At 68.0% G+C, this 115,343-nt stretch carries 106 protein-coding genes and 2 pseudogenes (1 of these 108 running past the window's edge); 50 read left to right on the top strand and 58 right to left on the bottom strand.

The features are described from left to right. On the top strand, positions 1–215 hold the final stretch of the coding sequence (locus AC5Y4F_RS07785) for an ABC transporter ATP-binding protein/permease (RefSeq protein WP_499996385.1). Its footprint begins 1,489 nt before the window's first position; the window shows 215 of its 1,704 coding nt (coding positions 1,490–1,704); its start codon lies off the left edge, out of view; it ends in the stop codon at positions 213–215. Positions 216–274: 59 nt separating this feature from the next. On the opposite strand, the gene AC5Y4F_RS07780 is transcribed toward AC5Y4F_RS07785, so the two are convergent. From AC5Y4F_RS07780 to AC5Y4F_RS07710, 15 genes are all read right to left on the bottom strand, one after another. Beyond that, positions 275–1,072, bottom strand: coding sequence for an adenylate/guanylate cyclase domain-containing protein (locus tag AC5Y4F_RS07780; RefSeq protein WP_499995891.1), 798 nt, complete (start codon positions 1,070–1,072; stop codon positions 275–277). Between the two features lie 63 nt (positions 1,073–1,135). Continuing rightward, on the bottom strand, positions 1,136–2,686 hold the full coding sequence (locus tag AC5Y4F_RS07775) for an HD domain-containing phosphohydrolase (RefSeq protein ID WP_499995890.1): 1,551 nt from the start codon (positions 2,684–2,686) through the stop codon (positions 1,136–1,138). Between the two features lie 194 nt (positions 2,687–2,880). Continuing rightward, positions 2,881–5,718: a preprotein translocase subunit SecA gene (gene secA / locus AC5Y4F_RS07770; RefSeq protein WP_499995889.1), complete on the bottom strand. Its 2,838-nt coding sequence runs from the start codon at positions 5,716–5,718 to the stop codon at positions 2,881–2,883. Between the two features lie 150 nt (positions 5,719–5,868). After that, positions 5,869–6,537, bottom strand: coding sequence for a ribosome hibernation-promoting factor, HPF/YfiA family (hpf, locus tag AC5Y4F_RS07765; protein ID WP_067940514.1), 669 nt, complete (start codon positions 6,535–6,537; stop codon positions 5,869–5,871). A gap of 333 nt (positions 6,538–6,870) precedes the next feature. After that, positions 6,871–7,503, bottom strand: a complete 633-nt coding sequence (locus AC5Y4F_RS07760) for a ComF family protein (protein WP_499995888.1) — start codon at positions 7,501–7,503, stop codon at positions 6,871–6,873. 156 nt (positions 7,504–7,659) lie between these two features. Continuing rightward, entirely contained in the window at positions 7,660–9,414 is a 1,755-nt protein-coding gene (gene lpqB / locus AC5Y4F_RS07755; protein ID WP_156750167.1) for an MtrAB system accessory lipoprotein LpqB, read from the bottom strand. Beyond that, positions 9,414–11,096, bottom strand: a complete 1,683-nt coding sequence (gene mtrB / locus AC5Y4F_RS07750) for an MtrAB system histidine kinase MtrB (protein ID WP_082947733.1) — start codon at positions 11,094–11,096, stop codon at positions 9,414–9,416. Before mtrB ends, lpqB begins: the two co-directional genes overlap by 1 nt. Before the next feature lie 97 nt (positions 11,097–11,193). After that, positions 11,194–11,880, bottom strand: a complete 687-nt coding sequence (gene mtrA / locus AC5Y4F_RS07745) for a two-component system response regulator MtrA (protein ID WP_007168097.1) — start codon at positions 11,878–11,880, stop codon at positions 11,194–11,196. A gap of 80 nt (positions 11,881–11,960) precedes the next feature. Further along, the gene (locus AC5Y4F_RS07740; protein WP_067938278.1) at positions 11,961–12,593 is read right to left on the bottom strand and encodes a dTMP kinase; all 633 of its coding nucleotides are present in this window, start codon (positions 12,591–12,593) and stop codon (positions 11,961–11,963) included. Positions 12,594–12,705: 112 nt separating this feature from the next. Continuing rightward, entirely contained in the window at positions 12,706–14,178 is a 1,473-nt protein-coding gene (ahcY, locus tag AC5Y4F_RS07735; protein WP_067938280.1) for an adenosylhomocysteinase, read from the bottom strand. A 109-nt stretch (positions 14,179–14,287) separates the two neighbouring features. Then, positions 14,288–14,938 carry a TetR family transcriptional regulator AlkX gene (gene alkX, locus AC5Y4F_RS07730; protein ID WP_067938282.1) on the bottom strand — a complete coding sequence of 217 codons (651 nt, stop codon included), beginning with the start codon at positions 14,936–14,938 and terminating at the stop codon, positions 14,288–14,290. Positions 14,939–15,035: 97 nt separating this feature from the next. Beyond that, on the bottom strand, positions 15,036–15,221 hold the full coding sequence (locus tag AC5Y4F_RS07725) for a rubredoxin (RefSeq protein WP_067938284.1): 186 nt from the start codon (positions 15,219–15,221) through the stop codon (positions 15,036–15,038). Further along, a complete protein-coding gene (locus tag AC5Y4F_RS07720) occupies positions 15,218–15,442 on the bottom strand; it encodes a rubredoxin (protein ID WP_067938286.1) in 225 nt (74 codons plus the stop codon). Before AC5Y4F_RS07720 ends, AC5Y4F_RS07725 begins: the two co-directional genes overlap by 4 nt. Then, entirely contained in the window at positions 15,439–16,677 is a 1,239-nt protein-coding gene (locus AC5Y4F_RS07715) for an alkane 1-monooxygenase (protein ID WP_067938288.1), read from the bottom strand. Before AC5Y4F_RS07715 ends, AC5Y4F_RS07720 begins: the two co-directional genes overlap by 4 nt. Before the next feature lie 103 nt (positions 16,678–16,780). Continuing rightward, positions 16,781–18,298: an amino acid permease gene (locus tag AC5Y4F_RS07710; protein ID WP_067938290.1), complete on the bottom strand. Its 1,518-nt coding sequence runs from the start codon at positions 18,296–18,298 to the stop codon at positions 16,781–16,783. A 99-nt stretch (positions 18,299–18,397) separates the two neighbouring features. Between AC5Y4F_RS07710 and AC5Y4F_RS07705 the strand changes: the two genes are divergently transcribed. Then, positions 18,398–19,813, top strand: coding sequence for an FAD-dependent oxidoreductase (locus tag AC5Y4F_RS07705; RefSeq protein ID WP_499996382.1), 1,416 nt, complete (start codon positions 18,398–18,400; stop codon positions 19,811–19,813). 114 nt (positions 19,814–19,927) lie between these two features. On the opposite strand, the gene manA is transcribed toward AC5Y4F_RS07705, so the two are convergent. The 4 genes from manA to AC5Y4F_RS07685 form a co-directional block, all read right to left on the bottom strand. Further along, positions 19,928–21,154, bottom strand: coding sequence for a mannose-6-phosphate isomerase, class I (gene manA, locus AC5Y4F_RS07700; RefSeq protein WP_499995886.1), 1,227 nt, complete (start codon positions 21,152–21,154; stop codon positions 19,928–19,930). 8 nt (positions 21,155–21,162) lie between these two features. Beyond that, positions 21,163–22,263 (bottom strand): TobH protein, encoded by a 1,101-nt coding sequence (locus tag AC5Y4F_RS07695; protein ID WP_499995885.1) that lies wholly within the window; start codon positions 22,261–22,263, stop codon positions 21,163–21,165. Further along, complete coding sequence (locus tag AC5Y4F_RS07690) at positions 22,260–23,657, bottom strand: phosphomannomutase/phosphoglucomutase (RefSeq protein ID WP_067938299.1); 1,398 nt, start codon at positions 23,655–23,657, stop codon at positions 22,260–22,262. Before AC5Y4F_RS07690 ends, AC5Y4F_RS07695 begins: the two co-directional genes overlap by 4 nt. Positions 23,658–23,889: 232 nt before the next feature. Further along, positions 23,890–24,330, bottom strand: a complete 441-nt coding sequence (locus AC5Y4F_RS07685) for a DUF3499 domain-containing protein (protein ID WP_499995883.1) — start codon at positions 24,328–24,330, stop codon at positions 23,890–23,892. A gap of 188 nt (positions 24,331–24,518) precedes the next feature. On the opposite strand from AC5Y4F_RS07685, the gene AC5Y4F_RS07680 reads away from it, so the two are divergent. Next, the gene (locus AC5Y4F_RS07680; protein ID WP_067938304.1) at positions 24,519–24,941 is read left to right on the top strand and encodes a metallopeptidase family protein; all 423 of its coding nucleotides are present in this window, start codon (positions 24,519–24,521) and stop codon (positions 24,939–24,941) included. 55 nt (positions 24,942–24,996) lie between these two features. Here the strand turns inward: AC5Y4F_RS07680 and AC5Y4F_RS07675 are convergent, their stop codons facing one another. Continuing rightward, positions 24,997–25,335 carry a WhiB family transcriptional regulator gene (locus AC5Y4F_RS07675; RefSeq protein WP_067938306.1) on the bottom strand — a complete coding sequence of 113 codons (339 nt, stop codon included), beginning with the start codon at positions 25,333–25,335 and terminating at the stop codon, positions 24,997–24,999. Between the two features lie 391 nt (positions 25,336–25,726). Here AC5Y4F_RS07675 and cofD point away from each other — a divergent pair, with 391 nt between their 5' ends. The 4 genes from cofD to AC5Y4F_RS07655 are packed head-to-tail and all read left to right on the top strand — an operon-like array spanning position 25,727 to position 30,225. After that, positions 25,727–26,734 carry a 2-phospho-L-lactate transferase gene (gene cofD / locus AC5Y4F_RS07670; protein ID WP_067938416.1) on the top strand — a complete coding sequence of 336 codons (1,008 nt, stop codon included), beginning with the start codon at positions 25,727–25,729 and terminating at the stop codon, positions 26,732–26,734. Then, positions 26,731–28,083 (top strand): coenzyme F420-0:L-glutamate ligase, encoded by a 1,353-nt coding sequence (locus tag AC5Y4F_RS07665; protein WP_067938308.1) that lies wholly within the window; start codon positions 26,731–26,733, stop codon positions 28,081–28,083. Before cofD ends, AC5Y4F_RS07665 begins: the two co-directional genes overlap by 4 nt. A 10-nt stretch (positions 28,084–28,093) precedes the next feature. Next, on the top strand, positions 28,094–29,689 hold the full coding sequence (locus AC5Y4F_RS07660; RefSeq protein ID WP_499995882.1) for an Eco57I restriction-modification methylase domain-containing protein: 1,596 nt from the start codon (positions 28,094–28,096) through the stop codon (positions 29,687–29,689). Then, entirely contained in the window at positions 29,686–30,225 is a 540-nt protein-coding gene (locus AC5Y4F_RS07655; RefSeq protein WP_067938312.1) for an NUDIX hydrolase, read from the top strand. The genes AC5Y4F_RS07660 and AC5Y4F_RS07655 overlap by 4 nt, the downstream gene beginning before the upstream one ends. Positions 30,226–30,305: 80 nt before the next feature. On the opposite strand, the gene manB is transcribed toward AC5Y4F_RS07655, so the two are convergent. From manB to rfbD, 3 genes are read right to left on the bottom strand one after another with little or no spacing between them, the layout of a single operon-like run. Beyond that, the gene (gene manB, locus AC5Y4F_RS07650) at positions 30,306–31,382 is read right to left on the bottom strand and encodes a mannose-1-phosphate guanylyltransferase (protein WP_499995881.1); all 1,077 of its coding nucleotides are present in this window, start codon (positions 31,380–31,382) and stop codon (positions 30,306–30,308) included. Position 31,383: 1 nt separating this feature from the next. After that, positions 31,384–32,274 (bottom strand): glycosyltransferase family 2 protein, encoded by an 891-nt coding sequence (locus AC5Y4F_RS07645; RefSeq protein WP_499995879.1) that lies wholly within the window; start codon positions 32,272–32,274, stop codon positions 31,384–31,386. After that, entirely contained in the window at positions 32,267–33,181 is a 915-nt protein-coding gene (gene rfbD / locus AC5Y4F_RS07640; RefSeq protein WP_499995878.1) for a dTDP-4-dehydrorhamnose reductase, read from the bottom strand. The genes AC5Y4F_RS07645 and rfbD overlap by 8 nt, the downstream gene beginning before the upstream one ends. A 98-nt stretch (positions 33,182–33,279) precedes the next feature. Between rfbD and AC5Y4F_RS07635 the strand changes: the two genes are divergently transcribed. The 4 genes from AC5Y4F_RS07635 to ctpC all read left to right on the top strand — a co-directional run bounded on the left by AC5Y4F_RS07635 (position 33,280) and on the right by ctpC (position 38,148). After that, complete coding sequence (locus tag AC5Y4F_RS07635; protein WP_067938321.1) at positions 33,280–34,752, top strand: LCP family protein; 1,473 nt, start codon at positions 33,280–33,282, stop codon at positions 34,750–34,752. Between the two features lie 6 nt (positions 34,753–34,758). Then, positions 34,759–35,517 carry a TIGR03089 family protein gene (locus AC5Y4F_RS07630; RefSeq protein ID WP_197520662.1) on the top strand — a complete coding sequence of 253 codons (759 nt, stop codon included), beginning with the start codon at positions 34,759–34,761 and terminating at the stop codon, positions 35,515–35,517. 120 nt (positions 35,518–35,637) lie between these two features. Next, complete coding sequence (locus tag AC5Y4F_RS07625) at positions 35,638–35,919, top strand: DUF1490 family protein (RefSeq protein WP_067938420.1); 282 nt, start codon at positions 35,638–35,640, stop codon at positions 35,917–35,919. Between the two features lie 9 nt (positions 35,920–35,928). Continuing rightward, on the top strand, positions 35,929–38,148 hold the full coding sequence (ctpC, locus tag AC5Y4F_RS07620) for a manganese-exporting P-type ATPase CtpC (RefSeq protein ID WP_067938322.1): 2,220 nt from the start codon (positions 35,929–35,931) through the stop codon (positions 38,146–38,148). 4 nt (positions 38,149–38,152) lie between these two features. Here the strand turns inward: ctpC and AC5Y4F_RS07615 are convergent, their stop codons facing one another. After that, entirely contained in the window at positions 38,153–38,803 is a 651-nt protein-coding gene (locus AC5Y4F_RS07615; RefSeq protein WP_067938324.1) for a cation efflux transmembrane domain-containing protein, read from the bottom strand. Positions 38,804–38,940: 137 nt separating this feature from the next. Here AC5Y4F_RS07615 and AC5Y4F_RS07610 point away from each other — a divergent pair, with 137 nt between their 5' ends. Together AC5Y4F_RS07610 and AC5Y4F_RS07605 are read left to right on the top strand one after the other, a co-directional pair. Beyond that, positions 38,941–39,855 carry a class I SAM-dependent methyltransferase gene (locus AC5Y4F_RS07610; protein WP_067938326.1) on the top strand — a complete coding sequence of 305 codons (915 nt, stop codon included), beginning with the start codon at positions 38,941–38,943 and terminating at the stop codon, positions 39,853–39,855. A gap of 16 nt (positions 39,856–39,871) precedes the next feature. Continuing rightward, entirely contained in the window at positions 39,872–41,065 is a 1,194-nt protein-coding gene (locus AC5Y4F_RS07605) for a CoA transferase (RefSeq protein ID WP_067938327.1), read from the top strand. 2 nt (positions 41,066–41,067) lie between these two features. Here AC5Y4F_RS07605 and AC5Y4F_RS07600 read toward each other — a convergent pair whose 3' ends face one another. Then, positions 41,068–43,053, bottom strand: a complete 1,986-nt coding sequence (locus AC5Y4F_RS07600) for a serine/threonine-protein kinase PknD (protein ID WP_499995876.1) — start codon at positions 43,051–43,053, stop codon at positions 41,068–41,070. Positions 43,054–43,074: 21 nt separating this feature from the next. After that, a complete protein-coding gene (gene pstS / locus AC5Y4F_RS07595) occupies positions 43,075–44,184 on the bottom strand; it encodes a phosphate ABC transporter substrate-binding protein PstS (protein WP_499995874.1) in 1,110 nt (369 codons plus the stop codon). Between the two features lie 187 nt (positions 44,185–44,371). Here pstS (AC5Y4F_RS07595) and AC5Y4F_RS07590 point away from each other — a divergent pair, with 187 nt between their 5' ends. The 5 genes from AC5Y4F_RS07590 to pstA are packed head-to-tail and all read left to right on the top strand — an operon-like array spanning position 44,372 to position 49,410. Beyond that, positions 44,372–45,154: an ATP-binding cassette domain-containing protein gene (locus tag AC5Y4F_RS07590; RefSeq protein ID WP_067938422.1), complete on the top strand. Its 783-nt coding sequence runs from the start codon at positions 44,372–44,374 to the stop codon at positions 45,152–45,154. 53 nt (positions 45,155–45,207) lie between these two features. Continuing rightward, positions 45,208–46,332 carry a phosphate ABC transporter substrate-binding protein PstS gene (pstS, locus tag AC5Y4F_RS07585; protein ID WP_067938332.1) on the top strand — a complete coding sequence of 375 codons (1,125 nt, stop codon included), beginning with the start codon at positions 45,208–45,210 and terminating at the stop codon, positions 46,330–46,332. Between the two features lie 40 nt (positions 46,333–46,372). Continuing rightward, the gene (gene pstS / locus AC5Y4F_RS07580; RefSeq protein ID WP_499995872.1) at positions 46,373–47,509 is read left to right on the top strand and encodes a phosphate ABC transporter substrate-binding protein PstS; all 1,137 of its coding nucleotides are present in this window, start codon (positions 46,373–46,375) and stop codon (positions 47,507–47,509) included. Between the two features lie 22 nt (positions 47,510–47,531). Continuing rightward, the gene (pstC, locus tag AC5Y4F_RS07575) at positions 47,532–48,557 is read left to right on the top strand and encodes a phosphate ABC transporter permease subunit PstC (RefSeq protein WP_067938426.1); all 1,026 of its coding nucleotides are present in this window, start codon (positions 47,532–47,534) and stop codon (positions 48,555–48,557) included. A 1-nt stretch (position 48,558) separates the two neighbouring features. Further along, complete coding sequence (gene pstA, locus AC5Y4F_RS07570) at positions 48,559–49,410, top strand: phosphate ABC transporter permease PstA (protein WP_067938336.1); 852 nt, start codon at positions 48,559–48,561, stop codon at positions 49,408–49,410. A gap of 5 nt (positions 49,411–49,415) precedes the next feature. Here the strand turns inward: pstA and AC5Y4F_RS07565 are convergent, their stop codons facing one another. The 6 genes from AC5Y4F_RS07565 to AC5Y4F_RS07540 form a co-directional block, all read right to left on the bottom strand. Further along, positions 49,416–49,865, bottom strand: a complete 450-nt coding sequence (locus tag AC5Y4F_RS07565) for a response regulator (RefSeq protein ID WP_499995871.1) — start codon at positions 49,863–49,865, stop codon at positions 49,416–49,418. Then, positions 49,862–51,463, bottom strand: a complete 1,602-nt coding sequence (locus AC5Y4F_RS07560) for a sensor histidine kinase (protein WP_067938340.1) — start codon at positions 51,461–51,463, stop codon at positions 49,862–49,864. Before AC5Y4F_RS07560 ends, AC5Y4F_RS07565 begins: the two co-directional genes overlap by 4 nt. Continuing rightward, positions 51,460–52,605, bottom strand: a complete 1,146-nt coding sequence (locus AC5Y4F_RS07555) for a PP2C family protein-serine/threonine phosphatase (RefSeq protein WP_156750169.1) — start codon at positions 52,603–52,605, stop codon at positions 51,460–51,462. Before AC5Y4F_RS07555 ends, AC5Y4F_RS07560 begins: the two co-directional genes overlap by 4 nt. A gap of 248 nt (positions 52,606–52,853) precedes the next feature. Further along, positions 52,854–54,023, bottom strand: a complete 1,170-nt coding sequence (locus AC5Y4F_RS07550; protein ID WP_067938344.1) for an acyl-CoA dehydrogenase — start codon at positions 54,021–54,023, stop codon at positions 52,854–52,856. A 13-nt stretch (positions 54,024–54,036) separates the two neighbouring features. Beyond that, the gene (purE, locus tag AC5Y4F_RS07545; RefSeq protein ID WP_067938346.1) at positions 54,037–54,555 is read right to left on the bottom strand and encodes a 5-(carboxyamino)imidazole ribonucleotide mutase; all 519 of its coding nucleotides are present in this window, start codon (positions 54,553–54,555) and stop codon (positions 54,037–54,039) included. Then, entirely contained in the window at positions 54,552–55,778 is a 1,227-nt protein-coding gene (locus tag AC5Y4F_RS07540; protein WP_369829734.1) for a 5-(carboxyamino)imidazole ribonucleotide synthase, read from the bottom strand. Before AC5Y4F_RS07540 ends, purE begins: the two co-directional genes overlap by 4 nt. Before the next feature lie 187 nt (positions 55,779–55,965). On the opposite strand from AC5Y4F_RS07540, the gene AC5Y4F_RS07535 reads away from it, so the two are divergent. Further along, positions 55,966–56,625: a GtrA family protein gene (locus tag AC5Y4F_RS07535; RefSeq protein WP_067938350.1), complete on the top strand. Its 660-nt coding sequence runs from the start codon at positions 55,966–55,968 to the stop codon at positions 56,623–56,625. Here the strand turns inward: AC5Y4F_RS07535 and AC5Y4F_RS07530 are convergent. From AC5Y4F_RS07530 to AC5Y4F_RS07520, 3 genes are all read right to left on the bottom strand, one after another. Then, positions 56,580–57,098: a PH domain-containing protein gene (locus tag AC5Y4F_RS07530; RefSeq protein ID WP_067938428.1), complete on the bottom strand. Its 519-nt coding sequence runs from the start codon at positions 57,096–57,098 to the stop codon at positions 56,580–56,582. The two genes, AC5Y4F_RS07535 and AC5Y4F_RS07530, sit on opposite strands and share 46 nt — an antisense overlap. A 154-nt stretch (positions 57,099–57,252) precedes the next feature. Next, the gene (locus tag AC5Y4F_RS07525; protein WP_499995869.1) at positions 57,253–58,086 is read right to left on the bottom strand and encodes a biotin--[acetyl-CoA-carboxylase] ligase; all 834 of its coding nucleotides are present in this window, start codon (positions 58,084–58,086) and stop codon (positions 57,253–57,255) included. Positions 58,087–58,103: 17 nt separating this feature from the next. Beyond that, positions 58,104–59,684, bottom strand: coding sequence for an FAD-binding protein (locus tag AC5Y4F_RS07520; RefSeq protein ID WP_499995868.1), 1,581 nt, complete (start codon positions 59,682–59,684; stop codon positions 58,104–58,106). Between the two features lie 35 nt (positions 59,685–59,719). Here AC5Y4F_RS07520 and AC5Y4F_RS07515 point away from each other — a divergent pair, with 35 nt between their 5' ends. The 7 genes from AC5Y4F_RS07515 to AC5Y4F_RS07485 all read left to right on the top strand — a co-directional run bounded on the left by AC5Y4F_RS07515 (position 59,720) and on the right by AC5Y4F_RS07485 (position 66,139). Then, positions 59,720–61,360 (top strand): acyl-CoA carboxylase subunit beta, encoded by a 1,641-nt coding sequence (locus AC5Y4F_RS07515; protein WP_499995867.1) that lies wholly within the window; start codon positions 59,720–59,722, stop codon positions 61,358–61,360. After that, a complete protein-coding gene (locus AC5Y4F_RS07510) occupies positions 61,357–61,629 on the top strand; it encodes an acyl-CoA carboxylase subunit epsilon (RefSeq protein WP_067938358.1) in 273 nt (90 codons plus the stop codon). Before AC5Y4F_RS07515 ends, AC5Y4F_RS07510 begins: the two co-directional genes overlap by 4 nt. Beyond that, positions 61,626–62,258: a Maf family protein gene (locus tag AC5Y4F_RS07505; protein ID WP_499995866.1), complete on the top strand. Its 633-nt coding sequence runs from the start codon at positions 61,626–61,628 to the stop codon at positions 62,256–62,258. The genes AC5Y4F_RS07510 and AC5Y4F_RS07505 overlap by 4 nt, the downstream gene beginning before the upstream one ends. 21 nt (positions 62,259–62,279) lie before the next feature. After that, a complete protein-coding gene (locus AC5Y4F_RS07500) occupies positions 62,280–63,170 on the top strand; it encodes a sulfurtransferase (RefSeq protein ID WP_067938362.1) in 891 nt (296 codons plus the stop codon). A gap of 5 nt (positions 63,171–63,175) precedes the next feature. Then, entirely contained in the window at positions 63,176–63,595 is a 420-nt protein-coding gene (locus AC5Y4F_RS07495; protein ID WP_067938364.1) for a SufE family protein, read from the top strand. A gap of 134 nt (positions 63,596–63,729) precedes the next feature. After that, positions 63,730–65,526 carry an acetyl/propionyl/methylcrotonyl-CoA carboxylase subunit alpha gene (locus tag AC5Y4F_RS07490; protein WP_067938366.1) on the top strand — a complete coding sequence of 599 codons (1,797 nt, stop codon included), beginning with the start codon at positions 63,730–63,732 and terminating at the stop codon, positions 65,524–65,526. A gap of 184 nt (positions 65,527–65,710) precedes the next feature. Beyond that, positions 65,711–66,139 (top strand): STAS domain-containing protein, encoded by a 429-nt coding sequence (locus AC5Y4F_RS07485; RefSeq protein ID WP_067938430.1) that lies wholly within the window; start codon positions 65,711–65,713, stop codon positions 66,137–66,139. Here the strand turns inward: AC5Y4F_RS07485 and AC5Y4F_RS07480 are convergent. The 4 genes from AC5Y4F_RS07480 to AC5Y4F_RS07465 all read right to left on the bottom strand — a co-directional run bounded on the left by AC5Y4F_RS07480 (position 66,110) and on the right by AC5Y4F_RS07465 (position 68,499). Further along, entirely contained in the window at positions 66,110–66,898 is a 789-nt protein-coding gene (locus tag AC5Y4F_RS07480) for an RNA polymerase sigma factor SigF (RefSeq protein ID WP_067938368.1), read from the bottom strand. The two genes, AC5Y4F_RS07485 and AC5Y4F_RS07480, sit on opposite strands and share 30 nt — an antisense overlap. Further along, complete coding sequence (locus AC5Y4F_RS07475) at positions 66,895–67,332, bottom strand: ATP-binding protein (protein ID WP_067938370.1); 438 nt, start codon at positions 67,330–67,332, stop codon at positions 66,895–66,897. The genes AC5Y4F_RS07480 and AC5Y4F_RS07475 overlap by 4 nt, the downstream gene beginning before the upstream one ends. Positions 67,333–67,756: 424 nt before the next feature. Beyond that, the gene (gene usfY, locus AC5Y4F_RS07470; protein ID WP_067938372.1) at positions 67,757–68,068 is read right to left on the bottom strand and encodes a protein UsfY; all 312 of its coding nucleotides are present in this window, start codon (positions 68,066–68,068) and stop codon (positions 67,757–67,759) included. Positions 68,069–68,115: 47 nt separating this feature from the next. Beyond that, positions 68,116–68,499, bottom strand: a complete 384-nt coding sequence (locus AC5Y4F_RS07465; protein WP_499995864.1) for a hypothetical protein — start codon at positions 68,497–68,499, stop codon at positions 68,116–68,118. 422 nt (positions 68,500–68,921) lie between these two features. Between AC5Y4F_RS07465 and AC5Y4F_RS07460 the strand changes: the two genes are divergently transcribed. The 3 genes from AC5Y4F_RS07460 to nei2 are packed head-to-tail and all read left to right on the top strand — an operon-like array spanning position 68,922 to position 75,036. Further along, positions 68,922–69,584, top strand: coding sequence for a TetR/AcrR family transcriptional regulator (locus AC5Y4F_RS07460; RefSeq protein ID WP_067938374.1), 663 nt, complete (start codon positions 68,922–68,924; stop codon positions 69,582–69,584). 42 nt (positions 69,585–69,626) lie between these two features. Next, the gene (locus tag AC5Y4F_RS07455; protein WP_499995862.1) at positions 69,627–74,279 is read left to right on the top strand and encodes an ATP-dependent helicase; all 4,653 of its coding nucleotides are present in this window, start codon (positions 69,627–69,629) and stop codon (positions 74,277–74,279) included. 1 nt (position 74,280) lies between these two features. Continuing rightward, positions 74,281–75,036, top strand: coding sequence for an endonuclease VIII Nei2 (gene nei2 / locus AC5Y4F_RS07450; RefSeq protein WP_067938378.1), 756 nt, complete (start codon positions 74,281–74,283; stop codon positions 75,034–75,036). Between the two features lie 24 nt (positions 75,037–75,060). Here nei2 and AC5Y4F_RS07445 read toward each other — a convergent pair whose 3' ends face one another. Continuing rightward, positions 75,061–75,978: an extracellular catalytic domain type 1 short-chain-length polyhydroxyalkanoate depolymerase gene (locus AC5Y4F_RS07445; protein WP_499995861.1), complete on the bottom strand. Its 918-nt coding sequence runs from the start codon at positions 75,976–75,978 to the stop codon at positions 75,061–75,063. A gap of 190 nt (positions 75,979–76,168) precedes the next feature. Between AC5Y4F_RS07445 and AC5Y4F_RS07440 the strand changes: the two genes are divergently transcribed. From AC5Y4F_RS07440 to AC5Y4F_RS07430, 3 genes are all read left to right on the top strand, one after another. Continuing rightward, positions 76,169–76,525: a DUF732 domain-containing protein gene (locus AC5Y4F_RS07440; RefSeq protein WP_067938382.1), complete on the top strand. Its 357-nt coding sequence runs from the start codon at positions 76,169–76,171 to the stop codon at positions 76,523–76,525. 171 nt (positions 76,526–76,696) lie between these two features. After that, positions 76,697–76,870, top strand: a complete 174-nt coding sequence (locus tag AC5Y4F_RS07435; RefSeq protein WP_499995860.1) for a DUF5994 family protein — start codon at positions 76,697–76,699, stop codon at positions 76,868–76,870. Positions 76,871–76,876: 6 nt separating this feature from the next. After that, positions 76,877–77,305 (top strand): three-helix bundle dimerization domain-containing protein, encoded by a 429-nt coding sequence (locus tag AC5Y4F_RS07430; RefSeq protein ID WP_499995858.1) that lies wholly within the window; start codon positions 76,877–76,879, stop codon positions 77,303–77,305. Here AC5Y4F_RS07430 and AC5Y4F_RS07425 read toward each other — a convergent pair. The 7 genes from AC5Y4F_RS07425 to AC5Y4F_RS07395 form a co-directional block, all read right to left on the bottom strand. Continuing rightward, positions 77,236–78,426: a PPE family protein gene (locus tag AC5Y4F_RS07425; RefSeq protein WP_499995856.1), complete on the bottom strand. Its 1,191-nt coding sequence runs from the start codon at positions 78,424–78,426 to the stop codon at positions 77,236–77,238. The two genes, AC5Y4F_RS07430 and AC5Y4F_RS07425, sit on opposite strands and share 70 nt — an antisense overlap. A 166-nt stretch (positions 78,427–78,592) precedes the next feature. Next, positions 78,593–79,738 carry a PPE family protein gene (locus tag AC5Y4F_RS07420; protein ID WP_499995855.1) on the bottom strand — a complete coding sequence of 382 codons (1,146 nt, stop codon included), beginning with the start codon at positions 79,736–79,738 and terminating at the stop codon, positions 78,593–78,595. 209 nt (positions 79,739–79,947) lie between these two features. Beyond that, entirely contained in the window at positions 79,948–80,754 is an 807-nt protein-coding gene (locus AC5Y4F_RS07415) for an MBL fold metallo-hydrolase (protein WP_067938390.1), read from the bottom strand. Positions 80,755–80,790: 36 nt separating this feature from the next. Continuing rightward, a complete protein-coding gene (locus AC5Y4F_RS07410; protein ID WP_499995853.1) occupies positions 80,791–82,341 on the bottom strand; it encodes an HNH endonuclease signature motif containing protein in 1,551 nt (516 codons plus the stop codon). A 50-nt stretch (positions 82,342–82,391) separates the two neighbouring features. Beyond that, positions 82,392–83,258 (bottom strand): pseudouridine synthase, encoded by an 867-nt coding sequence (locus AC5Y4F_RS07405; RefSeq protein WP_499995852.1) that lies wholly within the window; start codon positions 83,256–83,258, stop codon positions 82,392–82,394. A gap of 13 nt (positions 83,259–83,271) precedes the next feature. Further along, positions 83,272–85,026 (bottom strand): glycerol-3-phosphate dehydrogenase/oxidase, encoded by a 1,755-nt coding sequence (locus tag AC5Y4F_RS07400; RefSeq protein WP_067938397.1) that lies wholly within the window; start codon positions 85,024–85,026, stop codon positions 83,272–83,274. Between the two features lie 127 nt (positions 85,027–85,153). Beyond that, entirely contained in the window at positions 85,154–86,584 is a 1,431-nt protein-coding gene (locus tag AC5Y4F_RS07395; protein WP_499995850.1) for an NAD(P)H-quinone dehydrogenase, read from the bottom strand. A gap of 75 nt (positions 86,585–86,659) precedes the next feature. Between AC5Y4F_RS07395 and AC5Y4F_RS07390 the strand changes: the two genes are divergently transcribed. After that, on the top strand, positions 86,660–87,139 hold the full coding sequence (locus tag AC5Y4F_RS07390) for a gamma-glutamylcyclotransferase family protein (RefSeq protein ID WP_067938401.1): 480 nt from the start codon (positions 86,660–86,662) through the stop codon (positions 87,137–87,139). A 103-nt stretch (positions 87,140–87,242) separates the two neighbouring features. After that, positions 87,243–88,061 (top strand): alpha/beta hydrolase, encoded by an 819-nt coding sequence (locus AC5Y4F_RS07385; RefSeq protein ID WP_067938436.1) that lies wholly within the window; start codon positions 87,243–87,245, stop codon positions 88,059–88,061. Here the strand turns inward: AC5Y4F_RS07385 and AC5Y4F_RS07380 are convergent. Genes AC5Y4F_RS07380 through AC5Y4F_RS07370 form a run of 3 tightly spaced genes read right to left on the bottom strand, consistent with a single transcriptional unit; the run spans position 88,058 to position 91,085 of the window. Next, positions 88,058–89,236, bottom strand: coding sequence for a M20 family metallopeptidase (locus tag AC5Y4F_RS07380; protein WP_499995849.1), 1,179 nt, complete (start codon positions 89,234–89,236; stop codon positions 88,058–88,060). The genes AC5Y4F_RS07385 and AC5Y4F_RS07380 overlap by 4 nt on opposite strands. Then, on the bottom strand, positions 89,233–90,423 hold the full coding sequence (locus AC5Y4F_RS07375) for a M20 family metallopeptidase (RefSeq protein WP_499995847.1): 1,191 nt from the start codon (positions 90,421–90,423) through the stop codon (positions 89,233–89,235). The genes AC5Y4F_RS07380 and AC5Y4F_RS07375 overlap by 4 nt, the downstream gene beginning before the upstream one ends. A 47-nt stretch (positions 90,424–90,470) precedes the next feature. Next, entirely contained in the window at positions 90,471–91,085 is a 615-nt protein-coding gene (locus AC5Y4F_RS07370) for a cutinase family protein (RefSeq protein WP_499996374.1), read from the bottom strand. Between the two features lie 293 nt (positions 91,086–91,378). Here AC5Y4F_RS07370 and AC5Y4F_RS07365 point away from each other — a divergent pair, with 293 nt between their 5' ends. Next, positions 91,379–92,194 carry a purine-nucleoside phosphorylase gene (locus tag AC5Y4F_RS07365; protein WP_067938408.1) on the top strand — a complete coding sequence of 272 codons (816 nt, stop codon included), beginning with the start codon at positions 91,379–91,381 and terminating at the stop codon, positions 92,192–92,194. Between the two features lie 4 nt (positions 92,195–92,198). Next, on the top strand, positions 92,199–93,779 hold the full coding sequence (locus AC5Y4F_RS07360; RefSeq protein WP_499995845.1) for a phospho-sugar mutase: 1,581 nt from the start codon (positions 92,199–92,201) through the stop codon (positions 93,777–93,779). Positions 93,780–93,786: 7 nt separating this feature from the next. Here AC5Y4F_RS07360 and upp read toward each other — a convergent pair. Then, a pseudogene (upp, locus tag AC5Y4F_RS07355) lies at positions 93,787–94,404 on the bottom strand (uracil phosphoribosyltransferase); the annotation flags it as partial. Between the two features lie 91 nt (positions 94,405–94,495). Here upp and AC5Y4F_RS07350 point away from each other — a divergent pair. The 3 genes from AC5Y4F_RS07350 (at position 94,496) to AC5Y4F_RS07340 (ending at position 97,897) form a co-directional block, all read left to right on the top strand. Beyond that, positions 94,496–95,389, top strand: coding sequence for an alkaline phosphatase family protein (locus AC5Y4F_RS07350; protein ID WP_499995844.1), 894 nt, complete (start codon positions 94,496–94,498; stop codon positions 95,387–95,389). Between the two features lie 165 nt (positions 95,390–95,554). Beyond that, positions 95,555–96,868, top strand: coding sequence for a protein export chaperone SatS (satS, locus tag AC5Y4F_RS07345; RefSeq protein WP_499995842.1), 1,314 nt, complete (start codon positions 95,555–95,557; stop codon positions 96,866–96,868). 45 nt (positions 96,869–96,913) lie between these two features. Next, complete coding sequence (locus tag AC5Y4F_RS07340; RefSeq protein ID WP_499995840.1) at positions 96,914–97,897, top strand: VWA domain-containing protein; 984 nt, start codon at positions 96,914–96,916, stop codon at positions 97,895–97,897. A gap of 4 nt (positions 97,898–97,901) precedes the next feature. Here the strand turns inward: AC5Y4F_RS07340 and AC5Y4F_RS07335 are convergent, their stop codons facing one another. Both AC5Y4F_RS07335 and AC5Y4F_RS07330 read right to left on the bottom strand, forming a co-directional pair. Then, complete coding sequence (locus AC5Y4F_RS07335; protein ID WP_499995839.1) at positions 97,902–98,909, bottom strand: VWA domain-containing protein; 1,008 nt, start codon at positions 98,907–98,909, stop codon at positions 97,902–97,904. 53 nt (positions 98,910–98,962) lie between these two features. Beyond that, entirely contained in the window at positions 98,963–99,991 is a 1,029-nt protein-coding gene (locus AC5Y4F_RS07330; protein ID WP_499995838.1) for a cupin, read from the bottom strand. Positions 99,992–100,132: 141 nt separating this feature from the next. On the opposite strand from AC5Y4F_RS07330, the gene AC5Y4F_RS07325 reads away from it, so the two are divergent. Beyond that, positions 100,133–100,795 carry a GntR family transcriptional regulator gene (locus tag AC5Y4F_RS07325; protein WP_067929971.1) on the top strand — a complete coding sequence of 221 codons (663 nt, stop codon included), beginning with the start codon at positions 100,133–100,135 and terminating at the stop codon, positions 100,793–100,795. On the opposite strand, the gene AC5Y4F_RS07320 is transcribed toward AC5Y4F_RS07325, so the two are convergent. Next, entirely contained in the window at positions 100,792–101,505 is a 714-nt protein-coding gene (locus AC5Y4F_RS07320; protein ID WP_499995837.1) for a polysaccharide deacetylase family protein, read from the bottom strand. The genes AC5Y4F_RS07325 and AC5Y4F_RS07320 overlap by 4 nt on opposite strands. 66 nt (positions 101,506–101,571) lie before the next feature. Between AC5Y4F_RS07320 and AC5Y4F_RS07315 the strand changes: the two genes are divergently transcribed. Then, a complete protein-coding gene (locus tag AC5Y4F_RS07315; protein ID WP_067929969.1) occupies positions 101,572–102,216 on the top strand; it encodes a TetR/AcrR family transcriptional regulator in 645 nt (214 codons plus the stop codon). Beyond that, the gene (locus tag AC5Y4F_RS07310) at positions 102,213–104,036 is read left to right on the top strand and encodes an alpha/beta fold hydrolase (protein ID WP_499995835.1); all 1,824 of its coding nucleotides are present in this window, start codon (positions 102,213–102,215) and stop codon (positions 104,034–104,036) included. The genes AC5Y4F_RS07315 and AC5Y4F_RS07310 overlap by 4 nt, the downstream gene beginning before the upstream one ends. A 708-nt stretch (positions 104,037–104,744) precedes the next feature. Here the strand turns inward: AC5Y4F_RS07310 and AC5Y4F_RS07305 are convergent. From AC5Y4F_RS07305 to AC5Y4F_RS07295, 3 genes are read right to left on the bottom strand one after another with little or no spacing between them, the layout of a single operon-like run. Beyond that, the gene (locus tag AC5Y4F_RS07305) at positions 104,745–105,833 is read right to left on the bottom strand and encodes an adenosine deaminase (RefSeq protein ID WP_067929965.1); all 1,089 of its coding nucleotides are present in this window, start codon (positions 105,831–105,833) and stop codon (positions 104,745–104,747) included. Beyond that, positions 105,830–107,119 (bottom strand): thymidine phosphorylase, encoded by a 1,290-nt coding sequence (locus AC5Y4F_RS07300; protein WP_499995833.1) that lies wholly within the window; start codon positions 107,117–107,119, stop codon positions 105,830–105,832. Before AC5Y4F_RS07300 ends, AC5Y4F_RS07305 begins: the two co-directional genes overlap by 4 nt. Beyond that, positions 107,119–107,520 (bottom strand): cytidine deaminase, encoded by a 402-nt coding sequence (locus AC5Y4F_RS07295; RefSeq protein ID WP_067929960.1) that lies wholly within the window; start codon positions 107,518–107,520, stop codon positions 107,119–107,121. The genes AC5Y4F_RS07300 and AC5Y4F_RS07295 overlap by 1 nt, the downstream gene beginning before the upstream one ends. Before the next feature lie 258 nt (positions 107,521–107,778). Here AC5Y4F_RS07295 and sdhC point away from each other — a divergent pair, with 258 nt between their 5' ends. From sdhC to AC5Y4F_RS07255, 8 genes and pseudogenes are all read left to right on the top strand, one after another. Continuing rightward, positions 107,779–108,117 (top strand): succinate dehydrogenase, cytochrome b556 subunit, encoded by a 339-nt coding sequence (sdhC, locus tag AC5Y4F_RS07290; RefSeq protein ID WP_067929958.1) that lies wholly within the window; start codon positions 107,779–107,781, stop codon positions 108,115–108,117. Then, positions 108,114–108,596, top strand: a complete 483-nt coding sequence (locus AC5Y4F_RS07285; protein ID WP_499995831.1) for a succinate dehydrogenase hydrophobic membrane anchor subunit — start codon at positions 108,114–108,116, stop codon at positions 108,594–108,596. The genes sdhC and AC5Y4F_RS07285 overlap by 4 nt, the downstream gene beginning before the upstream one ends. Before the next feature lie 3 nt (positions 108,597–108,599). Further along, complete coding sequence (gene sdhA, locus AC5Y4F_RS07280) at positions 108,600–110,372, top strand: succinate dehydrogenase flavoprotein subunit (RefSeq protein ID WP_499995830.1); 1,773 nt, start codon at positions 108,600–108,602, stop codon at positions 110,370–110,372. Beyond that, on the top strand, positions 110,372–111,184 hold the full coding sequence (locus tag AC5Y4F_RS07275) for a succinate dehydrogenase iron-sulfur subunit (protein ID WP_067929952.1): 813 nt from the start codon (positions 110,372–110,374) through the stop codon (positions 111,182–111,184). Before sdhA ends, AC5Y4F_RS07275 begins: the two co-directional genes overlap by 1 nt. A 134-nt stretch (positions 111,185–111,318) precedes the next feature. Further along, positions 111,319–111,966 (top strand): annotated as a pseudogene (locus tag AC5Y4F_RS07270) (carboxymuconolactone decarboxylase family protein); the annotation flags it as partial. 8 nt (positions 111,967–111,974) lie between these two features. Then, positions 111,975–112,721 (top strand): helix-turn-helix transcriptional regulator, encoded by a 747-nt coding sequence (locus tag AC5Y4F_RS07265; RefSeq protein ID WP_067929948.1) that lies wholly within the window; start codon positions 111,975–111,977, stop codon positions 112,719–112,721. Positions 112,722–112,773: 52 nt separating this feature from the next. Further along, positions 112,774–113,361 carry a class I SAM-dependent methyltransferase gene (locus AC5Y4F_RS07260; RefSeq protein ID WP_067929946.1) on the top strand — a complete coding sequence of 196 codons (588 nt, stop codon included), beginning with the start codon at positions 112,774–112,776 and terminating at the stop codon, positions 113,359–113,361. An 11-nt stretch (positions 113,362–113,372) separates the two neighbouring features. Next, positions 113,373–114,473 (top strand): alpha/beta hydrolase, encoded by a 1,101-nt coding sequence (locus tag AC5Y4F_RS07255; protein WP_499995828.1) that lies wholly within the window; start codon positions 113,373–113,375, stop codon positions 114,471–114,473. Here AC5Y4F_RS07255 and AC5Y4F_RS07250 read toward each other — a convergent pair. Further along, the gene (locus tag AC5Y4F_RS07250) at positions 114,420–115,331 is read right to left on the bottom strand and encodes a sigma-70 family RNA polymerase sigma factor (RefSeq protein ID WP_499996372.1); all 912 of its coding nucleotides are present in this window, start codon (positions 115,329–115,331) and stop codon (positions 114,420–114,422) included. The genes AC5Y4F_RS07255 and AC5Y4F_RS07250 overlap by 54 nt on opposite strands. Between the last annotated feature and the right edge of the window lie 12 nt (positions 115,332–115,343).

Below are 115,343 nucleotides of genomic sequence, written 5' to 3'. Positions count from 1 at the left end.
TCCTGTCCAACCGCCACGCCTTCGATGCGCTGGGCCGCGAGCTGGGCCTCGACCGCTACGCCGCCACGCTGCCGGCGATGTCCGCCTACCGCAGCACCTTCCAGGGGGGTACCGTCGCCAGTCTGATCGCGCTGGCCTCGTTCGCCGTCGCGCTCACGCTGGCCACCGCCTGGGTACTGCACCGTCGCTCCCGGCCCGGCGCATCTTGGCGGTGACGGCCCCGTGTTCCGGGCCCGCGACGCTCAGCAGAGGTCGCGGGCCCCGGGCGTTCGGCTCAGGACTTGTGGACGAAGACGTTGATCGGCTCTTCTTGTCCCCGCAGACTGAGCGTGCGCCGTGCCATGCCGTCCGTCAGCTCGTCGGCGACCCCGCTGGCGATCAACAACTCACCGCCGGCCGCGAGTTGTTGCATCCGGGCCGCGGCGTTGACCGGGCGACCGAGGGCGGTGAAATCGACGACAGCCCCGCCCACGTTGCCCACGTACGCGACGCCCGCGTGTACCGCGACGCCGACGTCGAGCCAGGCCCCGCCTGGCGCGCCGTACCCAACCGCTTCGAGCAGATCGACTCCCGCCTCTACGGCCCGTTGGCGATACCGGGGACCGCTGATGCCCCGGACGAAAAACGCCATCACCTCGTCACCGATGAGTTTGTCGATCACCGCGTCATGACGCAGCAGGGTTTGCGTTGCGACACAGTAAAACCGGTTGAGCAGCGCGGCGAAGTCCGCGGCGGGTCGACAGTGACCCAACGCCGTGGAGCCGCGAACATCGGCGAACAACACCGCGATGTCCACCTCCGCTCCCCCTGGCGGCAGCGCATCACAGCATCGCATGCACAGGTTGGGGTTCTTACGCGAGCGGCGGAAGCCGGCCACCGCGAAGAGGCGACCGACTGGTCCGCCGAACGGGTTGTTGCACAGCTTGCATCGCGGCGCCGAGGGCAGGTAGCGAAACGCATGCCTCGCCCTGACCAGAGACGCGTGGCCGTCGGTGAGGACCCGGTCCCAAACCCCCGGTTGCCGTTCCGGCTGGGTGGCCGCGGCCGCCGGGCCGAAGGCATTGCTGGTCATGCCGAAATGTTCGCGTCGATTCCCCGCGGACACATGGGGCATTCACCCCATAGATCGGATTCCTCAGTCGGGGATGGCGCCGGCCAGGCCGTGCCGGGTGGCGTACAGGCTGGCACCGATCCGGTTCGAGACCCCGATCTTGGCATAGATGTGTTCGACGTGATTGCGTACCGTCTTCTCGGAAATCCAGAGCGCCGCAGCTATCTCCTTATTGGAGAGTCCCTGCGCGACATGGAGCAACACCTCGGCCTCGCGCCGAGTCAGCCCGGCCGGCCTGGCGGCTCTGCGCGACGGCCGGTGGCCGGCGGCCTGCAGGACGGCTTCGACGGCGTCACCGTCCAGGCGGCCGCGGACCGCTTCGTCCCGCAGTTTCTTGGCCGCGGCCTCCCCGTTCCTGGCGTCGCGATACGGTCGCGGTTCCGTTGCGGAGCAATAGCTTTCGGCGGCGGCGAGCACGCGGTCACGACCCGACAGGTCATCACCGCGCAGGCCGTTCGGGTATCCCGAGCCGTCCAGTCGCTCGTGATGGTTCACCGCGACCTCTCGGACGGCCTTCAGCCCACCGACCCGGGCCAAAATCCTGCCGGTCAGATAGGGATGCAAATGCACGCGCTCGCGTTCGACATCGGTTAGCGCGGCCGGCTTTTCCCACACTCGGTTCGACACACCGATGCGACCGAGATCGTGAACGTAGCCTGCGCGGCGCAGGATATCGATGTCGTCTTGCGGCAGGCCCGCGCATCGCCCGGCGTTCTCCGCCAGCTGAGCGACGGCACGTGAATGGCCAAGAGTGAAGGGGCATTTCAGATCCGCGAAGTCACCCATCGCACACAGGAGTCGGTCCAGCGCGGGTCCGCTCAGCGCTTCGCCCGGATCTGGAGCCAGACCCGCGGCGATCGACCACGCGTCTTCGTCCTCGCGCAGTAGGTCATCGGCCGCCGCGATGAACACCGCGACGATCTCCGGATCGAACTGTTTGCCGCTGCGACGGCGAATTTCGGCGATTGCGGCGCCTGCGCCGTAAGCGCGATGGTGCACATCGGCGATGTCGGAGATCTGCGCCACCCGCATCGCCACGGGGATCTGGTTTCCGGCGGCTCCGGCGGGAAGACCGCTGCCGTCCCATCGCTCGTACGCGTAGGGCAGCGCTTGACAAACATCGGCGCCCAGCCCGATCTCCTCGGCAAGCAGAGCGGCCGACAGGCAATGGGACTGCACCAATGCGCCCAGATTCCCGCGGGCGTCCCAGAAGACTTTGGCCGCCAACTGGGCTCGTTTGGGCAACGTCGTCCCACGCCCCAGATTGGTCATGAGAAATCGACGGTATGGCGCACCGGACCAGTCGATGTAGTGGCTGTCGTGTCGCACCGCGATGTCGTCGCCGAACCACTGCGCATACTCGTGCGAGTCCGCGTGACAGCCGATCCACATCACCAGGGCCGTATAGAAAACGGTTCCGCGCTCGCGCTCGTCGAGTCCCAGTTGCGTCGCCAATCGCGAGCCCATCGCCGCCGACCGCAGCATGTGATCCATCGGCTGCCCGAGCCCGAGGTCGATCGCCAGAGATAGCGCCGCCAGAACGTCAGTCCGCGACACGGCTCCGTCGAAGGGCATGGAACTCGTCCCTTTCTCCACCCCTCATCGGCGCGGCGTCACTATAGCCACACGAAAGCCGATGCCTGATAAGCCTAGGGCATAGGGGTTGCTGGCGCAGGCTGTCGCCGAGTGTGCGGCTAGCCGCACGTTCGGCCCCGAGTGTGCGGCTAGCCTCACACTCGGCGCAGGGCGCCTCCGGTCGGATCGCCCGGCTAGCGCCGCTTGACGGACTTGGGTGGCTTGCTACCGCGGCCCTGTTGTCGCGCCGCGGCGCGGCGCTCACGCCGGCTGGCACCCCCGGGCACGCCGGCCGGCGCCTTGCCGCCTTCGCCGCCGTTGCGCTGCACCGCCGCCGAGCCGTCCTCGGACGGACCGGAGTAGGTCATGGCCGGCGCCTCGTTGTCAATCCCCTTGGCGCGCAACCGGGTTGGCGATTCTTCGCGCACGGCCGTCGCGGTGCTGCCGCCTTCGGCGCCGACGGCCGCAGCGCTGGCGAATTCCTCCAGGCCCTCCGGCGCTTCGACCGGCGCGACCTGTGGACTGGGCACCGCTTCGACGGTGACATTGAACAGGAACCCGACCGACTCCTCCTTCAGGCCGTCGAGCATCGCCATGAACATGTCGTAACCCTCGCGCTGGTACTCCACGAGCGGGTCGCGCTGCGCCATCGCGCGCAGCCCGATGCCCTCCTTGAGGTAGTCCATCTCGTAGAGGTGCTCGCGCCACTTGCGGTCGATGACGTTGAGCAGCACGTTGCGTTCCAGCTGGCGCATCGCCCCCTCGCCGGCGATCTCCTCGAGTTCGGCTTCCCTTCTGGCGTAGGCGTTTTCGGCGTCTTTGAGCAGCGCCTCGAGCAACTCCTCGCGGGTGAGGTCATCCAGGTCGGCGTCGGCGTCGCGGCGGGTGAGCGTCGTGTGGTCGATGCCCACCGGGTACAGGGTCTTCAGCGCCGTCCACAGGGCCTCCAGGTCCCAATCCTCGGCGTAGCCCTCGGCGGTCGCTCCGTTGACGTAGGCGGTGACCACGTCGCGGACCATGTCCAGCGCCTGCTCCTTGAGGTTCTCGCCCTCCAGGATGCGTCGGCGCTCGGCGTAGATCACCTTGCGCTGCTGGTTCATCACCTCGTCGTACTTCAGGACGTTCTTGCGGACCTCGAAGTTCTGCTGCTCCACCTGGGTCTGGGCGCTCTTGATCGCGCGGGTGACCATCTTGGCCTCGATGGGCACATCGTCGGGCAGGTTCAGCCGGTTGAGCATCGCCTCGAGCGCCGCACCGTTGAACCGGCGCATGAGTTCGTCGCCCAGCGACAGGTAGAACCGCGACTCGCCCGGGTCGCCCTGCCGCCCGGAGCGGCCGCGCAGCTGGTTGTCGATGCGGCGCGACTCGTGGCGCTCGGTGCCCAGCACGTACAGGCCGCCGGCCTCGATCACCTCGGCGGCCTCCGCGCTGACCTCCTCCTTGACCTTGGGCAGTTCGTCGTGCCACGCCGCGTCGTACTCGTCGGGCGTCTCGACCGGGTCGAGGCCGCGCTCACGCAGCCGCTGGTCGGTGAGGAAGTCGGCGTTGCCGCCCAGCACGATGTCGGTACCGCGGCCGGCCATGTTGGTGGCCACCGTGATGCCGCCGCGACGGCCGGCGACGGCGACGATCGTCGCCTCCTGCTCGTGAAACTTCGCGTTGAGCACGTTGTGCGGCACGCGGCGCTTCTGGAACTGCCGCGACAAGTACTCCGAGCGCTCGACGCTGGTGGTACCGATCAGCACCGGCTGGCCCTTTTCGTAGCGCTCGACGACGTCGTCGACCACCGCGATGTACTTGGCTTCCTCGGTCTTGTAGATCAGGTCGGACTGGTCGGCGCGGATCATCGGCTTGTTGGTCGGGATGGGCACCACGCCGAGCTTGTAGATTTCGTGCAGTTCGGCCGCCTCGGTCTGGGCGGTACCGGTCATGCCGGCGAGCTTGTCGTAGAGCCGGAAGTAGTTCTGCAGCGTGATGGTGGCCAGCGTCTGGTTCTCGGCCTTGATCTCGACGTGCTCCTTGGCCTCGATGGCCTGGTGCATGCCCTCGTTGTAGCGGCGGCCGTAGAGCACGCGGCCGGTGAACTCGTCGACGATCAGGACCTCGCCGTCGCGCACGATGTAGTCCTTGTCGCGGTTGAACAGCTCCTTGGCCTTCAGCGCGTTGTTGAGGTAGCTGACCAGCGGCGAGTTGGCGGCCTCATAGAGGTTGTCGATGCCGAGCTGGTCCTCGACGAACTCCACACCCTTCTCGTGCACGCCGACGGTGCGCTTGCGCAGGTCGACCTCGTAGTGGGTGTCCTTCTCCATCAGCGGCGCCAGCCGGGCGAACTCGGCGTACCAGTTCGAGGCACCGTCGGCGGGGCCCGAGATGATCAACGGGGTGCGGGCCTCATCGATCAGGATGGAGTCGACCTCGTCGACGATGGCGTAGTTGTGCCCGCGCTGCACCAGGTCGTCGAGCGAGTGCGCCATGTTGTCGCGCAGGTAGTCGAACCCGAACTCGTTGTTGGTGCCGTAGGTGATGTCGGCGTTGTAGGCGACCCGGCGCTCATCGGGTGTCATCTGCGCGAGGATCACGCCAACGTCCAGGCCAAGGAAGCGGTGCACGCGGCCCATCCACTCGCTGTCACGTTTGGCCAGGTAGTCGTTGACCGTGACGACGTGCACGCCCTTGCCGCCGATGCCGTTGAGGTAGGCCGGCAGCACCGAGGTCAGCGTCTTGCCCTCACCGGTCTTCATCTCGGCGACATTGCCGAAGTGCAGCGCCGCCGCGCCCATCACCTGTACGTCGAAGGGCCGCTGGTCGAGCACCCGCCAGGCCGCCTCCCGGGCCACCGCGAAGGCCTCCGGGAGGAGGTCGTCGAGGCTTTCGCCGTCGGCGTGCCGTTTCTTGAACTCGTCGGTCTTGGCCCGCAACTCGGCGTCGGTGAGCTTCTCGATCTCGTCGGACAAGGTGTTGACGTAGTCAGACACCCGCTTGAGACGCTTGAGCATGCGACCTTCGCCAAGGCGCAGCAACTTCGACAGCACAGCTATGTCCCCTGTTGGTAGGAGTCTTGCATTGAGCGACTCCCATGGTAGGCGACGACCCGCTAACGGCCGCCGCACCGGCGATCGCTAGCGCGGCGTTGCCGGGCGCGGCGCGGTCGCCGCAGAGCGACCCTGCCCAGGCCAGTCGGATCAGGCCAGTCGGATCAAACCGTAGTCATACCCGTGCCGCCGGTAGACCACGCAGGGCCGTTCGGTCTGCTTGTCGTGGAACAGGAAGAAGTCGTGTCCGACGAGTTCCATCTCGTAGAGCGCGTCGTCGACCGTCATCGGCGTGGCCGGGTGCTCCTTGGTCCGCACGATCCGTCCGGGCTCATGGTCTTGCTCCGCGCCGTCGTGCTCGGTCGGCGGGGGTTGCGCCGCGCTGGGCGGCGGGGCGGGTGGCGGCACCGCGGTCGCGGCGGCCAGCGACACCGGGGTCTTGTCGCCGTAGTGCACCTTGCGGCGGTCCTTGACGCGGCGCAGCCGGTTCTCCAGCTTGTCGACCGCGGACTCGAACGCGGCGTAGAAGCTGTTGGCGCAGGCTTCCGCCCGCGTCACCGGGCCGCGGCCACGAGCGGTGATTTCCACGCGCTGACAGGATTTGCGCTGACGCCGGTTGGGCGCGTGCTTGAGCTCGACATCGAAAAGATAGATGGAGCGATCGAACCGCTCGAGGCGGGCGAGTTTTTGCGAGACGTACAGACGGTAATGATCGGGGATTTCTACGTTGCGGCCCTTGAACACAACGTCGGCGGTGGTTGTCGGTGGGGCTTGCCCATCGGTGACGGGCGGTTGGTCCAGAATCTGACCGGGATCCACGGATAGCCTTGACATACGTGACAACTCGTTTCTCTTTTTCACGTCACACGCGCCCTGCGTGCCTGGCTGCTTAACGCGCCGACGAGGTGGGAGCGGTTCGAGACTGGCTACCGCCGCAGGCTGCTCGCCGGAGCAAGGTGTCGATTACTCACCCCTTCCCGCGAATGGGTCTCACCTGGGAAATCGCGACCAGTGAGTCAGACCGATGAGTCGTTCTTCGTTGTTCTCGACGTTAGCTCGTGTTCGCCTGCCGATGCCACTAATTTCGTCGAGCTGTTGCGAGTTCTTCACAACCTCTTGGCCGGGTCATGGGTTGCGCCGGCCGCGGCCGATTCAGACCGCGGCGATCGCCAGCACCGCGGCGACTCGAACCCCGGCGGCCTGCAGGATTCGCACCGACTCGCGCGCCGTCGCGCCGGTGGTGACGATGTCGTCGACGACCATGACCTCGGTGCGCGGCGGCGAGCCGCGCAGCACTACCCGGCCGGCGATGTTGCGCTCGCGCGCGGTGGTGCCCAGGCCCACGGAGTCGCGTGTCAGCGCCTTGAGCCGCAAGGCGGGTGCGACGGTGATGTCCGGATGCCGCGCCACCGCGGCGCGCGCCAGCCGGGCGACGGGGTCACCGCCGCGCCGGCGCGCGGCCGAACGCCGGGTCGGTGCGGGCACGACGGTCAGCGGGGTCGGCACGATCCCCCAGGACAGCAGCCGGTGCACCCCGACGGCCAGTGCGCGCGCCAGCGGCCCGACCAGATCGGCGCGGCCCTGCTCCTTGAGCGCCAGGATCGCGTTCCGGCGTGCATTGGCGTAGCGGCCCAAGGCGAATACCGGCACCCCCGGGTCGACGCGCGGGTTCACCACATGCGGCTGATCCGCGGCCACCGACAGCTCGGCGGCGCACCAGTCGCACCAGCGGGTCGACGGCGCCCCACAGCCGCCGCATTCGGAGGGCAGGAACAGGTCGAGCATGGCGCCAGTGTGGTGGATGGGTGTGACAGCTATTCCGCGATCGCCGCTGGCCCGACGGCGGCGACCCGCTGCGCCCGGCTCCACCGCGCTGGCGATCGCCGCTGGCCCGACGGCGGCGACCCGCTGCGCCCGGCTCCACCGCGCTGGCGATCGCCGCTAACCCGGCAGCACGGGGGCCGCCCCGGGCACCGTCAGCCCGGGCACGTCCGACCAGCCCTGCTGACCGTCGGCCGACGGCGAATACTGCAGCACCCCTTGGGGACCCGCGACGTAGGCCGTCGACGGGTTGGCGACCACCGTGGTCACCGGCATCTGTAAACCGTGCGGCGGGGCGTCGGAGTTCACCCCGTCGATGTTCACGTAAGACACCGGATGGCTGGCATCGGTGCGCGTCACCACGAGGTCGTCACCGGTGCGCCACGACAGCGACACCACCGAATTGCCCAACCCGAAGCCGAGCCGGCGCGGGAAGGTCAGGGCGTACTGCCCGGCCTGGGTCTGCTCGACGCTGGCGAGAATCACCTGGCCGCCGATCACCATCGCGGCGCGGGTGCTGTCGCGGGACAGCTGCAAGTCGGTAATCGGCCCCGGGAACCGGGTGGCCACCGCCACCGAATCCACCGGGAGGCGCGCTGGTTGCCCGGAGGCCGGCTCCTGGATCGCCCGCAACACGTTGTTGCCGTCGACCACGACCCAGACCACGTCGTCCAGCGACCAGGTCGGCCGCGACAGCGTGTGCCCGTCGGCGGACTGCACCGCCTCCTGGCCGAGATCGCCGATCCACAAGGACGCGGCCATGTCCGGGGCACCGCGATGCAGCGTCACCACCGACGCCACCTGCCGCCCGCTGCGCGACAGCGCTGCGCCGGTCTGGTCGCCCATGCGTCCGAACGCGCCGGCCACCATGGCGGTGTGCTGGCCGTCCAGCGCCACCAGTGAGCCGTTCACCAGGGCATGCAGGCCCGCGCCGGCACCGTCGGCCGCGCCGGGATCGGTGGCCGCGACGTCCGAAGTGGTCCACCCGTCGCGGAACCGGTCGTCCAGCGGCGCGCCGTCGGCGCTGATCACATACGGTCCCCGGATGTCGGCCCTGGCCAGGGTCCAAATGATCTGTGCCGCAAGCAATTGCCGGCTGTGCAGATCGGTTGTGGACAGCTTCTCGAGATCGATGCGCGCACCGCCGTAACCGCGCCCGATGCCGTTCTTGCCGCCGTCGGCGCGGGTCACCGGCCCACGCAGCCGCAGTGGCGGTGCGAGCAGGTTGCGGACCGTGTGCGCCATCTCGGGCCGCGGCCCGGCGATCAGCTTGGAGACGAGCTCGGTGGCCAACTGGTCGTGGTCGGGCACCGCGACGTAGCGCGGGTCGGGAACCACCGTCTTGCCGGTGGGGTCGTCGAAGTACAGCGTGTTGCGTTTGTAGGTGGACTGAAACTGTTGCCAATCCAGGAACACCCCGTTGGGCAACCGGTCGATGCGCCAACCGCCGGACGTCTTGACCAATTCGATCGGACCGGGGTCGGGCAGCACGCCCTCGGCGGTCTCGAACACCCCCACGTCCGAAAGCGAACCCAGGATGTCCGCCCGCATGGTGGCCGAAACACGTTCGGCCGCACGTGTTTCGACGAACACCACATGGTCGATCAGCAGTGCGCTACCCGCATCGTCCCAGGCGTTGGACGCCGACTGGGTGAGGAACTGCCGCGCGGCCAGATGCCGGTTCGCGGGATCGGCTGTGGCCTTGAAGAATTCGCGCAGCAGCACGTCGGGGTCCATGCCCGGGGTCGGCTTGGGCAGGTTCGACGGCGCCGGGCGCTCGACGGTGCCGATGGCTTGGGGCGCCGATGAGCTGGGCACCCCGGCGCAGCCGGCGAGCAGCATGACCGGCATCAGCAGGCCCAACAATCGCCGCATCACAGGGTCCTCTCGGCGTGCTCACGCTGGCGCTGCTGGCGTTCCTTGCGCTCGGGCGCACCGGCCTGCGGGGCGGGTTGCGGAATCGGCTTCATGGGCAGCGGACTGGTGGTGACCTTGTGGCCGCGAACGAGCGGCAGCGTCAGCCGGAAGCAGGAGCCGTCGCCCGGTTCACCCCAGGCCTCCAGCCTGCCCTGGTGCAGGCGCGCGTCCTCGATGCTGATCGCCAGGCCGAGCCCGGTGCCGCCGGAGCGGCGCACCCGGGCGGGGTCGGCCCGCCAGAACCGGCTGAACACCAGCTTCTCCTCGCCGGGTCGCAGTCCCACGCCGTAGTCGCGGACGGTGACGGCGACCGTGTCCTCGTCGGCGGCCATGCGGATCTTGACCGGCTTGTGCTCGGCGTGGTCGATGGCGTTGGCGATCAGGTTGCGCAAGATGCGCTCCACCCGGCGGGTGTCGACCTCGGCGATCACCTCTTCGGTTGGCAGATCCACCTTCAGTTCGATGCCGGCGTCTTCGGCCAGATGCCCCACGTTGCTCAGCGCGCTCTGCACGGTGGTGCGCAGGTCGACGGCTTCGACGGACAGCTCGGCGACACCGGCGTCGTGCCGGGAGATTTCGAGCAGGTCGTTGAGCAGCGACTCGAACCGGTCCAGCTCGTTGACCATCAGCTCGGTGGAGCGCGCCAACGTCGGGTCCAGGTCGGCGCTGTGGTCATAGATCAGGTCGGCGGCCATCCGCACGGTGGTCAGCGGGGTACGCAGCTCGTGGCTCACGTCGGATGTGAAGCGGCGCTGCAGATTACCGAATTCCTCGAGCTGGGTGATCTGGCGCGACAGGCTTTCGGCCATGTCGTTGAACGACATGGCCAGCCGCGCCATGTCGTCCTCGCCGCGCACCGGCATTCTTTCGGACAGATGGCCTTCGGCGAACCGTTCGGCGATGCGCGACGCCGACCGCACCGGCACCACCACCTGCCGCGACACCAGCAGAGCGATGCCGGCCAGCAGCACCAGCAGCACGGCGCCGCCGGTGATCATGGTGCCGCGCACCAACTGGATGGTGGCCTGCTCGTTCTTCAGCGGGAAGATCAGATAGAGCTCCAGGTTGGCGACCTGAGACGACGCGGGGGTACCGACAATCAGCGCCGGTCCGGAGAACCCGTCGGTGTGCACGACGGCGTACTGGTAGGCCGCCTGCCCGGCCTTGACGAAACCGCGCAGGGAACCGGGCACCTGGTCGACCGGGCCGGCCGTGGTCGCCGCGCGCGGTCCGTCGCCCGGCACCATCAGCACCGCGTCGAACGCGCCGGCCAGCCCCGCACCCGAGGCCGGATCGGTTTTGGAGGTCAGCGTGTTGCGCGCCAGCTGCAGGCTGCTGTCCAGCGAACGCGCCTCTTCGCCGTTGACGATTCCGCCCACGGTGGTGCGCGCCCGCTCGATCTGTTCCATGGCGGCCTTCACCTTGACATCGAGCACGCGATTGGTGACCTGACTGGTCAATACGAAGCCGAGAGCCAGGATGACCGCGAGGGACAGCCCCAGCGTCAGCGCCACCACCCGCAGCTGCAACGAGCGCCGCCAGGCGATGGCCACGGCCCGACTCACCGTGCCCATGCCACGAGTCATGGGGCCGGAGCGCCCCCAGCGGCTCCGAGTTCGTCGCCGGGAGCCCCAGATCACCGCCGGCGCTCCCCCTGTTCACGACGTTTCACATTGTGGCTACCGGTGCCGGAGCGCCGCTTTCCAGCACTGCGGCGCCCTGCATCGTCGCCCGCGGTCACGGAGGTCCGGCCTTGTATCCCACTCCTCGAACGGTCAACACCACGGTCGGGTTCTCAGGGTCTTTCTCAACCTTGGCCCGCAGACGCTGGACGTGCACGTTCACCAAGCGGGTATCCGCCGGGTGACGATAGCCCCACACCTGTTCGAGCAGCACATCACGAGTAAACACCTGCCGCGGTTTGCGCGCCAACGCCACCAGCAAGTCGAACTCGAGCGGTGTCAGGGAGATCTGCTCGCCGTTGCGTGTCACCTTGTGCGCCGGCACGTCGATCTCGACGTCGGCGATGGACAGCATCTCGGCCGGCTCGTCGTCGTTGCGCCGCAGCCGTGCCCGCACCCGGGCCACCAGCTCCTTCGGCTTGAAGGGCTTCATGATGTAGTCGTCGGCACCCGACTCGAGGCCCAGGACCACATCGACGGTGTCCGTCTTGGCGGTCAGCATCACGATCGGCACGCCGGAATCGGCGCGCAACACCCGGCACACGTCGATGCCGTTCATGCCGGGCAGCATCAGGTCCAACAACACCAAGTCGGGGCGCAGTTCGCGCACCGCAGTCAGGGCCTGGGTGCCGTCACCGATGACCGCAGTGTCGAAACCCTCCCCACGAAGCACGATGGTGAGCATCTCGGCCAGCGAAGCGTCGTCGTCGACGACCAAAATCCTTTGCCTCATGGAGTCCATGGTGTCACCACATCGGGACAAAACTCGGACATCACGCGGGCGTTTCTCCTTCGAAACGGCCGAATCGTGACAAATCTGTGCTAGGTGGCGGCCAAATCGGCTGCCAATCGCCCCGGATCGACGCCCGCGTCGACGCTGCGCCACTGGCCGCCCCAGCCGGCTGCGGCCAACTCTGCGTAGACCGCGCCGGTGCGCTGCTGAAGGCCGTCGTCGCGTTCGTAACTGTCGCGCGCCCGGCCGGGTTCGGACTCGGCGCGGCTGCGGGCGCGCCGCCCGGCCAATTCGGCCGGCACCGCGAGCAGCACCTGCCAGTCGGGCGTGGGCAGCCCGAGGCGCCCGTATTCCAGCGCGTGTATCCACTCCACGGCCGGTCCGGCCGCGTCCTGGTGCAACCGGGCGGCGGTGTATGCCGCGTTGGAGGCGACGTAGCGATCCATGATCACCACGTCGTGCGCGCGACGCAGCGCATCGATTTCGTCGACCGCCCCGGCACGGTCCAGCGCGAACAGCAACGCCATCGCATACACCGACGACGCGAGGTCGCCGTGCTGGCCGTGCAGGGCCTCGGCCGCGATGTCGGCGATCACCGATTCCCCATAGCGCGGAAAGGCCAGCAACGCGACCGACTTGCCGTCGGCCTGAAATAGGTTGCGCAGCTTGTCCGTCAGCGTCCGTTTGCCGGCGCCGTCAATGCCCTCGATCGCGATCAGCACGGCGCGAGCCTATCGGCGATCGCAAGCGCGGCGCAGCCGGGCGCAGCGGGTCGCCGCGCAAATCTGTCGCCGCCGAGTGCCACGCTTACGCGACACTCGGCGGTCGCGCGGCTCAGTAGCGGTAGTGGTCGGCCTTGTAGGGGCCGTCGACGTCGACGCCGATGTACTCGGCCTGCTCCTTGGTCAGCTTGGTCAGCTTGCCGCCGAGCGCCTCGACGTGGATGCGGGCCACCTTCTCGTCGAGGTGCTTGGGCAGCCGGTAGACCTCGTTGTCGTACTCGTCGTTCTTGGTCCACAGCTCGATCTGGGCGATGACCTGGTTGGAGAAGCTGTTGCTCATCACGAACGACGGGTGTCCGGTCGCGTTACCGAGGTTCAGCAGCCTGCCCTCGGACAACACGATGATCGACTTGCCGGTGTCCGGGAAGGTCCACAGGTCGACCTGCGGGCGGATGTTGGTCTTGGTGGCACCGGAGCGCTCCAGCCGAGCGATCTGAATCTCGTTGTCGAAGTGGCCGATGTTGCCCAGGATTGCCTTGTCCTTCATCGCCTTCATGTGCTCGAGGGTGATGATGTCCTTGTTGCCGGTGGTGGTGATGATGATGTCGGCTTCGCCGATCACGTCCTCCACCCGCTTGACGTCGAAGCCCTCCATCAGCGCCTGAAGGGCGTTGATCGGGTCGATCTCGGTGACGGTCACCCGCGCGCCCTGGCCGGCCACCGACTCGGCGGAGCCCTTACCGACGTCGCCGTAGCCGCAGATCAGCACCTTTTTGCCACCGATCAGCACGTCGGTGCCGCGGTTGATGCCGTCGATCAGCGAGTGCCGGCAGCCGTACTTGTTGTCGAACTTGCTCTTCGTGACCGAGTCGTTGACGTTGATCGCCGGGAAGGCCAGGTCGCCGGCGGCGGCGAACTGGTAGAGCCGCAGCACACCGGTGGTGGTCTCCTCGGAGACGCCCTTGATCGAGGCGGCGATCTTGGTCCACTTGTCCTTGTCGGTCTCGAAACGCTTGCGCAGCAGGTTCAAGAACACGCGGTGCTCGGTCGAGTCGTCTTCGTCGTCCGGCGGCACCACGCCGGCCCTCTCGTACTGCGCGCCACGCAGCACCAGCATGGTGGCGTCACCGCCGTCGTCCAGGATCATGTTGGCCGGCTCGTCGGGCCAGGTCAGCACCTGCTCGGCCGCCCACCAGTATTCCTCGAGCGTCTCGCCCTTCCAGGCGTACACCGGAACGCCCTTGGGCTCCTCCGGAGTGCCGTGCGGGCCGACGACCACTGCGGCGGCGGCGTGGTCCTGGGTGGAGAAGATGTTGCAGGACGCCCAGCGCACCTCGGCACCCAGCGCGACGAGGGTCTCGATCAGCACCGCGGTCTGCACGGTCATGTGCAGCGAACCCGAGATGCGCGCGCCCTTGAGCGGCTGCACGTCGTGGTACTCGCGGCGCAGCGACATCAGACCCGGCATCTCCTGTTCGGAGAGCTCGATGTCCCGGCGACCGTAATCCGCCAACGAAAGATCGGCGACCTTGAAATCGATGCCGTTCCGGACGTCGGGGGTGAGTGCGTTTTCGGTCGTCGTCATAACGTGTTCTTCCTTTTTCGGCTCGCTCGGTCCAAGCGGTAATTAGCTTAGGTATGTTCTTAGGCCACTGTAGTCGGGGTTGGGTGCGCCCCTCGGCTCAGGGAAGGGCTCAGGGAACGTTGACCACGCCGTGCCGCTCCGCGAATGGCGTCATCAACCGGGCCAGATCGGCCGCCACGTCGTGGTCCGCCTCGGGCGGCATCGACACGTAGCTCAGCGCCAGCCGCACGATCGCACGCGCCAGCACTCCGGCGTCCTCGTCGCTGGTCGCCACCCAGCTCTGGGTCAGCGCCGTGGTCAGCCGTTCGGAGGCGCGGTTGATGATCGGGGCGCTGTCGGTGGTGATGATCTGCAGCAAGTCCGGCTTGGCCACCCCAGTGAGCAGCGAGATCACCAGCGGGTCCGCCGACAACTCGGTGAACAGGTCGCGAAAACCCTGCAGGAACGCCTCATAGATGTTGCCGATGTTGGCTTGCAGCGCGGCGTTGACGGCGTCGACCAGCCAATCGGCCAGACGCAGGCCATACCCCTGCGCCAGGCCCTGCCGCGAGCCGAACTCGTTGTAGATCGTCTGCCGGCTGACGCCCGCGGCGCGGGCCACATCGGACAGCGTGATGGCCGACCAGTCCCGGGTCAGCAGCAGATCGCGCATGGCGTCGAGCACCGAATCGCGCAGCAGGGCACGCGACGCCTCGGCGTACGACATCCGCTTCACAGGCGCGACAATAGCGGCTTTCGACGCGGCGGTGGCGCCGATCATCGGCGCCGCTCCTCCTCATCGCTACGCTGCGCATCGTCGCCGGCGCGATCATGGCGCCGCTCCTCCCCATCGCTACGCTGCGCATCGTCGCCGGCGGTCACGAACGGGCGATCTCCACCATCACGAAGTCGGTCTTCGCCGCGCCGCAATCCGGGCAGCTCCAGTCTTCGGGAATGTCGTCCCAGCGGGTTCCGGGCGCAATGCCGTCTTCGGGCCAGCCCTTGGCCTCGTCGTACTCGAATCCGCATTGCACGCAGATGAAAAGCTTGTAGTCGTCGTTCATCGGTTCGCTCCTAACCAGTGGTCCGGCTCCTTCTCATCGCGTGGTCCCACGTCGTCGCCGGACGTCGTTTCGAAATCGACCTTCTCGCGCACCGCACAATCGGGGCAGCACCAGTCTTCGGGGATGTCGCTGAAGGGTGTGCCGGGCCGAAAGCCTTCCCGCGGTGCGCCTTTCGCTTCGTCGTAGGTGTAGCCGCAGCCGGGGCAGCGGTAGGCGGTCATGCGGGCACCCCGTAGCGCGCCAGTACCTTCTCGCGCAGCCGCGGCTGGATGTTGACCTTGGTGATGTCGCCGTCGTAGTGCGCCAGCACCCGGTGATCCATCACCTTGCGCCACAGCGGGGGAAAGTAGGTGAGCGAGATCAACGACGCGTATCCGCTCGGCAGGTTGGGGGCGCCCTCCATGCTGCGCAGCGTCTGGTACCGACGGGTCGGGTTGGCGTGGTGGTCGCTGTGCCGCTGCAGGTGGTACAGGAACAGATTGGTCACCACGTGGTCGGAGTTCCAGCTGTGCACCGGGGTGCACCGCTCGTAGCGGCCACTTGAGTTCTTCTGCCGCAGTAGGCCGTAGTGCTCGAGGTAATTGACGGATTCCAGGAGGCTGAAGCCGAAGACCGCCTGAATGATCACGAACGGAATCAGCGCCGGGCCGAAGACCGCGATCAGCGCGCCCCACAGCACCACCGACATCAACCAGGCGTTGAGGACGTCGTTGGATAGATACGTCTTGGGGTGCCACGGGCTGGCGCCCTGTCGGCGGATCCGTTGCGCCTCGAGCCGCAGCGACGAGCGCAGGCTGCCGAAGACGCTGCGCGGCAAGAACTCCCAGAAGGTCTCGCCGAAGCGCGCCGACGCCGGGTCCTCCGGGGTGGCGACGCGCACGTGGTGGCCGCGGTTGTGCTCGATGTAGAAGTGCCCGTAGCACGTCTGCGCCAAAGTAATTTTGGACAGCCAGCGCTCCAGCGAGTCCTTCTTGTGGCCCATCTCGTGCGCGGTGTTGATGCCGACGCCCCCGAGCACGCCGACCGACAGCGCCACGCCCAGCTTGCCGGCCCAGCCGAGGGCGCCGTCAAAGCCCAGCCAGCTCAGGTTCGACGCGGTGAACAGGTAGGCGCCAAAGGCGACGCTGAGGTACTGGAACGGGATGTAGACGTAGGTGCAGTACCGGTAGTACTTGTCGTTCTCCAGTTGCTCCATCACCTCGTCGGGAGGGTTCTGCCCGTCGGGCCCGAAGCGGAGGTCGAGGATCGGCAGCACGACCCAGAGCAGGATCGGTCCGATCCACAGCGGCACCTGCGCGGCGGCATGCCAGCCCAGCCGGTTCAGGCCCCAGATGAGCGGCAGCATCACGAACAGGGCCGTCGGGGCGATCAACCCCATCAGCCACAGGCGGCGCTTCTTGTCCCGCCACTGAAGCGGTTCGGATTCCCGGCTCAGCTGCCGTTCGAATGTGGTCATATGCCAAACCTCCTTGTGAGTCACACCACGTTGAGGTTGGACAATACCGATGTTGGCGTCTCCTGTCTAGACAAATGACGGCATTTTGTAAAACCACTTGAGTCTAAGGCACCGGGCTGTGCGGATCGGACTGGAGAGAGTCGCTGCGCTCGGTTTCCCCCTCCTCACGCCGGCCCTGCACCGAGTGCCAGTAGCCGTAGCCGGCGTAGATCGTCGTACCGACCACCAGCCATACACCGAACCGGACCCACGTGAGGGCGGTGAGGTTGAGCATCAGCCATACGCACGCGGCGATCGAGGCGATCGGCAGCAACGGCACCCACGGCGCCTTGAATCCGCGTTGCAGGTCCGGCCGGGTCCGGCGCAGGACGATCACGCCGGCCGAAACCAGGACGAACGCGAACAGCGTTCCGACGTTCACCATCTCCTCGAGTTTGGTGATGGGAAACACCGACGCCGTCACGGCGACCACCGCGGCGACCAGCACGGTGATGCGCACCGGGGTGCCGTGCGCGCCGGTCTTGGCCAGCGACCGTGGCAGCAACCCGTCGCGCGCCATCGCGAACAAGACCCGGCACTGGCCGAGCATCAGGACCATCACCACGGTGGTCAGTCCCGCCAGCGCTCCGATGGAGATGATCTTGCTCGCCCAGTGGATGCCGTTCGCGGTGAAGGCGGTGGCCAGGTTGGCGTGGCCGCGGCCCTGGACCGTCTGGAGTTGGGTGTAGGGGACCATGCCGGACAGCACGATGGCGACCGCGACGTAGAGCAGGGTGACGATGCCCAGCGACGCCAGAATTCCCCGTGGCACATCGCGCTGCGGATTCTTGGTCTCCTCGGCCATGGTGGCGACGATGTCGAACCCGATGAACGCGAAGAACACGATGGACGCCCCCGCCAGTACGCCGTACCAGCCGTAGTGACTGCTGTGCGCGCCGGTCAGCAACGACAAGACGGACTGGTCGATGCCCTTGGCCTGGCTGCCGCCCTCCGCCTTCGGGATGAACGGCGAGTAGTTGGCGCGCTTGATGTAGAAGGCGCCGACCACCACGACGAAGAGCACCACCGACACCTTGATCGCCGTGACGATCGCGGAGAATCTCGACGACAACTTGGTGCCCAATGCGATCAAGGTCGCCACCCCGGCGACGATCACCAGGGCCCCCCAATCCACCTCTGCGGAGCCGAATCTCGCCGTCCCGCCGGCGAACCCGAACACGGTGCCCAGATAGCTGGACCAGCCCTTGGCCACCACGGCGGCACCGATCGCCAATTCCAGCACCAGGTTCCAGCCGATGATCCAGGCCAGAAACTCGCCGAAGGTGGCGTAAGAGAAGGTGTAGGCGCTACCGGCCACGGGCAGCATCGAGGCGAACTCCGCGTAGCACAGCGCTGCCAGCGCGCAGGTGCCCGCCGCGATGACGAACGACACCCAGATGGCCGGGCCGGTGATGTCGCCGGTCGTCGAGGCGGTGACGGTGAAGATGCCCGCGCCGATTACCACCGCGACGCCGAACACGACCAGGTCCCGCCAGGTCAGGTCCTTACGTAGCTTGGTGTCCGGCTCGTCGGTATCGGCGATGGATTGCTCGATCGACTTGGTCCGCCATCCATTGGCCATGCATTCGCCCTTCCCCAGCGCTGGGAGCCATTGGTCCGTCACAGTACTGGGTACTCTCGGCAAATGCCGGATAGCAGAAAAACGGCCAGGGATCATGCCGTGGTCATTGGGGGCAGCATCGCCGGTCTTTGCGCCGCTCGGGTGCTTTCGGATTCGTATTCGCGGGTCACGGTGTACGAGCGCGACGAATTGCCGGCCGAGCCGGCGAATCGAGCGACCGTTCCCCAGGACCGGCATCTGCACATGCTGATGGCGCGCGGGGCGATCGAATTCGAGGACCTTTTCCCGGGCCTGCTCGACGACATGGTGAGCGCCGGCGTGCCCAAACTGCACAACCGGCCGGATTGCATCCACCTCGGGGCCGCGGGCCACGTGCTCGGCACCGGGCAAACGCTGCGCGACGAGTTCACCGCCTACGTGCCCAGTCGCCCGCACCTGGAATGGCAGTTGCGAAAACGGGTCCTCGGCATCGACAACATCGCCGTGGCGCGGCGCTCGGTGGCCGAGCCGACGTTCGACCGCGTGCAACAACGGGTCACCGGCGTGTTGCTGAATCCGGCCGACCCCGATAGCAAGGACCCCGAATTCGTAGCGGCGGATCTGGTTGTCGACGCGACCGGCCGGGGCACCCGGCTACCGGTGTGGCTGACGCAATGGGGATTCGACCGCCCGGTCGAACAGGAACTGGACATCGGCATTCATTACGCCACCCAGCGGTTCCGCATCCCCGACGGGCTGATCGCGGAGAAGGTGGTCGTCGCCGGCGCCTCGCATGACATGTCGCTCGGGCTGGGCATGCTCTGCTACGAGGACGGCACCTGGGTCCTCACCACCTTCGGTGTGGCCAACGCGAAACCGCCGCGGACCTTTCCCGACATGCTTGGGCTGGCGCAGCGGCTGCTTCCGGACCACTTCAATGCCGCGCTGACGCGGGCCGAGCCGCTGGGAGAGCCTGCGTTTCACGCCTTTCCGGCGAGCAAGTGGCGCCGCTACGACAAACTGGAGCGCCTGCCGGCCGGCATCATCGCCTTCGGCGATGCGGTGGCCAGCTTCAATCCCACCTTCGGTCAGGGCATGACAATGACCTCACTGCAGGCCGGGCATCTGCGCCGCGCGCTTCAGTTGCCGGACGACCAAGTCGCCGAGGAGCTGAACCGGGCCACCGCCAAAAGCACCTTACCGGTGTGGACGATGACCGCGATCGGCGACGTCACGTTCCACCATGCCGGCTCCAAGGCGGCGATCCCCTGGTGGTGGCGGCCCTCAGGCGCGCTGTTCGATCAATTTTTGGGCGCCGCGGAGACTGAACCCGTTCTGGCGGAATGGTTCTTGCGGCGGTTCTCGCTGCTCGACAGCCTCTACATGGTTCCGCCGCCGCGAATCATCGGCCGCGCAATGGCGCACAACCTGCGGCTCTGGCTCAGCGAGCGGCGCGAAGCCGCCAAACAGCGGCGGACCTTGGCGATCGCAAGCGCGGCGCAGCCGGGCGAAGCGGGTCGCCACCATCAGGCCTAGCGGCGATCGCAAGCGCGGCGCAGCCGGGCGAAGCGGGTCGCCACCATCAGGCCTAGCCGCGATCGCAAGCGCGGCGCAGCCGGGCGAAGCGGGTCGCCACCATCAGAGCAAGCCTCACAGCCCAACCGTCGCCCTGAACAGTTTGGTGGGTTCATGCGCCACCAGCCGGATCGGCGCGTCATCGGCCGCCACCCAGGCGGCCATTCCCCGCTTCAGCGTCAGCGAGCCGGATTTGCCATGCACCGTCGTCGAACCCTCGCTGCACAACAGGATCTGCGGGCCGTCGTGGCTGCACGTCGCGTCCACCTCGTGGCCGACGTACTCGTCGTCGAGCTCCAGTAGCGCGACGGCGAACTCGTCGGTCGGCGTCTCGTAGATCAGTCCCAAGCCCTCACGGCGGATCCTCGGCCGCAGCTGCTCCTCGGTGGTGGGCGCGAAGTCCAGCACGCGCAGCAGCTCGGGTACATCGACGTGCTTAGGCGTCAGGCCACCGCGTAACACGTTGTCCGAGTTGGCCATCACCTCCACCGCGAAACCGCGCAGGTAGGTGTGCAGATTGCCGGCGGAGACGAAAATGGCCTCACCCGGGGCGAGACTGATGCGGTTGAGCAGCAGCGCCGCCAGCACGCCGGCGTCACCGGGATAACGTTCGCCAAGCTCCAGCACCGTCTTGGCCTCGGCCGCGAATTCGGTTGCGCCCGAGCTGACGTACGCGATGGCACCGTCCAGCACCGCGGTAACCAGCACGTCGATGTCGGGCTGCGGCGCGGTGATCCAGGTGGTGAACAGCGCGCGCAGACCGTCGGCGTCGGACTGGTCGTTGAGCAGCTCGATGAACGGGTCGAGGTCGGAGACGGCCAGGGCCCGCAACAGCTCGACGGTGCGCGAGGCCGGCCGGAAGCCGGCCAGCGCCTCGAACGGGTGCAGCGCGACCAGCAACTCGGGCTTGTGGGATGTGTCGCGGTAGTTACGCACCGGCGACGTCAGCGGAATGCCGACCCGCTCCTCGCGCAGGTAGCCCTCGGCCGCCTGCGCGGCGCTGGGGTGCGCCTGCAAGGACAGCGGCTCGTCGGCGGCCAGCACCTTGACCAGGAACGGCAGCACGTCCCCGAAGCGCGCCCGCGACGTCGGCCCGAGCTGGCCCTCCGGGTCGTCGACCAGCGCCTCGAGCAATGAGACTTCGCCGTTGTCTGTTTCGAGCCACGCCGGATCGCCCGGGTGCGCCCCAAACCAGAGCTCGGCCTCGGGGTGCGCCGCCGGCACCGGACGCTCGGTGAATTCGGCGATGGCGGTACGTGAACCCCAGGCGTACGTTCTCAAGGCCCCGCGAAGCAGTTCCACCGTTGTATCTATCCCCGCACCAGTCGCATGTAAACCGCGGCCATTTCCAGCCGGACGGCCAATACTGCCAGTTGCTGTTCGGGGCTGCCGGGGCCCCCCAGCGCCGGCGAAACCCCGTAGCCTGCCGAGCCGCCGGGCCCGTCGGGCACGTCCTCGGCGGCGAGTAGGTACACGTTGTCCAGCCCGGCGGTGCGGGCGGCCACACCCGCCTGCTCCGACTCCAGGACGACGGCCAGTACGCGCAACCGCTGCGGCAGCGGCCCGTCGATCTGTTCGTCGTGGAACACCGCGGCGTCGGGATCCTGATATCCGTCGGACGCCGCGGCCCGCAAGGCGACCAGCGCGTCCGCGAGCCCGGTGGCCGGCGTCACCTGATTCGCGACGCGCAGCAGCACGGAGCTGCCGTGCCGGGCCAGCGCAAGCGTCGCGGCGCCGTCGCCCGCCAGCGCCACCTGACGCTCGGCGACGCGCGCGGCCAGCAGCTTGGCCGGGTTGGTGAACAGCTCGCGGCCGGCGCTGTTGCGCAGCGCTTCGGCGTCCAACTCGTCGGCGAGCAATGCCAGATCGACCTTCGGCCGTGGGTCCACGGCATGCACCACGGCCAGCCCGGCGGCTAGGTACCGGCACAATCCGAATTCGTCGGGAACCGAGAGCCGGGGCGCCAGCACCGCCGCGCGCCCGGCGGTGGCGTCCCGCAACGGGCCCTCGTACGGCGCGGTCACCACTACCCGGGCGCCCCGACGCAACCCAGTGGCGGCGGCGGCGGCCAGGGCGGGATCGCCGGGATCGTCGCCCGCGACGATCATCACGTCGAGCGGGCCCACCCACGGCGGTGCCTCGTCGGCGAGAGTGAAGGGCTGAGAAGAGGTGCCACCCAAGGTCGCGGCGAGCACCGTCCCGGCGGTCTCCGCGGTGCCGCGCCCGGCCACCCAGATGACGCTGCGCGCAGGGTCGTTCGCGCGCAGCGGGTCCAGCGCACCCTCGTCGACCGCGGCGGCGACCGCACGCACCTGGGCACCGGCCGACGATGCGGCACGCAGCAGGCCGTCGCGGTCGGCGGCCAACAGTCCCTCGGCGTCCTCGAGATCGATCGCTCGGGTGGCATTCACGGCGTGGCCTTCACGTCCGCCGAGGCCGCGGTGATCTCAAAGCTGATCTGGGCGACGACCTCGGCCACGTCCTCGATCGTGCGCGCCTCCACGTTCAGCCGCAACAACGGCTCGGTATTGGAGCTGCGCAGGTTGAACCAGCTGCCGTCGCCGAGGTCGGCCGTCACCCCATCCACGTGATCGAGTGAGTGAATCCGGGTGCCGAACGACTTCAGCACCGCCTCCGTGCACTTCCCGGCGTCGGCGACGGTGAAGTTGATTTCGCCAGACGATTCGTAGCGCTGGTAATCCGCGGTCAGCTCCGACAGCGGGCGGTCCTGCTCGCCGAGGGCGGCCAGTACGTACAGCGCCGCCAGCATCCCGGAGTCGGCACCCCAGAAGTCGCGGAAGTAGTAATGCGCCGAATGTTCGCCACCGAAAATTGCGCCGGTGTCGGCCATCAGTGCCTTGATATAGGAGTGGCCCACCCTGGACCGCAGCGGCGTGCCGCCGCGCTCGGCGACAAGTTCGGGCACCGCGCGCGACGTGATCACGTTGTGGATGATCGTCGCACCGATCTCCCGGCTCAACTCGCGCGCGGCAACCAGACTGGTCACCGTCGACGGCGAGACGGGGTTGCCGCATTCGTCGACCACGAAGCAGCGGTCCGCGTCGCCGTCGAACGCCAGCCCGATGTCGGCGCCGGTCTCGCGCACGTAAGCCTGCAGGTCCACCAGGTTGGTGGGGTCGAGCGGGTTGGCCTCGTGATTGGGAAACGAACCGTCGAGCTCGAAGTACAACGGCTCCAACGTGATCGAGCCGATCGGGCCGAGCACGGCGGGCGTCGTCAGACCGGCCATGCCGTTGCCTGCGTCCACGGCCACCCGCAGCGGGCGCAGCTTGGAGGTGTCCACCAGCGACCGCAGGAACTGTCCGTAGTCGGCCAGCACGTCACGGTCGCTCACGTTTCCGGGTTCCCCGTCGTAAGCCTCGACTCCGGCGATCACATCATCGGCGATCAGGCGCAGGCCCGTCTCGGCGCCGACCGGTTTGGCCCCCGCCCGGCACAGCTTGATGCCGTTGTAGGCCGCCGGGTTGTGGCTCGCGGTGAACATCGCGCCGGGGCAATCCAGCAGTCCGGAGGCGAAGTAGAGCTGATCGGTCGACGCCAAGCCAATCCGCACCACGTCCAGTCCCTGGGTGGTCACTCCGGCGGCGAACGCCGCGGCCAGCGTGGGCGAACTGTCCCGCATGTCGTGACCGATCACCACCTGGCGGGCACCCTCGCCGCGCATGAGTTTGGCGAACGCTCCCCCAAGATCGGTGACCAGCGGCTGGTCGAGCTCTTCGCCGACTAGCCCACGCACGTCGTACGCCTTGACGACACGGTGGACAGTCGCGGCGGGCCGAGACATGCGGGACTCCTGACGACGTGAACTCTTGGCCGTCAGCCTATCGGGCCACGGAGAACTGGGGCGGCGCTAGTGGGGATCGCAAGCGCGGCGGAGCCGGGCGCGGCGGGTCGCCACCATCGGCGCTAGTGGGGATCGCAAGCGCGGCGGAGCCGGGCGCGGCGGGTCGCCACCATCGGCGCTAGTGGGGATCAAGCGCGGCGGAGCCGGGCGCGGCGGGTCGCCACCATCGGCGCTAGTCGCTGGGATCGGGCAACACGCGCAGATGTCCGCGTCGCCGTCCGGAGCGATGCTCGGGCGGGGCCAGCAGACTGCGACTGGGCGCGGTGGCCTGAGATCCGCCGTGATGGATGTGGGCGTCGGCGAAGCCGTTCACCGGTGTCGCACCGCCGGCGTACGGCAAGGCGCGATCGCCGCCCTCGCGCACCGCATCGGCGAGGGCAACCAGGTCGTCCTCGTCGGGGTGGGTGGGCAAGGGGCCGGCGTGGCGTACCAACTCCCACCCGCGGGGCGCGGTGATCCGGCCGGCATGGTTGACGCACAAATCCCAGGAATGCGGTTCCCGCGCCGTCGCCAGCGGACCGACGACTGCGGTCGAGTCCGAGTAGACGAACGTCAGGGTCGCCACGGCGTAGTGCGGGCACCCGGGCCGGCAACAGCGACGGGGAACGTTCACGATCGAAAGGCTATCGTGCGCAAACGCCGCCGAAGCGCCGGACACGCGCAACTCCTCGGCCCTCGATGTGCAACCGTTACCATCGGCGCGTGGCTGATTCGCCCAGCTCCCCGCGAAGAGATCGGTTCTCCAACGGGCCGGCTCCGCGCCGGAGCGGGACGCACCGACTCTTTCGCAGGGGCCGCGATATGCGCGGCCCGCTGTTGCCCCCGACCGTGCCGGGGTGGCGCAGCCGCGCCGAGCGGTTCGACATGGCGGTGCTGGAGGCCTACGAGCCCATCGAGCGGAGCTGGCAGGACCGGCTGGCCGAACTCGACGTCGCCGTCGACGAGATTCCGCGCATCTCGGCAAAGGATCCCGAGAGCGTGCAGTGGCCACCCGAAGTGATCGCGGACGGTCCGATCCCGCTGGCGCGGTTGATCCCGGCCGGCGTCGACATCCGCGGCAACTCCACCCGGGCGCGAATCGTGTTGTTCCGCAAGCCAATTGAGCGACGGGCCAAAGACACCGTCGAACTCGGCGACCTGCTACACGAAATCCTGGTGGCCCAGGTCGCGATTTACCTCGACGTTGATCCGTCCGTCATCGATCCGACGATCGACGACGAATAACTTCTCCTTGCACGTCGGCCGCCGAACGCTCGGCGTGCGTTGCGATCAGTGTGCGTCAGATGATGCCCCGTTTGAGGCGGCGGCGCTCGCGCTCGGACAAACCGCCCCAGATACCGAAGCGCTCGTCGTGCTCGAGGGCGTACTCAAGGCACTCATGACGCACCTCGCAACCCAGGCAGATCTTCTTGGCCTCTCGGGTGGAGCCACCCTTTTCCGGGAAGAAGGCCTCGGGGTCGGTCTGGGCGCACAGCGCGCGATCTTGCCATTGATCCGCGGCCGGCTCCGGCATGGGCTCGGGCTCGAATGCGATTGGCGCATCAGGGACCACGGTCAAATGCGGCCGAGCGGGGCGGTCCGGTGCCGGGTCGATGTCAGTGTGCGGCGTGCTCGCCATGGCGCTTCGAAAAGTGTCGTAAGACATACGGTCGTCCGCCTCCTCAGCTTGTTTGAGAGAGTGTGTGATTGGTTTCCCACTGTTCTGATGTACAGACAATTCGAACAAGTGATCGAATCTCGGTCTGCGACACCGGAGTCGGCCGGCCAACCGGGAAATGACACTGTTGTGATTAGACACGGGTTGACCTGCCGGGTCAAGCACTTCGGCGCATTTCCATACCATCTCGTGATCAAATTTCGGCGTTTCTGTTGTTTTGCGGCTTCGGCGTGTCGATCACACGATCCTCAGCCTTCCCAGAAGTCGCCCACAAGTGGTGGGGAACCGCAACTTTGAGGCACCCCCGATGGGCCCGCCACAGCGCTACCGCCGGGCAGTACTGTCGTGCAATGTGAAGGTCACCGTTCTGGTCGGTGGGGTTGGCGGCGCCCGGTTCCTGCTGGGGGTTCAACAGCTTTTCGGGCTCGGTCAATTTCAAACGCAAGGGTGCCCGGGCACGGAAGCCAACGAACTCACGGCGATCGTCAACATTGGCGATGACGCCTGGATCCACGGACTGCGAATCTGCCCCGATTTGGACACCTGCATGTACACCTTAGGTGGAGGTGTAGATCCGGAGCGAGGGTGGGGGCACCGCGACGAAACCTGGCACGCCAAAGAGGAATTGGCGCGCTACGGGGTGCAGCCGGACTGGTTCGGGCTCGGTGACCGTGACCTGGGCACCCACCTGGTGCGCACCCAGATGCTCAACGCCGGCTATCCCTTGACCCAGATCACCACCGCGCTGTGCGACCGCTGGCAACCCGGCGCGCGGCTGCTGCCCGCCAGCGACGATCGGTGCGAGACACACGTGGTGATAACCGATCCCGACGACGGCAGCCGGCGGGCCATTCACTTCCAGGAGTGGTGGGTGCGCTACCGGGCCCAGGTGCCCACGCACAGCTTCGCCTTCGTCGGCGCTGAAAAGGCGGCCGCCACAATTGATGCCACGGCGGCCATCGCGGACGCCGACGTCATCCTGCTGGCGCCCTCGAACCCGGTGGTGAGCGTCGGCGCCATCCTGGCCGTCCCCGGCATTCGCGGGGCGCTGCGCGGCGCGCGCGCGCCGATTGTCGGCTACTCGCCGATCATCGGTGGAAAGCCATTGCGCGGCATGGCCGATACCTGCCTGTCGGTGATCGGGGTCGAGTCCACCGCCGAGGCGGTCGCCCGGCACTACGGCGCGCGCCGGGACACCGGCATCTTGGACGGCTGGCTGGTGAGCGAAGACGACCGGGCCGGTTTCCAAGGCGACATCGACGGCATCGCGGTGCGCTCGGTACCGCTGGTGATGATCGACCCGAAGGCGACGGCCGAGATGGTCAGGGCCGGGCTGGAGCTGGCAGGGGTGACCCCTTGACGTCTCGGCCCGGCGAGCATGGCACCGCCGCCGCGATCGAAATCCTGCCCGTCGCCGGGTTGCCCGAATTCCGGCCCGGTGACGATCTGGGCGCTGCCGTCGCCGCGGCCGCCCCATGGTTGCGCGACGGCGACGTCGTCGTGGTAACCAGCAAGGCGGTGTCCAAATGCGAGGGCCGCCTGGTGCCGGCCCCGCAGGATCCGGAGGAGCGCGACCGACTGAGGCGCAAGCTGGTCGACGACGAAGCCGTCCGGGTGCTGGCCCGCAAGGGCCGGACCCTGATCACCGAGAACCGGATCGGCCTGGTGCAGGCCGCCGCGGGCGTAGACGGATCCAACGTGGGTCGCGACGAACTGGCGCTTCTGCCGGTCGACCCGGACGGCAGCGCCGCGACGCTGCGGGCCGCCCTGCGCGAACGGCTCGGTGTCGAGGTCGCCGTGGTCATCACGGACACGATGGGCCGCGCGTGGCGCAACGGCCAGACCGACGCGGCCGTGGGGGCCGCGGGCATGGCTGTGCTGCACGGCTATTCGGGGGCCGTCGATCAGCATGGCAATGAGTTACTGGTCACCGAGGTGGCGGTCGCCGACGAGATCGCCGCGGCCGCCGATCTGGTCAAGGGCAAACTGACCGCGATGCCGGTGGCAGTGGTGCGCGGCATGTCCGTGACCGACGACGGCTCGACAGCGCGGCGGTTGTTGCGGCCGGGCACCGAAGACCTGTTCTGGCTCGGCACCGCCGAAGCCCTCGAAGCCGGTCGCCGCGAGGCGCAGCTGCTGCGCCGATCGGTGCGCCGCTTCAGCGCCGAACCCGTGCCGGCGGATCTGTTGGAAGCCGCGGTCGCCGAAGCGCTGACCGCGCCGGCTCCGCACCACACCCGCCCGGTGCGGTTCGTCTGGCTGCAGACCCCGGCCATCCGGACCCGGCTGCTGGATCGCATGCGGGACAAGTGGCGCGCCGACCTCGCCGGCGACGGCCGGCCCGCTGACTCGATCGACCGCCGGGTGGCGCGCGGTCAGATCCTCTACGACGCGCCAGAGGTCGTCATCCCGATCCTGGTGCCGGACGGCGCGCACGCTTATCCCGACGCCGCCCGCACCGACGCCGAGCACACCATGTTCACGGTGGCCGTCGGCGCGGCGGTGCAGGCCCTGCTGGTCGCGCTGGCGGTGCGCGGGTTGGGCAGCTGCTGGATCGGCTCGACGATCTTCGCCGCCGACCTGGTGCGCGCCGAGCTCGGGCTGCCCCCCGACTGGGAACCGTTGGGCGCCATTGCCATCGGATATGCCGCCGAACCGGCCGGGCCGCGTGATCCGGCAGACCCCGGTGATTTGCTGATCCGCAAGTAATACTGAGCCCATGAAGTTCGCCGGCAAGGCGGCGGCCTCGGCCGACAAGGTTCGCGGCGGCTACTACACCCCCGCACCGGTGGCCCGGTTCCTGGCCACCTGGGTCCGCGCGGCGGGACCGAAGATCGTGGAGCCCTCCTGCGGCGACGGCGCGATCCTGCGCGAGTTGGCCACGCTCAGCGACCGGGTGCAGGGCGTCGAACTGATGGCCGACGAGGCGGCCAAATCCCGCCGGTTCGCCCCCGTCGACGCCGAGAGCCTGTTCGCCTGGCTCGCCACCGCCGAGGCCGGCGGCTGGGACGGGGTCGCCGGCAACCCGCCCTACATTCGTTTTGGCAACTGGCCAGCGCAGCAGCGCGATCCGGCGCTGGCCCTGATGCGGCGCGCGGGTCTGCGCCCCACCCGACTGACCAACGCCTGGGTTCCGTTCGTGGTGGCGAGCACCATGCTGGTGCGCGACGGCGGGCGGGTGGCGCTGGTGCTCCCTGCCGAGCTGCTCCAGGTCAGCTACGCCGCACAGCTGCGCGACTACCTTCTGTCCCGATTCCGCGAGATCACGTTGCTGACGTTCGAGCGCCTGGTGTTCGACGGCATCCTGCAGGAAGTCGTGTTGTTCTGCGGTGTCGCCGGCACCGGTCCCGCACGCATCCGCACCGTGCACCTCCAGGACGCCGGCGCCCTGGCTAGCGTGGACCTAAATGTGCGACACCGTCCTTTCGGGCCCGCGCTCTTGCACGAAAACGAGAAGTGGACCAAGTACTTTCTGGATCCCGCCGCGATCCGGCTGCTGCGTGCGCTCAAGAGTTCGGGCACCCTGACGCGGCTCGGGTTTTTCGCCGAGGTCGACGTCGGAATCGTGACCGGGCGCAACGCCTTCTTCACCTTCACCGACGCTCAGGCCGCCGCGCTGGGGTTACGGCCGCACTGCGTCCCGCTCGTCTCGCGCAGTGCCCAACTGTCCGGGCTGATCTACGACGAAGATTGCCGGGCAAGCGACCTCGCCGCCGGGCGGCGCGGTTGGTTACTCAACGCGCCGCGCGAGCCCGCCGATGCGGCGCTGCGAGCCCACATCAGCGCGGGTGAAGCGGCCGGGGTGCACCGCGGCTACAAGTGCTCGATCCGCGAGCCGTGGTTTGCCACGCCCTCGTTGTGGGCGCCCGATCTGTTCCTGCTGCGCCAGATCCACCGGGCGCCGCGGCTGACCGTCAACGCCGCCGCGGCCACGAGCACCGACACCGTGCACCGGGTGCGCCTCAGCGCCCGCGCCGATGCCGGGATCGACCCGGCCGCGCTGGCCGCGGTGTTCCACAACAGCGCGACGTTCGCCTTCAGCGAGATCATCGGTCGCAGTTACGGCGGCGGTGTTCTTGAGCTGGAGCCCCGCGAAGCCGAGCAGCTGCCCATTCCCCCGCCGAATTGCGCGGACGCCGATCTCGTCCGCGACGTCGACCTGCTGCTGAAGGCCAACGAGTTCGACAAGGCGCTCGACCTCGTCGACCGCCGCGTGCTGATCGACGGCCTGGGATTGGCGGCCGAGGCGGTGGCGGACTGCCGCGCGGCGTGGGTGTCGTTGCGGGATCGGCGGAAACGGCGGGGGTCACGATGAGCGTTCGGGAGTCGGCGATCGCGCTGCTGTCGAGCTGGGATCCACCCGACCCGGCCCAGGATTCGTTGCGCCACGCCGTGTTGGCGTTCGTGCACGCCCGCAGCGATGCGTGTCGGCGCGAGTGCGTGCCGGGCCACGTGACCGGGTCCGCGTTGGTACTGGACCACTCCGGCGACCAGGTGCTGCTGACCCTGCACCCCCGCCTGGGCCGGTGGGTGCAGTTGGGCGGCCACTGCGACGATGACGACACCGACGTCCTCGCCGCCGCGCTGCGCGAGGCCACCGAGGAGTCCGGGATCGACGGGCTGCGCATCGAACCCCGATTAGCCGCGGTGCACGTGCACCCGGTGACCTGCTCGCTGGGCGTGCCGACCCGTCATCTGGACCTGCAGTTCGTCGCGCACGCGCCGGCCGGCGCGCAGATCGCGATCAGCGACGAGTCCGAGGACTTGCGGTGGTGGCCCGCCGACGCGCTGCCCGACGGGACGGATTACGCGCTGGCCTATCTGGTCGCCCAAGCCACGCGAGCGGGTTAGCCGCCGAGTGTGCGGCTAGCTTCACGCTCGGCCTCGAATGTGCGGCTAGCGTCACGCTCGGCGAACAGGAGTCTCCGCCGCTAGACGTCGGACGAGTAGCGGATCCCGCCGTCGGGAATCGACACACCGGGCCACACCCGGGCGCCGCGCAACAACTCGCAGCGCGCCCCGATGTCGGCGCCGTCGCCGATCACGCCGTCACGGATCAGCGCCCGCGGGCCGATGCGCGCGCCGAAGCCGATGATCGATCGCTCGATCACGCTGCCGGCCTCGACCTTGACGCCGTCGAAGATCACCGCGCCGTCCAGCCGGACGCCGGGGCCGATCTCGGCTCCCCGCCCGACAACCGTGCCGCCGACCAGCACCGCGCCCGGCGACACCGCCGCGCCGTCGTGCACCAGCTGCTCGCCGCGGTGGCCGTGCAGCGCCGGCGACGGGGCGATGCCGCGCACCAGATCCGCTGAGCCACGCACGAAGTCTTCCGGGGTGCCCATGTCGCGCCAGTAGCTGGCGTCGACGTAGCCGCAGACCTTCACCCCGGGATCGGACAGCAGCGCGGGGAACACCTCACGTTCCACCGAGACCTCCCGGCCGCGCGGGATCCGGTCGATCATCTGGCGCGAGAAGACGTAGCACCCGGCGTTGATCTGGTCGGTCGGCGGGTCCTGGGTCTTCTCCAGGAAGCCGGTGACGCGGCCTTCCTCGGTGGTCACGCAGCCGAACGCCCGCGGATCGCCCACCCGGACCAGATGCAGTGTGAGGTCGGATTGCTCAGCCGAGTGGAAGTCGAGCATCTGACCCAGGTCGGCTCCGGAAAGCACGTCTCCGTTGAACACCATCACGGTGTCGTGCCGCAGGTGGCCGGCCACGTTGGCGATGCCGCCGCCGGTGCCCAGGGGCCGCTCCTCGGTGACGTACTCGATCTGCAAACCCAGCTTGGAGCCATCACCGAACTCGGCCTCGAACACCGCAGCCTGATACGACGTGCTCAGGATGACGTGGTCCATCCCGGCCGCGGCGATTCGCGAGAGCAGATGCGTGAGGAACGGCAGCCCCGCGGTGGGCAGCATCGGCTTGGGCGCCGACAGCGTCAGCGGCCGCAGCCGGGTGCCCTTGCCGCCGACCAGGATCACCACATCGACTTCTGGAGTTCCCACCTCAGTGACGCCCTTCTAGAAGTTTCCGCCGGCCGGACGCGCGCCGCGCACTGCGCACCATCAGGCGCGAACGCACCCTGAGCGAGGCGTGCAGCGTCCAGCGCAGCGGGGCGCGCGACCAACCGGAATGCCGGTCGGCCAGAAACATATACGTGCTCTTGTGATGCGCGGCCAGGTGGCTGGCCGGGTCCGCGCCGGTGGAGTGGCCCTTGTGGTGCAGCACCTCCGCCGACGGCACGTAGACGGACAGCCAACCGGCCTTGCCGAGGCGGTCGCCTAAGTCGACGTCCTCCATATACATGAAGTACCGCTCGTCGAACCCGCCGATCTGGGCGAACGCCGAACGCCGCACCAACAGGCACGACCCCGACAGCCAGCCCACCGGCCGCTCGCTGGGCTCCATCCGCTCCTGGCGGTACGCCGCCGACCACGGGTTGCTTTTCCAGAAGGGTCCGACGACCGCGTGCATGCCGCCGCGGATCAGGCTCGGCAGGTGCCGCGCCGACGGATACACCGATCCGTCGGGATCACGGATCAGCGGGCCCAGCGCGCCGGCCCGCGGCCACCGCGACGCGGCGTCGAGCAGTTCGTCGATGCTGCCCGGTCCCCACTGCACGTCCGGATTGGCGATGATCACCCAGTCATCGTCGGGATCCAGTTGGGCGACGGCACGATTCACCGCGGTCCCGTAGCCGAGGTTGGCTCCGGTGCGAAACAACCGCACATTGGGATAGCGGTCGACGGCTGCCTCCGGAGTGCCATCGGTGGAGCCGTTGTCGGCCAGCAGCACGCACACCTCCCGCTCCGTGGCCAGCGACAGCGAGGCCAGGAAGCGCTCCAGGTGCGGACCCGGTGAGAAGGTCACCGTCACGACCGGCAGGACGTCAGTCACGCGTAGAGGGTAACGGTCGAACGGCCGCGGCACCGCTATCGGCGGCGGCCAGCGCAGCGGCAAGCGCGGGGCGCCAAGGCCGCAGCGGCCGCATCCCCGCGGCGACGGACTGGCCACTCGACAAGGCGGAGTAGGCCGGTCGGGGGGCGGGGCGGGGAAAGTGCTCGGTGGGGACCGGTCGCACCCGCTCGGGGTCGGCGCCGCATTCCTCGAAAACGGCGCGGGCCTGATCGAACCGCGAGCAGGCTCCTTCATTGGCGGCGTGCAGGATCGGGCCGGGCGTGCCATCGTCGACGATCTGTAATAGCGCGGCGGCGAGGTCGCCGACGTAGGTCGGCGAGCCGATCTGGTCGTAGACCACGTCGACCGGACCGTCCCCGGCCGCCAGCCGGCACATCACGGCGACGAAGTCCTTGCCCGTGCCGCCGGTGTAGACCCAGGCGGTGCGCACGACTATGCCCTGGGACGGGTCGGGTATCGCCGCGAGCACGGCCCGCTCCCCCGCGACTTTGCTGCGCGCATACACACTCTGCGGGGCGGTGTGATCGGTGGGCTCGTACGGCCGCGGCGGCGCGCCGCCGAAGTCCCCGTTGAATACGTAGTCGGTGGACACGTGGACCAGTCGCGCGCCGACCTGCGAACACGCACGCGCGATGTGCCCCGGTCCGGCTTCGTTGACCGCGAATGCGGCCCCCTCGTCGGTCTCCGCCCGGTCGACGTCGGTATAGGCCGCGCAGTTGATCACCACGTCGCCGCGCCGCACGATCCGCTCGGCGGCCGTGGGCTCGGTGATGTCCCACTGCGACGACGTCAGCGCCAGCGCTGCACGGCCCTGCCTCGCCGTTAACGAGGTCAAATAGCCGCCCAACTGCCCACCGGCACCGGCGATCACGATCCTGCCCGACATGGTTCGAGTCTGGCATGGCCCGCAAAGCTGCAACCACGCCCGGGGCACGCGGGGACCGGCTACCGGTGAAGCACCTGTGTCGCAAGTAATGTAGTGGGATGCCTGTGCAACGTGTGGTTCGTGTGGTTGCCACCGCGCTGACGCTCGCGGTCGTCGTCGGCACCGGGATCGCATGGAGCAATGTCCGGTCCTTCGAAGACGGCATCTTCCACATGTCCGCGCCCTCGCTGGGCAAGGGTGGCGACGACGGCGCGATCGACATCCTGCTGGTCGGCATGGACAGCCGCACCGACGCGCACGGCAATCCCTTGTCGCAGGAGGAACTGGACACGCTGAAGGCCGGCGACGAGGAAGCGACCAACACCGACACGATCATCCTGATCCGCATCCCCAACAACGGGAAGTCGGCCACCGCGATCTCGATCCCGCGGGACTCCTACGTCGCCGCCCCGGGCTTGGGCAAGACCAAGATCAACGGCGTCTACGGCCAGACCCGGGAGGCCAAGCGCACCGCCCTGGTCAGGGCGGGCGCCTCCGCCGCCGAGGCGGCGGCCCAGGGCACCGAGGCGGGCCGCGAGGCGCTGATCAAGACCGTCGCGGACCTCACCGGTGTCACGGTCGACCACTACGCCGAAATCGGCCTGCTCGGCTTTTCCCTGATCACCGATGCCCTCGGCGGCGTCGACGTCTGCCTCAAAGAGCCGGTGTTCGAGCCGCTTTCGGGTGCCGACTTCCCGGCCGGCCCGCAACGACTCAACGGTCCCGAGGCGCTGAGCTTCGTGCGCCAGCGCCACGAGCTGCCGCGCGGCGACCTGGACCGGGTGGTGCGCCAGCAGGTGGTGATGGCCTCGCTGGCCCACCGGGTCATCTCCGGGCAGACGCTGTCCAGCCCCACCACGGTCAAGCGGCTAGAGGCCGCCGTCCAGCGCTCGGTGGTGATCTCGGCCGGTTGGGACGTCATGGATTTCGTGCAGCAGATGCAGAAGCTGGCCGGGGGTAACGTCGCCTTCGCCACCATTCCGGTGCTCGACGGCGCCGGCTGGAGCGACGACGGCATGCAGAGCGTGGTGCGGCTGGACCCACATCAGGTCGCCGACTGGGTGGGCGGCCTGTTGCACGAGCAGGAACAGGGCAAGACCGAGGAGATCGCGTACACCCCCGCCAAGACCACCGCCAGCGTCGTCAACGACACCGATATCAACGGGCTGGCCGCAGCAGTGTCAGACGTGTTGACCGCCAAAGGTTTTGCCGCGGGCACCGTGGGCAACAACGATGAGGCGCACGTCAAGACCAGCCAGGTGCGCGCCGCCAAGAGCGACGACCTGGGGGCCAGGGAGGTCTCGAAGGAATTGGGCGGGCTGCCGGTGATCGCCGACAGCTCGCTGGCCCCGGGCGCGGTACGGGTGGTGCTGGCCGACGACTACAGCGGACCGGGCTCGGGCCTGTCCGGCAGCGAGACGATCATGCCCGCCCGGGTGTCGACCGCCGGCGCGGTGGCGGCCGACCCCAGGGTTCCCGCGCCATCGCCAATCCTGACCGCCGGCTCGGACAAGCCGGAGTGCATAAACTAACGACCGGTGCCTCAACTGACCACGCTGAGCGGGGCGATCCTCGACCCGATGCTGCGGGCCGATCCGGTCGGTCCGCGCATCACCTACTACGACGACGCCACCGGCGAGCGCATCGAACTGTCCGGTGTGACGCTGGCCAACTGGGCCGCCAAGACGGGCAACCTGCTGCGCGACGAATTGGGCGCCGGCCCAAAAAGCCGGGTGGCGATTCTGTTGCCCGCGCATTGGCAGACGGCCGCGGTGCTGTTCGGGGTGTGGTGGATCGGTGCCGAGGCGGTGCTGACCGGCCCGGCAGACCCGGCAAAAGCCTCGAACATAGCGTCGGACATCGCACTGTGCACGGCCGAGCGCCTCGATGAGGCCGACGCCGCCGTGAGCACGGCGGTATCGGGGGGCGAGCTGGCGGTGCTGTCGCTGGACCCGTTCGGCCGGCCGGCACCGGACCTGCCGATCGGCGTGACCGACTACGCCACCGCGGTGCGGGTGCACGGCGATCAGGTCGTTCCCGAACCGCGCCCGGGGCCGGCGCTGGGCGGACGATCGGTCGACCAGGTGCTGGCCGATTGCCAAAGCTCCGCCGCGACAAGGGGATTGACGTCGCGCGATCGGGTGCTGTCCAGCGCGTCGTGGTCCGGGCCCGCCGAGCTGGTGGACGGCCTGCTGGCGATCATGGCCGTCGGCGCCTCGCTGGTGCAGGTGGCCAATGCCGACCCGGCCGGGCAAGAGCGCCGCATCGACACCGAGAAAATCACCCGGGTGCTGTAAAGGCCTGAGGAGCCGACCCCGGGGCCACACCGCGCGCGATACATATTGATATCGCTATATTTCGATGTTAACGTCGTGCAATCATGGGCGAAACGCGCGGACGATAGGAAGGTTGCGGCGATGGCGGTGTACGGGCTTCTGGCGAAGGCGGCAGGCACGGTGGTCACCGGGTTGGTCGGCGTGACCGCCTACGAGGTGGTGCGCAAAGCCGTCGCCAAGGCGCCGCTGCACGAGACGGCGGTCAAAGGGGCCGAGCTCGGACTGCGCGGCACCCGCAAGGCCGAGGAAGCCGCCGAGTCGGCGCGCCTCAAGCTCGCCGACGTCATGGCCGAGGCCCGCGAGCGCATCGGTGAGGAGGCGCCCACGCCCTCGGTCGCCGACACCCACGACCACGAGCACTGATCGGGCGATATGGAACTCGCCCTGGTCCCCGACATCGCAGCCGAGGAGCGAACCGAAGACGCTGCGCTGCAAGTGATTTCGGATGCCGCCGGGCGCATGCGGGTCGCCGTCGAGTGGGTGCGCGCCAGCTCCCGGCGCGCCGTGGCGGTCGAGGAGGCCGTCGCCAAGTGTGAGGGTGTGCGGGTGGTGCACGCCTACCCGCGCACCGGATCGGTCGTCGTCTGGTACTCCCCCCGGCGCTGCGACCGTTCCGCGGTGCTGGCCGCCATCGGCGAGGCGTTGCACGTCGCCGCCGAGCTGATCCCGGTCCGCCCGCCGCATTCGGAGGAGATCCGCAACGCCGACGTGCTGCGCATGGTCATCGGCGGCGCGGCGCTGGCCCTGCTCGGGGTGCGCCGCTACGTCTTCGCGCGGCCGCCACTGCTGGGACCCGGCGGCCGGCTGTTCGCCACCGGCGTCACCGTCTTCACCGGCTATCCGTTCCTGCGGGGCGCGCTGCGTTCGTTGCGCTCCGGCAAGGCCGGCACCGACGCGCTGGTCTCGGCGGCGACCGTGGCGAGCCTGGTGTTGCGCGAGAACGTCGTCGCCCTCACCGTGCTGTGGTTGCTCAATATCGGTGAGTACCTTCAGGATCTGACGCTGCGCCGGACCCGGCGCGCCATCTCCGAACTGCTGCGCGGCAGCCAGGACACGGCGTGGATCCGGCTCGACGACGGTAACGAGGTTCAGGTGCCGATCGACACCGTGCAGATCGGCGACGAGGTGGTGGTCCACGACCACGTCGCCATCCCGGTCGACGGCGAAGTGGTCGACGGCGAGGCGATCGTCGACCAGTCCGCGATCACCGGGGAGAATCTGCCGGTCAGCGTGATGGTCGGCGCGCACGTGCACGCCGGTTCGGTGGTGGTGCGCGGACGCCTGGTGGTGCGCGCCCGCGCCGTCGGCAACCAGACCACCATCGGCCGCATCATCACCCGGGTCGAGGAGGCGCAGCACGACCGGGCGCCGATCCAGACCGTCGGCGAAAACTTCTCGCGCCGTTTCGTTCCCACCTCGTTCATCGTCTCGGCCATCACGCTGGCGGTCACCGGTGACGTCCGCCGGGCGATGACCATGCTGCTGATCGCCTGCCCGTGCGCGGTGGGCCTGGCCACCCCCACCGCGATCAGCGCGGCGATCGGCAACGGTGCTCGCCGCGGCATCCTGATCAAGGGCGGCTCGCACCTCGAGCAGGCCGGCCGGGTGGACGCGATCGTGTTCGACAAGACCGGCACGCTGACAGTCGGCCGCCCCGTGGTCACCAATATCATTGCGCTACACAAGGATTGGCAGCCCGAGCAGGTGCTGGCCTATGCGGCCAGCTCGGAGATCCACTCCCGACACCCGCTGGCCGAGGCGGTGATCCGGTCCACCGAGGAACGCCATATCACCATCCCGCCGCACGAGGAGTGCGAGGTGCTGGTGGGCCTGGGCATGCGCACCTGGGCCGATGGCCGGACCCTGCTGCTTGGCAGCCCCGGACTGCTGCGCGCCGAGAAGGTGCGGGTGTCCAAGAAGGCGTCGGAGTGGGTGGATCGGTTGCGTCGCCAGGCCGAGACCCCGCTGCTGCTCGCCGTCGACGGCAAACTGGTGGGGCTGATCAGCCTGCGCGACGAGGTGCGGCCCGAGGCCCCCGGTGTTCTGGAGAAGTTGCGCGCCAACGGTATTCGCCGGATCATCATGCTCACCGGCGATCACCCGGACATCGCCGAGGTGGTGGCAGGCGAGCTCGGGATCGACGAGTGGCGCGCCGAGGTGATGCCGGAGGACAAGCTCGCCGCGGTGCGCGACCTGCAGGACGAGGGCTACACCGTCGGCATGGTCGGCGACGGCATCAACGACGCCCCCGCCCTGGCCGCCGCCGACATCGGGATCGCGATGGGGTTGGCCGGAACCGACGTCGCCGTCGAGACCGCCGACGTGGCGCTGGCCAACGACGACCTGCATCGCCTGCTCGACGTGGGCGACCTGGGCGCTCGCGCGGTCGACGTGATCCGGGAGAACTACGGCATGTCGATAGCCGTCAACGCCGCCGGCCTGATCATCGGCGCGGGCGGGGCGCTGTCCCCCGTGCTGGCCGCGATCCTGCACAACGCGTCGTCGGTTGCCGTGGTGGCCAACAGTTCTCGTTTGATCCGCTACCGGCTCGAGTCACCGCGCGGCTCGGTGAACGGCGAGCGCGCCGTCTGACGATTCAGCAGCCGCAATCCTCGCCGCGCCAGGCGCGCACGCCCTGCCAGACCGCGACGCCGGCAATGACCAGCCCGACGGCCGGGTCGATCCACCACGCGCAGGAGCACAGCGCCGTCATCGCCAGGCCGATCAGCACCCCGGCGGCCTGGGCGGCGCACAGGTAGTTCTGGGTTCCCTCGGCCTCGGTGGCGCCCGAGCCCAACCGCGTGCCCAACCGGTGGTTGGCCCGCCCGAGCACCGGCATGAGCACCAGCGCGAGCGCGGTCAGCCCGATGCCGATCACGGACACCTCGGCGTGGTGTTCGCCCACCAGGTCGCGGACGGATTCGGCGGCGATATACGGGGCGGTCAGCCAGAACGACATCGCGACACCGCGTTGCGCGCGCCGCTCGGCGCTTACGGACAGTGCGCGCGCCCCGCTGAACCGCCACACCACCATTGCGCTGGCCAGCGCCTCCGCCGCGCCGCCCAGGGCCCACCCGGTGAGGGCGACGGAGGACACCGCGACGCCCTGCCACAGCCCGACCGCGCCCTCGACGAGCACAACGGCCAGGCTGACCCAGGCCAGCCGCCGCGCCCACTCGGCGCCGCGCCGCCAGCCCGCGTCGCGCGCAGCGACGCTCGTGCACCCGATGGCAACCGATGTGGTCATTGCGCGAGGCTAGCCGCGGCCGCGGCGGTTCGCATCGCCGCAACGCCCGCCCGTGATCGATCTGTCACACCTCGCACCTGGGCGCCCGGCGCTCTTAGTTATGGTGGCTAACCAGTAGATCGGAAGGGATTTTCTCGATGGCGCGCAGCGACGACGACACCTGGGACCTCGCGACCAGCGTGGGAGCGACCGCCACGATGGTGGCCGCCGGACGAGCCCGGGCCACCCTCGACGGGCTGATCGACGATCGGTTCGCCCTGCCGCTGGTGCGCGCGGTCGGTGTCGACTTCATGACCCGGTGGGCCGCCGGCGAACTCGCCTCCGTCGATGTCGACGAACCGGACGCCGCGTGGGGCATGCAACGCATGACCGACATGCTGGCAGCCCGCACCCGCTACATCGACGCGTTCTTCGCCGAGGCGGGCGCCGCCGGCATCGATCAGGTGGTCATTCTGGCCTCCGGCCTGGACGCGCGCGCCTACCGGCTGCAATGGGCGCCGGGCACCACGGTGTTCGAGATCGACCAGCCGCGAGTCCTGGAGTTCAAGGCCGCCACCATCGCCGAACTCGACGCCCAGCCCGCCGCCGAGGTGCGCAACGTCCCGATCGACCTGCGCCACGACTGGCCGTCGGCGCTGCGACAAGCCGGCTTCGACACCGGGCGCTCCGCGGCCTGGGCCGCCGAGGGACTGATCGGCTTCCTGCCGCCGCAGGCCCAGGATCGGTTGCTGGACAACATCACCGCCCTGTCCGCCGACAGCAGTCAGCTGGTGGCCGAGGTGTTCGCCAACACGGGAGTCAGCGGGGACGCGCTGAACGCCGCGAGCGAGAAGTGGCGGCGCAACGGCCTCGACATTGCCCTGGGCGAGCTCGGCTTCCCCGGCGAGCGCAACGACGTGGCCACCTACCTGCAGCAGCGGGGCTGGCAGCCGGTCCGCACCCCGTTGAACCAGATGCTGGCCGACAACGGCCTGCCGCTGCAGTCGACCGACCCCGATGCGCCCTTCGCGCAGAACTACTACTGCACCGCGGTGTTGCACAGGGCAGGTTGAAAGGAAGGCGAACGCGATGCCAAACAGCAAGCCCGCCAAGCCACTTGACGGTTTCCGGGTGATCGATTTCACCCAGAACATCGCCGGGCCGATGGCCGGACAGGTGCTGGCCGATCTGGGCGCCGAGGTCATCAAGATCGAGGCGCCGGGTGGCGAGGCGGCCCGGCACATCACCGCGGTCCTGCCCGGGCGCCCACCGCTGGCCACCCTGTTCCTCCCACACAACCGGGGCAAGAAGTCGGTGATGGCCGACCTGCGCAGCGACGAGGCCAAACGGCAGATCCTTGCGCTGGTCGATACCGCCGACGTTGTGCTGGAAGGGTTTCGGCCCGGGGTGATGGAACGCATGGGTCTGGGTCCCGCCGAGCTGCAGTCGCGCAATCCCAAACTCATCTACGCGCGGCTTTCCGCGTACGGCGGCAACGGACCGGAGGGCAGCCGGCCGGGCGTCGACCTGATGGTCGCCGCGGAGTCCGGCATGACCACCGGGATGCCCACGCCCACCGGCAAACCCCAGATCATCCCGTTCCAACTCGTCGACGCCGCCAGCGGTCACGTGCTGGCCCAGGCGGTGCTGGCCGCGCTGCTCAACCGTGAACGCCACGGGGTCGCCGATGTCGTGCGGGTCGCGATGTATGACGTCGCGGTCAGCCTGCAGGCCAGCCAGCTGACCATCCACCTGAACAAGCCGAGCGACGCCCCCACCCCGGACCCGGCACCGAAGGCCAAGCGCCGCAAGGGCGTCGGGTTCGCCACCCAACCGTCGGACGCCTTCAAGGCCGCCGACGGCTACCTGGTGATCAGCGCGTACGTGCCCAAGCACTGGGAGAAGCTGTGCGAGGTCGTCGGCCGGCCGGACATGCGCCACGACGAGCGATTCGCCGACCAGCGCGCGCGGGCGCTCAACTATCCCGAACTGACCGAGGAACTCGAAAAGGCCCTGGCCGCCAAGACCGCGGACGAATGGGTCCGGCTGCTCCAGCAGGCCGGCCTGATGGCCTGCCACGCCCACACCTGGAAGCAGGTGGTCGGCACCGCGCTGTTCGCCGAGAACGAGCTCGCACTGCCCGTCGGCGAGGGCGCCGACGAGGTCACGGTAATCCGTACTCCGGCACGCTATTTGAGTTTCGATGCCGTGGCCGCCGCGCCCCCGCCCGCCCTCGGCCAGCACACCGAGGAGTATCTGGGCGCACCGCAGCCCGCGCCGTAGTCTCACGGCGTCAGCTTGACCACCCGGTTGTTGCCGCGGTCGGCGACATAGACGTTCTGGTCCTTGTCGACCGTCACCGCCAACGGCGTGTTGAGCCCGTTGAACGACAGGACGGTCCCGGTGGTCGCGCCCGGAGCGTACTTCACCACGTCGCTCTTGTCGTGCTCGGTGACGTAGACGGTGCCGCTGTTGTCCACGGCGATGCCCCACGGCACGGACAGGTCACGAAATGGCAACTCCGACTGAGTATTTGAATTGGCGTCCAGCTTCACGGCCCTGTTGTTGTCCGTATCGGCGACGTAGACGGTGCCCCCGGCGTCGACGGCCACGCCATCGGGATTCTTCAGCCCGGTGAACGGCAACTCGGTCTGGGCCGTGGAGCCCGCCGCCAGTTTCAGCACCCTGCTGTTGCCGCGGTCGGCGACATACACGGCGCCCTGGCTGTCGACCGCGACGCCCTCGGGGTAGCTCAGGCCGTTGAACGGCAGCACCTTCTGGTCGTTGGATCCCGCGGCCAAACTGACCACACGATTGTTGAAATCAGCGACATACACGGTGCCCGCGCCGTCGACGGCCAGACCCTGCGGCTGGTAGAGCCCGTGGAACGGCAGCACCGTCGTGGCATCCGAACCGGCCGAGAGCTTCACCACCCGGCCATACATGCCTTCGCTGGTGACATAGACGCCGCCGGCGCTGTCCAGCGCCACCCCGCCCGGGGAAAGGCGGAAGTCAATACCCTTGAACGGCAACACGCTTTGACCACTCGCCTGCTTCGACGGCGATTCGGTGGACAGGTAGCCCACGACCGCCACGACGAAAGCAACCAGCGCGACGAGCACGATGGCGCCGACGATGATCCACTGCTTGCGTTTGTCGTTCGGCGCGGCTGGCCTTCCGAAGTCCGGCGCGGGCCCGTATACGGGGCCGGATGTCGTTGGGGCGGGCCGGATCAGCGACGGGTTACGGCCGGAGTGCTCGGACCAACCGGTGCCGCCCGCCCTGGCCGCCGCCGGACCCACCATGGTCTCGGCGCCGGGCCACGCTGCGCCCGAGTGCGGCGCGGACTCCGGGCGTCGAGCCGACGCCTGTGCGCGCTGGGCCGCGTCTTCCCCCTCGCGCAGGATCGTGGTGGCCTTGCGCTGCTCGGACGTGTTCAGCGCGTGATGCGCGGCGGCGGCGAATTCGCCGGCGGTGCGATAGCGATCCTCGGGACGTTTGGCCATGCCCTTTGCGATCACCTGATCCAACGCGGGCGGAAACGCGCCGGGGCGCAATTGGCTGGGCGGCGCGGCCGTCTTCGTCAGATGCGCGGCGACCAGCCGTTCGATGGTGTCGGCCGGGTAGGGCGGCGAGCCGGTCAAACACTCGCTCAAAACACAGGCGAGCGAATAGATGTCGACGCTGTGGGTGACATCGTCGTCGGTGAATCGTTCCGGGGCCATGTAGTAATAGGTTCCGATCGCGGTCCCGACCTGGGTCAGGCCAGGATCGGTCGCGGCCCGCGCGATGCCGAAGTCGGCCAGGTAGGCGAAATCGTTGGGGGTGACCAGAATGTTCCCCGGTGTGACGTCGCGGTGCGCAACCCCGGCGGCGTGCGCCGCGTCGAGCGCGGCGGCGACCTGGCTGATGATGGCGATCGCGCGCGGCGCGGCCAATGGCCCGTCCCGGCGCAACAGCGTACCCAGGTCGACCCCGTCGACGAGGCGCATCTCCACGAAGAATCGCCCGTCGATCTCGCCGTAGTCGTGGATCGGTACCACGTGCGGTTCGGTCAGCCGTCCCGCGATGTCGGCCTCGCGCTGTAGCCGGGCGCGGAACTCCGCATTGCCGGAAAACTGCTGGGAGATCAGTTTCAGGGCCACCAAGCGGCGCTTGCGGGCGTCCTCGGCCTCGTAAACCTCACCCATGCCGCCCTGGCGCAGAAGTCGCACCAGCCGGTACGGGCCGAACCAGGATCCCTCCCGCGAGGCGGGCCCGCTATCGCTCACCCTCGAGCCTCCTTCGCATCGTCAGGAAATGGCATTGACCGCGCTCGACAGCTTCGACGTGAACGAGCTGGGCAGCGGGATGGAACCGTATTGGTCCAAACCGTCCTGGCCCGGACCGATCGCCGCCTGCATGAACGCCTTCACCGCCGCGCCCGTGGCCGCGTCCGGGTACTTCGAGCAGACGATTTCATAGGTCGCGAGCACGATCGGGTACGCGCCGGACTGCGTCGGCTTGTAGAACGACGAGGTGTCCAGCACCAGGTCGTTGCCCTGCCCGCTGAAGGTCGCGCCGGCGATCGTCTTCTCGACGGAGTCCTTGGTGATCGGCACCGCGGCCGGTCCTGCCGACGTGATGATCGATGCCATCGTCAGCTGCTTACCCACCGCGAAGGACCACTCGTTGTAGGTGATCGACCCCTCGGTGTTCTGCAGCAGCGCCGACGTGCCATTGTTCCCGCTGGCTCCCTGTCCGACGCCGCCGTTGAACGTCTCGCTGCCACCCTTGCCCCATGCGCCGTTGGACGCGCCGTCCAGATACTTCTGAAAATTCGCGGTGGTACCGGATTTGTCACTGCGGAAGATGACCGTGATGGGTGTCGACGGCAGGTTGATGCCGGAGTTGATGGCCTTCAGTGCCGGGTCGTCCCACTTGGTGATCGTGCCGTTGAAGATCTTCGCGACGGTGGGTCCGTCCAGTTTCAGCCCGCTCACCCCGGTGAGGTGGTAGGTGACCGCGATCGGCCCGAACACCGTGGGCAGATCCCACGCCGGTGAACCGCAGCGCTGCGCCGCCCGGTCGTTCTGACCGGTGGACGGGTCCAGAGGGATATCGGAACCCGCGAGATCGGTCTGATTGTTGAGGAACTGGGTCAGTCCGGCGCCGGATCCGTTGGCGTTGTAATCCAGCGTGTAACCCGGGCAGGCCCGAATGTAGGCGTAGACGAACTGCTCGATGGCGTTTTGCTGCGCGGTCGAGCCGCTGTCTTTCAGCACCTTCTTGCCACCGCAATCCACTTTCGCCGGCTTCTCGCCCGATCCCGACGACGAGTTGCTGTCGCCGCATCCCGCCGCCAGCGCGAGCGCGGCGACGGCCACCAGGCTGAGTGCGACGCCAGGTCGAGCGAACCTCACGAAACTCCTTCGGTCTTCAACAAAAGTTAACTATTCGCGAATATACAAACCCTTGACGAACAATAAGAGGTGAATTGCCGGTGACCGCGCGCCGCGCGCGAACACGTAACATCAGTTGTCGATGCGTCGCGAACAACAGTTCCAGGCCGCAACTGCGGCTGCCGCTGCCGATGACGGCGGCGTTAGCGTGCGCTCGGTCGACCTGACCCTGGGATTCGGCCCCAAAACAGTCCTCGAGCACGTCAGCCTCGACTTTCCCGCCCGATCCGTCACCACACTGCTGGGGCCGACCGGTTCGGGCAAGACCACCTTCCTGCGCACCCTGAACCGGATGAACGACAAGGTTTCGGGTTTCCGGCACAGTGGTGACGTCCTGTTGGGCGGGCGCACCATCTTCTCCGACCGCGACCTGATGGAGTTCCGCCGCAGCGTGGGCATGCTGTTTCAGCGTCCCAACCCGTTTCCGATGTCGATCGTGGACAACGTCGTGGCCGGCGTGCGTGCGCACAAGATCGCGCCGCGCAAGGAATTCAAAAGCGTCGCCGAGGCACGGCTCACCGAGGTCGGTCTCTGGGATGCGGTCAAGGATCGGCTCGGTGATTCCCCATTCCGGCTCTCCGGGGGACAGCAGCAGTTGCTGTGTTTGGCCCGTGCCCTAGCGGTTAACCCGGAGGTGCTATTGCTCGACGAGCCCACCTCCTCGCTGGACCCGACCACGACCGAAAAGATCGAGGGGCTCATTCGATCCCTCGCCGGCCGGCTGACGGTGATCATGGTGACCCACGATCTCGCGCAGGCCGCCCGCACCGGTGACCGGACCGCATTCTTCTTCGAGGGCAGGCTGGTCGAGGAGGGACCAACCAAACAGTTGTTCTTATCGCCGGAGCACGAGGAGACCATCCGCTACTTCGCGCCGTTCCGACCGGCCGGGGGCTCCTCGCATCAGGTGGGGATGACGGAAAGACATTAGCGCAGAGAAGGTTTCGCCGGAATAGGACACGACGGGGAACAGGAAGCGAGGACGTGAGGGGTCGTCTGGGCGCGCTGCTGGGCCTGGTGGCAATTGGGCCACCAGCTTTAGGCATCGCAGGTTGTGGCTCCAACTCCCTACGTGGTGCGCCAACTACCGGGCCGACCGCCGGCAGCGTCGCCACCACGCCGGCTGCATCCACGATTGAGCTCTCCGAGACCGGCAGCACGCTGCTCTACCCGCTGTTCAGCGAGTGGGGCGCCGCCTATCGTGCGAAGTATCCGAACGTCACCATCACCACCCAGAGCAGCGGCTCGGGCGCGGGAATCTCCCAGGTTGCGGCCCAGGCGGTCGTCATCGGCGCCTCCGATGCCTACCTGTCCGAGGGCGACACGGCCGCCCACCGGGGGCTGATGAACATCGCGCTGGCCATTTCGGCGCAACAGGTCAACTACAACCTGCCCGGCGTCCATCAGCATCTCAAGCTCAACGGCAGGGTGCTGGCCGCCATGTATCGGGGCACGATCAAAACGTGGAACGACCCACAGATCGCCGGCATCAACCCCGGCCTGCACCTCCCCGATACCCCGGTCGTTCCGCTGCACCGCTCCGACGGGTCCGGCAGCACGTTCCAGTTCACCCAGTACCTGTCCAAGCAGGATCCCGACGGCTGGGGCCGCTGGCCCGGCTTCGGCACCACCATCGCCTTCCCGGCGGTGCCCGACGCGCTGGGCGAGAACGGCGACGGTGCCATGGTGACCGGTTGCGCCGCGAACCCCGGCTGTGTGGCGTACACCAGCATTGGCTCGCTCGACGAGGCCGATGAGCACGGACTCAGTCAGGCCAAGCTGGACAACGCCTCCGGCAGATACCTGCTGCCCACCGCCAAGAACATCCAGGCCGCGGCGTCCGGCTTCGCCTCGAAAACCCCGCCGAATCAGGCGATCTCGCTGATCAACGGCCCCGCCGCGGACGGCTACCCGATCGTCAACTACGAGTACGCGATCGTCAACAGCAGCCAGAAGGACGCCGCCACCGCACAGACCCTGCAGGCCTTCCTGCACTGGGCGGTCACCGACGGCAACAACGCCTCGTTCCTGGACAAGATGCACTTCCAGCCGCTGCCGCCGGAGGTGGCGAAGCTATCGGACGCCCAGATCACCAAGATCAGCGGATGAGCACGGTAACGCAAGGCGCACAAGGGAAAAGGAGAAGGTTGTGAAAGTTCGTCTGACTAGATTGCTGGCAATGGGCGCGACCGCGCCATTGGTTTTCGCCCTCGGGGTGGGCATGGCCGCGTGTGGTTCGAACTCGCAGAGCGGTGCGCCGAATCAGGGTGGCGGCGGCCCGGTTGCGACGACGCCGGCATCCTCGCCGATCACGCTGTCGGAGACCGGTAGCACGCTGCTGTACCCGCTGTTCAACCTGTGGGCCCCGGCCTATCACGGCAAGTACTCGAACGTGACGCTCACGCCCCAGGGCACGGGTTCGGGTACCGGGATCTCCCAGGCGGCGGCGGGGGCGGTCAGCATCGGCGCCTCCGACGCCTACCTGTCCGAGGGCGACATGGCCGCACACAAAGGACTGATGAACATCGCGCTGGCCATTTCCGCGCAGCAGGTCAACTACAACCTGCCGGGGGTCACCGAACACATCAAATTGAACGGCAAGGTGCTGGCCGGCATGTACAACGGCACCGTGAAAACCTGGAACGATCCGCAGATCACCGGGCTCAACCCCGGCGTGAATCTGCCGGCCACGCCGGTGGTTCCGTTGCACCGCTCCGACGGTTCCGGTGACACCTTCCTGTTCACCCAGTACCTGTCCAAGCAGGATCCCGACGGCTGGGGCCGCTCGCCCGGCTTCGGCACCACTGTCGCCTTCCCGACGGTGCCCGGCGCACTCGGCGAGAACGGCAACGGCGGGATGGTGACCGGCTGCGCGGACACCCCGGGCTGCGTGGCCTACATCGGCATCAGCTTCCTCGACCAGGCCCAGCAGAAGGGGCTCGGCGAGGCGCAACTGGCCAACGCCTCGGACAAGTACCTGCTGCCCGAAGCCAAGAGCATCCAGGCCGCGGCGTCCGGCTTCGCCTCGAAAACCCCGCCGAATCAGGCGATCTCGCTGATCAACGGCCCCGCCGCGGACGGCTACCCGATCGTCAACTACGAGTACGCGATCGTCAACAGCAGCCAGAAGGACGCCGCCACCGCGCAGACCCTGCAGGCCTTCCTGCACTGGGCGGTCACCGACGGCAACAACGCCTCGTTTTTGGACAAGGTGCACTTCCAGCCGCTGCCGCCGGAGGTGGCGAAGCTGTCGGACGCCCAGATCGCCAAGATCAGCGGCCAGTAGGAGTTCGGTGACCGATTTCACGATGGGCAGCGCGCTGGCCCGGGTTCGCGGCGTGCGCCGACCGGGCCTCGCCATCCGTTCGTTGGGCGCGGTGGGTGCGGCGATTCCGCTGCTCGCGCTCGTGTTCGTGCTCGCGACCCTGCTCCTCGAGGCGCTGCCGGCGATCAAGGTCAACGGGTTGCACTTCTTCACCGCCACCGACTGGAATCCGGGCAACACGTATGGCGACGCCGTCGTCACCCGCGGCGTCCGGCATCCGGTCGGCGCCCACTACGGGGCATTGCCGATGATCGTCGGGACGCTGGCGACGTCGGCGATCGCGTTGATCATCGCGGTGCCGGTGTCGATCGGCGCGGCGTTGGTGATCGTCGAACGGCTGCCCAGACGGATCGCGTCGGCCATCGGAATGCTGCTCGAATTGCTCGCCGGCATTCCCAGCGTCATCGTCGGCTTATGGGGCGCAATGACCTTCGGGCCGTTCATCGCCCACGATGTGGCTCCGGTGATCGCCCGCAACGCTCCGGACGTGCCGGTGCTCGACTACTTTCGCGGCAACACCGGTAACGGCGAGGGCTTGCTGGTGTCCGGCCTGGTGTTGGCGGTGATGGTCATTCCCATCATCGCGAGCACCACCCGCGACCTGATCCGGCAGGTGCCGGTGCTGCCCCGCGAGGGTGCGGTCGCGCTGGGGATGACCGACTGGGAATGCGCGCGACGGGTCACCCTGCCGTGGGTGTCGAGCGGTATCGTCGGCGCCATTGTGCTCGGGCTCGGACGCGCGCTGGGCGAGACGATGGCCGTCGCCATGGTGTCGGGTGCGGTGTTGGGTGCGATGCCGGCAAACATCTACTCGACGATGACCACCATCGCTGCCACCGTTGTGTCACAGTTGGATTCGGCGATGACCGACTTCACCGACTTCGCGGTGAAGACCCTCGCGGAACTCTCGCTGGTGCTGATGCTGATCACGTTGCTGACCAACGTGGCGGCCCGCGCGATGGTGCGCCGGGTATCGGGTACCGCACTGCCCGTGGGACGAGGTGTCTGAGGTGAACACAACCCGGCGCAAGATTGTCAACGCGGTGTTCTGGGCTGCGTGCGTGTGCTGTCTGGCGGTGGTGGTGGTGCCGACACTGTGGATGCTGTTCGAAGTCGTCGGCCGCGCTGCGCCGGTGTTCAAATGGACTGTGCTGGTGCAAGACACGCGTGGCAACGGTGGTGGTTTGCGTAACGCCATCATCGGCACCCTGGTCGTCGGCTTCGGGGTCATGCTGATCGGGGGCTCGGTCAGCGTGTTGACCGGCATCTATCTGTCCGAATTCGCCAGTGGCAGAACACGTTCCGTTCTTCGCGGCGCTTACGAGGTACTCTCGGGCATCCCGTCCATCGTGCTCGGTTACGTCGGCTATCTGGCGCTGGTGGTGACATTTCACTGGGGGTTTTCTCTGGCGGCCGGGGTGCTGACGCTCTCGGCGATGAGCATTCCATACATCGCGAAGGCCACCGAGTCCGCGCTCTCCCAGGTGCCTACGTCCTACCGGGAGGGAGCGGAGGCGCTCGGGCTGCCGCTGGGGTGGACCTTGCGCAAAATCGTGCTCAAATCGGCGATCCCCGGAATCGTCACCGGCCTGCTGGTGGCGCTGGCGCTGGCGGTCGGCGAGACGGCGCCGATGTTGTACACGGCCGGCTGGTCGAATTCCCCACCGACCGGGCAGCTCACCGACTCACCGGTCGGCTACCTGACGTACCCGATCTGGACGTTCTACAACCTGCCCTCCAAGGCCGCTCGCGAGCTGTCCTATGACGCGGCATTTTTGCTGATCGTTTTCGTCTTGCTGCTGATCATCTTCGGTCGGCTGATCACCTGGTTCGCCCGGCGGCACTCGGCGGAATCGGTCTAGCGCACTTAGGATCCGTTGCCAGGCAGCCGCACCACCTGAACGAAGAACTCGTCGATCTGCCGGACGGCCTTCATGAATTGGTCCAGGTCAACGGGTTTGGTGACGTAGGCGTTCGCGTGCAGCTTGTAGCTCTTGAGAATGTCTTCCTCTGCCGAGGAGGTGGTGAGCACCACGACCGGGATGCGCGACAGGTCGGGGTCGGACTTGACCTTCTCCAGTAGCTGGCGACCGTCGTATTTGGGCAGATTCAAGTCGAGCAGGATGAGGTCGGGTCGCGGCGCGTCGGCGAACTCACCGCGCCGGTAGAGGTAATTGAGGCCCTCCTCCCCGTCATGGGCGACATGGAGCCTGTTCTTGAGCTTGTTGTGCTCGAACGCTTCTCGGGTGATGAGCTCGTCGCCCGGGTCGTCCTCGACGAGCAGGATGTCGATCACTCTGCCTTCTGGTGTCGTCATTGATGCGCTCCTTCCAAAGCAGCCGAGTCTGCGTCGTCGACGGGTTCGAGCATGGGCAGGGTCAATTCGAATCGGGTCCCCTCGGTGTAGGACGTGTCGATCCGGACGGTGCCGCCGTGGTGCTCGATGATCTTCTTGACCAGTGCCAGGCCTACTCCCGTCCCGGCGTACACATCCCGGCCGTGCAGCCGCTGGAAGATCACGAAAACCTTGTCGGAGAATTCCTCCGGGATGCCGATTCCGTTGTCCGCCACGCTCAGCAGCCATTCCCGGTCGTGGGTGCCGGTGCCGGGTGCGCATTCGATGACGACGCGCGGCCGACGGTCCTTGTGCCGGAACTTGATCGCGTTGCCGATCAGGTTCTGCCACAGCATCGTCAGCAGCATCGGATCCCCGACGATCTGCGGCAGCGGCTGCGCCGGGCGCACGATCTGCGCATCGGTCTCCTCGATCGAGGCGGCCAGATTCGCCAGGCCGGCATCGAGCGTCTCGTCGAGCCGCACCTCGGTCTCCGTGGTGCCCAACCGGCCGACTCGGGAGAAGGTGAGCAGGTCGTTGATCAGCGCCTGCATTCGCTTGGCGCCGTCGACCGCGAACCCGATGTATTCGACGCCCCGCTCGTCGAGCTTGTCGCCGTAGCGCTTTTCCAGCAGCTGGCAAAAGGACGCAACCTTGCGCAGCGGCTCCTGCAGATCATGGGAGGCGACGTAGGCGAACTGCTCGAGTTCGGTGTTGGATCGCCGTAATTCTGCGGCCTGTTCGTCCAGTTGCGCCTGCGCCGACTGCGACACCTCGAGCTCCTCGACGATGCGCTTGCGCATGTTCTCCACGTCGATCGCCATGTTACGAATGTCTTTGGGCCGCCGCGGAGGTGAGATCGTCTCCTCGAAGTTGCCCTCGGTGATGCTTCGGCAGGACGCGGCCAGCGCCGCGATGGGCCGGGTGATCGCGGCGCGGCTGAGCAACCCCAGCACCACGGCCGCCCCAATCACGATCAGCACCGTGGTACCCAGCACCCAATCGCGCCAGCTGTTGATCTCGTTGAGCTCGTCGGTGGCAGCGGCAGAGGCCGCCGACAGGTGGGCGTTCTGCGTATCGAAAAGCTCACGCAGATGGTCGAATTTGACCTTGCCCGTGTCGGCGGTGCGGGCGCTGACGTAGGCGGGCGTCCTGGGAGCCACCTCGGCGATCAGCGGCTCGGCATAATTTGTCCGCCAATCGGCGGCGGCGGCTTGCACCGCGTCCAGATCGGCCATCAGTTCCGCGCGCCCGCCCACCAGACGCCGAATCTCGTCGGCCGCAGCCCGTTCGGCGCGCTGCCCGTCGTAATACGGCGCGAGGAACTGCCGGTCGGCGGCGATCAGGTAGCCGCGCATGCCCGTCTCCTGGTCACGCAGGGCCGCCTGCAAGTGCGTCGCGGCGACGCGTGCCGGCTGGATGTTGTGCGCCACCTGGCGCGACACCTCGTCGGTGCGATGCAGCAACACGGCGCCCACCAACGCCCCGACGAGCACGATCACGCCCATTACCCACAGCACCAACGCCAGCCATCCCCGCACGGTGAGCTCCGTGAGCCGAAGCGGACGCGATCGGATCACGTGGTAGTCCTCTCGACGCGCAGGACGGCGATGTCATCGGTCAGGCCGCCGCGTGGCTGTGCGAGCGCCTGGGCGTCGTTGATGAGCGCGTCGACGAACGCGGGGCCGGGCCGATTCGCGTGCGCGCGAGCCAGGGCAAGCAAGCCTTCCTCGCCGAGGCGCCGGGTGCCGTCTCCCGAATAGCCCTCGAAGAGGCCGTCGGTCAACAAGAGCAGGGCGTGCCCGGCGGGCAGGTCCAGCTCCTCGGACGGCCAGTCGCCGGCGCGCAGGCCCAGTGCCGGGCCACCCGACGGCTCATGCCACTGGACGTTTCCCGCGGCCTGCACCAACATCCCCGGATGGCCGGCGCGGACCACACTGACCCGAGGGCTGTCGGGCGAGATCTCGAGGCTGAGCACGGTCGCGAAAATGCCGGAGTCGGTTCGTTCCGAATACAAGACCCGCTCGAGCTGGCGCAGCCGGTCGACGCCGTGCACGCCGGCGAAGGTGAGCGCGCGAAACGCGATCCGTAACGCCGCGCCCAGCGCGGCCTCGTGCGGACCGTGCCCGGCCACGTCGCCGATCAGCACGTGCACGATTCGGTCGGCGGTCTGGACGACGTCGTAGAAGTCTCCGCACAGCAATGCGTCTTCGCGGCTCGGCCGGTACCTGGCGACGATGTCGACGCCCGGGTTGTCCAGCAGCAGCGGCGAGGGCAGCAGGCCGCGTTCCAGCAGCGCGTTCTCCCGGGCCCGCAGTTGCGTCGCCTGCAGATCGGCGGCGATGAGTTCGGCGCGCTTGCGCTCGATGGCGTACAGCAGCGCTCGGCGCAGCATTTCCGGCTCGACCCGACCCTTGACCAAATAGTCCTGGGCGCCCGCGGCCACCGCCGAAGCCCCGAAGTTCTCGTCGTTGAGTCCGGTCAGCACCACGATCGGCACGGTGGCGTCTAGCTTGGCGATGCGGTTGAGCGCGTCGATCCCGCTGGCGTCGGGCAGGTGCAGATCCAGCAGCACGCAGTCGGGGCGGGCGGATTTCAGCTCGCGTTCGGCGTGTGCCATCGACTTGGCCCACACCACCCGGATGTCGGTGACCGCGTCGGTGATCAGGTCTTCCACCAGCACCGCGTCGGCGCGGTCGTCCTCGACCAACAGCAACGACAACGACTGCCAGCTCGCCGTGGGGGTGGCCGGAGCGCGTGTCGGTATCAATATCCGGCCATCTGTGGACGGGCACCGGAAGTCACGTTCTGCACTGCAGACCCCTTCGCCGCGATAAGCCCTTTGCTGTGTGACAGTGGTCGGACGTAAATCGGTGGCTGTTTACCGATCGTCGGTGTGGACTTCACGCACCGAGTGCAGATCCTAAGCGGTACGGCCGGACCCTTCGCAAGAGCATCGCCGGAAAACTATCAGCGCAGCAACGCCCGCGACATCACCACGCGCTGAATCTGATTGGTGCCCTCGTAGATCTGAGTGATCTTGGCGTCACGCATCATCCGCTCGACCGGGAAGTCAGTGGTGTAGCCGGCGCCGCCGAACAGTTGCACGGCCGCCTCCGTCACGTCCATGGCGGTGTCGGAGGCGAAGCACTTTGCGGCCGCGGAGATGAATCCGAGATTCGGCTCGCCGCGTTCGGCGCGGGCGGCGGCGGTGTAGACCATCAGCCGGGCCGCCTCGACCTTCATCGCCATGTCGGCCAGCTCGAACTGCACACCCTGAAAGTCCGAGATCGACCGGCCGAACTGCTTGCGCTCCTTCGTGTATGCGACGGCGGCGTCCACCGCGCCCTGCGCGAGGCCCACCGCCTGCGCGCCCACGGTGGGGCGGGTGTGGTCGAGGGTCTGCAGTGCGGTCTTGAACCCGGTGCCGGGTTCGCCGATGATCCGGTCGCCCGGGATGCGGCAGTTCTCGAAGTACAACTCGGTGGTCGGTGAGCCCTTGATGCCCATCTTCTTTTCCTTCGGGCCGAAGGAAAAGCCCTCATCGTCTTTGTGCACCATGAACGCCGAGATGCCGTTGGGGCCTTTGTCCGGATCGGTCACCGCCATCACGGTGTACCAGGTCGACTTGCCCCCGTTGGTGATCCAGCACTTGGTGCCGTTCAGAATCCAGTCGTCCCCGTCGGCCTTGGCCCTGGTCCGCATCGACGCCGCGTCGCTGCCGGCTTCGCGCTCGCTCAATGCGTAAGACGCCATCGCCCCCTCGGTGGCCAGCGACGGCAGCACCTGCTTCTTCAACTCCTCCGAGCCCTGCAGGATCAGGCCCATGGTGCCCAGCTTGTTGACGGCGGGAATCAGCGAGGCGGATCCGTCGACGCGCGCCACTTCCTCGATCACGATGCATGCGGCGACCGAGTCCGCGCCCTGACCGCCGTATTCCTCGGGAATGTGAACCGCATTGAAGCCGGATGCGTTCAGCGCGTCCAGGGCCTCCTGCGGAAATCGGGAATTCTCGTCCACGTCGGCGGCGTGCGGAGCGATCTCTTTTTCCGCCAGCGCCCTGATCGCCGCCCGCAATTCCTGGTGCTCGTCGGGTAGTTGGAACAAATCGAACGCGGGATCTCCGGCCCACTGAGCCATGTTGGCCTCCTTGCTACTCGCCGGTAACTTTACCTTGGCGCTCCTGCAGCGCTTCATCCTTGGCCCGCACGCTCTCGGCCAGCCGGCCTTGAAACTCAACGATCCGCGCCCGCAGCGCAGGGTCTGAGGACCCGAGGATGCGCACGGCGAGCAGGCCGGCGTTGCGGGCGCCCCCGATGGAGACCGTGGCCACCGGGACTCCGGCGGGCATCTGCACGATCGACAGCAACGAGTCCAGGCCGTCGAGGCGCGCCAGCGGCACCGGCACGCCGATGACCGGCAGCGGCGTCGCGGACGCGACCATGCCGGGCAGGTGCGCGGCTCCGCCGGCCCCGGCGATGATCACTTCGATGCCACGGCCGGCCGCCTCGCGCGCGTACTCGAACATCACCTGCGGCGTGCGGTGCGCGGAGACGACCCGGACCTCGGCAGGCACGTCGAACTCGGCGAGCGCGGCAGCGGCGTCGGCCATCACCGACCAGTCGCTGTCGCTGCCCATGATCACCCCGACCCGAGGCGCATGCTCCGTCATTTCCGCCGCTTCTCCTCATCGCTTCGCTCTGCGTCGTCGGCGCCATGTGGATCCCACCCGTCCATCCACTGCCCGTGTGACAACCAGTGTGCCGCCAGATCGGCGCGTTCCCGCAGCTTCCCTACGCTTTTCTGGTCCGTCGGCCCGGAGCCGACGAAGTTGATGTGGCCGACCTTGCGGCCGGGACGTTCCCGTTTGCCGTAGAGGTGGACGCGGGCGTCGGGCATCCGGGCGAACAGGTGATGCAGCCGCTCGTCGACGCTCATCTGGGGGACTTCGGGTGCGCCCAGCACGTTGGCCATCACGGTCATCGGTGCGATGGCGTCGGTGTCGCCGAGCGGGTAGTCCAGCACCGCGCGCAGGTGCTGCTCGAACTGACTGGTGCGCGACCCGTCCATGGTCCAGTGCCCGGAGTTGTGCGGCCGCATCGCCAGTTCGTTGACCAGCAGTTCACCGTCGACCGTCTCGAAGAGCTCCACGGCGAGCACTCCGACCACGCCGAGCTCGGCCGCCAGCCGCAACGCCAGCTGTTGCGCCGTGGCGGCCCGTTCGGCGGGCAGCCCCGGCGCGGGTGCGATCACCTGCACGCAGATCCCGTCTCGCTGCACCGTCTCGACGACCGGCCACGCGGCGCCCTGGCCGAACGGTGACCGCGCCACCAGGGCCGACAGTTCGCGACGCAGGTCCACCTGCTCCTCGGCCATCAGCGGCACGCGATCGGCCAGGAAGGCCGCCGCGATCTCACGGGCGTGCGACGGGTCGCGTGCCATCCGTACCCCCCGCCCGTCGTAACCGCCGCGGACCGCTTTCACGACCACGGGGCCGCCGATGCGGCGCGCGAAGGCATCGAGTTCGTCGACGCTTCGGATCTCGGCATAGCGGGGCACCCGGACGCCGAGGGCCTCGAGCCGGCGGCGCATGACGAGCTTGTCCTGAGCGTGCATCAGGGCCTGTGGCGGCGGCGCCACGTTGACACCCTCGGCGACGAGCTTTTCCAGCAGTTCGTTCGGGACGTGTTCGTGGTCGAAGGTCAGCACGTCGGCACCTGCGGCGACCCCGCGGAGGTCGTCGAGTTCGGTGTGTGAACCGATGACGACGTCGGGCGCGACCAGCGCGGCCGGCTCGTCGGCGGCGGTGGCCAGCACCCTCAGCGTCTGCCCCAAGGCGATCGCCGCCTGGTGGGTCATCCGGGCGAGCTGACCGCCACCGACCATTGCGACCACGGGGACGACGCGCGGGACGGCTCGCACAGCCGCGGCTGGGGCTGCGCCCGGGGGGCGTGAACTCGGCACGGCATCATGGTGTCACGGCGAAACAAACCGGCGCCAAAGGCGTGTTGACCGGGACCGACACAGAATTGTTATGTACGATTTTGCGTCTAATTTGTGTCCGTCCGTAGACTGACGTGTTGTGTCCTTCGCCGAAGCCACGATCGCGCGTCTACCTAGGGTTTTGCAGCCCTATTTGCTACGCCACCATGAACTGATCAAATTCGCCATCGTCGGCGGAACCACATTCGTCATCGACTCGGCAATTTTCTACACGCTGAAGCTGACAATTCTCGAACCCAAACCCGTGACCGCAAAGGTGATCGCCGGCATTGTCGCGGTCATCGCGTCCTACGTGCTGAACCGGGAATGGAGCTTCCGCAATCGCGGCGGCCGTGAGCGCCACCACGAGGCGCTGCTGTTCTTCGCGTTCAGCGGCGTCGGGGTGCTGCTCTCCATGGCGCCGCTGTGGTTCTCCAGCTATGTGTTGCAGCTGCGCGAGCCGACGGTGTCGCTGGCGGTCGAAAACGTCGCCGACTTCATCTCGGCTTACATCATCGGCAACTTGCTGCAGATGGCATTCCGGTTCTGGGCGTTTCGGCGCTGGGTGTTTCCCGACCAGTTCGCGCGCGAACCCGACAAGGCACTGGAATCCGCCCTTACCGCCGGCGGCATCGCCGAGGTCTTCGAGGACGAGATCGAGGGGGGCAACGTCACGCTGCTGCGCGCCTGGCGCAACCGCGCCGGCCGGCCTACTCAGCTGGGCGATTCCTCGGAACCCAGGGTGTCGAAGACTTCGTGATATAGCAGCGCGTGTACCTCGCGCAGCCGCGGAATGTCGTAGAACTCCAACGGATCTTGTGACGCCGATTCGATGATCAGCGTCCCGGTGCGAAACATGCGCTCGGTGATCCGGTCACGGAACTCCACGCTGTTGATCCGGGCCAGCGGGATATCGATGCCGGTGCGGGTCAGCACCCCGTGCCGGAACATCACCCGTCGGTTGGTCACCACGAAATGGGTGGTGAGCCAGCTTCCGAACGGCCACAGCGTCAGCCAGCCCACGATGACCAGCCAGATCCCCCAGATGACGCCGTCGATGATGTTCTTGGCGAGCTGGTCCCAGTGCGTCGAGTTGAGGTATCCGGAGCCGAAGGCGGCCAGTCCGGTCACCAGTATGAGAACCAGCACTGGCCAGATCAGCCGCTTCCAGTGCGGGTGGCGGTGCACGATGACGTGTTCGCCGGCGGCCAGAACGTTATCCGGGTAGCCCATGCCCGCCGACATTAGCTGCGCGGCGCGACAATCCGCAGGTAACTAGTGCAAATGGTGGCGACCCGCCGCGCCCGGCTCCGCCGCGCTTGCGATCGCCACTAGTGCAAATGGTGGCGACCCGCCGCGCCCGGCTCCGCCGCGCTTGCGATCGCCACTAGCGCAAATGCACCACATCGCCGGCCGCGACGACGACGGTCTGCCCGTGGCTTTCCAGGCAGAGCCTGCCCTGGTCATCGATGGCGCTCGCCCTCCCGTCGACCTGCTTGCCGCCGGGCAGATGCGCGCGGACCCGGGTGCCGATGGTCAGGCTGCGCGCGCGGTAGTCCGCGGCGAGCGCCCAGTCGGCCCCGCGCGCGGCGCGCCAGGCCACGATGCGCCGGCCCAGCTCGCGCAGCAGGGCCGCGGCCAGCTGCGTGCGGTCGGGCGCGGCGACGCCCAGGTCGAGCAGCGACGTGAGCGCGGGGGCCCCGGGGTCGTCGATCTCGTCGGCGGACTGAGTCACGTTGAGCCCCAAGCCGATAACGACGACGGGCTTCGCCACCTCGGCCAGGATTCCGGCCAGCTTGCCCCGCGAATCCGGCGGGCCGGCGAGCACGTCGTTGGGCCATTTGAGACCCGCCTGCGCGCCCGCCCCCGCCAGCAACGGCGTGACCGTGTCGACCACCGCCACCCCGGTGGCCAGCGGCAGCCAGCCCCACCCCGTGGTCGGGACGTCGACGACGCTGACCCCGACCGACATGGTGATCTGGGCCCGCGGCGTGGCCGACCAGCCGCGACCGTGCCGGCCGCGCCCAGCGGTCTGGTGCTCGGCGATCAGCACGGCCCCGGCTACGTCGTCACCAGACGCGGCCCGCGCCAGCAGGTCGGCGTTGGTGGAGCCGGTCTGTTCGACGACGTCGAGCTTGCGCCAGCCCAGCCCGGTGCCGATCAACTCGGCGCGCAATGCGCTCTCGTCCAACGGTGTTCGGAGCCGATCTCGTTCTGTCACCGCACCCAGCCTAGAACTCAGGCCCGCCGGTCGCGCATGTCCAGCACGGCCAAATGGCTGAACAGCATGCTGGTTCCGATCGGATTACCGCCGCCGGGATACGCGGTGCCGCTGGGCGCGGCCATGGTGTTGCCCGCCGCGTACAGGCCGGGGATGGGGTCGCCGGACGTGTCCAGCACCCGCGCCGCGGCGTCGGTGCGCAGGCCGCCCTTGGTGCCCAGATCGGAAATGCCGAACGCGGCGGCGTGATAGGGCGGCGAGTCGATGGGGACCAGCGGCGACGCGCCGGCCGAGAAGGCGCGGTCGAACGCCTCGTCGCCGCGGCCGAAGTCCTCGTCGACACCGGCAGCGGCGAACCCGTTGAACCGGGCCACCGTCGCCGCCAGCCGCCCACCCGGAACCCCGATCTTGGCGGCCAGTTCCTCGAGCGTGTCCGCGGTATGCCACAGGCCGGCGGCGACGTACTTCTCGGTCTCCACGATGGTGACGTTGGCCGCCTTCACCGGCGGCACCTCGCCCTCCTTGTCGTCGTAAATCATCCAGTACGGCAAGGTGATCGACCCGTCGGCCAGCAGTGCGATGATCTCGCGGCCGGCCCGGTCGTACGCCCGGGATTCGTTGACGAACCGGTTGCCGGCCTGATTCACGAAGATGCCACCGGTGAACCACAGCGCGAAGGCGGACCGGCCGTCGGGGTGGGTCATGCCGGGCGACCACCAGGCCTGGTCGAGCAGGTCGGTGTCGGCGCCCGCGGCGATGCCGGCCTGCAGCGCCAGGCCGCGACTTCCCGGGCCGCCCATGGTGTCTCGCGATGTCCCGGGCACGCCGTAGCGCCGGCGCAGCTCGTCGTTGGCTTCAAAGCCGCCGGCGGCCAACAGCACTCCCCGGCGGGCGCGGATCGCCCGTCGTTCGCCGGCGGTCTCGACGATCGCGCCGGTGACCCGCCCGTCGGACGCCACCAGCTCGACCAGGGCGGTGTCGCGCCGCAGCGACGCCGTCGGGTACTGCCCGATGGCCTTGAGGAATCGCGCGATCAGCGCGCGGCCACCCAGGTAGTAGTCCGAAGGGGGTTCGGCACCGAGCCAATCGGTGTCCAGCGGTCCGCGGATCACCTCGCGCAGTTCCGGCGCGGCGTCCACTTTCAGGGGCTTGGCGGCGATGTGGCGTTTGCCGTCCAGCCGCGCCTTGGGCGCCTTGCCGTAATAGTCGGGCCACGGCAGCGGCACGAATTTCAGGTTCGGGTCGGCTTCCAGGTACTCGATCAGCGGCGCTCCGCCGCGCACATAGGTTTCCTGCAGCTCGCGAGGGGTCCGGTCGCCGACCACGGCCTGGTAGTAAGTGAGCGCGTCCTCGACGGTGTCGTCGAAGGCGCCAGGTGGGCAGGCGCGGACCAGCACGGGATTACACGGGAACCAGACACCGCCCCCGCCGGAGTAGGCGGTGGTGCCACCGAATTTCGACGTCGCCTCGACCAGCAACACGTCGAGGCCTTCACGCGCCGCGGTGTACGCACCGGTCACGCCGCCGCCGCCCGAGCCCGCGATCAGCACGTCGCATTCGGCCGCCCAGTCCGCGGTTCCCAACGGGCGGGCGTCCATCAGCGGAGAGTACCGCGCCGCTAAGCTCGACTCCCATGACGAGCGTTACCGACCACACTGCGGAACCGGCCGCCGAGCACAGCATCGACATCCACACCACCGCGGGCAAGCTGGCCGAGCTGCACAAGCGCCGGGAAGAGTCACTGCACCCGGTGGGCGAAGAGGCCGTCGAGAAGGTACACGCCAAGGGCAAGCTCACCGCCCGCGAACGCATCCTCGCCCTGCTCGACGAGGACTCGTTCGTGGAGCTCGACGCGCTGGCGCGGCACCGCAGCAAGAACTTCGGCCTGGAGAACAACCGCCCGCTGGGCGACGGCGTGATCACCGGCTATGGCACCGTCGACGGTCGCGAGGTGTGCATCTTCAGCCAGGACGCCACGGTGTTCGGCGGCAGCCTGGGCGAGGTGTACGGCGAAAAGATCGTCAAAATCCAGGACCTGGCGATCAAGACCGGACGCCCGCTCATCGGCATCAATGACGGCGCCGGCGCGCGGATCCAGGAGGGCGTCGTCTCGCTCGGCCTGTACAGCCGCATCTTCCGCAACAACATCCTGGCCTCCGGTGTCGTCCCGCAGATCTCGTTGATCATGGGGGCGGCCGCCGGCGGGCACGTCTACTCCCCCGCCCTGACCGACTTCGTGGTCATGGTCGACCAGACCAGCCAGATGTTCATCACCGGACCCGACGTGATCAAGACCGTCACCGGCGAGGACGTCACCATGGAGGAGCTGGGCGGCGCCCACACCCACATGGCGAAGTCGGGCACCCTGCACTACGTGGCCTCCGGCGAGCAGGACGCCTTCGACTGGGTCCGCGACCTGCTGAGCTACCTGCCACCCAACAACGCCACCGACGCGCCGCGCTACGCCGAGCCGCATCCCCCGGGCGCCATCGAGGACAACCTCACCGACGAGGACCTCGAGCTGGACACGCTGATCCCGGACTCGCCCAACCAGCCCTACGACATGCACGAGGTGATCACCCGCATCCTCGACGACGACGAGTTCCTCGAGATCCAGGGTGGCTACGCGCAGAACATCGTCGTCGGGTTCGGCCGCATCGAGGGCCGCCCGGTCGGGATCGTGGCCAACCAGCCGACCCAGTTCGCCGGCTGCCTGGACATCAACGCCTCGGAGAAGGCCGCCCGGTTCGTGCGGACCTGCGACTGCTTCAACATCCCGATCATCATGCTGGTCGACGTCCCGGGCTTCCTGCCGGGCACCGGCCAGGAGTACAACGGCATCATCCGCCGCGGCGCCAAGCTGCTGTTCGCCTACGGCGAGGCCACGGTCCCGAAGATCACCGTCATCACCCGCAAGGCCTACGGCGGCGCCTACTGCGTGATGGGGTCCAAGGACATGGGCTGCGACGTCAACCTGGCGTGGCCGACGGCGCAGATCGCCGTGATGGGGGCCTCCGGCGCCGTCGGCTTCGTCTACCGCAAGCAGCTGAGCGAGGCCGCCAAGGAGGGCAGGGACGTCGACGCGCTGCGCCTGCAACTGCAACAGGAATACGAAGACACCTTGGTCAACCCGTACGTCGCCGCCGAACGGGGCTACGTCGACGCGGTGATCCCGCCGTCGCACACCCGCGGTTACATCGGCACGGCGCTGCGCCTGCTGGAGCGCAAGATCTCCCACCTGCCCCCGAAGAAGCACGGGAACATCCCCCTATGACCGAGCAGAACGACGCGCACGCCGACGGGGTCGCGGCCGGAGACGCTTTGCAGCCGCACGCGCACGAGCCGCACATTCAGATCCTCAAGGGTGAACCCACGGTCGAGGAGGTGGCCGCGCTGGTCGCGGTGCTGGGCTGCGCCGGCGGCGCGCCGGAGCCCGAACAGCCCGAGCGGACCCGCTGGGGTCTCCCGGTCGACCGCCTGCGGTTCGCGATGACCAACTATCAGCGGCTGACGTTCCAGCAAATGACTCACATGAGGCATTGACCCGCCTGGTGCTGGCGTCGGCGTCGGCCGGCCGGCTCAAGGTGCTGCGCCAGGCGGGCGTCGATCCGCTGGTCGTGATCTCGGGCGTCGACGAGGATGCCATTGCCACCGCGCAGGGGCCGGAGGCATCGCCGGCCGACGTGGTGTGCGCCCTGGCCCGGGCCAAGGCCGAACAGGTGGCGGGCGAACTGGATGGCGGGGTTGCGGCCGATTGCGTTGTCCTCGGCTGTGATTCGATGCTGTCCGTGGACGGCCAGTTGTGCGGTAAACCCGGATCGGCCGATGCCGCCGCGAGCCAGTGGCGCCTGATGGGTGGCCGCGCCGGCGAATTGCACACCGGGCACTGCCTGCTGCGGCTGCGCGAGGCCGCCATCACCCACCGTGAAGTTGAATCCCAGTGCACGACAGTGCATTTCGCCGTCCCGACGGACGAAGACCTGCGGGCGTATGTCGCCAACGGCGAACCGTGGCACGTGGCCGGGGGCTTCACCCTCGACGGCCTGGGCGGCTGGTTCGTCGACGGGATCGTCGGTGACCCGTCGAACGTGATCGGCGTCAGCCTGCCGCTGCTGCGGTCGCTGCTGGGACGGGCCGGGCTGTCGGTGTCCGCGTTGTGGGCGGGCAACTAGCCTGGCGGTAGGCTCGGCAGCGTGGCATTACCACCCGATCCAAGCCCGACATTGTCCGAATACGCCCACCCCGAGCGACTGGTCACCGCCGACTGGCTGTCCGCCAACCAGGGGACTCCCGGCCTGGCGATCGTCGAATCAGACGAGGACGTCCTGCTCTACGACGTCGGTCACATCCCCGGCGCGGTGAAGGTCGACTGGCACACCGACCTCAACGACCCCCACGTCCGCGACTACATCGACGGGGCGCAGTTCGCGGAGCTGATGGACCGCAAGGGCATCGCCCGCGACGACACCGTGGTGATCTACGGCGACAAGAGCAACTGGTGGGCGGCGTACGCACTCTGGGTGTTCACGCTGTTCGGCCACCCCGACGTGCGGCTGCTCAACGGTGGCCGCGACCTGTGGCTGGCCGAACGCCGGGAGACCACGCTGGACGTGCCCACCAAGACATCCACCGGCTATCCCGTCGTCACCCGTAACGACGCGCCCATTCGCGCCTTCAAGGACGACGTGCTGGGAATTCTCGGCACCCAGCCGCTGATCGACGTGCGCTCGCCGGACGAGTACACCGGCAAGCGCACGCACATGCCCGAGTACCCCGAGGAGGGCGTGCTGCGCGGCGGCCACATCCCCACCGCTCGGTCGATCCCATGGGCCAAAGCGGTCGACGAGAGCGGGCGGTTCCGCAGCCGCGAGGAGCTCGAGGAGCTGTACGGATTCATCCAGCCGGACGACAAGACCGTCGTGTACTGCCGCATCGGCGAGCGCTCCAGCCACACCTGGTTCGTGCTGACGCATCTGCTCGGCAAGCCGGGGGTGCGCAACTACGACGGATCGTGGACGGAGTGGGGCAACACCGTGCGCACGCCGATCGTGGCAGGCGAATCCCCGGGCGCGGTCCCGGTCTGATCGCGATGAGTATGCCCGCGCCGCTGGCCGAGGTGGTGTCCGATTTCGCCGAAGTCGAGGGCCAGGACAAGCTGGCGCTGCTGCTGGAGTTCGCCAATGAACTTCCGGCGCTGCCGTCCGACCTGGAAGAAGCGGCCATGGAGCCGGTGCCGGAATGCCAGACCCCGCTGTTTTTGCACGTCGATGCCAGCGACCCCGAGCGGGTGCGGCTGCACTTCAGCGCACCGGCGGAATCGCCGACCACGCGGGGGTTCGCGTCGATTCTGGCCGCCGGTCTCGACGAACAGCCGGCCGCCGACATTCTGGCGGTGCCCGAGGATTTTTACGCCGACCTCGGGCTGGCCGCTCTGATCAGCCCGCTGCGGTTGCGCGGCCTGTCGGCGATGCTCGCCCGCATCAAGCGCAGGCTGCGCGAGAGTGCGTAAAAAACCACGAAATTCCGGACCGCCTCGTGGGGCGAAACGGTGCGACGCTTAGACTTCCCCAGAACTCGTTGTAAGAAATTCTCTTAGAGAAGTCCGCGCAAATACGTCCGCGGATATGCCAAACAGGAGGCGCAGTGGCTAGTCACGCCAGCTCGAGGATCTCCAAGGTGCTCGTCGCCAACCGCGGCGAAATCGCTGTCCGGGTGATCCGCGCGGCCCGCGATGCGGGCCTGTCCAGCGTGGCGGTGTACGCCGAGCCCGACGCCGACGCGCCGCACGTGCGGCTGGCCGACGAGGCGTTCGCGTTGGGCGGCCAGACCTCCGCGGAGTCCTACCTGGACTTCGCGAAAATCCTTGACGCGGCGGCCAAGTCGGGCGCCAACGCCATCCACCCCGGCTACGGCTTCCTGTCGGAGAACGCCGACTTCGCACAGGCGGTCCTGGACGCGAATCTGATCTGGATCGGGCCCAGCCCGCAGTCCATCCGTGACCTCGGTGACAAGGTCACCGCCCGCCACATCGCCGCGCGCGCCCAGGCCCCGCTGGTGCCCGGCACCCCGGACCCGGTGAAGGACGCCGACGAGGTGGTGGCCTTCGCCAAGGAGTACGGCGTGCCGATCGCGATCAAGGCGGCTTTCGGCGGCGGCGGCCGCGGCATGAAGGTGGCCCGCACCATCGAAGAGATCCCCGAGCTGTTCGAGTCGGCCACCCGTGAGGCCGTCGCGGCGTTCGGCCGCGGCGAGTGCTTCGTCGAGCGCTACCTGGACAAGCCGCGCCACGTCGAGGCGCAGGTGATCGCCGATCAGCACGGCAACGTGATCGTTGCGGGCACCCGTGACTGCTCGCTGCAGCGCCGTTTCCAGAAGCTGGTGGAGGAGGCTCCCGCGCCCTTTTTGACCGACGCGCAGCGCAAGGAGATCCACGAGTCGGCGAAGCGCATCTGCAAGGAGGCGCACTACTACGGCGCCGGGACCGTCGAATACCTGGTCGGCCAGGACGGCCTGATCTCCTTCCTGGAGGTCAACACCCGTCTGCAGGTCGAGCACCCGGTCACCGAGGAGACCGCGGGCATCGACCTGGTGCTGCAGCAGTTCAAGATCGCCAACGGCGAGAAGCTGGACCTCACCGAGGACCCGACGCCGCGCGGGCACGCCATCGAGTTCCGGATCAACGGCGAGGACGCCGGACGGGGCTTTTTGCCCGCTCCCGGTCCGGTCACCCGCTACGACATCCCCACCGGCCCCGGCGTCCGCCTGGACTCGGGTGTCGAGGCCGGTTCGGTCATCGGCGGTCAGTTCGACTCGATGCTGTCCAAGCTGATCGTGCACGGCGCCACCCGCGAGGAGGCGCTCGCCCGCTCCCGCCGGGCCCTCGACGAGTTCCACGTCGAAGGTCTGGCCACGGTCATCCCGTTCCACCGAGCCGTCGTGAGTGACCCGGCGTTCATCGGTGACGGCGATGGCTTCTCGGTGCACACCCGCTGGATCGAGACCGAGTGGAACAACACCATCGAACCCTTCACCGGCGGCGAGCCGCTGGACGAAGAGGACTCCAGGCCGCGCCAGAAGGTGGTCGTGGAGGTCGGCGGCCGCCGGCTGGAGGTGTCGCTGCCCGGCGACCTGGCGCTGTCGGGCGGTGGCGCGGCGGATCCGGCCGGTGTCATCCGCAAGAAGCCCAAGGCGCGCAAGCGCGGGGCGCACGCGGGCGCGGCTGCATCGGGTGACGCGGTGACCGCCCCCATGCAGGGCACCGTCGTCAAGGTCGCGGTCGAGGAAGGCCAGGGGGTTGCCGCGGGCGATCTGGTGGTGGTGCTCGAGGCGATGAAGATGGAGAATCCGGTCACCGCGCACAAGGACGGTGTCATCACCGGACTCGCGGTCGAGGCCGGCGCCGCCATCACCCAGGGCACGGTGCTCGCCGAGATCAAGTAGCGCTTGGCAAGAGTTTTTCCGACAACGCTGTCGGCCCTGGCTATTCGGGAGTAGGGTCTCGTACAAGGTTGAGTTCACAGCCGCCCGGGATACGTCGGTGACGTGGGGGTAGGCGGAATTCCCTGCTTCTTCGAACTATTTTCACACCGCTGACGTATCCACAGCAGGAATGTCCCTCGATGGGATGGAGTCAGCTATGTCTGTGGCCCAATCTTGGCAACAAAGCCGCACAGCACAATTCACCGCCCGCTGGGGTCCAGCGGGCACGCTGATCACGGTGGACGGCGAGCTCGACGCGGCCAACGCGGATCAACTGGTCGCGTACGTACAGCACAGCACCAACCGCTCCCGGCGAGTGATCCTTGACCTGCGCGGCCTCAAATTCATTGGCACTGCGGGCTTTTCGGCCCTGCACCGGATCAATGTGGCCTGCTCGGGCGCTCAGGTGTCCTGGGCCATGGCGCCGAGCCCGGCGGTGGACAGGCTGCTGCGGGTCTGCGACCCGGACGCGACGCTGCCGGTGACCACGCAGCGGGCCGAGCCACTGCTGGAACCGCTGTGGGTCGAAGAAGAGCCCCGGCCGCTACTGCAGCTGGTCACGGAGCCGCGCTAGCGACTTCGCCAGCAGCCGCGACACGTGCATCTGCGAGATGCCGACCCGCTCGGCGATCTGCGTCTGCGTCATCGACTCGAAGAATCGCAGCACCAACACCGTCCGTTCCCGTTCGGGCAGCGCCTCGAGCAGCGGACGTAACGATTCCTGATCCTCGATCCGGTCCAGGCCGGTGTCGACGTCACCGAGGGTGTCCGCGATAGCGCGGGCCTCCTCCTCCTCACCGCCGCCACCGCTGTCGATGGACAGGGTGTTGTACGAGCTGCCCGCCACCAGCCCCTCGACCACCTCTTCGCGGTCCATGTCCAGCTCCGCGGCGAGTTCGGTCGCGGTGGGCGCCCGGCCGAGCCGCTGCGAGAGGTCGGCTGTGGCGGTGCCCAGCCGCAGGTGCAGTTCCTTCAGCCGCCGCGGGACTTTGACCGACCAGCTGTTGTCGCGGAAGTGGCGGCGAACCTCTCCCATGATCGTCGGCACCGCGAAGGAAACGAAGTCCGAGCCGGTGTCGACGTCGAACCGGACCACCGCGTTGACCAATCCGACGCGCGCCACCTGAACCAGGTCGTCACGCGGTTCGCCGCGACCCTCGAAGCGGCGCGCGATGTGGTCGGCGAGCGGCAGGCACCGCTCGACGATTTTGTCCCGTTGACGTTGGAATTCCACCGAGTCGGACGCGGCAGCGGCCAGCTCACGGAACATGTCCGGAACATCGGCGTATTCGTTCGGACGCGAAACCGAACCGCCGGCAGCTCGCGCTGTCACCTGCTGGAGGCCGCCCGTCGCGCCGTCAGTGTGATGCCGAAAACACTGCCGGTTTCATTGGGTTCGCGACCGTCATGGAAAGTCTGAACGTCGTCGGCGAGCGACGTCAGCACATGCCAGCTGAAACTGCCGGGCGCCACCACGTCGTGAGTGTCGCATGCCGCGGAAGCTTCCACTACCAATTGGTCATCCTGGGGATCGACCACGACGACCAGGGTCGCGTCGGGAGTGGCCGAACGAATCAACCTGGTGCACACTTCGTCGACCGCGAGCCGCAGGTCCGCCACCGCATCGAAATCCAGGTCCTCGAAAGTGCCGATGGCACCGACCAGGGTGCGCAGCATCGCGAGGTTCTCCAGCCGCGCAGCAACGTGAAGTTCGACAGCACGATGGCCGCGCGGACGCTTGTTAGCGTGCAATCCAGCATCGTTCATATGGTCTCCCGGCAATGTTCGAGTGACACTACTACTGCTTCGCAGTCCGCCGTGGACGTCGCGCTCGAGCCGGTTAGTCATGGTCGCCACCGGATATTCGGCCCGCTATGGGCGGGCCTGACACGACCGACACGATCCGGACGCGCCGAGACCGGCGCTTCGCGGTGATCGCCGGGGTCACGCTGGTCATATCGATAGTCGTTGCAGTAGGCATGTACATCGGTGTATTCGTGATTCCGTCCCCCATGATGGGGTGACCACGCAACCGTTCCGGCACTCATCATGGTGCAAACCTGATACCCACATGTTCGCGCCGGTAACCTCGCAATTTCCTTTCATGCGCAATATCACAGGCGCGGCGTCACGGCAGGTCATGCCGAGAAAAGACACGATCGAAAGGGCGCGTGCGGGCTGGTCTGCGTCCCTAGCTGGCCGGCCGTTGCCGGTACACATCCGGATGTTCGGTGTACCAACGATCGCAGATCCGGCGAATCCTGCGGTGCTCCACCGCCAGCCAGGCCAGCCCCAGCACCGCGGCGATGACCCCGACGATCCCCGCCGTCATGCCTTCGTGGTGATGTCCGCTGCCGAAGGCCGCAAGACTGCCGCATGTTCCGATCACGCCCGCGACGACTAAGAGGTATCCGGGCCAGTGCAGGACGTCGATCAGCGACTCGCCGGCGAGCGGCCGTGTTGTCCTCAGATGGTCGACGGGGTCGTGGTAGGTGTCTCCCATAGCTGCTCCTCACCGCACCATCCACGTTAGATCGCGGGAGGACAAACCTAAAGGGCCAGTACCGGACCGGCGATCGGCGCCACCCCCATGGCGACCATCAACGCCATCGCGGTCAACAGGAACCAGCCGGCGCCATGCCATGCCCACCAGGTCCCCCGGGCCTTCCACACCAGATACGTGCGCACGAACGCCCAGATCCCGGCGCCGAGCGCGATCAGCGGTCCCCCGAAGGCCAGCAGGGTGCGCTGCGGGGCACCACAGGCCACTGTGTCCGTCCCGACTCCCGGGCAGGTGCTGACCCACACCGCGGCGATCAACAGGAAGCCGACGGCGGCCACCGTGGACAGGACGGCGAACCGGATCGCGGCGTGCACCTCGCCGTCCTCCTGGCCCAAGCGGTCACCGCCTGATCGCGCGTCCGCTTTCTGCATCGTTTTCACCTCCCATTGGGTACCCCGCGGCCAGTTCATCGCTCGCTACGTCGCATTAGTTACAGGGCAAGCATTGCCCGCGCTGGTAGCTGCGGAAACGCATGGGATCAAATACCCCGGGGCAAACGGCGGTAAACGACATCGACGCGAGGTCAAGCCCTAGTTCAGGGCCGAAGCCGGCTGCGGTATCGCCGATGCCGACATCGGGACGTCCGGAGCGGAAATCGGCGGCGCGTTCGCGAGGACGTTCGCGCGGAAATGACACCGGCGGCGGGCGCGATCCGACACGGGCTTCTCGGCGGCCTACGTGCGCCAAACTACCGGCACCGTCAATTATTTCGGTGACTTACCGCTGGTAGGGATGGAGTTCGAATGAATCCAATGTGGCTGGCGTGCCACGTCCGATGAGTACTATCTGACACATGCCAACAGCCCGCAGGCGCCTGTCTCCCGAGGATCGCCGCGCCGAGCTGCTCGCTTTAGGAGCAGAGGTCTTCGGGAAGCGACCCTACGACGAGGTCCGCATCGACGAGATCGCGGAACGCGCGGGGGTGTCGCGGGCTCTGATGTACCACTACTTCCCCGATAAGCGCGCATTCTTCGCGGCCGTCGTCAAGGACGAGGCCGATCGCCTGTACGAGAACACCAACATGGACGACGCGACCGGTCTGACCATGTACGAGGAGATCCGGGTCGGTGTGCTGGCCTACATGGCCTACCACGAGCAGAACCCGGAGGCCGCCTGGGCGGCGTACGTCGGCCTCGGCCGGTCCGATCCGGTTCTGCTCGGCGTCGAAGACGATGCCAAGAACCGGCAGATGGAACACATCATGTCCCGGATCAACCGGTTGATCGCCGAGGTCAACGCACCCAGCATGGCACCCGACGTCGAGCGACACCTGCGGGTGATTCTGAACGGCTGGCTGGCACTGACCTTCGAGATCTGCCGGCAGCGGATCATCGACCCCAGCACCGACGCCGAGAAGCTCGCAGACGCCTGCGCGCACGCGCTGCTGGACGCGATCGGACGGGTCCCGGAGCTCCCGGAGGCGCTCGGCGAGGCGATGTCCAACTCGCGTTTGTGAGCGGAGCTGCATCTTGTCGGTGACCGTTGGCACGATGGCTAGGTGAGCACTCGCGCTGACTTGAGGCCGCCCGGCCGCTCCGACCCGTTGGGCCGGTTCAGCGCGATCACCCGCGAGTGGTTCACCAGCACCTTCGACGCGCCGACCACCGCGCAGGCCGACGCCTGGAGCGCCATCGCCGACGGCCACAACACCCTGGTGATCGCGCCGACCGGTTCGGGCAAGACGCTGGCGGCGTTCCTTTGGGCGCTGGATAGCCTCGCCGGTTCAACGGAACGCCCGCCCGGCACGCGGGTGCTCTACGTCTCGCCGCTCAAGGCGCTGGCAGTCGATGTCGAGCGCAACCTGCGCACCCCCCTGGCCGGGCTCACCCGCATCGCCGAACGCCAGGGGCTGCCGGCCCCCGATATCAGCGTCGGGGTCCGTTCCGGCGACACCCCGCCCGCCGCCCGACGCCAGCTGATCAACCGACCGCCCGACGTGCTGATAACTACTCCCGAGTCGCTGTTCCTGATGCTCACGTCGGCCGCCCGCGAGACCCTGGCCGGTGTGCAGACGGTGATCGTCGACGAGATCCACGCCATCGCCGCCGGCAAGCGCGGCGCGCACCTGGCCGTGTCCCTCGAGCGCCTGGACGCGCTGCGCGAGGACAAACCCGCGCAGCGCATCGGGTTGTCGGCGACGGTGCGTCCGCCCGAGGAACTTGCGCGATTCCTCTCCGGGCACGCGCCGACGACCATCGTGGCCCCGCCGTCGGCCAAGACGGTCGAGCTCAACGTCCAGGTGCCGGTGCCCGATATGGCGAACATGGCGAACAACACCATCTGGCCGGACGTCGAGAACCGCCTGGTCGATCTGATCGAATCGCACAACTCCACCATCGTCTTCGCCAATTCGCGCCGACTGGCCGAGCGACTAACCGCCCGCCTCAACGAGATTCACGCCGAACGCAGCGGTGCGGTGGAAGAACCTCTTGCTTCCGGGGGATCGGCCGCCGACGCCAATCCGAAGGTGGCCGGCGGCGCGCCGGCGCACATCATGGGCAGCGGCCAGACCTACGGCGCCGAACCGATCCTGGCCCGCGCCCACCACGGCTCGGTGAGCAAGGAACAGCGCGCCCTGGTCGAAGAGGACCTCAAGCGCGGGCTGCTCAAGGCGGTGGTGGCCACCTCGAGCCTCGAGCTGGGTATCGACATGGGCGCCGTCGACCTGGTGATCCAGGTGGAGGCGCCGCCCTCGGTGGCCAGCGGCCTGCAGCGCATCGGCCGTGCGGGCCACCAGGTCGGCGAGGTCTCGCGGGGCGTGCTGTTCCCCAAACACCGCACCGATTTGATCGGCTGCGCGGTCAGCGTGCAGCGCATGCTCGCCGGCCAGATCGAAACCATGCGGGTACCTGCCAACCCGCTCGACATCCTGGCGCAGCAGACCGTGGCGGCGGCCGCCCTGGAACCGTTGGACGCCGACCGGTGGTTCGACACGGTGCGGCGGGCCGCGCCGTTCGCGACGCTGCCGCGCAGCGTGTACGAGGCCACCCTGGACCTGTTGAGCGGCAAATACCCGTCCACCGAATTCGCGGAGCTGCGGCCGCGGCTGGTGTACGACCGCGACACCGGCACGTTGACCGCCCGCCCCGGCGCGCAGCGGCTGGCCGTGACGTCCGGCGGCGCCATCCCCGATCGCGGACTGTTCACCGTCTACCTTGCCTCCGAGGCCGAAAAGCCTTCCCGGGTAGGCGAACTCGAAGAGGAAATGGTTTACGAGTCACGTCCCGGCGATGTCATCTCGCTGGGCGCCACCAGCTGGCGGATCACCGAGATCACCCACGACCGGGTGCTGGTGATCCCGGCACCCGGCCAGCCGGCCCGATTGCCGTTCTGGCGCGGCGACGGTCTGGGCCGCCCGGCCGAGCTGGGCGCCGCACTCGGCGCGTTCACCGGCGAGCTGGCCGGCTTGAAGCGGGAGGATTTCGAAACGCGCTGCGCCGGACTGGGTTTCGATGCATACGCCACCGAGAACCTGCTGCGCCTGCTCGACGAACAGCGGAGCGCCGCCGGGGTGGTGCCCACCGACACCACCCTGCTGGTCGAGCGGTTCCGTGACGAGCTGGGCGACTGGCGAGTGATCCTGCACTCGCCGTACGGGCTTGCAGTCAACGGACCACTGGCGCTGGCGGTGGCCCGCCGGCTGCGCGAGCGCTACGGCATCGACGAGAAGCCCACCGCCTCAGACGACGGTGTCGTGGTCCGACTGCCGGACACGTTCTGCGATTTCGCATCGGACACCGGCTCCGGGGCTCCGCCGGGCGCCGAACTTTTCGTCTTCGACGCCGAGGAGATCGACCCGATCGTCACCGCAGAGGTGGGCGGCTCGGCGCTGTTTGCGTCGCGGTTCCGCGAGTGCGCGGCCCGGGCCCTACTATTGCCGCGCCGGCACCCCGGGCGCCGTTCGCCGCTGTGGCAGCAACGCCAGCGTGCTGCCCAGTTACTGGATGTGGCCCGCAAATATCCCGACTTTCCGGTGGTTCTGGAGACCATCCGCGAATGCCTGCAGGACGTCTACGACGTACCGGCCCTGACAATGCTGATGACCGGTATCGCGCAGCGGCGCGTGCGGGTGCTCGAGGTCGAGACGCAGCGGCCGTCGCCGTTCGCGGCGTCGCTGCTGTTCGGCTACGTCGGCGCGTTCATGTACGAAGGCGACAGCCCGCTGGCCGAGCGCCGGGCCGCCGCGCTCTCGCTGGACAGCACGCTGCTGGCCGAATTGCTGGGCCGGGTGGAGTTGCGCGACCTGCTCGATCCCGAGGTCATCGCCGCCACCGGCCGCCAGCTTCAGCACCTCTCGACCGACCGGGCCGCCCGCGACGCCGAGGCGGTCGCTGACCTGCTGCGGCTGCTGGGCCCACTGACCGAGGACGAGGTGGCCGCCCGGGCCGGCGACGCCGACGTAGGCGGGTGGCTGGAGGGACTGCGCGCGGCGCGGCGCGCGCTGACCGTGTCGTTCGCCGGCCGCAGCTGGTGGGTGGCCATCGAGGACATCGGCCGGCTGCGCGACGGCATCGGCATCGCGGTTCCGCTCGGCGTGCCGGCCGCCTTTACCGAGGAGGTCGCCGACCCGCTGGGCGAATTGCTGGGTCGCTACGCGCGCACCCACACCCCGTTCACCACGGCCGAGGCCGCCGCCCGGTTCGGGCTGGGACTGCGAGTGACCGCAGACATCCTGGGCCGGCTCGCCGGCGACGGCCGGCTGGTGCGCGGCGACTTCGTCGCCACTGCCGAGGCGGCGGAGGTGCCGATGGCCGGGGGTGAGCAGTGGTGTGATGCCGATGTATTGCGCATCCTGCGGCGGCGGTCGCTGGCGGCGCTGCGGGCCCAGGTCGAGCCCGTCAGCACCGCCGCCTACGGCCGGTTCCTGCCGGCCTGGCATCGGGTGGGGACGGCCGAATCGTCGCGCTCCCCAAGCTATTCCGGGCTGGATGGCCTGATGTCGGTGATCGACCAGCTGGCCGGCGTACGGATGCCGGCCTCGGCGATCGAGCCGCTGGTGCTGGCCCCCCGCGTCCGCGACTATTCCCCCGCACTGCTCGACGAGCTGCTGGCCACCGGCGAGGTCACCTGGTCGGGGGCCGGGTCGATTTCGAACGGCGACGGTTGGATCGCGTTGCACCCCAGCGAATCCGCGCCGTTGACACTGCAAGCGCCCGCCGACATCGAGCTGGGCGACGCCCACCGCGCCATCCTGGACACGCTCGCGCCGGGGGGCGCCTACTTCTTCCGCCAGCTCACGCAAAGCGGGTTCGGTGAGTCCGAGCTCAAAGGCGCCTTGTGGGAGCTGATCTGGGCCGGTTGGATCACGGGCGACACGTTCGCCCCGGTGCGCGCCCTGCTCGGTGGCGCCGGAACCCGCAGGCGCTCGGCGCCCGCGCACCGGTCGCATCGCCCGCCGCGGCTGAGCCGATACAGCGTCGCGCACCCGCAGTCCCGGCCCGCCGACCCGACCGTGGCCGGCCGGTGGTCGATCCTGCCAGCCCCGGAGCCGGACTCCACGCTGCGCGCCCACTACCAAGCCGAGCTCTTGCTGGGCCGCCACGGCGTGCTGACCCGCGGCGCGGTGACGGCCGAGGGCGTGCCCGGCGGGTTCGCCACCCTGTACAAAGTGCTGAGCACTTTCGAGGATGCCGGCCGGTGCCAGCGCGGCTACTTCATCGAGTCGCTGGGCGGGGCACAGTTCGCGGTCGCATCGACGGTCGACCGGCTGCGCGCTTACTCCGACGGCGTCGATCCGGAAAGGCCGGAGTACCGGGCGGTCGCGCTGGCCGCCTCGGATCCGGCCAACCCGTACGGCGCGGCGCTGACCTGGCCCGCCTCCCGGGGCGACGGGGTCTCGGGGTCTGGTGGGTCGGGGGCACGCCCTGGCCGCAAGGCCGGTGCAATGGTGGTCCTGGTCGACGGTGAGCTGACCTGGTTCCTCGAGCGCGGCGGGCGGTCGCTGCTCACCTTCACCGACGACCCCGCCGCCCATCAGGCTGCGGCAACGGCGCTGGCCGACCTGGTCTCGTCCCGTCGCGTCGCGTCGATCCTGGTCGAACGCATCGACGGGGTGCCCGCCCTTCAGCCCCGCGCGGACGGGCCCGGCCCGATCGACGCCCTTTCCGACGCCGGATTCGCCCGAACTCCGCGTGGAATGCGGCTGCGCTGACATGCCCGAAGGTGACACCGTCTGGCACACCGCCGCCGTACTGCGCGAGCGCCTGGTCGCCGACACCCTGACCCGGTGCGACGTCCGGGTGCCGCGGTTCGCCACCGTTGACCTCACCGGTCGGGTGGTCGACGAGGTGCTCAGCCGGGGAAAGCACTTGTTCATCCGGGTGGGTGACGCCAGCATTCACTCGCATCTGAAGATGGACGGCAGCTGGCGGGTCGGCAACCGCTCGGTGCGGGTCGACCACCGCGCGCGCATCATCTTGGAGACCGACAGCGTCCGCGCCGTCGGCGTCGATTTGGGCGTGCTGGAGATCCTGGAGCGCGAGCGTGACGGCGACGCGGTCGCGCACCTGGGCCCCGATCTGCTGGGCAAGGATTGGAATCCCGCGCTGGCCGCCGCCAACCTGACGGCCGACCCGGACCGGCCGATCGCCGGGGCACTGTTGGACCAGCGCCTGCTGGCCGGCATCGGCAACGTCTACAGCAACGAACTGTGTTTCCTGTCCGGGCATCTGCCCACCGCGCCGGTGCGCGACATCGCCGACCCGCATAGGCTCGTCTCGCGGGCACGGGACATGTTGTGGCTCAACCGCTTTCGGTGGAACCGGTGCACCACGGGCGACACCCGGGCCGGACGGCAGCTGTGGGTCTACGGGCGATCCGGGCAGCCGTGCCGGCGCTGCGGTACCCCGATCGCCTTCGACGACTCCGGGGATCGGGTGACGTACTGGTGCCCGTCCTGCCAGCGCTGAAGCGCGTGGCCCTTGGTCGCGGGCCTAGCCGCGGGCGTGGGCGAGGAAGAACTGGGCGATCGCCTCGGACCCGTCGAGCGCGCGGGTGGTGGGACCGATGACGGCCGCCGGCAGATATTGCTTGCCGCCCGGCCAGGTGTGTCCGCCTTTGTTGATCTTGTAGAACACCACCTCGGTGTTGTCCGCGCATCCCGTGAACTGGTAGCGGTGCACCACGGTGCCGTCGCGGACATCGGGTAGCGCCTCCATCGCCTGCTTTGTTTGGCAGCCATCGACCGAGCGCCACTTTTCCACCATGCTGTCCGCCGAGATGGAGTGGCTGACCCCGCCGCGGCCGCGCACCGTCCCACCTTTGAAGGGCACCAGCGGGTCGGCGGTCCCGTGGGCTTCCCAGACCGACACCGGCCGCGACGGGTTACAGGCCACCCCCACGCCCAGAGTCCCGGCCACCGGGGCGACCGCGGCGAACACGTCGGCGCGGTCGCATGCCAGCCGGTTGCTCATGAAGCCGCCGTTGGACATCCCCGTGACGAAAACGTGCCCCGCAGCGATGCCGTAGTCGTTCTGCAGCTTGTTGACCAGCCCGACCAGGAAGGCCACGTCATTGATGTGGCGGCGATCGGCGGGCGAGGCACCACGCCCGTCGGCCCAGCTCTTGTCGTAACCGTCGGGGTAAACGACCAACAGGTTGTGGGCGTCAGCAACGGAGTTGAACCCCGTCAGGCCGCGCTGCGAGAACCCGGTACCGCCCGCACCGTGCAAACTGAGCACCAGCCCGACGGGCTCGCCCGTCGGCACGTGCAACATGTAGGTTCGGTCCATGCCGCCGGAGCGAAAGGTGCCCGAGATGTCTCGAGCGTTGGCCGCCGGCACGTGCCGCACACCGCAGCCGACCACGCATATCGCCACCACACCGAGCCACAACCACCGTGCGTATGCCATGTCGTCAGATCACCGGCTGCGCGTCGCCGAAGGGTCGCTGGTTACGTGTTTGCGACTGCGGAGCAAACGCTCGGGTGGCACACATCGCATTATCGGCGATACGGCTTCGGCGGACGCCGCAAGATGCAAGCATGCGAACTAGCCCGCCTTCAGCAAGCAACGACACTTCTGTTCCACGGGAGTATCAGAAATGACGACCACCACGATGCGCAAGCGCAGCCGATCGCTATGGCTCCTGGCGATGGGCGTGCTGCCGGTGGCCGGGCTGCTCGGCGTGCTGGGTGCATCCGCGACAGCTGGCGCCACGTCCGCCGATGACGAATTCCTGGCCGCGCTGAAAGCCAAGGGCATCAACTACGAGTCAGCCGACGCCGCGGTCAATTCCGGGCACACCGTGTGTCACGAACTCGATATGGGCCAGACACCGGAACAGGTCGCCAACAACGTCCTGTCCAGCAGCCACCTGGACAGCTATCACGCCGGCTACTTCGTCGGGGTCAGCATCAAGGCGTACTGCCCGAAGTACGCGGCGGCACCCGGTTCCTGAAAACCGACCTGCCAAAACGTCCCGTGCGCCTGTACGCGATTGCGCAAATTCGTTTGTTCACGGTCGGTAAATCCAGCGGCAACTCGCTGGCGCCGCGGTCGCCGATTATTTGTGGTGGTCTTGACTGACGGAGGGTCGTCCGGCCCAAGGCTCAGCGACAGGTGGATGACATTGGAACAATCAAACCTGTTGCGGCTCAGGGCATATCGGCCTGTGTCCGAGCACATCGACGGCGCCTGGTGGCCGCGGTCGACGAGCCTGGCCGACGAGCCGCCGGGCCTGGTGGCGTCGTTGTCGAATCGGCTGGGGCAGATCGTCATGGTGGGCTATCGCCGCCACGACTGACACAACATGCCCGCTCTGGCTGAATTCGACGGGCACACAATCGAATTGTTGGGCTTCGTCAATGACGAGCAGGCCGGCGTGATCGCGATGGGCGGGAACGCCCGTCGGGCACTCGATGCGGTGCGAGTGTTCGGCGCCGCCCCGGTTTCTCCGGCCGTCCGAATCACGGTGGGGCGATCGGTCGCGGAGTTGGCCGACATGCTGGCCCGTCACCAGGGGCTCGGTGGGCAACGGCGCGACGCTCAGATCCGGCGGTGGTGCGAGGAGACGGCGCAACGATTCATCGAGGCGCCGGTGCAGACCTTCGTCCCCATTCTGGTCGAACACATCGTCGGCAACCGCATGATGGAGTCGCGCAGGCAGCGCTATCCGGCCGACGGCGGCCTGTGCATCACGGTGCCCGGCAGTTCCGCACCGTACTCAATATCGTCGTAGTCGCGCCCCTTACGCCGGCGACCGTTCGCCGAGCCGCCCGTAGGGCGCATCGGGACCATCGGGAGCATGGGTGTCTGGCCGGCCCCCGGTGGCAGCGCGGAGACCGCGGACGCCAGCTGCACCGGCGCCGACGACCCCAGCATTCCCACCGTCGCGGGCGGCATGGTCAGGTTGCCGAGCGAAATACCGACGCCCAGCGTGGCACGTGGCGCCAACGATCCGGTGGCGCCGACCGCGCCGATCAGTTGCGTCTCCGCCGACGACAGCGCCGCCGTGCCTTCGGTCAATCCGCCGAAAATGTCTGTGGCCGCGCCGAATTGCAGGCTGTTGGCGGCGTTCAACTGGGCGAGATAGCTGAGCAGGTTGACGGGAAACCCGCTCGCGATGAACTGGTTGCCCCATGTGCTGAAATATCCGAACCAACCGCGGCTGGGGTCGCCGTCGCTGCCGAACAGGCCGGCGGCACCGGAGGCCGCCTGGAGCGTCGCCGCGTCGGAGGCGGCCTGGCCCGGACCCGAACTGGCGGCGGCGATCTGCGCGCCGGAGTTTCCCGTCGCCGTAGCCGGCACGATGGCGGCTTGCCTCGTCATGCCCGACGGATCGGAAACCGGAGGCGGCGAAGAGAACTGGGGCGGTCTGACGGTGCTCGCCGAGGTCGCGTCGTAGCGGACCAATGCCGCCGAGTTGTTCACCCACATGGTGTTGTACTCGGCCTCGGTCTCGGCGATGGCCGGGTAGTTGATCCCAAAGAAGTTGGTGGCCAACAACATCGCCAGCCGCGCGCGGTTGGCGGCGACCAGCGAGGGATGCACCACCGTCCAGTGCGTCAACTCGAACGCCGCGGTCATGACTTCCACCGACGTCGCGATTTCCTGGCACTGCGCGGCGGTGACGCGCAGCCAGTCCAAATAGGGCTCCAGCGCTCGGGCCATCGCCATGGCGGACGGGCCATGCCACGTCGTCATCAGCCACGACAGCTCGGCGGTGTAGCCGGCGGCAGATTGCTCGAGCTCAGCGCTGAGCTCCTGCCAGGCGCCGGCGGCCGCGATCCATGACCAAGCGCCTGGTCCAGAGTGGATCAGCGCCGAAGTGACCTCCGGCGGCAGTATCCCGAAATCCATGAACCTTTACCTTGGGAAATGCCGTCGGTTGGGCCAACGCTCGGCGTCGGCCCGTCCGGCGCTACGCGAGTGAATGAGGCCGGGACATCGCGGTGTCCTGCTGCTGGTCGACGTTGACCTGCACGGTGGCGGAATTCGGCATCCGCCGTCGTGGGGCGCCATCGTCTCATCCCGCCGATGGGTTTCGGGGCATCACGTTGCCCGTGACCTCCCGGCCGACGGCGACGTCTTCGTACTTCTGCTGTTTACGCTTGCGCCAGCCGGTGCCCGCCGAAGCTGTCGTCGGCGGCACCATCATCGGCATTATCGGCAATCCAGACTCCGCCGCCGGAAGTGGCGAGGCGGCGGACGCGAGCTGCACCCCGGTCTGCGTGCCGGGTAGCAGGCCCACCACGGCGGGAGGCGCGGTCAGCTTGCCAAGCGACACCCCGACGCCCATCGCCCCCGACGGCGCCATGCCCGCGCCGATACCTTTGACCGCGTTGGACAGGCTCGCCGTGGCCGCTCCGAGCCCCTCTGACAGGCCACTGCCGATGTCGCCGCCGACGCTCTGCAGCGCGCTGGCCGACGAGTTCTGCGCCAGGTAGCTCAGCATGTTGATGGGAAAGCCGGAGGAGATGAACTGGTTGCCCCAGGTGCTGAAATAGCCGAACCACCCGCTGTTGGGGTCACCGTCGCTGCCGAAGAGGCCGGCGCCCGAGAGGTTCGAAGCCAGTGCGTTCCCCGCGTTGCCGGCGCCGAGAGCCTGGGCCTGGTTGACGGCTAGCTCTTGTCTGGCCGTCCCGCCCGGATCGGTGGCCGATAGCGGCGAATTGAAATTCGACAACTGCGTGGTCGCCTGCGACGACGACGCCTGATATCGGCCCATTGCCGCCGAGTTGTTGGCCCACATGGTCTGGTATTCGTTCTCGGTCTCAGCGATGGCCGCGGTGTTGGTGCCGAATCGATTGGTGGCCAGCAGCTGCGCGAGCCGCGTCCTGTTGGCGGTGACCACCGAGGGATGAACCACTGTGGACCGGACGGCGGTGAAAGCCGTAGCGGCGGCCTCGGCCGAGGTGGCCATCTGCGCGGATTGCTGGGCGGTCTCGCGCAGCCATAGCAGGTAGGGCTGGACGGACTGCAGCATCGCCATGGCCGACGGCCCGTCCCAGGAATCGATCAGCGACGACAACGTCGAGGCATAGGTGGAGACCGAATTCTCCAGTTCGACGGCCAGGCGCTGCCAGGCGCCGGCGGCCTCGATCAGCGAACCCGCTCCCGGTCCGGTGTGGATGAGCGTCGAGGTGACCTCGGGGGGTGCAAAAAGATCCATCACGTCTCACAATGCCCACGCTGAGAACGCCTCAGCAAATTTGCGTTAACCAGGCCGCGAAGAACCTTGAAACTCTGCACGTCGAAGCCTGTTCACTGCAGCCGGGACCTCCCAGTTTCGACTGCCATGTGTCCAGGACACCCTATACCTAAAGTTGAGAGCGATTTGACATTCGCTGGCCACCGGGACTATGCCACAGCGGCCGTCAGTCAAACGGTCACCGAGGAGCCGCGGTCCAGCGTGATGATCCGGTCCCCGAGGCCGCGGCGCTGCATTTCCCGGGTGAATTCGGCCAGCGGCGAAGCGAAGGCCGCATAGTCGTCGAAGTGAACCGGGATGACCTTCGGCAGGGCCAGCATCGCGACGAGTTCGGCGCCCTGACGGCCGTCCATAGTCACGGTCAGTCCGAACGGAAGCCGCCCGCCGGCCGGCAGTCGGGTGCCACCGAGGTGCAGCATGCCCGCGTCGATCGGGTCGAACCGCGCGGGAATCTCCTTGAGCTCCTCGATCAAGAGGGTGTCGCCGGAAATGTAGAGCCGGCGCCGGGACGAGCCATCGTCGGCGGCGACGTCCAGCATGGTGCCCATCACCGGCGGGAGCAGCCGCTGACTCCACCCGGGCGCGTGCCGCCCCGGCAACGATGTCAGGGTGAGCGTGGTGCCGCCCTTGGTGATCGTGTGCTGCTGCCAGGTGGTCAGGCCACGCGCCTGCGCGAAGCCACGCTTGTGCAGTCGCTTGGCGGCGTGGGGGGTAGTGACGACGGGCAGTTCGTGATCGAGGCCCTTCTGCGCCACCCTGTCCCAGTGATCGCCGTGCATGTGTGACAGCACGATCGCGTCGACCGGCGGCAGTTCGCTGAGCTGCAACGCCGGCTCCTTGAGCCGTTTGGATACCAGCCCATGGCCTAGGTAGGCGCGTTGCCCCCGGTGCAAGAAGTTGGGGTCGGTCAACAGCGTCAACCCGCCCGCGGAAATGAGCGTGGTGGCGTTGCCGACGAACGTGACCGTGATGTCCATAGCCGCGGGCTACCCGGTCCCGTGGCGTCCATACCGCTAGAAGGGCGGCGGATCGTCGGCGTCGGGCGGGGCGGGGCCGCTGACGCTTCTAGCGGAACTGCTGCTCGAGCCCGAGGCCGTGGACACGCTTTGCGCCCGTCGGCCCATGCGGGCGTCGCGGTTGTGCCGGCGTTCGGAGGCGATGCGCCCGGCGCGGTCCTGGGCGCGCGTGCGGCGCCGGGTCGGCATCATCGCCGTGCGGTCGCCGCAGTAATCGGGCGCCACGTCGGACTCGGCGGCCGCGATAGCGCCCACGCCCTGACACAAACTCGGAAATAGCAGTGCGCTGCCCGGCGTGGTGACATACATGCGCCCGGCCGGTGAGGTCAGGATCAGCGTCCCGTCGGGCAGCTGCGTTTCCTGCCAACCCCAGAAGGTTTTCACCAAATGATGTGTGCGGCAATAACATTTGAGGTTCGACGCGTGCGTGCGCCCGCCGTCCGCGTAGGGAATCGTATGGTCCACGTCGCAATTGACGGCGGGCTGGTCGCAGCCGGGCCAGCGGCACGTCAAGTCGCGGCAGCGCACGAAATCAGCCAGCGCCTTCGAGGGCGCATAACCCGGCTCCGGTGCCGCATCACCTGGGTGAGTCAGCGGCGCGAGCGTGGCCGACGCGGCCAGCTCGGCGATCAATTCCGGCGCGATCAAGCCTTCGGCGCCCAGCTCGTAGCCCGGCGCCGAGCCGGTGCCGTCCAGACTGCCGCGCTCGGCGACCACGTGGATCACCACCGGTCCCGCGGGCCGTTGACCGGCCGTGCAGTCGCGACGTCCGCAGCGGCATCCCAACCGGTCCGCCCCGCCCGCCAGCGCTCCCAACGCATCGGCGCGGCGCTGCTCACGGGTGCGCGGATCGTGTTCGCACACCGTAGCCGCCAACGCGTCCAGGCGCCGGTCCAGCAGATGCGCATCGGGGGCGAGCAGACTGCCTTGGATATGCGACATGCCGTCCCCCCCGTCGCCGATCCAGATCTCCCGCTGCACTACGCGCTCCCGACGGCGCCGCACCGCATCCGCGTCGGCCCGCGCGACGACCTTGTCCACCTGGGCGGTCAGCCGTCCGGAAGTCATCGACGGCCAGCGCGCCACATTGGCCGCAAGCCGGGCATCCACGACCGCCAGCACCTGCGGGTCGGTGATCAGGTCGGTGCGGTACACCACGGTGGCGAACATCCGAAAGTCGATATCGCCGGCCTTGAACACCTCCCCAACGCGCGGCAGCCGCTCACGCATGGCGCGGGCGTAGCGCACCTTGCTGGCCCCGAGGCCCTGACTGATCCGCAGCTCGGCGGCGACCTCCGCACTGACCGCCGCCTCGGTGTCGACGGCCCAGCTTTCGGTTTCCGAGCATCGCGACAGCCGATACCCGAACAACTCACCGATGGCCGCGAGTTGGGCGGCCGCCGCCCGGTTCTCCGCGCGCGAGGACGCGCCGATCCGTCCCAACAGTTCCGCCGCCGCCCGCGTTCGCGACGGATAGTGCCGCTCGAAGAGCTCGTCAAACCGGGCGATCACCTCCGGCGGCGACTGATAACCCGAGTTCTCGAACATACGTTCGATTATGCCATGAGCCACTGACAACCTATGACGCCGCGGTAGACCTACGGCTCAACTCTGCGGCTGACGAACGTACGCCGCGCGCCGGTGAGTGGATCGGTGAACTCGATGCGCTGCGCCAATAGCCGCAGCGGCGTGCTGAAGTCGTCGGCCGCGACGTCGATGATCTCGGGATACAACGGATCACCCTCGATAGGAATCCCCAGCGAGGCCATGTGCAGGCGCAGTTGATGGGTGCGTCCGGTGCGGGGAGTGAGCCGGTACAGGCCGCCCGGTGACACCAGCTCCACGTGGGTCTCGGCGTTGGGCGCGCCGGGTTCGCACACAGCCTGTAAGTGGCTGCGGCGCTTGATGATTCGGCTCTTCACCACACGAGGAAACTCCAGCTTCGGGTCGACGGCGGCCCGGGCCAGGTATGTCTTGCCGACCACTCCGCGGGAGAACAGCGTCTGGTAGGCGCCGCGCACCTCGCGCCTCGCGGTGAACAGCAACACCCCGGCGGTGAGGCGGTCCAGCCGGTGCGCGGGGCTCAGATCGGGCAACTCCAGTTCCCGTCGCAACCGCACCAGCGCGGTCTGCGCGACGTGGCGCCCGCGTGGCATGGTGGCCAAAAAGTGCGGCTTGTCGACGACCACGATGTCGGCGTCGCGGTGCAGCACCGCGATGTCGAACGGGACGGGCACCTCGTCCGGCAGCTCGCGGTACAGGTAGACACTCGCGCCGGCGGGAAGCACTGTGGTGCTGTCGATTACCGCGCCGTCAGCGCCGACGACCTCTGCGGCCAGCACCTTGGCGCGTGCCCGCGGGCCGAACCGGGCGGTGAGCTCGGCCAGCACCGGACCACCCCGCAGCCGCACCCGCGCCGGACCGAGTCCGTCCCGCGCGGGCAGTGGCGCCGGCGTTGCGGCCATTGTCAGGGCCTGCTCAACTAAGTGGGACCGGCTCGAGGATCTCGGCGCGCGCCTCTGGCGCGCTTGCCCGCAACTCGTCGGCGGACACGTCATCCGGCTGGGCCTGGGACAGGATCTCGGCCTCCACCCGAGCGGTGTAATTCGCGACCTCACGCCCGATCTCCTCCGCCGACCAGCCCAGCACCGGCGCCACGACGTCGGCGACCTCGCGCGCGCAGTCGACGCCACGGTGCGGGTATTCGATGGAGACCCGCATCCGGCGGGCCAGGATGTCCTCCAAATGCAAAGCGCCCTCGGCGGTTACGGCATACATCGCCTCCACCCGCAAATAGCCCGGCGCCTCCTTGATCGGTTCGAGCAGATCGGGGCTTTGCGCCGCCAGCGCCAGCACATCACCGATCAGCGAGCCATATCGGTCCAGCAGATGACGCACCCGGTAGGGATGCAGGCCCTGCAGCTGGGCGACGTGTTCGGCCTGGTTGATCAGCGCGAAGTAGCCGTCGGCACCTAGCAGGCTGACCTTCTCGGTGATCGACGGCGCGACCCGAGCCGGAATGAATTGGGCAGCAGCATCGATCGCATCGGCGGCCATCACCCGATAAGTGGTGTACTTGCCGCCGGCGATGGCCACCAGGCCCGGTGCGGGCACCGCCACGGCGTGCTCCCGCGACAGCTTGGAGGTCTCCTCGCTCTCCCCGGCCAGCAGCGGCCGCAGCCCCGCGTACACACCGTCGATGTCGGCATGCGTCAACGGGATGGCCAGCACGGTGTTGACGGTTTGCAAGATGTAGTCGATGTCGGCCTTGGTGGCCGCGGGGTGGGCCAGGTCGAGGTTCCACTCGGTGTCGGTGGTTCCGATGATCCAGTGGCTGCCCCACGGGATGACGAACATCACCGATTTCTCGGTGCGCAGGATGATCGCGACGTCACTGACGATGCGGTCGCGGGGCACCACCACGTGCACACCCTTGGACGCCCGGACCTGAAAACGCCCGCGCTGCTTGGACAGTGCCTGGATCTCGTCGGTCCACACCCCGGTCGCGTTGACCACCACGTGGCCGCGGACCTCGGTGATGGCGCCGTCCTCGGAGTCGCGAACCCGTACACCGGTCACCCGATCACCTTCGCGCAGCAGGGCGACCACCTGGGTGGAGGTGCGGACCACCACGCCGTAGTGCGCGGCGGTGCGCGCGACGGTCATGGTGTGCCGGGCGTCATCGACAACCGTGTCGTAGTAACGGATTCCGCCGATCAGCGAGCTTCGCTTGAGGCCGGGGCTCAGCCGCAACGCGCCCGCACGCGTCAAATGCTTTTGCGCCGGAACGGATTTCGCGCCACCCAGCCGGTCGTACAGAAAAATGCCGGCGGCGATGTACGGACGTTCCCACACGCGATTAGTCAACGGGAACAAAAACGGCATCGGCTTGACCAGATGCGGCGCCAGCTTGGTCAGCGACAGCTCACGTTCGTAGAGCGCCTCACGCACCAACCCGAACTCGAGCTGTTCGAGATAGCGCAGGCCACCATGGAACATCTTCGACGAGCGGCTCGAGGTGCCCGAGGCGAAGTCACGCGCTTCCACGAGCGCCACTTTGAGGCCGCGGGTCGCGGCGTCCAGCGCGCAGCCCGAACCCACCACGCCACCGCCGATCACCACCACGTCGAACTGCTCGGTGCCCAACCGTTCCCAGGCTGCCTCGCGCTGCCGGGGCCCCAGCACGGAAACAGGTGAGCTGCGCTGGTTGGGTGCGTGCACGGATTCAGTCACGACCAGGACTCCTCACGGGGAAACTCCTCGGTTACTCGTCAGTAGGCGTGCTGCACCAAGGCTAACGGTTCCGGCGCTGGCACGCGGGTCGGCGCCGGGCCGTCGATCACCACCGGTCCGATCGCCATTAGTCCAGATCGTCGTGCGCCATCAGCCGCCGCGCGGCCTCGGTGATCGAGCCGGACAACGACGGGTAAACGGCCAGCGTCTGTGCCAGCTCATTGACGGTGATCCGGTTCGTCACGGCGACGGCGATCGGCAGGATCAGCTCGGAGGCGATGGGGGCCACCACCACGCCGCCGATCACCACGCCGGTGGCCTGGCGGCAGAACAGCTTCACGAAGCCCTGGCGCAGCCCCGACATCTTGGCCCGCGCGTTGGTCCGCAGCGGCAGCATGACCGTGCGGGCCGGCACCGAACCGTCGTCGATCATCGTCTGCGGGACCCCGACGGCGGCGATCTCGGGCCTGGTGAACACCGTCGCCGCCACGGTGCGCAGCCGGATCGGGCTGACGCCCTCGCCCAGCGCGTGATACATCGCGATCCGGCCCTGCATGGCCGCGACCGAGGCCAGCGGCAGGAGCCCGGTGCAGTCACCGGCGGCGTAGATGCCGGCCACCGAGGTCCGCGACACCCGGTCGACGTTCAGGTAGCCGCCGCGGCCCAGCTCAATGCCGACCCGATCCAGCCCCAGGCCGTCGGTGTTGGGCACCGACCCGATGGTCATCAGGGCGTGGCTGCCCTCGACCGTGCGCCCGTCGGCCAAGGTGACCAGCACTCCGTCCCCCGTACGGGTGACCGATTGCGCGCGGGCATTCTTGACCAGCTGGACGCCGCGCTCGGAGAACGCTTCCTCCAGGACCAGGGCGGCGTCGGCGTCCTCGTAGGGCAGCACCCGGTCCCGGCTGGCCACCACGGTCACCGGGACGCCCAATTCGGTGTAGGCGTGCACGAATTCGGCGCCGGTGACCCCGGATCCGACCACGATGAGGTGCTCGGGCAGCGATTCCAGGTTGTACAGCTGGCGCCAGGTCAGGATCCGCTCGCCGTCCGGGGGCGCCGACGGCAACACCCGCGGGCTGGCACCCGTGGCGATCAGCACGACGTCGGCCTCGTACTCGCTGGTGCATTGGCCGTCGGGTCCCGGATCGGGATGTGTCGCTTTCACGCGGTGACAGGCCAGCCCGGGCGTGGGATCGATCAACTCGCCGCGGCCGGCCACCACGTGCACGCCCATGCCGAGCAGCTGGTCGGTGATGTCGGCGGACTGCTCGGTGGCCAGACGTCTGACCCGGGCATGGATCTGCGGCAGCGAGATCTTGGCATCGTCGATGTCGATGTCGAACCCGAGCCGGGGCGCGCGGCGCAATTCGGTGCGAAGCCAGGTCGAGGCGATGAACGTCTTGGACGGCACGCAGTCATCCAGGACGGCCGCCCCGCCGATGCCCTCGGAGTCGATCACCGTGACGCGGGTCGTATCGGGATGCGAGGTCGCGGCCACCAGCGCGGCTTCGTAACCGGCCGGGCCTCCACCGAGGATCACGATGCGGGTCACCACAGCCCCCAACCTAACGAAGGGCCGCTGCGAATGCTCAGGGAAGACCGGCCAGCAGCGGACGTCTAAGCTTTCCCCGTGCCGCTCTACGCCGCTTACGGGTCGAACATGGATCCCGAGCAGATGCAGAAACGCGCGCCACATTCGCCGATGGCCGGAACCGGCTGGCTGCACGGATGGCGATTGACCTTCGGCGGCGAGGACATCGGCTGGGAGGGCGCCCTGGCCACCGTCGTCGAGGACCCGGACTCGAAGGTGTTCGTCGTCCTCTACGACATGACGCCGGCGGACGAGAAGAACCTGGACCGCTGGGAGGGCTCCGAGTTCGGCGTCCACAAGAAGATCCGGTGCCGCGTGGAGCGCATCGCGTCGGACACCGACACCGACCCGGTCCTGGCGTGGTTGTATGTGTTGGACGCCTGGGAGGGCGGAATGCCGTCGGCCCGGTACTTGGGTGTGATGGCCGACGCCGCCGAAATCGCCGGGGCGCCAAGCGAATACGTGCATGGTCTGCGGACCCGCCCGGCCCGCAACATCGGCCCGGGCACCAGCGCCTGATCCCGGGAAGGAAAATCGGCTGTCAGTTCTGTCCGTACCGCTGGTGGCCGACGCCCTCGCGCGCGCCTTCGCCGCCGTGGTCAACCCCACCCCCAAGGCCGCCGTGCGATTCCCGGAGATTGCGGGCCGAACCAGCGAGATCGCCATCGAAACCCGCCACGGCCCGGTATCCGCAACCGTCTATCACCCGCCGGCGACGACGAACCCCGCCGTCTACGTCAACGTGCACGGCGGCGGCTTCATAATCGGACACCGCGAGCAGGACGATCCGTGGTGCCGGTACCTGGCCGCCCACGCGGGCGTGCTGGTGATCAACCCCGACTATGTCCTGGCGCCGCGGCATCGCTTTCCCACCGCGGTGCATCAGATCTATGACGTCGTGTGCTGGGCGGCCGGCTCCGACCGCGACTGGGACGGCACGCGGCTGTGCGTCGGAGGCCAAAGCGCGGGCGGCAACCTGTCCGCCGCGGCGGCACGGCTCGCGCTGGACGACGGTGGCCCCGACATCGCGCTGCAGGTGTTGCACTACGCGCCGCTGGACCTGGTCACGCCCAGCCGCGACAAGCCATCCACGCTCGGCCGCCGGGCAATCATGAAGCCGTGGATGAGCGAGGTCTTCGACACCGCCTACATCCCCAAGCGGGCCCAGCGGCGCGACCGCCTGGCCTCGCCCGCCTGGGGCGACAACGCCGACAACATCGCCGGCATCGCGCCCGCGCTGATCGTCACGGCCGAGCACGATCGGCTGCGTGACGAAGCCCGAAGATACGCAGGCAAACTCGAGGCCGTCGCGGCGTTAGCGGAGTACCACGAGGTGGCCGGCGTCGACCACGGCTACAACATCATGAGCGAGGCCGGCGACGTCACGCGGCACACCTACGCCCATATCGCCGAACACGTCGTCCGCGCCACCGGCGCCTAGGACCGCTCGAACGCAGCCGACTGCTCGACGATGTTCGTCATCACGCGGACGCCGATCGGCAGGGCCCGCTCGTCGAGATTGAACGTCGGCTGGTGCAGGTCCAGCTGAGGTCCTACTCCCGGCCACACGCCCAAGCGGGCCATCGCGCCGGGAACCTCCTCCAGATACCAGGAGAAGTCCTCCCCGCCACCGGACTGACGGGTGTCGGCAAGCGCATCGGGGCCGATCTGTTCGATCGCGTGGGTGAGGATGCGCGTCGAGACGTCCTCGTTGACCACCGGTGGTACGCCGCGCCGGTATTGCAGTGTGTGCTCGATGGCCAGCGGCGCCAGCAGATCGGACACCGTTTCGCGGATGATCTCCTCCATGCCTACCCAGGTCTGCCGGCTGGCGGTGCGCACGGTGCCCGCCAGCGCGCCAGTCTGCGGGATGGCGTTTGCGGCGACGCCGGCGTTGACCGCGCCCCAGACCAGCACGGTGCCGTTGCGCGGGTCGATGCGTCGCGACAACACCCCGGGTAGGCCGGTGATCAGCGTGCCAAGCCCGTACACCAGGTCGGCAGTCAGATGCGGGCGCGACGTGTGCCCGCCCGGTGAATACAACGCGATCTCTATCTGGTCGGCCGCCGAGGTGATGGGGCCGTGCCGGACCGCGATTTTGCCGACCTCCAGCCGGGGGTCGCAGTGCAGCGCGAAGATCCGCGACACCCCGGTTATGGCGCCCGCCGCGATCGCGTCGATCGCCCCGCCGGGCATCAGCTCCTCGGCGGCCTGGAAGATCAGTCGCACCCCGACCGGCAGCTCGGGCACCGACGCCAGCACCAGGGCGGTGCCCAGCAGGATCGCGGTGTGCGCGTCATGGCCGCAGGCATGCGCCACGCCCGGCATGGTCGATGCGTACGGAATGTCGGTGAGCTCGGCCATCGGCAGGGCATCCATGTCGGCGCGCAACGCGATCCTGGGCGCGTGCTGGGGCCCGATGTCGCAGACGAGTCCGGTTCCGCCCGGCAGCACCTTCGGGTTGAGCCCGGCCTCGGCCAGCCGCTCGCCGACGAACTGGGTCGTGGCGTACTCCTGGCGGCCCAACTCGGGGTAGCGGTGAATGTGGCGGCGCCATTCGACCAGGTCCTGCTGATGGGCGGCCAGCCAGTAACCGGTGGCGTCGACCAGGCTCATGATTGCCCCTCGCTGCGCCTGCGCTCCTGCGCATCCATCACCCGGTCACGCTGGGCGGGCGTCTGGGCCAGCTGAACCACCGTACGCGCCAGCATGATCGCGCCCTCGACGACCGCGCGATCGGCGCTGGGGCCCGCGGCGGCGTCGGCGAAGGCGCGCTGGTGCACCATGGCGCCGCCGGCGTCGACCCCGACAACCGGGTGGATCCCCGGCAGCACGTGCGTGACGTTGCCCATGTCGGTGCTGCCCATGGGAAGCGTCCCCTCATACTCGCGGGCCACCGGCTCGCGGCCGAGCCGGCACATCTCGCCACGGAAGGTGTCGGCCAGCCATTGGTCGGGCTGCAGTTCGTCATAAGGGGGTGCGGGAATGTCGATCTCGTATTCGCAGCCGGTGGCCAGCGCCCCGGCGCCGAAGCAGGCGTAGATCCTTCCCTCCAGCTCCCGCAGCGAATCCGATTCGACCGCTCGCATCGCGTACTGCAACGCCGCGTGCCCAGGGATGACGTTGACCGCCTGTCCGCCGTTGGTGACTATCCCGTGCACCAGCTGCCCGGGCGCCAGTTGCTGGCGCAGCAGCCCGATCGCCACCTGCGCGACCGTCACGGCGTCGACCGCGTTGACACCTAGGTGCGGCGCGACGGCCGCGTGGGATTCCTTGCCGCGGTACTTCACGGTTGCCTCGGACAGGGCCAGCGAGCGGGCCCCGGCGATGTCGACCGGGCCGGGGTGGAGCATGACCGCCGCGGCGATGTCGTCGAACACCCCGGCCTTCAGCAGTAACACCTTGCCGCCGCCGGCCTCCTCGGCCGGCGTCCCCAGCAGCGACACCCGCAGGCCCAAGTCGTCGGCCACCTCGGCTAAGGCCAGGGCGGTGCCCACCGCCGACGCCGCGATGATGTTGTGGCCGCAGGCGTGACCGATCTCAGGCAACGCGTCGTATTCGGCGCAGATCCCGATGGTCAGTGGCCCGCTGCCGAAGTCCGCGCGAAAGGCGGTGTCCAGCCCGCCGGCGCCCGCGGTGATCTCGAAGCCACGCTCGGCGACCAGCGTCTGCGCCTTGGCGCAGCTGCGATGCTCGTCGAAGGCCAGCTCGGGCTCGGCATGGATGTCATGGGACAACTCGACAAGGTCGGCACCACGCCGCCGCACGACATCTTCGACGCTGTCTGACGGGGTTACGGGCACTCTCGCAGTATGTCGCAGTATGGTTTGCGGGCCCAACCCCGTCGGGGCTACACCAACCCGGCGAGGAATCCCGCCGCCTGGCCGGGGTAGGGCGGCACTGAGTAGTCGTGGTGCGCGTCCCGGTCGCGGCCGCCGACGACACAGACGGGATCACCTTCGCTGCACAAGTCGATGGCGCGGCCGGCGAAGGCACCCGTCGTCGAAAGTGGCGTGTTGAAGCGGTTGCCGGGGTTGCCGAACACCGCTACCGCCGCGATCTTGTTGGCCAGACCGGGATCCAGCGCGGGAGCCGAACCGAAGTTGCCGATGCGCGCTCCGAGCGGCGGCACGCCTGCGAGCATCGAGACCGCGGCGGCGCCCTGCGAGAAGCCTCCCAGCACCAGCCGCGTGGACGGGCACTGGTCGACCATCTGCGCGATGTGATCGCGCGCGTCGTTCGCACCGTCGGCGGTGGTCAAGAAGTTATAGCTAGCCGGATAGTTCACCGCGTAGGAGTCGACATTGCGCGACCGCAGCGCGGGCTGCAGCGCACCGAACAAGGCGTCGCCCACGAGCCCCAACCCGGGCGGCTCGGCGGTACCGCGGGCGAAGATGAGTTGCACGTCTGGACAGTCCGCCTTGGCCGACGGCGCCGCGCCGAAGGTGATCGAAACCACCGACAGCACAACACCGACGGCTACCCCCATGGCCGGGCCAACCACCGGCCACCTACGAAGATTCATACGGCAGATCCTGACATACAGCGGCGACACCGTCGCGCGGCCAGGTTGGTTCGATGGCCCCACTGGCCACTCGCGCCGCTATCGGCGCTCGCCGTCGCGGGGCTAGCCTCGATGGCCCCACTGGCCACTCGCGCCGCTATCGGCGCTCGCCGTCGCGGGGCTAGCCTCGATGGCCCCACTCCTCACTCGCGCCGCTATCGGCGCTCGCCGTCGCGGGGCTAGGCTCCCCCACTGTGACCGAAACCCCGTCGGACCCAGGCGACCTCGCTCGCCGGGCGGCTGAGGTCATCACCGAACGCACCGGTGTCGCCGACCACGACGTCGCCATCGTGCTTGGATCGGGCTGGCGGCCGGCGGTCACCGCGCTCGGCACGCCGAACGCCGTGCTGGCACAGGCCGAGCTGCCGGGCTTCGCCCCGCCCACCGCGGTCGGGCACACCGGCGAGCTGTTGTCGATGCACATCGGTGCACACCGGGTGCTCGTGCTGGTCGGTCGCGTCCACGCCTACGAGGGCCACGACCTGTGTCACGTCGTGCACTCGGTACGGGCGGCCTGCGCGGCCGGCGTGCGCGCCGTGGTGCTCACCAATGCGGCGGGCGGTCTGCGCGCGGACATGGCCGTCGGCGAACCCGTGCTGATCAGCGACCATCTGAACCTGACCGCCCGTTCGCCGCTGGTCGGCCCGCAATTCGTGGACCTCACCGACGCCTACTCGCCGCGGCTGCGCGAACTCGCCCGCCAGGCCGACCCCACGCTGACCGAGGGTGTCTACGCCGGGCTGCCCGGCCCGCACTACGAAACGCCCGCAGAGATCCGGATGCTGCGCACGCTGGGCGCCGACCTGGTCGGCATGTCGACGGTGCACGAGACCATCGCGGCCCGTGCGGCCGGCGCCGAGGTGCTTGGGGTGTCGCTGGTGACCAACCTGGCGGCCGGGATCGGCGGCGAACCACTGAGCCACACCGACGTGCTGGCCGCCGGCGCCGCGGCGGCAACCCGAATGGGGGCACTGCTGGCCTCGATCCTTTCCCAGCTCCCCCGGTTCTAGGGCCATGACGCCCGACGAGTGGATCGCCCACGATCCCGACCCGGCGACGGCGGCCGAGCTCGCCGCATGTGACCCCGCCGAACTCGCCGAGCGATTCGCCCGCCCCTTGATGTTCGGCACGGCGGGCCTGCGCGGGCCGGTGCGCGGCGGGCCGGACGCCATGAACGTCGCGGTGGTCACGCGCGCAACCTGGGCCGTCGCACAGGTACTGATCGGGCGTGGCATGCAGGGATCGTCGGCGATCGTGGGACGCGACGCCCGGCACGGCTCGGCGTTATTCGCCACGGTGACCGCTGAAGTGCTTGCCGCCCAGGGATTTTCCGTACTGTTGCTGTCCGGCCCGGTACCCACCCCGGTGGTGGCGTTCGCGGTCCGGCACACCGGCGCATCGGCCGGGATCCAGATCACCGCGTCGCATAACCCGCCCGCCGACAACGGCTACAAGGTGTATCTCGACGGCGGAATCCAGATCGTCTCCCCCACCGACCGCGAGATCGAGGCCGCGATGGCCGCAGCCCCGCCGGCCGACCAAATCGGCAGGGCCCCGGTCGAACCCGCGCGGGTAGATCTGGTCGAGCGCTACATCGGGCGGGCCGCCGGGTTACGGCGTGGCAACGGTTCGGCGCGGGTGGCGCTGACTGCACTGCACGGGGTGGGCGGCGCGGTGGCCGTCGAGACGTTGCACCGCGCAGGATTCATCGAAGTGCATTCCGTCGGAGCCCAATTCGCGCCCGACCCGGACTTTCCCACGGTCGCCTTCCCCAACCCCGAGGAGCCCGGCGCCACCGACGCGCTGCTGGCCCTGGCCGTAGACATCGGCGCCGACGTGGCGATCGCACTCGACCCCGATGCCGACCGATGTGCCGTCGGCATCAAAGACGGGCGGGGTTGGCGGATGCTGTCAGGCGACGAAACCGGTTGGCTACTAGGAGATTACCTGTTGTCCACGAATCAAACGGACAAACCGGTGGTTGCCAGCACGGTCGTGTCGTCGCGGATGCTGTCGTCCATCGCCGCGCACCACGGCGCCGTCCACGTCGAAACCCTCACCGGCTTCAAGTGGCTGGCCCGCGCCGACGCGAAAGTGCCTGGGGGCACGTTGATCTACGCCTACGAGGAAGCGATCGGGCACTGCGTGGACCCCGCCGCCGTGCGCGACAAGGACGGCATCAGCGCCGCCGTGCTGATCTGCGACCTGGTGGCCACGGCCATAGGGCAGGGCCGTTCGGTCCGGAACCTGCTCGACGAACTGGCCAGGCGCTACGGGGTGCACGACATCGCCGCGGTGTCGCGCCGGGTTGCCGATGCCGCCGAGGCGCGCGGACTGATGCAGCGGTGGCGCGGGGACCCACCGACCTCACTGGCCGGTTACGCCGTGAACCTTACCGACATCAACGACGCGCTGATCTTTTCCGGCGGCGACGACGACACGTCGATCAGGCTGGTGGTGCGGCCCTCCGGGACCGAGCCGAAGTTGAAGTGCTACTTTGAGATTCGCTGTGCGGTTTGCGACGACCTGGAATCTTCGCGGCGGCGCGCCGGCGCCCTGCGCGAGGCGTTGATCGCTGCTGTGCAAGGCTGGTGAACAGGTTGGGCCCGAATTGGCGGTCGCCGGCATCGCCCAGACCCGGCACAATATAGGCGGATTTGTTCAGTCCCTTGTCGATCGCGGCGCTGAAAACTCGCGCGTCCGGTGCCGCTTTCTTCACCGCCGCAAGGCCTTCCGGAGCCGCCACCACACAGAGCACCGTGATATCGGTTGCGCCGCGGCCTCGTAGCAGGCCGATGCTGTGCGCCATCGAACCCCCGGTGGCCAGCATGGGATCGAGGATCAGCACCGGCCTGCCCGCGAGCCTGTCCGGCAGCGCCTCCAGATACGGCACCGGCAGATGGGTTTTTTCGTCGCGCGCGACACCGACGAATCCGGCCTCCGCCTCCGGTAGCGCGGCGTGTGCGGCGTCGAGCATGCCCAGCCCGGCGCGCAGCACCGGCACCAGCAGCGGTGGCTTGACCAAGCGCGTGCCGACTGCCGACGCCACCGGGGTGCGAATTCTCACCGACTTTCGCGGCGCGTCCCTGCTGGCTTCGTAGACCAGCATCAGCGTCAGGTCGCGCAGCGCCGCACGAAAACCGGCGTTATCGGTGCGTTCGTCACGCAGCACCGTCAGCCGGGCGGCGGCCAGCGGGTGGTCGATGACGCGAATTTCCATGGGGTCGAGGGTATATAACGATCAGACAAAGCCCTTCTGACACGCTCGGCCAGACGGGGAAAGCGGCTGCGCTCGTTCATATACTCCGGGCGTGTTGCGCGAACTTCGAAGTCCGGCCGCCACAGCCTGTCGCAGCCTGCGGTTACTGGGAGCGCTGGCGTTGGTGGCACTGGCGGGCAGCCCGTTGCCGCCGCGCATAGGCCTTGCGGCAGCGGCCATTCCGCAACCAGCGCACATCGTGATCGTCGTTGAGGAGAACCGCTCCGAGAACGGCATCATCGGAAACAAATCGGCGCCCTTCATCACGACGCTGGCCTCACGCGGCGCCAACATGACCCAGTCGTTCGCCGAAACCCATCCCAGTGAACCGAATTACCTGGCGCTCTTCGCCGGCAACACCTTCGGGGTGACCAAAGACCAGTGTCCGGTCAACGCCGGCGCCGCGCCGAACCTCGGCTCCGAATTGCTCGCCGCCGGCTACACATTCGTCGGGTTCGCGGAGGGGCTGCCGGCGGTCGGGTCACCGGTTTGCAGCGCGGGCAAATACGCGCGCAAGCATGTGCCGTGGGCCAACTTCACCAATGTGCCTGCAGCCAACTCGCTGCCGTTCTCCGCGTTCCCGATGGGCAACTACTCCAGCCTGCCGACCGTCTCGTTCGTCATCCCGAACAACGACGACAACATGCATGACGGTTCGATCGCGCAGGCCGATGCCTGGCTGAACCGCGAACTGTCCGGGTACGCGAACTGGGCGGTGGACAACAACAGCCTGCTGATCGTGACGTTCGACGAGGACGACAATTCCAATGTGGGAGGCAGCCGCAACCAGATCCCCACGGTGTTCTACGGCGCCCACGTCCGTCCCGGCAACTACAACGAACAGATCAACCACTACAACGTGCTGTCCACGGTGGAGCAGATGTATGGATTGCCCAAGACGGGCTATGCCGCCAGCGCCGCGCCCATCACCGATATCTGGGGCTAGGCCTAAATGGTGACGACCCGCTTCGCCCGGCTCCACCGCGCTCGCGATCGCCACAGGCCCCAATGGTGACGACCCGCTTCGCCCGGCTCCACCGCGCTCGCGATCGCCACAGGCCCGACGGTGGCCCCATAAGCGCGTTCGCCGGTCGTCGCTATTGTGTGCCGCATGGTTGCTGACCTCGTGCCCATTCGCCTGAGCCTGTCCGATGGTGACCGCTACACCGTGTGGGCACCCCGCTGGCGTGACTCCGGCGACGAGTGGGAGGCGTTCCTGGGCAAGGACGAGGACCTGTTCGCGTTCTCCTCCGTCGCCGACCTGGTCGCGTTCGTGCGTTCGGACGACGACAACGACCTGGTCGACCACCCGGCGTGGAAGGAGCTGCGGGCGGCGCACGCGCACGCGTTCGAGCCCGCCGACGACAAGCAGTTCGACCTGATCGCCGTCGAGGAGCTGGTGGCCGAGAAGCCCACCGAGCAGTCGGTGTCCGCGCTGGCCGGCACGCTGGCCATCGTGTCGTCCATCGGATCGGTGTGCGAGTTGGCGGCGGTGTCGAAGTTCTTCAACGGCAATCCCAGCCTGGGCACCGTGTCCGGTGGAATCGAGAACTTCACCGGCAAGGCCGGCGCCAAGCGCTGGCACGCGATCGCCGAGGTGATCGGGCGCAGCTGGGACGACGTGCTCGCCGCGATCGACGACGTCGTCGCCACCCCCGAGGTCGACTCCAAGCTGGCGGACAAGGCCGCCGACGAACTGGCCGAGGAGCGCGCAGAGGACGAGCCGGACGAAGACAGCGCCGCCGAGGACGCCGTCGAGGAAGGCACCCCTGACGGGTCCGCGCACGACGGCGACGAGGCCGAAGACGAGGCCGAAGACGAGGACACCGAGGACGAGGCGGACCGGGCGACCGGCGACAGCGTCGTGCTGGGCAGCGACAAGGACTTCTGGCTGCAGGTGGGCATCGACCCGATCCGGATCATGACGAGTTCTGGCACCTTCTACACGCTGCGCTGCTACCTGGACGACCAACCGATCTTCCTGGGTCGCAACGGGCGCATCAGCGTCTTCACGTCCGAGCGCACGCTCGCCCGCTACCTGGCCGACGAGCACGACCACGACCTGGCCGACCTGAGCACCTACGACGACATCCGCACCGCCGCGACCGACGGCTCGCTTGCGGTTGAGGTCACCGAGGACAACGTCTACGTGCTCAGCGGGCTGGCCGACGACCTGGCCGACGGGCCGAACGCCGTGGATCGCGAGCAACTGGAACTCGCCGTCGAGGTGCTCCGCGACATCGGCGACTACTCCGAGGAGAGCACCGTCGACAAGGCGCTCGAGACCAGCCGGCCGCTGGGCAAGCTGGTGGCCGCCGTGCTCGAGCCCGACTCGGTCACCAAGCCGTCGCCGCCGTACGCGGCGGCGGTGCGCGAGTGGGAGAAACTGGAGCAGTTCGTCGACGGGCGGCTCCGCCGCGAGTAGTCCCGTCGTTTGACGGGCCGGGCTTCGACGGGAAGGTTGGGTGACGTGTCGCTTCCCGGTATCGGCCCGTTGCCGCTCTACGGATTCCAGCGTCCCGCCCTGCTGTTGTTCGCTTTGGTGCCCCTGGCCCTGTTGGCGGTCTACGTCGTGGTCCAGGCGCGGCGACGCCAACGGCTGCACCGCTACACGGATGCGCCGGTGACGCAGTCGCCGTGGCGGCATCTCCCGATCGCCATGTCGCTGCTGTGCCTGACGCTGTTGACGATCGCGCTGGGCACGCCCACCCACGACATGCGCATCCCGCGCAATCGCGCCGTCATCATGTTGGTGATCGACATGTCGCAGTCCATGCGGGCGACCGACGTCGAACCCAACCGCCTCAAGGCGGCCGAACAGGCCGCGACCCAGTTCGCCAGTCAGCTCACGCCGGGCATCAACCTCGGACTGGTGGGTTTCGCGGGCACGCCGTATTTGCTGGTGCCGCCGACCCCGCAGCACCAGGCCACTATCGACGCCCTGAAGAAGCTGGAGTTCGCCGACAGCACCGCGACGGGCGAAGCGATCTTCACCGCCCTGCATGCGATCAGCGCGACCGCGGTTGTCGGCGGCGACGCCCCACCACCGGCGCGGATCGTGCTGCTCTCCGATGGCCGCGAGAACAAGCCCTCCAACCCCAGCGATCCGCACGACGGCGTCTACACCGCGGCGCGGCTGGCCAAGGACGAGGGTGTTCCCATCTCGACGATCTCGTTCGGGACCAAGGGCGGCGAGATCGAGATGGACGGGCAGCGCGTCGCGGTCCCGGTCTCGGCAGACCAGATGAAGACGGTCGCCAAGCTGTCCGGCGGGCAGTCTTACACCGCCACCAATCTGGGCGAGCTGCAAAAGAGCTACAACGCCATCGAGAACGAGATCGGCTACCGCACCGTGCCGGGGCCGGGCAGCTCCGGCTGGCTGCGCCTCGGCGTGCTGACCGCCCTGATCGCGACGGGACTTTCGTTGCTGATCAACCGGCGCCTGCCGAGCTGACGGCTCAGGCGGGCAGCCTGCGGTTCAACAGCAGACCCGCCAGGACGGCGCCGGCCATGACGACGGCGCCGAGCAGCATCCAGGCCATGCTCGCGTCACCTTTCACGGTCTCGTAGCCGATCTGGCGCTGCAGTGTCGAATACACGTTCTTCAGCGAATCCAGGCTGTCGGCGTGGAACGACTGGCCGTCGGTGATCTCGCAGATCTTCTGCAGGGTCTGGTCATCCACCGGAACCGGGATGGTGGCGCCCTCGTAGTCGACAGTGCCGTACGGAGTGCCGAACGAGATCGTGGAGATCTGCACGCCCCCGGCCTTGGCGGCCCGGGCCGCGGTGAACGCCCCCTGCGGGGCATTGGGGTCCAGCGGCACGTTCTCGGCGCCGTCGGACTCCAGCACGATCCGGGCCGGCGGTGGACCGTCGCCGCCGCCCATCACCGAACCGACCGTCGCGATCGCCTGCAGAGCGGTGAAAATGCCTTCTCCCGTTGCGGTTTTGGGCATCGGCTTGAGGCTGTCGATGCCCGCCTTCACCGCGCCGCGGTTGGTCGTCGGGGGCACCAGCAGCGTCGCGTTGGCCGCGAACTCCACCAGCCCCAGGTTGATCGCCGGGGTCAGCTGGTCGGCGAACTGCTTGCCGGCCTCCTTGGCCGCGTCGAGGCGGTTGGGCGGCACATCGGTCGAGGCCATCGACTCCGAGACATCGATCACCAGCATCACGACCGCGCGGTTGAGCGGAATCCGGACGTCCGAGGTCGGCCCGGCCATCGCGGTGGTCAGCAATACCAGCGACACGGCCAGCAGGATGGTCGGGACGTGCCGCCACTTGGCGGGCCCCGCCGGCGCCACCCGCTCGAGCACCTCCATGTTGGCGAAGCGCAGTACCCGGCGCCGACGGGCGAATTGCTGCACGACGTAGAGGCCGATCACCAAGAGCACGATCAGCAGGACGAGGAAGAACCAGGCGTTCTGGAAGCCCGTGACCGATACCGGTCCCAGCAGGGGCACCTTCATGTCCAGCCACACTATGCGTCGAACTCCGGCGGTGCATGGCTCGGCGCAGGGGACTATCCGGCGCCCAGATCGCGGCGCTGGGTGAACTTGATATCCAGGCTGCGCAGGTGCGTTTGGAGGCCGGCGTCCTGGACCGGGATCAGATGGGCGGGCTCGTCGGTCTCGTTGTAGTGGGCGTGCCACAGCCCCGGCGGGGTGGTGAAGGCGCAACCGGCCCGCCAGTCCACCCGGGTGGGGTTGACGATGTCACCGTGCTCGTCGAGGCGGGTGCCCAGCAGCGTGTAGCAGCCGAACTCCGGCGCATCGAGGATGAGATCCACGGCGACCGACTGATGCCGGTGCGGGCGCTGGACCTGGTTGGGTGGCAGCACCCCGAACATGGCCCACAACACGTGGGTGATGGTCAGCGTCTGCTCTTGATTGGCGTTGGCCAGTAGCACGCTGACCCGGCTCTTGTCGTTGGCGCCGGGGCGGGAGGCGATCTCTTCCAGCTTGGCGACGGCGTCGGCGCGGCGAAATTTTGTCGCCGCAAAGCGCGGCTGCGTGGCTTCGGCGCCCAGGTAGCGCATCAGCGGCTCGTCGTGCACCCAGTACATGGCCGTGTCGGTGGCGGCGTAGAACACCGAGTGGCTGCCCGCTGGCAGCGTGACGAAATCGCCCTTCTCCCAACCGATCAGCCGCCCGTTGACCGCCGCGAAGCCGCTCCCGTACAGCACGTAATACAGCTGCGAGGTGGCGTTGGGGCTGGTGTCGACTTGCTCCGCGGCGCGAATGCTGACGAAGTTGGCTAGCAGCGCCGGGCTGGTCGCCGCGCCGGAATCGATACCCAGTTCCTTGGCGAGATCGAGTGGGATCACGCCGGTCGGTGCATCGAGGTAGAGCTCGGGATCGAACCGCCGCAGCGGCATCGGTGGAACGTGGCCGGATCCGATCGGGTTGGCCGCTTTGGAGTACTCGAAGTATTCGGCCTGCCGCTCCCATTCCTCGAAACGGCCCTCGAACCCGTATTCGGCCACGTTGACCATCGGTGCCGGAATCGTCGGATCCAAGTTCGGCGTCACCACTTGCTGTGCGGTGGGCATCTGCGCCTCCTATGCTTAAATATGTATCGTATCTGAATAGTATTTATATTGTATCTTAGCATAAATCCTTGCAGGTAGGGCCGGTCGGGGTAGGGTGTGGCCACGAGTGAGATACGACTTAGCCACCAGAAGAGGGCGCGCATGGCCAAGGTTCCCAGGTCCGGTACGGCCAAGGACCGCGCCCTGGACTATGTCAAGACGCAGGTACTCACCGGCGAGTTTCCCGGGGGCGAGCTGATCAGCGAAGGTGATGTCGCCTCCGCGCTGGGTATGTCGCGCACCCCGGTGCGCGAGGCCTTCCTGCGCCTGGAGGCCGAGGGGCTGCTGCGGTTGTATCCGCAGCGCGGCGCTCTGGTGGTCCCGGTCTCGCCCGAGGAGGTCCGGGCGGTCATGGAGGCCCGGCTGGTGCTGGAGCAGTTCGCGGCCCGAAAGGTGATCGGACGCGGCCCAGCCGTCTGCGCCGTGGTCTTCGAACGGCAATCCGGTGAACTGCGGCGGCAGCGCGACTCCGCGGCGTCCGCCGATTGGCGGGTATTCCTGGAGTCCGACCGCGCCTTCCACGCCATCACCCTGGAAGAGTCGGGCAACACGATCCTGGCGAATTTCTACTCGACGTTGCGCGACCGCCAAATGCGGATGATCGGGGAATCGGCGCTGCGCGAGCCACAGCGGCTGGCCACGATCATGACGGAGCATCAGGGCATCGCGGAAGCGTTGCGCGACGGCGACTTACCGCGCGCGCAGCAGGCAGTGCAGACCCACTTGGCCAGCACGGTGCGAGCCATGGGCCTTTCGATGCTCTAGGACTCGGGTGGCAGATCCGCGGCGGTTGCGGGCTGCGCGGTCAGGTGATCGAGGCGTGTTCGCATCCGACCGCGGACCATCGGCACGCAATCGTCGGGTAGCTGGGAGACGACCTCGACACCGGACTGGGTGAGTTCGTCGAGAAATCTCGGTAGTTGCTCCATCGCGCCGGTGGGCAGATCGTGCAGTACGACCACGGTGTGCGAATGGATGCGGGTATCGGCGAGCGCTCGGCTAACCCATCCCTCGGCGTCGGCCCAGTCACGCGGGACGCTGTTCCACAGGACGCAGGTGTATTTTTCCGCGATGAGGTAGTCGACGGCCGTTTGATTCAGACAGCGCCGTTCGAGTGCCCCCTCGGTTCCCCACGGCCTGAAGTACCGATCGCCATCGGTAAAATCTCCCAAAAGCGTTTGTGTGGCGCTGATCTCGTGAATGGCTTCCGCCGGGGAAAGCTCTCCGAGGGGTAGTCCGTGGGTGTACGAGTGATTGCCGATCCGATGCCCCTCGCGCACGGCACGCGCCATCAGTAGGCGTCCCGCCGGCGCGCTAACGTGCTGCCCGACGACGAAGAACATGGCGGGCATCTGACGCTGAGCGAGTGCATCGAGAACCCGGTCCGTGACCCCCGGTGTCGGGCCGTTGTCAAATGTCAAAGTGATCTTCGACGACAGGTTCTCATGCATCAGGTGCTCACCCGTCACATCCATCGTTGCCTGACTGATTGATCAGACAGTATGTTATCGGGTAGCCGGCGATGAAGAGAAGAGTCGACGTTGACCGCAACCGTTTCGAATGGGCCCGACACCGCTGACTCCGCGGTGGCAACCGGCGACGCCCGACAGCGAATCCTGCAGACGACGATGCGGTGCTTCGGCACGTACGGCTATGAAAAATCGTCGATGAAGCTGATCTCGGCCAAGGCCGGCGTTTCGCAGACCCTGCTGCACTATCACTTCGAGACGAAAGAAAAGCTTTTCCAGGCCGCGATCGACCACATGGCCAAGACGATGTTCTCCACCGCGTCGGCCCGACTGGCCGACCGGATATCGGTGCAGGACAGCCTGAACGAGGCGGCCGATCTGGTGTACGGCCTGTTCATCGACAACCTCGAAGCGGTCACGTTCATGGTCGAATTCGCCGCATCGGCCAACCACAATGAGTTCCTGCGGACCGCGTACGTCGACTACCGCGATACTCAGCGCCGGCGGATCGCCGAGCTACTGCGCACGATCGTTGGTGACGATGCGCCGCCACATTTGATCGACGAGACGGTGCACCTCGTGGAAATCGTGCTGCTGGGCATGTCGATGCAACGGCCGTTCATTTCCGACACTGAACGCTTCCGCGGCGATTTCGACACTTTCGCGCGGATGATCGCCACCCACATCACCCAGGGATTGAAGCCGAGGCGCCGATGACTGCGAACACCACCACCCAGGCAGTGCCGCCGATGGCCACGGACGCGGTGACCGGATCCGGTGCCAGACGAATCTTTCTGCGCCGCTACGACAACGACAACGCCGACTATGTTTTGGTGCTGGTGCATGGCACCGCCGGGAACAGCGAAGGTTACGACACGTTCGCCGAGCACATGCGGCGCAATTATCGCGCGGCGGTCTATTCGTTCGACCTCACTGGGCACGGTCGCACCGAAGGAAAGGCGGGTGTGTTCAGTTTCGAAGCCTTCCTCGAAGACACCAGGGCAGTAGCCGATTACGCCGCGCGGCGCACTTCCCTACCCGTCATCGTGCACGGCGCGAGCCAGGGCGGCGAAGTCGCATTCCACGCGCTAGACGCGTGCCCAGCCGTGGTGGGCGGTGTGTGTATGAACATCTTGCTCAACCACGAGGCGCCAATGAGCTTGGCGATCCGGCTGTTTCAGTCGCGCCCGGCGCGATTCGCGGCAGCGAGTATAGGGGATCGGTTACGAATCCCGCTGCGCCGGTTCATTGACTTCAAGGCCGCCTACCAAGAAGACCCCGGCTTACTGGAAGCGAAGAAAAAGGACCCGCTGTACGTCTGGTCGTATGGGTTGCGAAGCTATCACTCGGTCTTCAACTATGTCCCGCGACTGCCCGCCGCGGCCAACACGAAACCTGTCTTGATCACGTGTGGCGAGCACGATGAGATAGTCGGCGCCGAGCACTGCCGGGCATGCTTCGAGCGGATCGGCGGGACCAAAGACTTTTTCATGATGCCCGGCGGCGGCCACCAGCTCATGTTGTTCGACAGCAACGTCTACAGCCGAGTCATCGATTCGTGGATTCGGGAGCGTGTGCTCGGCGGAGCCCAATCATGGGAAGCGCCAATCGAACCCGAAGAGCGAAGGTACTTCGAGTTCCTCGACCACGAACGGGCCAACGACGCAGTCGGTGAGCCCGAGTACCGTTACTCGATCATCGATCGCGCGCTGATGCGGATCAGCAACGGGACGATCGAGCGCGGCGTCCGCTACTTCTCCAACGCCGATGTCAGCGCGCAGTGGCGTTTCACCGCGGAGCTTGTCAGCGAAATAGATTACACCGCATGGGATTTCCTACGCGACTATCTCCCGTCCACCGATGATCAACGCCCGACGATGGCCGTGGTCGGCTGCGGCGCCGGAGGGGCGATCGCGGGATTGCTGAAACGCTATCCAGAGCTGGGCGGGTGGGACATCGTCGGCGTCGACGTCGACTATAAATCGATCGACGCGGCCCGCAAGCGCTTCGCCGACCAGCCCGGGGTGAACTTCATCGTCGGCGATGTACGAAACCCGGATGTGTTGGCGGCCAGTCGGTTCGACCTGATTTACCTGCACGGAGTCTTCGACCATTGCACGGAACACCGCCGTCTGCTCGATAGCGTGTTCAGCGCGCTGAAGCCGGGCGGTCGAATGTTCTACGTCACACCAGATCGCAACCTGTTCACCTGGCTCTGCTTCGTCACGGTTGGGCCGCTGTACGTGTTCGGTCTGCACAAGCCCAACCACGACTTTCGGCGATTCCCCCGCCCGGCCGAGTTGAATACCATGCTCCAGCACGCCGGTTACGAGCTGCTGCCCATGCGAGGCCGCCCGACCACACCAGCCGTGGTCGGCCTCGAGTACAAGTCTGGGATGAATCCGTTCCCGGTCAAAAGGTCGGTGCGCTCTCGCGCCCTCGACGAGGAGATTTTCAAGCACACCAGCCCCAGGTGGTGGTTGCGGAACGGCTTCATCGGTGAGTATGTCGGAGCGGCGCAAAAACCGACCCGATGATATTTCGATTGCCGCGCCCGAAACTTCCTCAGCCGTGCACGTTTACTGGCGTTTGAGCGCAGGGCGTCATTAGGATGCTGCTACGCGGGCCGGGCGCCCGCACATAAAGGGGGACACGTATGGGTTGGGCACTGGCTCCGAAAGTCCGCGACGCGATGACGAGAGCGGCTGTGGCAGCGGCGTTGCTCGGGATCGCGACGGGTGCGGCAGTTCCAGCGAATGCCGCGCCCGGGTTTGCACGCCCACCCGGTGCGCCCATTCCGCTCGACGACCCCGATCCCAGCCTGCCCATCAACCCATCTGATCCCCGTTGCCTCGCGACGCCCGAGGTAGCCCAATGTCAGGGTGGACCGTATGCCCCAGCCGGTGCTCCCACCGGCCCGGCTGACATTGCATGCATCAGCCAGCCCGCCAACCCGGTGTGTGCGGGAGGTCCATACGCCCTGCCACCGGCCGCGCCGCCTGGGCCACCGCCGCCGTCGCTAGCCCCACCGCCGCCGGTGGATTCACCGCCACCGCTGGATCCGCCGCCGATAGCGCCGCCACCTAATGAACCGCCACCCGTGGCGCCACCGCCGATCGCACCGCCACCAATAGCACCGCCGCCGATGGAAGCTCCGCCGATGGAGCCGGCCATGCCGGTCGCACCCGCAATGCCGTCCGACCCCGGTATGGGCGGGACGCCCGGGCGCATATGACGGTGATCCATCAGCCGATCAGCACGGCATAGCGCGGTTTGATCACCTCGTCGATGATCGCCAGCCGCTCGTCGAACGGGATGAATGCCGACTTCATCGCGTTGATGGTGAAGCGCTCAAGGTCACTCCATCCGTAGCCGAAAGCCTGCACCAGTCGGTGCATTTCGCGGCTCATGAAGGTGTCACTCATCAGCCGGTTGTCGGTGTTTACGGTCACCCGGAAGCGGGCACGGGCCAGCAGATCGAACGGATGCTCGGCGATGCTCTTGACGGCACCGGTCTGCACGTTGGAGCTGGGACACAGCTCCAGCGGAATTCGCTTGTCCCGCAAGATTGATGCCTGCTGGCCCAGCCGGACTTTGCCGTCGTCTGACACCTCGATGTCATCGACGATGCGCACGCCGTGGCCCAGCCGGTCCGCACCGCAAAAGGCGATCGCCTCATGGATGGACGGCAGCCCGAAAGCCTCGCCGGCGTGAATGGTGAAGCGGGCGTTGTGGTCTCGCATGTACTCGAAGGCATCCAGGTGCCGTGTCGGCGGGTTGCCCGCCTCTGCACCTGCGATGTCGAACCCGACGACTCCCTTGTCCCGGAACCGGATCGCCAGCTCGGCGATCTCGCGGGACACCGCCGCGTGCCGCATCGCGGTGACCAACAGGCGCACCACGATCGGGCGCCCCGCCGCGGCGCATGCCTTCTCGCCATCGGCGAAGCCGGCCAGCACGGCGTCGACGATCGCGTCGAAGGACAGCCCGCGGTCGATGTGCAGCTCGGGCGCGAACCGGATCTCGGCGTAGACCACCGAGTCCTCGGCCAGATCCTCCACGCACTCGTAAGCGACCCGATGCAGCGCCTCGGGTGTCTGCATCACGGCTACGGTGTGCGAGAACGGTTCCAGGTAGCGCTCCAGCGAGCCGCTGTGCGAGCGGGTGCGAAACCACCTCGCCAGCTCGTCGACGTCGGTGGCGGGCAGCCCGTCGTAGCCGACCTGGCCGGCGATGTCCAGCACGGTCGACGGGCGCAGCCCGCCGTCCAGGTGGTCGTGCAACAGGGCCTTGGGGGCCCTTCTGATCTGCTCCAGCCCCAGCGGTGCGCTCATGCGGCGATCCGATCGATGATCAGCGGTCGCGGGTGCATCCCGGCCGCGTGGGCTTCGATGTTCCACCCACCGTCCAGTTCGGCGAGCGCGGCGCCGAAGCGCTCCGGGGTGTCGGTGTAGAGAGTGAACAACGGCTCACCGGCGGTGACCGCCTCGCCGGGGCGGCGGTGGATCCGGATACCGGCACCCGACTGCACCCGCTCGCCCGGACGGGACCTGCCCGCCCCGAGCCGCCATGCCCCCAGCCCCACTGCCATCGCGTCGATATGGCCCATTGTGCCGCCCCGCGGGGCGGTCACGGTCTCGGCATGCCGACCGATGGGCAACGGCACCGACAAGTCGCCACCCTGGGCCGCGATGAGCTGGCGGAACCGGTCCATCGCGGTACCGTCGCGCAGGGTGTCGGCGGGATCGCGGCCGTCGATCCCGGCCAGTTCGAGCATCTCGGAGGCCAGCCGCAGGGTCAGCTCGACGACATCAGGCGGTCCGCCCCCGGCCAGCACCTCGAGCGACTCGGCGACCTCGAGGGCATTGCCCACGCTCGCGCCGAGCGGGCGGTCCATGTCCGTCAGCAGCGCGCGGGTGGGCACCCCGTGCGCCGCGCCCAGTCCGACCATGACGTGCGCCAGTTCGCGGCACTGCCGCTCGGAGTCCAGCAACGCCCCGGAACCGACCTTGACGTCGAGCACCAACGCGCCGGCCCCCTCGGCCAGCTTCTTGCTCATCACCGAGCTGGCGATCAGCGGCAGCGACTCGACGGTGGCGGTGATGTCGCGCAGCGCGTAGAGCTTGGCGTCGGCCGGGGCGAGGTCCCCCGCGGCGAAGATGGCCGCGCCGACCTCGCGCAATTGGTCGCGCACGCGCTGATTGGACAGCTCGGCGGTGAACCCGGCGATGGATTCCAGCTTGTCCAGAGTGCCGCCGGTATGGCCGAGCCCGCGGCCCGAGGCCTGCGGCACCGCGGCCCCACAGGCGGCGACGACGGGCACCAGGGGCAGGGTGATCTTGTCCCCCACCCCACCGGTGGAGTGCTTGTCGACCGTTCGCAGGCCCAGGTCGCCGAACTCGAGCGTGTCGCCCGACGCCAGCATCGCCGCGGTCCACCGGGCGGTCTCGCCCCGGTCCATGCCGCGCAACAGGATCGCCATCAGCAGCGCCGCCATCTGTTCTTCCGCCACCTGGCCGTCGGTGTAGGCGCCGACGACCCAGTCGATGGCGGCGTCGGACAACCGGCCGCCGTCGCGCTTGGTCCTGATCACGGTGGGCGCGTCGAACGCGGGGCGCATCAGCCGCGCCCGGCTTCCAGATCGTCGGGGCCGAAGGCTTCCGGTAGCAGGTCGCCGAGGCGGCGCGGCCCACCTGGATGGTCGATCAGCAGCTCGGGCCCACCGTGTTCGGCCAGCACCTGGCGGCACCGGCCGCACGGCATCAGCGGCGAGCCCCGCCCGTCCACGCACGCCAGCGCCAGCAGCCGGCCGCCGCCCGTGGAATGCAGGGCGCACACCACGGCGCATTCGGCGCAGAGACCAAGGCCATATGAGACGTTCTCCACATTGCACCCGGTGACCACCCGGCCGTCGTCGACCAGCGCGGCCGCCCCGACCCGAAAGCGCGAATACGGGGCATAGGCACCCGCAGCAACATCAATTGCCTTGTCCCGCAATGTCTTCCAGTCGATCTCAGGCATACGAAACCCCGCTCACCCATCGCCGATTCCGACAGTCACCCTAGCCGCAAAACGGCATTTCGCTCGACGGACATTGGCGCAAGCCACACCGTGTGCGAGCTAAGCTCAAGTGCCCGGCGTGACTGACGTTGGAGTCGGAAGAAGGCGGTGAGGACTGGGGTGACTACGCAACCGACAACCGCGGATCAGGCGGCACCGGGATCGGCTCCCTCGCGCAAACGCAGGCCACCACGGACGCTGTACCGGGGCGACCCGGGCATGTGGTCGTGGGTGCTGCACCGGATCAGCGGCGCAACGATCTTCTTTTTCCTGTTCGTCCACGTTTTGGACGCCGCGATGCTGCGGGTGAGCCCACAGACCTACAACGCCGTGATCCACGACTATCAGATGCCCATCGTCGGCCTGATGGAATACGGCCTGGTCGCCGCGGTGCTCTTCCATGGGCTGAACGGGATCCGGGTGATCCTGATCGACTTCTGGTCAGAAGGCCCGCGCCACCAGCGCCTGATGTTCTGGATCGTCGGCATCGTATTTCTGCTGCTCATGGTGCCGGCCGGCGTGGTGACGGTCATCCATATGGTGGAGCACTTCCGATGAGCACTCGGGACCTTCAAGCGGGCAGCCAATCCCGCAGGGGCGACCTCGCCCCGGTCAAACAGCGCCTTTACGACCGCCCCGCCAGCCTGGACAACCCGCGTTCGCCGCGGCGCCGGGCCGGCATCCCCAATTTCGAGAAGTTCGCCTGGCTGTTCATGCGGTTCTCCGGGATCGCGCTGTTCGTGCTGGCGATCGGCCACCTGTTCATCATGCTGATGTGGGATGACGGCGTTTACCGCATCGACTTCAATTACGTGGCACAGCGCTGGGCGTCGCCGTTCTGGCAGTTCTGGGACTTGGCGCTGCTGTGGCTGGCGCAACTGCACGGCGGCAACGGCCTGCGCACCATCATCGACGACTACAGCCGCAAGGACAGCACCCGGTTCTGGCTCAACAGCGTGCTGCTGTTGTCCATGGGCTTCACGTTGGTGCTGGGCACCTACGTGCTGATGACGTTCGACCCGAATATCGGAGGCTGACCTGTGATCTCGCAACACCGGTACGACGTGGTGATCGTCGGCGCGGGGGGTGCCGGCATGCGGGCCGCCGTGGAAGCCGGACCGCGGGTGCGCACCGCGGTGCTGACCAAGCTCTACCCCACCCGCAGTCACACCGGCGCCGCCCAGGGCGGCATGTGTGCCGCGCTGGCCAACGTCGAAGAGGACAACTGGGAATGGCACACGTTCGACACCGTCAAGGGCGGCGACTACCTCGCCGACCAGGATGCCGTGGAGATCATGTGCAAGGAAGCCATCGACGCGGTGCTCGACCTGGAGAAGATGGGGATGCCGTTCAACCGCACCCCCGAAGGCCGCATCGACCAGCGCCGCTTCGGCGGGCACACTCGCGACCACGGCAAGGCGCCGGTGCGCCGGGCGTGCTACGCCGCGGACCGCACCGGCCACATGATCCTGCAGACCCTCTACCAGAACTGCGTCAAGCACGACGTGCAGTTCTTCAACGAGTTCTACGCACTCGACCTGGTGCTCACCCAGACCCCGAGCGGTCCGGTGGCCACCGGCGTGGTCGCCTACGAGCTGGCGACAGGCGAGATCCACGTGTTCCACGCCAAGGCGGTGGTGCTCGCCACCGGCGGTTCGGGCCGAATGTACAAGACCACCTCCAACGCGCACACGCTGACCGGCGACGGCATCGGCATCGTCTTCCGCAAGGGACTTCCGTTGGAGGACATGGAGTTTCACCAGTTCCACCCGACCGGACTGGCGGGCCTGGGCATTTTGATCTCCGAGGCGGTGCGCGGGGAGGGGGGCCGGCTGCTCAACGCCGACGGCGAGCGCTTCATGGAGCGCTACGCCCCGACGATCGTCGACCTGGCGCCCCGCGACATCGTCGCCCGCTCTATGGTCCTCGAGGTGCTGGAGGGGCGCGGCGCGGGCCCCAACAAGGACTACGTCTACATCGATGTGCGCCACCTCGGTGAGGACGTGCTGGAGGCCAAGCTGCCCGACATCACCGAGTTCGCACGCACCTATTTGGGCGTGGACCCGGTGCACGAGTTGGTCCCCGTCTACCCGACCTGCCACTACGTGATGGGCGGCATCCCCACCACCGTCACCGGACAGGTGTTGCGGGACAACACTTCTACGGTGCCGGGGCTGTACGCCGCCGGCGAGTGCGCGTGCGTGTCGGTGCACGGCGCCAACCGGCTGGGCACCAATTCGCTGCTGGACATCAACGTGTTCGGCCGCCGGGCCGGCATCGCCGCGGCGAATTACGCTCGCGGGCATGACTTCGTCGACATGCCGCCGAACCCGGAGTCGATGGTGGTCGGCTGGGTGGCCGACATCTTGAGCGAGCACGGCAATGAGCGCGTCGCCGACATCCGCATCGCGCTGCAGCAGTCGATGGACAACAACGCCGCGGTGTTCCGCACCGAGGAGACACTCAAGCAGGCGCTGACCGACATCCACGCGCTTAAGGAGCGGTACGCACGAATCAGCGTGCACGACAAGGGGAAACGATTCAACAGCGACCTGCTGGAGGCCATCGAGCTCGGCTTCCTGCTGGAACTCGCCGAGGTGACCGTGGTCGGCGCCCTGAATCGCAAGGAATCTCGCGGCGGGCACGCCCGCGAGGACTACCCCAACCGCGACGACGTCAATTTCATGCGCCACACCATGGCCTACAAGGAAATTGGGGCCGATAGGCGGGGCAGCGACCTGCTGAGCGACATCGCGCTGGACTTCAAACCCGTGGTGCAGACGCGCTACGAACCCAAAGAACGGAAGTACTGATGGCCGAGAGCGTCGGAACCGAAGAGGAAGCCGAGGTCGACACCAGCCTGCAGCCGCCGCTGCCGGCGATTCCCGACGGGGCGGTGATGGTGACCGTCAAGATCGCGCGGTTCAACCCCGACCAACCCGACGCCTTTGCGGAAACCGGTGGCTGGCAGAGCTTTCGGGTGCCTTGCCTGCCCAGCGACCGGATGCTCAACCTACTGATCTACATCAAGAGCTACCTGGACGGGACGCTGACCTTCCGGCGCTCGTGCGCACACGGAGTGTGCGGCTCGGACGCCATGCGCATCAATGGCGTCAACCGGCTGGCCTGCAAGGTGCTCATGCGCGACCTGCTGCCTAAAAAGCCGGGCAAGGCGCTGACCATCACGGTCGAGCCGATCCGTGGGCTGCCGGTGGAGAAGGACCTGGTGGTCGACATGGAACCGTTCTTCGACGCCTACCGGGCGGTAAAGCCGTACCTGGTCACGACCGGCAACCCGCCGACCCGCGAACGCATTCAGAGCCCGATCGACCGGGCCCGCTACGACGACACCACCAAGTGCATCCTGTGCGCGGCGTGCACCACCAGTTGCCCGATCTTCTGGCATGAGGGCAGTTACTACGGCCCGGCGGCGATCGTCAACGCGCATCGTTTCATCTTCGACAGCCGCGACGAGGCAGCCGCCGAGCGCCTGGACATTCTCAACGAGGTCGACGGCGTCTGGCGGTGTCGCACCACGTTCAACTGCACAGAGGCATGCCCGCGCGGCATCGAGATCACCAAGGCGATCCAAGAGGTCAAGCGCGCGATCATGTTCTCTCGCTAGCCACTTGTTCGGTCGGCTGCCCTGCTACGTCACATCCGTCACGGGAGCCGCTGTCCGCAAGCATTAGGCCTTTCTCGAATGCGCTAGCAGATCTGCTAGCGCTTTTGAAATTCACAACTTGTTCGCGAGGCCCGTCACACTTCGCGACGCTGCCTCGTCTGAGGGGTATGACACAGAAAACCCGCATCGAGCCCGTGGCGCCCAAGCGCGCCGGATTGCTGTCCCGGGCCATGTACCGGATCGCCAAGCGGCGCTATGGCCAAGTTCCCGAACCCTTCACCGTCACCGCGCACCATCGCGGGCTGATGATCGCCGGCGCCGTGCACGAGACCATGCTGGACCGGGCGTCGAAGACGCTGCCGGTCAGTGTGCGCGAGCTCGCGGTGTTCTGGACCGCCCGCACGGTCGGCTGCTCGTGGTGTGTCGACTTCGGATCCATGCTGCAGCGCCTGGACGGCCTGGACATCCAGCGCCTGAAGGAGATCGACAACTACGCCACCTCAGCGGCATTCAGCGACGACGAGCGCGCCGCCATCGCCTACGCCGACGCGATGACCACCGATCCGCACACCGTCACCGACGAGCAGGTCGCCGATTTGCGCGCCCGCTTCGGTGATGCCGGGGTGATCGAGCTGACCTATCAGATCGGGGTGGAGAACATGCGGGCGCGGATGAACACCGCACTGGGCATCACCGAGCAGGGCTTCAATTCCGGTGACGCCTGCCGCGTTCCCTGGGCAACCGAGCTCAGCCGGAAAGGCGAAACCGCAGCGCAGCGCTAAAGTGGCTTATGCGCGTCTGGGAGCGGGAACCGGGCCGGCTGATGGTCACCGGGGCCTTCTCCGACCTCGCGCTGCACCACCACCCCGCGGTACAGATCACCGTCGGCGGGCATGGTCCGCTGGCGGTGGCCGGCGACGGCGATGCGCACCACACGTGCCGGCTGGTCGTGATCGCCAGCGGAGCGCGCCATGCGGTGCGATCCGATCGCGAATCCGAGGCGCTGACGCTGTACCTCGGACTGCAGACACCGCAGGGCAGCGCGCTGAACGCGTTGGCGCGCAACCACGATCGAGTTCGAGGTATCTGGATACCCGATGACGGGGCGCACCTGGCCGAGGCCACCGCCGCGGTGCTGGCCGAAGACGGCCCGGACGCCGCGGCCGGCTTCCTCGTCGCCAGTCTCTGCGGGACACAGGACGGACCGCGACCCGTTCATCCGCAGCTACGGCAGGCGATCGAAGTCGTCGCGAGCCGCGTACCCGAGCGCATCGACGTGGCGTCAGTCGCCGGGGCCGTCGCGCTGTCGCCCGACTACCTCGGACGGCTGTGCAAACAGCAGACCGGCGTCTCGCTCTCGGCCGCCATCCGCTGGCAGCGGCTGGTCGCCGCCATCGGCTATCTGCTCGACGGTCGCTCCGTCACCGACGCCGCTCACCTGGCCGGGTTCGCCGACGGGTCACACGCCAACCGGGTGTGCTGGGAGATGACCGGGGCCACTCCGAGCGAACTCGCCGAAGCCGTCAAAAGGCCGTGATCTGACGGATCCATACAAGCGCTCGGCCGGGAAACTGCCGCAAGCTTGAGGCATGCCTGTGATGTCACGGTCCGAACGGGCCTTTTGCTGCGGCGCCCTGTGGCGCTCGTCGTCCGCAACTGTCGCCCGCGCGCTTCAAGCCCAACGACTGGGCCGCGACGTTCTGGAAATCGGTGCGGGCAGCGGATCCGTCGCCCGGCAAGTGCTCTCAAGCAATGCCGAACTTGCCTGGACCGCAATAGATATCGATCCACACATGACGCAAGCGGCCGCCACTGCACTGAGCGCCTTCCCCCACGCGTGCGCGATAACCGCTGATGCCACCGCGATGCCGTTCACCGACGAGTCCTTCGATGCCGTGGTCAGCTGCCTGATGCTGCATCACATCATCGACTGGGAGCGCACGGTCGCCGAGGTGGCGCGGGTGTTGCGGCCGGGTGGCACCTTCGTCGGCTACGACCTGGTTCGCACCCCGCTGGCCGGCCTGTTCCACCGGCTGGACGGGTCCCCGCATCGCCTGCTGGTTCCAGCGGAGTTCGACGCCGAATGTGCGCGACATGGGCTGGCCGCCAGCACGCAGTCCAGCCTGCTCGGGCACGTCATGCGCTTCGTCGCGCACAAGAACCAAGTCGCGGATTAGAGGGAAAGCTGATGTCTACGTTGAGTATTCGCGCGAAGGCGGCGGTGGTCCGCACGGTGTTCGCCGCGCCCGGCCCCCTCCGCCGGATGCTGGCAGGTCCGCCGCTGCGCATCGACGGCCAGGAAATGACGCTCGACGCGCAACTGGTCATCCGGCTCAAGAACCGCTCCGGCTCCGACGTTTTCGACGGTCCCGTCCTGCAGGCCCGGGCACGATACGACGAGCTGCCCAACCTGATCGGCTACCGATCATCGGTGCCCATCGCCACCCGAGAGATCACCATTGCGGCCGAGTCCGCAGCCATTGCCGCCACCCTCTACAGCCCCGAGCACGTGCCCGCGCCGTCGGGCCTGCTGGTGTATTTCCACGGTGGCGGCTTCTCGGTGGGATCGCGGTTCAGCCACGACCCGGTCGCCCGCTACCTGGCCGGTCACGCCGGTGTGCGGGTGCTGTCGGTCGAATACCGGCGCGCCCCCGAGCACCAATTCCCCACCGCGGCAAACGATGCGCTCGCCGCGTTCGAATACGCCCACGGCCACGCCGCCGAGCTGGGTGCGGATCCTGACCGCATCGGCGTAGGAGGCGACAGCGCCGGCGGCAATCTCGCCGCCGTGACCGCGCAGCAAGCCGTGCGGTGCGGCGGCGGGGTACCGGTGTTTCAGCTGCTGATGTATCCCGTGACCGACCTCAGCACGCGCCGGCCGTCGCGCGACCTGTTCGCCGAAGGGTCGACCTTCACCGCCCGCAACATCGATTGGGTGATGGCCAACTACATCCCCGCCGGAACCGATCCGGCAGACCCGCGCCTGTCACCGCAGCACGGGGATGTCACCGGCGTGCCGCCCGCCTACGTCGCCAGCGCGGGTTTTGACCCGGTGCGCGATGACGGGGAAGCGTATGCGGACAAATTGCGCGCCGCCGCAATCCCGGTGGCACAGACCCGCCAGGCGGACCTGCCGCACGGATACCTCAACTTCGTCGGCCTCGGAGGCCGTTTCGCCGAGGCCGCGAGCGAGGCGGCCGGGGCGCTGCGGCTCGGGCTCGCCGCGAATGCCGGGTCAGCTTCGCAGCGGGGAGCCGGTGAATTTGTCAGGGTTGGCGACATCCCATAAGGCGCAAACCTTTCCGTCGCGCACCGTCGCCGCCATGATCCGCGGCATCATCTCGCGATACCCGTCACTGGCGGGACAGCCGGGCGTGTAACCACCCAGCTCGCCGTTGACCAGCCCCAGCTGATACGAGGTGAACATCGCCGGGCCGTAGCGCTGGGCCAGGCCGAAGAAGAACCTGGCCACTTTCTCCGCGCCGTGGATGACGTTGATTGCCGTGGGCGCCTTGCCATTCGCATCACCGGTCAGGATCACGTCGGGATGCAGCAACGCCACCACGGCTTCCAGATCGCCGGATGCCATGGCGGCCAGTAACTTCCCGACCACCTCGTTGTGCGCCGGATCGGGTTTGGGTGGAGGCTCGGCCGCGACGGCCTTCCGGGCCCGCGACGCCAGCTGCCGTGCGGCGGCCTCATTGGTTCCCAGCACCTGCGCCACCTCCGCGAACGGCACGGAGAACCCGTCGTGCAATACGAAGGCGACCCGCTGATCGGGTGACAGCCGCTCGAGCACCACCATCGCCGCGAACCGTGCGTCCTGGCCGGCCACCACCGCGGACAGCGGATCGGCCGCGTCGAATCCGGTGACCACCGGCTCGGGCAGCCAGTTGCCGGTGTAGGTCTCGCGCCGATGCGCGGCCGAACGCAACCTGTCCAGGCCCAGCCTGCTCACCACCGTGGTCAGCCAGGCCCGTAGGTCGGTGATCTGTGTTCCCTTTTCGGGATCCTGCCGATGCCAGCGCAGCCAGGCGTCCTGAACGATGTCCTCGGCATCGGCCACCGTGCCCGTGAGCCGGTAGGCAACCGACATGAGATGGGGCCGTAGCGACTCAAACTCGCTGACCTGCTGCGCTGAGGTCATGTCGTCGAGCCT

This window comes from Mycobacterium sp. NGS56 (assembly GCF_059812425.1).
The sequence above is the reverse complement of the archived record's forward strand: the minus strand, read 5'-3'. Positions and strand labels throughout refer to the sequence as shown.

Coding starts and splice junctions, on each gene's coding strand:
- AC5Y4F_RS07565 (WP_499995871.1), bottom strand. CDS start 49,865: ATGACGACACCAGAAGGCAGAGTGATCGACATCCTGCTCGTCGAGGAC.
- AC5Y4F_RS07780 (WP_499995891.1), bottom strand. CDS start 1,072: ATGACCAGCAATGCCTTCGGCCCGGCGGCCGCGGCCACCCAGCCGGAA.
- purE (WP_067938346.1), bottom strand. CDS start 54,555: ATGACGGAGCATGCGCCTCGGGTCGGGGTGATCATGGGCAGCGACAGC.
- AC5Y4F_RS07325 (WP_067929971.1), top strand. CDS start 100,133: ATGGCCAAGGTTCCCAGGTCCGGTACGGCCAAGGACCGCGCCCTGGAC.
- AC5Y4F_RS07655 (WP_067938312.1), top strand. CDS start 29,686: ATGAGCGTTCGGGAGTCGGCGATCGCGCTGCTGTCGAGCTGGGATCCA.
- AC5Y4F_RS07425 (WP_499995856.1), bottom strand. CDS start 78,426: ATGGATTTCGGGATACTGCCGCCGGAGGTCACTTCGGCGCTGATCCAC.
- ctpC (WP_067938322.1), top strand. CDS start 35,929: ATGGAACTCGCCCTGGTCCCCGACATCGCAGCCGAGGAGCGAACCGAA.
- AC5Y4F_RS07320 (WP_499995837.1), bottom strand. CDS start 101,505: ATGGATGTGACGGGTGAGCACCTGATGCATGAGAACCTGTCGTCGAAG.
- AC5Y4F_RS07430 (WP_499995858.1), top strand. CDS start 76,877: ATGCCCGCTCTGGCTGAATTCGACGGGCACACAATCGAATTGTTGGGC.
- AC5Y4F_RS07775 (WP_499995890.1), bottom strand. CDS start 2,686: ATGCCCTTCGACGGAGCCGTGTCGCGGACTGACGTTCTGGCGGCGCTA.
- AC5Y4F_RS07725 (WP_067938284.1), bottom strand. CDS start 15,221: ATGAACGACGACTACAAGCTTTTCATCTGCGTGCAATGCGGATTCGAG.
- nei2 (WP_067938378.1), top strand. CDS start 74,281: ATGCCCGAAGGTGACACCGTCTGGCACACCGCCGCCGTACTGCGCGAG.
- AC5Y4F_RS07510 (WP_067938358.1), top strand. CDS start 61,357: ATGACCGAGCAGAACGACGCGCACGCCGACGGGGTCGCGGCCGGAGAC.
- AC5Y4F_RS07285 (WP_499995831.1), top strand. CDS start 108,114: ATGAGCACTCGGGACCTTCAAGCGGGCAGCCAATCCCGCAGGGGCGAC.
- AC5Y4F_RS07710 (WP_067938290.1), bottom strand. CDS start 18,298: ATGGCCAATGGATGGCGGACCAAGTCGATCGAGCAATCCATCGCCGAT.
- usfY (WP_067938372.1), bottom strand. CDS start 68,068: ATGGGAGACACCTACCACGACCCCGTCGACCATCTGAGGACAACACGG.
- AC5Y4F_RS07715 (WP_067938288.1), bottom strand. CDS start 16,677: ATGACCACATTCGAACGGCAGCTGAGCCGGGAATCCGAACCGCTTCAG.
- AC5Y4F_RS07475 (WP_067938370.1), bottom strand. CDS start 67,332: ATGAACGATGCTGGATTGCACGCTAACAAGCGTCCGCGCGGCCATCGT.
- AC5Y4F_RS07760 (WP_499995888.1), bottom strand. CDS start 7,503: ATGCTCGACCTGTTCCTGCCCTCCGAATGCGGCGGCTGTGGGGCGCCG.
- AC5Y4F_RS07335 (WP_499995839.1), bottom strand. CDS start 98,909: ATGAAGGTGCCCCTGCTGGGACCGGTATCGGTCACGGGCTTCCAGAAC.
- AC5Y4F_RS07445 (WP_499995861.1), bottom strand. CDS start 75,978: ATGGCATACGCACGGTGGTTGTGGCTCGGTGTGGTGGCGATATGCGTG.
- AC5Y4F_RS07485 (WP_067938430.1), top strand. CDS start 65,711: ATGGAGTCAGCTATGTCTGTGGCCCAATCTTGGCAACAAAGCCGCACA.
- AC5Y4F_RS07310 (WP_499995835.1), top strand. CDS start 102,213: ATGACTGCGAACACCACCACCCAGGCAGTGCCGCCGATGGCCACGGAC.
- AC5Y4F_RS07625 (WP_067938420.1), top strand. CDS start 35,638: ATGGCGGTGTACGGGCTTCTGGCGAAGGCGGCAGGCACGGTGGTCACC.
- alkX (WP_067938282.1), bottom strand. CDS start 14,938: ATGATCGGCGCCACCGCCGCGTCGAAAGCCGCTATTGTCGCGCCTGTG.
- AC5Y4F_RS07720 (WP_067938286.1), bottom strand. CDS start 15,442: ATGACCGCCTACCGCTGCCCCGGCTGCGGCTACACCTACGACGAAGCG.
- AC5Y4F_RS07515 (WP_499995867.1), top strand. CDS start 59,720: ATGACGAGCGTTACCGACCACACTGCGGAACCGGCCGCCGAGCACAGC.
- sdhC (WP_067929958.1), top strand. CDS start 107,779: ATGTGGTCGTGGGTGCTGCACCGGATCAGCGGCGCAACGATCTTCTTT.
- mtrA (WP_007168097.1), bottom strand. CDS start 11,880: ATGGACTCCATGAGGCAAAGGATTTTGGTCGTCGACGACGACGCTTCG.
- AC5Y4F_RS07675 (WP_067938306.1), bottom strand. CDS start 25,335: ATGGCGAGCACGCCGCACACTGACATCGACCCGGCACCGGACCGCCCC.
- AC5Y4F_RS07265 (WP_067929948.1), top strand. CDS start 111,975: ATGCGCGTCTGGGAGCGGGAACCGGGCCGGCTGATGGTCACCGGGGCC.
- AC5Y4F_RS07495 (WP_067938364.1), top strand. CDS start 63,176: ATGAGTATGCCCGCGCCGCTGGCCGAGGTGGTGTCCGATTTCGCCGAA.
- ahcY (WP_067938280.1), bottom strand. CDS start 14,178: ATGACGACGACCGAAAACGCACTCACCCCCGACGTCCGGAACGGCATC.
- AC5Y4F_RS07550 (WP_067938344.1), bottom strand. CDS start 54,023: ATGGCTCAGTGGGCCGGAGATCCCGCGTTCGATTTGTTCCAACTACCC.
- AC5Y4F_RS07530 (WP_067938428.1), bottom strand. CDS start 57,098: ATGGGCTACCCGGATAACGTTCTGGCCGCCGGCGAACACGTCATCGTG.
- AC5Y4F_RS07660 (WP_499995882.1), top strand. CDS start 28,094: ATGAAGTTCGCCGGCAAGGCGGCGGCCTCGGCCGACAAGGTTCGCGGC.
- AC5Y4F_RS07420 (WP_499995855.1), bottom strand. CDS start 79,738: ATGGATCTTTTTGCACCCCCCGAGGTCACCTCGACGCTCATCCACACC.
- AC5Y4F_RS07610 (WP_067938326.1), top strand. CDS start 38,941: ATGGCGCGCAGCGACGACGACACCTGGGACCTCGCGACCAGCGTGGGA.
- AC5Y4F_RS07300 (WP_499995833.1), bottom strand. CDS start 107,119: ATGCGCCCCGCGTTCGACGCGCCCACCGTGATCAGGACCAAGCGCGAC.
- AC5Y4F_RS07460 (WP_067938374.1), top strand. CDS start 68,922: ATGCCAACAGCCCGCAGGCGCCTGTCTCCCGAGGATCGCCGCGCCGAG.
- AC5Y4F_RS07605 (WP_067938327.1), top strand. CDS start 39,872: ATGCCAAACAGCAAGCCCGCCAAGCCACTTGACGGTTTCCGGGTGATC.
- rfbD (WP_499995878.1), bottom strand. CDS start 33,181: ATGTCGGGCAGGATCGTGATCGCCGGTGCCGGTGGGCAGTTGGGCGGC.
- satS (WP_499995842.1), top strand. CDS start 95,555: ATGGTTGCTGACCTCGTGCCCATTCGCCTGAGCCTGTCCGATGGTGAC.
- AC5Y4F_RS07305 (WP_067929965.1), bottom strand. CDS start 105,833: ATGAGCGCACCGCTGGGGCTGGAGCAGATCAGAAGGGCCCCCAAGGCC.
- AC5Y4F_RS07680 (WP_067938304.1), top strand. CDS start 24,519: ATGCGCGGCCCGCTGTTGCCCCCGACCGTGCCGGGGTGGCGCAGCCGC.
- AC5Y4F_RS07260 (WP_067929946.1), top strand. CDS start 112,774: ATGCCTGTGATGTCACGGTCCGAACGGGCCTTTTGCTGCGGCGCCCTG.
- AC5Y4F_RS07465 (WP_499995864.1), bottom strand. CDS start 68,499: ATGCAGAAAGCGGACGCGCGATCAGGCGGTGACCGCTTGGGCCAGGAG.
- AC5Y4F_RS07615 (WP_067938324.1), bottom strand. CDS start 38,803: ATGACCACATCGGTTGCCATCGGGTGCACGAGCGTCGCTGCGCGCGAC.
- AC5Y4F_RS07520 (WP_499995868.1), bottom strand. CDS start 59,684: ATGGACGCCCGCCCGTTGGGAACCGCGGACTGGGCGGCCGAATGCGAC.
- AC5Y4F_RS07690 (WP_067938299.1), bottom strand. CDS start 23,657: ATGTCTCGGCCCGCCGCGACTGTCCACCGTGTCGTCAAGGCGTACGAC.
- lpqB (WP_156750167.1), bottom strand. CDS start 9,414: ATGCGGCGATTGTTGGGCCTGCTGATGCCGGTCATGCTGCTCGCCGGC.
- AC5Y4F_RS07635 (WP_067938321.1), top strand. CDS start 33,280: ATGCCTGTGCAACGTGTGGTTCGTGTGGTTGCCACCGCGCTGACGCTC.
- AC5Y4F_RS07405 (WP_499995852.1), bottom strand. CDS start 83,258: ATGGCCGCAACGCCGGCGCCACTGCCCGCGCGGGACGGACTCGGTCCG.
- AC5Y4F_RS07275 (WP_067929952.1), top strand. CDS start 110,372: ATGGCCGAGAGCGTCGGAACCGAAGAGGAAGCCGAGGTCGACACCAGC.
- AC5Y4F_RS07295 (WP_067929960.1), bottom strand. CDS start 107,520: ATGCCTGAGATCGACTGGAAGACATTGCGGGACAAGGCAATTGATGTT.
- AC5Y4F_RS07360 (WP_499995845.1), top strand. CDS start 92,199: ATGACGCCCGACGAGTGGATCGCCCACGATCCCGACCCGGCGACGGCG.
- pstC (WP_067938426.1), top strand. CDS start 47,532: ATGGGCAGCGCGCTGGCCCGGGTTCGCGGCGTGCGCCGACCGGGCCTC.
- AC5Y4F_RS07255 (WP_499995828.1), top strand. CDS start 113,373: ATGTCTACGTTGAGTATTCGCGCGAAGGCGGCGGTGGTCCGCACGGTG.
- AC5Y4F_RS07380 (WP_499995849.1), bottom strand. CDS start 89,236: ATGAGCCTGGTCGACGCCACCGGTTACTGGCTGGCCGCCCATCAGCAG.
- AC5Y4F_RS07440 (WP_067938382.1), top strand. CDS start 76,169: ATGACGACCACCACGATGCGCAAGCGCAGCCGATCGCTATGGCTCCTG.
- AC5Y4F_RS07250 (WP_499996372.1), bottom strand. CDS start 115,331: ATGACCTCAGCGCAGCAGGTCAGCGAGTTTGAGTCGCTACGGCCCCAT.
- AC5Y4F_RS07330 (WP_499995838.1), bottom strand. CDS start 99,991: ATGCCCACCGCACAGCAAGTGGTGACGCCGAACTTGGATCCGACGATT.
- AC5Y4F_RS07415 (WP_067938390.1), bottom strand. CDS start 80,754: ATGGACATCACGGTCACGTTCGTCGGCAACGCCACCACGCTCATTTCC.
- AC5Y4F_RS07410 (WP_499995853.1), bottom strand. CDS start 82,341: ATGTTCGAGAACTCGGGTTATCAGTCGCCGCCGGAGGTGATCGCCCGG.